We start from the raw sequence: 115,343 nt of genomic DNA on the forward strand, positions 1-115,343 counted from the left end.
GCCTTGCCGCCATCGGTGACATTGACCTTCCTCGGCGCGGCCGGCGCGTATGAAAACTCGCTGTCGAACCAGCTGTGGCTCATTCTGGCCGCCGTCGTCTGCGTGTACATCGTGCTGGGCGTGCTGTACGAAAGCTACATCCACCCGCTGACGATCCTGTCGACCCTGCCGTCGGCCGGCGTGGGCGCCCTGCTGGCGCTGATGATTTCCGGGCAAGACTTGGGCGTGATCGGCATCATCGGCATCATCCTGCTGATCGGCATCGTCAAGAAGAACGCCATCATGATGATCGACTTCGCCATCGAGGCCGAGCGCGACGAGGGGAAAAGTCCGCAGGAAGCCATCCACCAGGCGGCGCTGCTGCGTTTCCGTCCCATCCTGATGACGACCCTGGCGGCCCTGTTCGCGGCCGTGCCGCTGATGCTGGGCTGGGGCGAGGGCGCCGAATTGCGCCGTCCGCTGGGCCTGGCCATCTTCGGCGGCCTGATCGTCAGCCAGGTGCTGACCCTGTTTACCACGCCCGTCATCTACCTGGGCTTCGACCGCCTGGGCCAGCGCTTTGCGCGCAAGACGCCCGGGGTGAAGCTGGACAAGCCGGCCGATAACGCGGGGAGCGCCGCGTGAACCTGTCCGAACCGTTCGTCAAGCGTCCCATCGCCACCGTGCTGCTGACCATCGGCATCGCGCTGGCAGGCATCGGCGCCTTCTTCGTGCTGCCCGTCTCGCCGCTGCCGCAGGTCGATTATCCGACCATTTCCGTCAGCGCCAGCCTGCCCGGCGCCAGCCCCGCGACCATGGCCACGTCGGTGGCCACGCCGCTGGAACGGCGCCTGGGCGTGATCTCGGGCGTGAACGAGATGACGTCGTCGTCGGGCACGGGCTCGGCGCGCATCAATTTGCAGTTCGACTTGAACCGCAAGATCGATTCGGCCGCGCGCGAAGTGCAGGCCGCGATTGCCGCCGCGCGCGTGGACTTGCCGGCCACCTTGCGCAGCAATCCCACCTATCGCAAGGCCAATCCGTCCGACGCGCCCGTGATCATCCTGGCGCTGACGTCGAAGACGCGCACGCCGGGCCAGATCTACGATGCCGTGTCGAACCTGGTGCAGCAAAAGGTGGCGCAAGTCAAAGGCGTGGGCGACGTGGAACTGGGCGGCGGTTCGCTGCCCGCCGTGCGCGTGGAACTGCTGCCGTACCAGCTCAATCACTACAGCTTGTCGATGGAGGACGTGCGCGCGGCCATCCAGGCCAGCAACGCCAACCGCCCCAAGGGAGCCATTTCCGGCGACGAGCGCAGCCTGCAGATCTATTCGGGCGCGGCGACGGCTTCGGGCGGGCGCTCAGCAAACGACTACCGCAGCCTGGTCGTGGCCTGGCGCGATGGCGCCGCCATCCGCCTCGACGACGTGGCCGACGTGGTCGACGGCGTGGAAAACACGAATACCCTGGGCCTGTTCAATGGCGACCCGGCCGTCATCGTGCTGATCACGCGCCAGCCCGGTGCCAACGTCATCGCCACGGTGGACGGCGTGCGCGCGCTGCTGCCGCAACTGCAGGCGCAGCTGCCGGGCGACATCAAGCTGCAGGTGGCGTCCGACAGCACCAACTCCATCCGCTCGTCGCTGCACGAAATCGAATTCACCCTGATCCTGTCCATCGTGCTCGTCGTGCTGGTGGTCAGCGCCTTTTTGCGCAGCGTACGCGCCACCATCATCCCGGCCGTGGCCACCATCGTTTCCCTGCTGGGCACCTTCGGCGTGATGTACATGCTGGGTTTCAGCCTGAATAACCTTTCCCTGATGGCGCTCACGGTGGCCACCGGCTTCGTCGTCGATGATGCCATCGTGGTGCTGGAAAATACGCAGCGCCACATCGAGGCCGGCATGGACCGTTTCAAGGCGGCCCTGCTGGGCGCGCGCGAAGTGGGTTTTACCGTGCTGTCGATCAGCCTGTCGCTGGTGGCCGTCTTCATCCCGCTGCTGTTCATGGGCGGGCAGGTGGGACGGCTGTTCCGCGAATTCGCCGTGACCCTGTCGGCCGCCGTGATGATTTCGCTCGTCATCTCGCTGACCACCACGCCGATGATGTGCGCCTGGCTGCTGAAAAGCGGGCAGCAGCACCAGCCGCCAGGCAGAGTGGCGCGCTGGTTCGAGCGCGGTTTCGAGCGCATGCTCAAAGTCTACGAGCACTGCCTGGACTGGGCGCTGTCGAGCGCCGCGCTGGTGATGACGATCCTCGTCTTCGTCGTCGGCCTGAATGTGTACCTGTTCGCGGCCGCGCCCAAGGGCTTTTTCCCGCAGCAGGACACGGGCCAGATCAACGGCGGCATGCGCGCCGACCAGAGCATCTCGTTCCAGGCCATGCAGAGCAAGTTGCGCCAGCTGGTCAACATCATCAAGGACGACCCGGCCGTCGCCACCGTCGTGGGGTTTACGGGCGGCGGACGGGCCGGGGGCGGCTTCATGTTCATCGACTTGAAGCCGGCCTCGCAGCGCACGGACAAGGGGCAAGCCGTGATCGCGCGCCTGCGTCCGCAACTGGCCAAGGTGACGGGCATTTCGCTGTTCCTCAACCCCGTGCAGGATTTGCGCATGGGCGGGCGCTCGAGTAATTCCACCTACCAGTACACCCTGATCAGCGACAACCAGGCGGACCTGAAGAAGTGGGCGGCGAAGCTGGCCGACCAGATGAAGCTGCAGCCGGCCCTGATCGACGTGGACACGGACCAGGCGGAAAACGGCGTGGAAACGTTTGTCAGCATCGACAAGGACCGCGCCACGCAACTGGGCGTGCAAGTCAAGGATATCGACAATGCGCTGTACAACAGTTTCGGCCAGCGCCAGGTGGCGACCATCTACGATGAGCTGAACCAGTACCACGTGATCATGGAAGTGGCGCCCCGCTATGCGCAAAGCCCGGAAGCGCTGCGCTCCGTGTATGTGCCGGCGTCGAATGCGGCGGCCGTCGCTGCCACCAGCACGACGGCGACGGCCAGCACCACCGCTGCGGCGACGGGCGCGGCGACGTCCAACACGACGGCGGCGCGCGACCCGTCCAGCGGCTCGGCCCTGTCCACGACCCTGGCGCACATGGTGCCGCTGTCCTCGTTCAGCAGCTTTGCGGAAAGCGCGACCGCGACCTCGATCAACCACCAGGGCGGCGAGCTGGCCACCACCGTGTCGTTCAATCTGGCCGACGGCTATCCGCTCAGCGACGGGCAGGCCGCCGTGGCCCAGGCGGAGTCGGAAATCGGCATGCCCGTCAACGTGCGCGGCAGTTTCCAGGGCTCGGCCAAGAGCGCGCAGGACAGCAACAAGGAGCAGCCGCTCTTGATCCTGGCGGCCATCGTGGTCATCTACATCGTGCTGGGCATCCTGTACGAAAGCCTGATCCATCCCGTCACCGTGCTGTCGACCTTGCCGTCGGCGGGGGTGGGCGCCGTGCTGGCCTTGCTGCTGTTCCGCATGGAGTTTTCCATCATCGCCCTGATCGGCGTGTTCCTGTTGATCGGTATCGTCAAGAAAAATGCTATATTGATCATCGACTTCGCGCTGGAGGCCGAGCGTTCGCGCGGCTTGAGTGCAGTGGAGGCGGTGCGCGAGGCATGTTTGCTGCGTTTCCGCCCCATTCTGATGACCACCCTGGCGGCGGCGCTTGGCGCCTTGCCGCTGGCGATCGGTTTCGGCGAGGGGTCGGAGCTACGCCAGCCCTTGGGGGTCGCCATCATCGGCGGCCTGATTGCCAGCCAGTTACTCACATTGCTGACCACCCCGGTGGTCTACATCCTGCTCGACAAGCTGCGCACGCGCAGCGCCGACGAGCAGCAATTGAGCCGCATTCCTGGGCCAGATAACCCGAGCACACAATCATGAAGCAAGTAAAACCTATTTCCTCCGCCGTTCCCGCACGCCGCCTGCTGGCTTTGGCCGCAGCAGTTCTCCTTGCCGGCTGCGCCGTCAGCCCCGCGTATGAAACGCCGACGGCCGCCGCGCCGCAAGCGTTCAAGGAGGCGGCCGGCTGGCAACCGGCCGCACCGGCCGACACCCTGGAGCGCGGTCCCTGGTGGACCCTGTTCGGCGACGCGCAGCTGAACCAGCTGGCCGAAGGCATCGACATATCGAACCAGAACGTGGCGGCCGCCATCGCTTCCTACGAGCAGGCGCGCGCGCTGGTGCGCGAACAGCGCGCCTCGCTGTTCCCCACCGTGAACCTGACGGGCAGCGGCGCCCGTTCGGGTGGCGGCGGCGAGCAGCAGACGAACAACAACTTCAAGGCCGCCATCGGCGCCTCGTGGGAACCGGACGTGTGGGGCAAGCTGCGCGCCGGCGTGACGGGGGCCGATGCCAGCGCCAGCGCCAGCGCGGCCGACCTGGCCGCCGCGCGCCTGTCGGCGCAGGGCGAGCTGGCCACCAATTACTTTTCGCTGCGCCAGAGCGATGCGCAGATCGCGCTGCTGAACGCCACCATCGATGGCTACAAGCGCGTGCTCGAGATCACCGGCAACCGTTTTAACTCGGGCATCGCCGCCAAGTCCGACCTGCTGCAGGCACAGACGCAGCTGGCCAATGCGCAGATCGATCTGTCGAGCCAGACGCGCGCGCGCGCCCAGCTCGAACACGCGATCGCCATCCTGTTGGGCCGCGCCCCGTCCGACTTCAGCCTGGCCGTGGCGCCGTGGACCCTGACCGTGCCCGAGGTGCCGCTGGGCGTGCCGTCGACCCTGCTGCAGCGCCGTCCCGACATCGCCGCCGCCGAGCGCAGGGTGGCCGTGGCCAATGAGCAGATCGGCATCGCCCGCTCGGCCTACTATCCGAGCCTGAACCTGACGGGTTCCTACGGTTCCGGCGCCAGCAAGGTGGGCGACCTGTTCAACGCTTCAAGCAGCTTGTGGTCGCTGGGTGTGTCGGCCGCGCAAACGCTGTTCAACGCGGGCGCCACCACGGCCAGCGTGGACGCGGCCAAGGCGGGCCATGAGGCGGCCGTGGCGCGCTACCGCCAGACGGTGCTCAGTGCTTTCGGCGCCGTGGAAGACCAGTTGTCGGCCACGCGCGCGCTGGCCGAGCAGCTGGCCTTGCGCCAGCAGGCGTCGTCGGCCGCCGACCAGGTCGAACAGCAGATGCTGAACCGCTACAACGCGGGCCAGGTCGGCTACACGGACGTGGTGACGGCGCAAGTGACGGCCCTGTCGGCGCGCCGTTCGCTGGTGCAGGCGCAGGCGGACCGCCAGACGACGGCCGTGGCCCTGATCCAGTCGCTGGGCGGCGGCTGGCATGCGCCGCAGGCGCAGTAAGGGGGCGATCAGGTGCAGGCCGGTGCAGGCGAAAACCCCTGCGCCAAATTCGCGTTTTCCTGCGCATCTTGAGTGCTAGAATGCAAGATTATCAATTCCCAGCCTGACGGCCCCGCCGTGGCTGCTTTCTTGCAGACGATGACACGCAGCAAACACAGTAATATGTCCGTTCCCGACGTGGCCACCATCGTTTTCCCCGTGGTGGCCATCGGCGCTTCCGCCGGCGGGCTCGATCCCATCGTCGCTTTCCTGGCGAACGTGCCGCAGGAAAGCGGCATTGCCTATGTGGTGATCCAGCACCTCGATCCCACGCAAAAGGCCATGCTGCCGGAATTGTTGCAGCGCGCCACCAGCATTCCCGTCACGGAAATCACGCACCAGGCGGAGTTGCGGCCCAATCATATCTATGTGATCCCGTCGAATGCCGACCTGGGCCTGGCCAAGGGCCGATTCGTGCTCAGCGAGCCGGTGCAGCTGCGCGGACACCGCCTGCCCATCAATACCTTTTTCGAAAGCCTGGCCAGCGAGCTGGGCGAACTGGCCGTCGGCGTGATTTTTTCCGGCATGGGCAGCGACGGCACGCGCGGCCTGCAGGCGATCAAGCAGGCGGGCGGCCTGACCCTGGCCCAGCATCCCGATACGGCCAAGTTCGACATGATGCCGCAAAGCGCGATTGTCGCCGAAGTGGTGGACCTCGTCGATTTCCCCGACAAGATGCCTGACAAGATCATCACCTATCTGTTCCGCAGCAGTTTCCTCAGCTTGCCGGGGCATGAGCCGAACGGCCGCAATTCGCTGCAGGAAATCGTCGCCCTGCTGTCCGAGCACACGGGCAACAGTTTTACCGACTACAAGATCAACACGGTGCTGCGGCGTATCGAGCGGCGCATGAGTTTGTACCAGATGACGTCGATGGAAGAGTACGTTCCCTACCTGCGCGAGAATCCCGCGGAAATCGACTTGCTGTTCAAGGAATTGTTGATCGGCGTGACGAGCTTTTTCCGCGATCCGAAAGTGTGGGAATACCTGAAGATGGTGGTCGTGCCGCAAATGCTGGCGGCCCACCCGGACGGGCGCGCCTTCAAGGCCTGGGTGCCCGCCTGTTCCACGGGCGAGGAAGCGTATTCGCTGGCCATGGTGTTCCATGAAGTGGTGGCCGGCATCAACCCGCCGTCGAAATACAGCCTGCAGATCTTCGCCACCGATCTGTCGGCCGATGCCATCGACCGCGCGCGCCAGGGGCGCTTTCCGCACAGCATCATCAGCGACGTATCTGCCGAGCGGCTGGAGCGTTTCTTTGTCAATGACAAGCACGGCTACCATGTGAAGAAAGAGATCCGCAACACGATCATCTTCGCCCAGCAAAACATCATTTCGGACCCGCCGTTCACCAAGCTCGACATCCTGTGCTGCCGCAACCTGTTGATCTATCTGAATGCCAAGCTGCAGCAGCGCCTCATTCCCCTGTTTCATTACGCCTTGAACCGCGATGGGATTTTACTGCTGGGCAGCGCCGATACGCCCGGTCATTTTTCCGAGCTGTTTTCGCCGCTGACCACGTCGACCCGGCTGTACCGCCGCCTCGACAATCTGGCGCGCCAGCGCCTGCCCACGTATTTTCCCACCAAGGTATCGTTGGCATCCCCCCCCACACCTAGCGACACGAGAGAAGTCAGCATGACTGGAAAGATTCAAGCCCATGTCGAGCAATTATTGCTCCAGAAATATTCGCCGGCCGCCGCGCTGCTGAACCAGGATGGCGACATTCTTTACATCAACGGCCGCACGGGCGCCTTCCTGGAACCGGCGGCCGGCAAGGCCAACTGGAATATCCATGCCATGGCGCGCGAAGGCTTGCGTTACGAGCTGGCCAGCCTGATCAAGCAGGCGCTGCAAAGCGAAAGCGTGGTACGCCTCAAGGGCCTGGTCGTCAAGGACCACCTGGGGCAATCGCTGGGCGTGGACCTGAGCGCCGAAGCCCTGAGCCAGCCCGAATCCCTGCGCGGCATGGTGTTTGTCACGTTTTCCAGTGCGCCTCTGGTGGCCGAGGCGCGGCGCGGCCGTTCGCCTAACCCCAAGGTGCTGGAGCTGGAACAGCAGCTGGCGCAGGCGCGCAATGAAATCCAGGCCGTGCGCGACGAGATGCAGACCTCGCGCGAGGAATTGAAATCGGCCAACGAAGAATTGCAGTCGACCAATGAAGAGCTGCAGTCGACGAACGAGGAATTGACCACCTCGAAGGAAGAGATGCAGTCGCTCAACGAGGAGTTGTACACGGTCAATGCCGAGCTGCAATCGAAAGTCGATGATTTGTCGCTCGTCAATAGCGACATGAAAAACTTGCTCAACAGCACCGATATCGCCACCATCTTCCTCGACAGCGATTTGCGCATCCGCCGCTTCACGGCGCCGGCCACGCAAATCTACAAATTGATCCAGACGGACTTGCGCCGCCCGCTCAGCGACATCGTCAACGACCTCGATTATCCGGGCCTGGAAGACGATGCGCTCGAAGTGATCCGCAGCCTGGTGTTTTGCGAACGGCAAGTACCGACCAAGAACGGGCGCTGGTACAACGTGCGCATCATGCCGTACCGCACGATCGAAAACGTGATCGATGGCGTGGTCGTGACCTTCATCAACATCACGGAATCGAAGCTGCTGGAAGCCCAGCTGCGCCAGATCCAGTCCGGCGTCGCGGCAGACGGGAAAGCAGGGGAGAGCGCCTCATGAGCGAACCATTCGACGAGGAGAGCGTGCCGGCCCGATTGCGGGAGCAGGCCGAACAACTGGCGGCGCAGCAGCGTCAGCCCGTGCCGCAGTCGAATGAAGAGGTGATACGCCAGCTGCATGAGTTGCAGGTCAGCCAGATCGAGCTGGAAATGCAGAACGCGGCCCTGGCCGAGCTCGAGCAGCTGAAGAATGAATATGAAAGCAGCCGCGACCGTTATGCGCAGCTGTATGAACAGGCGCCCGTCAGCTACTTCTCGCTGGCGCGCGAGGGCGTGATCACGCGTGTCAACGTGGCCGCCTGCGGCTTGCTGCAGCGCGACAAGAACCAGCTGCTGGGGCGGCGCTTCGAGCAATTCGTCGCGCCCCAGGCGCAGGGCGGCTTCCGCCGCTTCCTCGACACCGTCTTTACCTGCGGCGCGCGCCAGGTGCTCGAGGCGCAACTGTTCGAAGGCGAGGCGGGCGGCATGGGCGGCATGGTGCGCATCGAAGCCAATTTCGACGCGGACAGCGCCACGGCGCGCATGCTGGTGACGGACCTGGGCGATGAGCATGCGCGCGAATCGGCCTTGCGGCGCGCCTTCGTCATCCTCGACAGTATCCGCGAAGGCGTGCTGGTGACGGACAGCGCCAACCGCATCATTTCCGTCAACCCCGCCTTCACCACCATCACCGGCTACCAGGCCGAGAAAGCCATCGGACGCGATCCGTCCTTCCTCGGCGGCGGCACGCATTTGCCGCATTTCTATGAAACCATGTGGCGCAGCCTGCACGAGGAAGGCAGCTGGTATGGCGAACTGGTGAACCGGCGCAAGAATGGCGAGCGCTTCGTCGAATCGCTGTCGATCACGCCCATGCGCACGGCCGATGGCGCCATCAGCCATTTTGTCGGCGTGTTTTCCGATATCACCGAACGCAAGCTGGCCGAGGCGGACTTGCGCGAACTGCACCGCGAGCTGGACCAGCGGGTCATCGACCGCACGGCCGAACTGCTGCGGGCCAACCAGCACCTGCAGCTGGAAGTGCACCAGCGCGAGCGGGCGCAGGAAGCCTTGCGCGATGCCGAGCGCTTCTTTCACGCCACCATCGATTCGCTGACGGACCGCGTGCTGGTGCTGGACCAGGCGGGCAGCGTCGTGCATGCGAACCAGGCTTGCCTGGCCTTCGTCGGGCAAAAGCAGCCGCCGCTGCAGTACCTGGAATTTTGCGAGACCGACCCGCGCTGGCAGCGCAGCGCCGGACGCGAGCTGGCCGCCGGCATCCGCTCCGTCATTGCCGGCACTGCCGACACGTTTGCGCTCGAATACGAGTTTGCCACGCGCTCGGGGCCCCGCTGGTCGCAGGCCAGGATCAGCCGTTTCCTCGGCGAAGGGCCGTTGCGCGTGGTGGTGGCGCACACGGACATTACGGAACGCAAGCTGATGGATGGCGCCTTGCGCCAGTCGCACGCGCAGCTGCGCCAGCTTGCCCTGCACCTGGAAACGGCCAAGGAAGACGAGCGCAAGCGCATTTCGCGCGATATCCACGATGAACTGGGGCAAAACCTGCTGGCGCTGCGCATCGATATCTCCATGCTCAGCGCCCGCACCGAGGGTTCCCATCCGCGCTTGCACGGCCGCGTCGGCGCCGTGCTCAGCAACGTCGACACGACCATCAAGAGCGTGCGCGGCATCATCAACGAACTGCGCCCGATGGCGCTGGACCTGGGCTTGCAGGCCGCCATCGAATGGCAGGTGGGCGACTTCCGCAAGCGCAGCGGCGTCGCCTGCCGCCTGCTGATACGCGACGAGGCCCTGTTTGCCGCCATCGGCAGCCAGGCCGAGATCGTGCTGTTCCGCATCGTGCAGGAAGCGCTCAGCAATGTCATGCGCCATGCCCAGGCCAGCCAGGTCGAGATCGAGCTCAGTTCGGATGCCTGCGCCGTGTACGTGACCATCAGCGACAACGGCATCGGCATCACGCCGCAGCAGCAGCGCAAGAAACAGTGTTTTGGCCTGATCGGCATTGCCGAGCGGGTGACGGCGCTGGGCGGGCACTTCGAGGTGGGCTTGCCGGCGTCGGGCGCCGGCTGCCGCCTGGCCCTGCAGATTCCCCTGCAGGGAGTGAGGCAGCCAGCCGCCTGATACAGAAATTGCAATGGGTTAATTTTTGCCGACTCAGGTCCCTTGGACAGGCTATACTTTCGCCTGCTATTTACGGAGGGGCATATCTTGTTCAAAACAATCGTTTTACCAGTCGCCTTGTTGGGCGCGTTCGCCGGCGCACACGCCGACGAAGGGCAGTGGCAACCACACCAGCTGCCACAGCTGAAAGCCGAGCTCAAACGGGTCGGCATCGACATTCCTGCAGAAAAACTCGCCGACCTGAGCAAGCACCCGATGAGCGCCATCGTGTCGCTGGGCGGCTGCTCGGCCGCTTTCGTCTCCGACGCGGGCCTGGTGGTGACGAACCATCACTGCGCCTACGGCGCCGTGCAGCGCAATTCCACGCCGGAACACAATTACATCACCGACGGCTTCCTGGCCAAGACGCGCGCTGGCGAGCTGCCGGGCGGTCCGAACAGCCTCGTGTATGTGACGGACAAGGTGGAGAACGTCAGCGAGCGCGTGCTGAAAGGCTTGACGGCCAACATGAGCGGCCGCGCGCGCCACGAAGCCGTGGAAAAGCGCATCAAGGACCTGATCGCCGAATGCGAGACGGACAAGATGTACCGCTGCTCCGTGCCTGCCTTCCACCGCGGCCTCGAGTACTACCGCATCCGCCAGATGATGATACGCGACGTGCGCCTCGTGTATGCGCCATCGGACAAGATCGGCAACTTCGGCGGCGACACCGACAACTACGAATGGCCGCGCCACACGGGCGATTACTCGTTCCTGCGCGCCTACGTGGGCAAGGATGGCCGTCCGGCCGACCCGTCGCCCGACAACGTCCCCTATAAGTCGAAGGACTTCCTGGTGGTCTCGGCCGAAGGCTTGAAGGCCGGCGACGGCATCTTGCTGGCGGGCTACCCTGGCCGCACCAGCCGCTACAAGCTGCCGGCGGAAATCCGCTTCGCGCGCGATACGGCCTTTCCCCTGAAAGTATCCGAATTGCAAGCTGACCTGGCCGTGATGGCCGCCGCCACGCAGGGCGATGCGGCCGCCGCCGTGCGCTACGCGAGCGTGGTGAAAAGCATCAACAACGTGCTGAAGAAAACCCAGGGCTTGCTCGACGGTTTCGCCCGCAAGGACATCGCCGCCATCAAGGATGGGCAGGATGCGGAGTTCCGCGCCTGGTACGCGAAACAGCCGAACGTGTCGGCCACCCTGCTGGCCGAACTGGACGCGGCGATCGCCAGCGACATGGCCCTGAGCGAAGAGGAGTTCGCCTGGACGGTGGCCACCAACAGCGACCTGCTGAAAAGCGCGCGCACCGTCTACCGTCTGTCGCAAGAGCGCCAGAAGCCGGACGCCGAGCGCGAATCGGGCTTCCAGCAGCGCGACCTGGCCTTCATCAAGGCCCGTCTGGCCCGTTTGGAACAGTCGTATGTCAACAAGGTCGACCAGGCGCGCTTTGAAGCGGGCCTGAAGCGTTACGCCCAGCTGGCGGCGAAGAGCCATCCGCAAGGCCTGGACGCGCTGCTGCCGGCCCCAACGGCCGTGGCGGCCCTGTACCAGCAGACGCAACTGGCTGACACGGCCAAGCGCCTGGCCTGGCTGTACAAGGACCAGGCTGCCGTTGCCCAGTCCGACGACGCTTTCATGCAGCTGGCCGTCAAGCTGTATCCGGTGGAACTGGCGCTGGAAGAGCGCCGCAAGGAAATCGACGGCAACCTGGAACGCGTGATTCCGCAATACATGCAAGCCGTGATCGCGTGGAAGAAATCGCAAGGCAAGCCGGTCTATCCTGACGCCAACTCGACCCTGCGCGTGACCTACGGCACGGTCTCGCCGTACTCGCCGCGCGACGGCATCACCAAGGGGCCGTTCACGACCGTGGAAGGCATCGTCGAGAAAGTCACGGGCAAGGCCCCGTTCGAAGCGCCGCAAGGCTTGATCGACGCCGTCAAGCAAAAACGCTACGGCCAGTTCCGCGACCCGGTGCTGGGTACCGTGCCGGTCAACTTCCTCACCAGCGCGGACACCACGGGCGGCAATTCCGGCTCGGCCGTGATGAACAAGCGCGGCGAACTGATCGGCCTGAACTTCGATTCGACGTATGAATCGATCACCAAGGACTGGTACTTCGACACGGCCATCACGCGCGCCATCCACCTCGACATCCGCTACATGCTGTGGGTGATGAAGGAAGTGGACCACGCGGATAACTTGCTGCAGGAAATGACCATCAAGTATCCGAAAGCTGCCAAAGCCGCGAAGTAATTAGTTTTAGCAAGCGCTGGAACAAAGCCGCATCCGCCCCAGGGCCGATGCGGCTTTTTTGCGTATGGGCAACTGGTTTGAGTTCCATCAATATGCCGGCGTCCACCATGGTTAGCATGGACCAGGGAAACTATGGGATGGAGGCAACATGGATGATGGCGAGCTGGCAGCCGATCTGGCGCGGCTTTTCGGGGCGGACAGGCGAGTCCAGGACAGCCGCTTGCTGCGCATGGATTTTCCGCGCGAGGATGGTCCGCCCGATACCGCGCTGCTGGTCAACAGCTTGCGGGCACACGAGGAAATGTCGCGCGACTTCCGCTTCGACGTCGAACTGCTGTCCGACAATCTCCACGTCCCCCTGACGGTGATGATGGGACGCATGGTCACGATTTCGCTGGTGCGCGATGATGGCAGCTTGCGCTATTTTAATGGTTATGTCGGCGAATTTCGCCTGTTGCGCAGCGATGGCGGTTTCGCGTTCTACCAGATGGTGCTGCAACCCTGGCTGGCGTTGTCCAGGCTGCGCATGGACAACGTCTCGTTCCACGAACGCACGGTCATCGACATCAGCGAAACGACCTTCGAGCATTATGTGCAGCGCGACTGGCAAAACCGGCTGCATGAGGAAAAAGCAATTTTAAGCTGCGCCAACCAGCATAATGAAACCGATTACAACCATCTGCACCGGCGCTGGGAAGACCAGGGTATCCATTACTGGTATGAACATCGCGCCGACGGTCATACGCTGTGTCTGGGCGACAATACCTGGCTGAGCGACAGCATCGATCCAGGCGACGGCCATGCCAGCGAAGCCGACGAGATGGTGTATCGCAGCGGCGCGGGCTCGCTGGAGCGCGACGGCATACGCGATTGGCAGGCAATACGCAAGATCGCTTCAGGCTCGCTCACGCTGGCCAGCTTCAACTACAAGCATCCGTATGCCAGCCGCGCCAGCGGCTATGCGCTGCACCAGCAGGGCGACGTGTTTGCCCATGAACTGTATCAAAACACCGGCTATGGCTATGCCGGCATGGGCGACGGCGAAGCGCTGGCGCAACGCCGCCTGGAGGAGCAGAACTGCCAGGCGCAATACTTCGAAGCTGGCGGCAATCACCGCTGCGCCCAGGCCGGGCGCAGTTTCACGCTGGGCGGACACTTCAGCGCCCAGCAATCCATGCCGGCCAGAGGTGAGGAGGCGCGCCCGGACATCGGCGCGCGCGAATACCTGATCCTGTCCGTCGATCATATCGCCAGCAACAATTACCAGGCAGGCACGGGCGCGAAGTCGCATTATGAAAACCGGTTTAACTGCATCCGCAAGAGCATCCGCTGGTATCCGGGGCGGCACTTCAACAGCACGCCTTGTGCGTTGCCCGGCGTGCAGACGGCGATCGTCACCGGGCCGGCAGGCGAAACCATCCATACCGACGGGCTGGGCCGGGTGAAGGTGCAATTCCACTGGGACCGGCTGGGCAAGTTCGACGCGGGCAGTTCGCCATGGATCCGGGTCATGACGCCATGGGCGGGCCAGGCGTTCGGCCAGATCGCGTTGCCGCGCATCGGCCAGGAAGTGCTGATCCAATTTCTCGACGGCAATATCGACCGTCCCGTCATCGTCGGCGCAGTGTACAACGGCAACCATGCGCCGCCGTGGAATTTGCCGGGGCAACGCATGCTGGGCGGCTGGCGCAGCGCCGAGCTGATGCCTGGCGGCGGCTGCGGCGTGCGCGGTAATCAGTTGGTGCTCGACGACACGCACCAGCGCATCCAGGCGCAACTGAAAAGCGATCATCAGCACAGCCAATTGTCGCTCGGCTGCATCAGCCGCATCGAAGACGCCAGCGGGCGCAAGGATGCGCGTGGCGAGGGCTGGGAACTGGCGTCAGACGCCTGGGGCGTGGCGCGGGCCGGCCGCGGCATGTTGCTGACCACCGAAGCGCGCCCTGGCGCCGCCTTGCATATCAAGAGCATGGATGAAACCTTGCGCCGGCTGGCCGAGGCTGCTGAACGGCACAAGGCGCTTGCCGCCCTGGCGCAGCATTACGGCGCGCAAGAAAGCGCCGCCCAGCAGGGCGCCGCCGCCGATGTGCTCAATGCCCAGCATGCCGGGATCAAGGGCGGTGCCGGCAGTGGCGAAAGCGCATTTCCCGAACTATCCAAGCCGCATCTGGTGCTGGCCAGTCCGGCCGGTATCGAAACGACGAGCGCGCAATCGACGCATATCGCCAGCGCCGAGCACACGGCGCTGACGACCGGGCGCGACCTGTCGCTGGCGGCCGGCGGCGGCCTGTTCGCCAGCATCGGCGCGGCGTTCCGCCTGTTCGTCCACAAGGCGGGCATGAAACTGATCGCCGCAGCCGGCCCGGTGCAGATCGCGGCGCAAACCGATGCGGTCGATATCGTTGCTCACAAGGTGCTGGAATTGATCAGTCAGACCGACTGGGTGCATATTCGCGGCCGCAAAGGCGTGCGTCTGCATGGCGCCAATTGCATGCTTGAAATTAGCGACAAGGTACAGTTTTTTACTGCGTCGCCGACGCTGTTCCATGGAAACCTGGAAACCTTGGCGCCAAAGAACCGGCCGCAGCCGGAGCTGGAACCGCCCGTCGCGCCGGTAGCGGGGCAATTGCAGCATACGATACAGGCCCATGCGGATGGCGGCCAGTACGCCAATGTGCCGTACACGCTGTACAACGGGGAAGCCGAAGTCGAACGCGGCTTGACCGACGAATTCGGCCGCATCCTGATCGCGCATCAGGACGGCACGCCCCGCTACCGTGTCGTCCTTGGCAATGGCGAAGAGTTTTCATTGCAGGCGAGCACACGCTTCGACCCGGACGCGGCGCCGGGCGGCGAACACACGCTGTCGAACCGCGGCTTGCGCGCGTTCGACGACACCAGCGACAGCCGCTGGGTTCAATGATTCACGACACTGACTGGAGAGCGCCATGCCGGAATCGAGCGGCCGCATCGAAACCACCCATATCGACGAAGTCGGACGGACTGCGACCAGTTCGCTCCAGTGGCTGCTGGAAAACCGCAACCTGAAGGGCAAGGCCACTCATCCGATTACGCACAACAACAAGCTGACACTGTTCATTTGCGGACAGGAAGGGTTCGCCGACATCGCCGGCGAGATCGCCAAGGCTAAACATTCGATCGACCTGTGCTGCTGGGGTTTCGACCCGGGCATGGAACTGGTGCGCGGCAACAGCGCCACCTGGCCGCGGGGCGAAACGTTTGGCGACTTGCTGATCGACGCCACCACGCGGCGTCACGTCAGGGTGCGCTTGCTGGTCTGGTATGACCGGATCGGTTCGCCGATAGCGCGCACTATGCCGGGCCATTCGCACGGTACCTCGCCATGGAAAACCGGTGGACAGCGCTTTGATGACATCAGCGCAAAAGCCAGCCTGGCGATGTTGCAGGAGGCAGTCAGGAAAAAACTTGTTTTAAGCAGTGCTTTCAGGGGCGATATCGTCCGGCCCGAGGATATCCCGATGCTGGCGCGTGAAGAATATTGCCACAGCTGGTATGCGGCCGCGTTCCATGGCTTGTTGGGGCGCCTGGAGATTCGTTTGCGGCACGGCGACAGCGCCGCGATCAGCAAGAGTATCGCGACCGAAATCAACCAGCCGCACGGCTTGACGATGGGGGAAATCGAAAAGCCCGGCATGCAATACCTGGGCACGCACCACCAGAAGCCGGTCCTGATCGATTTCGACCATGAAGAGGGCGCCAAGGCCGTCGGTTACGTGATGGGCCTGAACTCGGTGACCGATTATTGGGACACGACGGCCCATCTGCTCGACGATACGCGCCGCGAACAGGGCGGCGTCAACGAGCGGCGCGAGTGTGTGCAGGGAATGGCCGCGGATGGCGGCTTCGCCACCTTGAAGCCCTATCAGGATTACGCCTGCCGCATCGACGGCGGCCGTGCGCTGATCGCGCTCTACAATAATTTCGTGAAGGCGTGGGATCGCGCGATCGACGACCGCACGCGTTCGGCTTCCAAATCCTGTGTCAGCTGGGAGTTGCCATGTGGCAGCCCACCGGCGCGGCTGTTGGATAAGGCCGAGCCAAGCGACTCCACCGTGCAGATCGTCCTGACGCAGCCCGAGGAGCAGGACAAGACGATCAAGGAAACCTATTTTCGCGCCGTGACCCAGGCCAGCCTGGCGGCCGGCTACCTGTACGTGGAAAACCAGTATTTCCAGTATGAAGAATGGGCCCGGCACTTGCTGGCCGAGCGCAAGAAGGTGGTCGCTGCCTGGAAGGCCGGCAGTGTCAAGGCGGGCAAGAGTCTTGAAGACATGCCGGTCATGCACGTATTCATCGTCATTCCCGTGCCGGAGCGCGCGCAAATGGTGCCGCGCACTCACGACACGCTGGCGACACTGGGGCAGCAGTCTGGCATGACGGGGCAAAACACCATGATCGATGACTACAACAAGCAGCCGAAAACCCGGCGTGTCAGAGGCGGATTCGGCATCACCAACGAGGTGGAAGTCAAGTTGCCCTACGTGGTGCAGCATGCCAACGGCATCAACAAACCCGGCGTGATGACGCTCGAAAGCGAATTCGGGCTGAAGGTATCGGTGGCCATGCTCAATGTCAGCGCGTTTGACAAGGACCGCTGGCGCTACCGCGAAATCTACATCCATTCCAAATTGATGCTGGTCGACGACGCGTTCATGACCTTGGGCAGCGCCAACCTGAACCAGCGCAGCATGGCAGTTGACAGCGAAATCAATATCGCCGCCGTCGACCGCCGCGTGGCCCGCGATTTGCGCAAGCGGGTGTGGCGCATGCATAGCGGCGGATTGGTTGATGGAGGGGCGGGACGAAGGCGGAGATTATAGATGCTTACGGGAACTGGGTGAAATTAATGAAAGATAATCGCGGGAAAAAAAATTCGTATTCTGAAAATTCTGCAGATAAAAAAATGACCGGTTTTTTGCTGCCCTTGGAAGATAACCGTAGTTCAACGTTACGTTTGGGTTGAGCATGAAAAAGTATAAAAATTTTCCCCTTCCCCTGTCATTTTTTATCACGGTAGTTATCCTGAGTTTCTCTTTAGGCGCCTGCAAAATGTCGAACGACACGAAAGAAGTCTTGCCACGCAACCAAAGCCTGCCCCTCTTCAATCCCCATGTAGCGGATTTTATCTGTGAAACCGAGGCGAGCAAGGTGCCTCCGATCGATGCGCAAGCGGAGGACTGGTTCCTCGAAGCACGCGCCTTGGAAGATCCAGAAATTTTCGTGGAAGACCGCGATTACAAAAAAATCGTTGATCTGACGCGTCAGGCAGCAGAGCGATTGCACTGGAAGGCGATGCTCAATCTGGCCAGCCTGTATGTGGAAGGGCGCGATCCTGTATATGGTGAGGAAGAAGCGGTGCAACTGGTGGAAAAGGCTATGCGTTTGGGCATACCTGCGGCTTATGACCGGATGGGAACCTATTATGCGAACAGTACCGGCGTCAATGGCGACATCACGCGTGCCTATGCCTTCTGGCAAAAGGCGGCGCAGATGGGAAATCCGCAAGCGATGGCATTTTTGGCGGATAAATTAAATGTTGGACCCGCCAGTGAAGGGGCGGGCTATTGGTCCAATATTCCCGTCGCGACAAAAATGCTGGAATGTGCATTTGGGCAAGGATATGGTCCCGCAGCATTTGATTTGCATTATTTGTATGTATCTCCACGGGCTGCCAATGGGAAAATAAATGGCTCGCGTAACGCTGAAACAAAAAGTCGTGCATTAAAGGTGTTGCATGAAGGTGTTAAGTTTGGTTGTGAGGATTGTGCAAATGCATTGGCAATTGAATTCGGTTCACCTTTTGATCTTGCCGATATGCTGGTGCCATATGTAGACAAGGCTCGTGGAGAGCGATATCGTATGCTTAGTAACGCCCTCGGCTTCAACCCCAATCGCCGCTTTCCCAACCTTGATAAAATATTGCCATTACCACCGGCCGATCTGCCGCCGTGGGATGGTCAACGAAAGAGCCTGCTCGACGCCGCCATGGGTGTCCGTCCGCCGCCAGCCACCCCGCAGCCAAGCGCCTCCTCGTTGTTGCAAAAACCATATTTCCTGGCCGCCGACTATGCGCTGCGTCCCACCGGCTTGCACAGCGACGCGCCGACTGCGCCGTTTTCCGCATACTGGCAACCCGTCCAAGGGCAAGGAGTGACGGAAGCGGCCCGGCTATTTCGCAAAGGCGAAGAGTTCCGCCATTTCAGCGTGCTCGATGCCGCTGGAAAGAGCCGTTACGGCCCCGTGACATGGGAGCAGTGCCTGACGATACGGCACAACCATGGGGCAGTGGAACCGCGCGCGGCGCGCGGTTTGCTGCGCGAGGTGGCGCGGCCCGAGCCATGGTTGAGCTGCGCTTGCGGGCAAGCCTGTCCGGTCAGCGGCGTCTGGCAACCGTGGGTGGCGGCCGACCATCCGCTGCAGGCCATCGTCAACCAGTACTGGCGCCAGGCGTGGCTGAACCAGGGCGCGCCGTTCCCTCTACCGCGCCGCGACTGGCTGCTCGATTTGCCTGACGACGAGGTGACGTGGCATTTGATGGACGCGTCCCTTCCTGATCTTGGGTAACGCAATGCCGTAGCGATGGAGCACGCAATGATTTGGAATCAATCCAGCATGGCTGCCACAAGAGGACGCCTTGCGTCGCTTATTGTCTTGTGCTGCCTGCTTGCCTGCAAAATGCCTAACGACAAAGTCCTGCCACGCAACCAAAGCCTGCCGCTTTTCAATCCCCATGTCGCGGACTTTATCTGTGAAACCGAGGCAAGCAAAGTGCCGCCCATCGATGCGCAAGCCGAGGACTGGTTTCTCGAAGCGCGCGCCTTGGAAGATCCCGAAATTTTCGTGGAAGACCGCGATTACAAAAAAATCGTCGCTCTGACGCATCAGGCGGCAGAGCGATTGCACTGGAAGGCGATGCTCAATCTGGCCAGTCTGTATGTGGAAGGGCGCGATCCCTTGCATGGTGAGGAAGAAGCGGTGCAACTGGTGGAAAAGGCGATGCGGCTCGGGATTCCGGCGGCCTATGACCGGATGGGAACGTATTATGCGAATGGCACGGGTGTTAATGGCGACATCACGCGTGCCTATGCCTTTTGGCAAAAGGCGGCGCAGATGGGTAACCCGCAAGCGCTGGGTTTTTTAGGAGAAAAACTCACTGCGGGGAAGGATTATCCAGGTGCTGAAATGTGGGGGAATATTCCTGTGGCAATCAAGATGATGGAGTGCGCGCTGGGGCAGGGATATGGCCCATCTGCATATGATTTATCTTATTTATATGTTGTAGTAAGAACGCCTGACGGCACGTCTGATGGGGAAAGAACAACTGAAACCAAAGAACGTGCTTTGCAGGTATTACATACCGGAGTAAGGCTGGGCTGCGAGAAATGCGCAAACAAACTCAAGATTGAATTCGGCGATCCGTTTGATCTTGCAAATATGCTGGTCCCGTATATTGATAAGGCGCGAGCGGAACGTTACGGCGTACTTAGTCGTGCCCTCGGCTTCAACCCCAATCGCCGCTTTCCCAACCTCGATAAAATCCTGCCATTGCCACCGGCCGATCTGCCGCCCTGGGATGGTCAACGAAAGAGCCTGCTTGACGCCGCCATGGGCGTCCGCCCACCGCCCGCCACCCCGCAGCCAAGCGCCGCCTCGCTGTTGCAAAAACCATATTTCCTGGCCGCCAACTATGCGCTGCACCCCACCGGCTTGCACAGCGACGCGCCGACTGCGCCGTTTTCCGCATACTGGCAACCCGCCCAAGGGCAAGGAGTGAAGGAAGCGGCCCGGCTATTTCACAAAGGCGAAGCGTTCCGCCATTTCAGCACGCTGGATGCTGATGGAAACAGTCGTTATGGCCCCGTGACGTGGGAGCAGTGCCTGACGATACGGCACAACCATGGCGCCGTGGAACCGCGCGCGGTGCAGGGTTTGCTGCGCGAGGTGGGGCGGCCCGAGCCTTTGTTGAGCTGCGTTTGCGACCAGGTCTGTCCGATCAGCGGCGTCTGGCAGCCGTGGGTGGCGGCCGACCATCCGCTGCAGGCCATCGTCAACCAGTACTGGCGCCAGGCCTGGCTGACCCAGGGCGCACCGTTCCCGCGACCGCGCCGCGACTGGCTGCTCGATTTGCCTGCCGACGAGGTGACGTGGCATTTGATGGATGTGTCCCTTCCTGATCTTGGGTAACGCAATGCCGTAGCGATGGAGCACGCAATGATTTGGAATCAATCCAGCATGGCTGCCACAAGAGGACGCCTTGCGTCGCTGATTGTCTTGTGCTGCCTGCTTGCCTGCAAAATGCCTAACGACAAAGTCCTGCCACGGAACCAGAGTCTGCCCCTCTTCAATCCGCATGTCCCTGATTTCATTTGTGAAATCGAATCGAACAAGGTGCCGCCCATTGATGCGCAAGCCGAGGACTGGTTTCTCGCAGCACGCGCCTTGGAATATCCTGAAATTTTCGTGGAAGACCGCGACTACAAAAAAATCGTCGATTTGACGCGTCAGGCGGCAGAGCGATTGCACTGGAAGGCGATGCTCAATCTGGCCAGCCTGTATGTGGAAGGGCGCGATCCTTTATATGGTGAGGAAGAAGCGGTGCAACTGGTGGAAAAGGCAATGCGGCTGGGCATACCGGCGGCCTATGACCGGATGGGGACGTATTACGCGAATGGCACGGGTGTCAAAGGCGACATCACGCGTGCCTATGCCTTTTGGCAAAAGGCGGCGCAGATGGGTAACCCCCAAGCGCTGGGTTTTTTAGGAGAAAAACTCACTGCGGGGAAGGATTATCCGGGTGCTGAAATGTGGGGGAATATTCCTGTGGCAATCAAGATGATGGAGTGTGCACTGGGGCAGGGATATGGCCCATCCGCATATGATTTATCTTATTTATATGTTGTATTAAGAACGCCTGACGGCACGTCTGATGGGGAAAGAACAACTGAAACCAAAGAGCGTGCCTTGCAAGTATTACATACCGGAGTAAGGCTGGGCTGCGAGAAATGCGCAAACAAACTCACGATTGAATTCGGCGATCCGTTTGATCTTGCAAATATGCTGGTTCCGTACATTGATAAAGCGCGAGCGGAACGTTACGGCGTACTTAGTCGTGCCCTCGGCTTCAACCCCAATCGCCGCTTTCCCAACCTCGATAAAATCTTGCCATTGCCACCAGCCGATCTGCCGCCCTGGGATGGTCAACGAAAGAGCCTGCTTGACGCGGCCATGGGCGTCCGCTCGCCGCCAGCCACCCCGCAGCCAAGCGCCGCCGCGCAGTTACAAAAAACCTACTTCCTGGCTGCCGGCTAGGCGCAGCGTCCCGCCGGTTTGCCGTCCCGGCATCGCTCGCACTGTACACGCGCCACGACCTGCCGCATGGGCTGCGCCACGTATAATTCCGCGCACTATCCACCGCTATTCTTTTTCGACAGGTTCCCATGCCCCAGACTCCCGATTTGCCGCCGGATTGGCACGCGTTTGAAACAGCCTATGACGTTGAAGCAACCTGGTTCAGGCTGGCCAATGCCTCGCTGGCGCTGCTGGGCGCGTCCGCTTTCAAGGATCAGGCATTTTCAGCCTTTGCCTTCAACGCCGTATCGTTCCCGTCCATTTCGCTGAGCTTTGACACCGATCCCGGTAACAGGGCGCGCGATTACTATCCTCCGGACTGGTCGAACGAGTGCATGGAAGCCGATGTGCCGGAAATCGGGCAACTATGGGAAGAGGGCCACGCAAGGATCGAAGGCGCGTTGAGCGAGCTGATCGACGCTGCCGATGACGAGCTGCTCTGCGCCATCGAGGAAGGCTATCTGCACAGCCTCAGGAAAACCATGGTGCGGCTGGAAACGTGCCATGCTTTCGAGCAGATCAAGACGTGCGCGCCGTTCTGGACGGTGGTCACGCAAGTCGATGCCGATACGGATGAAGAGGAGCGCCTGCTCGACCAGGTGCGCCAAGGCCTTCTGGTGTAAGCGCTATATCAGGGCTTGCCACGCCCTGACTTCTTCGTCCGTGAGCGCCGGCCCCCAGCCGCCGCGCAGCGCCGCATCGTGCTGCGCATAGTGCCCAAGCTGCGGCACGGCGACGTCATGCCTGGCACAGATATCAAGGACGGCTTCCAGCTGGCGCCTGCTGGCCGCAAGGTCATCGCCATGCCAGGTACAGGCGCTCGTTTCCAGCACATGCTGCGCCAGTGCTTCCAGCGTGCCCAGCAGGTGCCCCGGCAGTGCCGCGCGCACGTCTTCCGGCCAGGGATCGCCCATGCCCGTGACAGCCAGGGAAGCAAAGCCCCGTTCCCAGGCGGCAAACTCACCAGGCGCGAGCTGCGCCACTTTCCACACGTGAGCGGCGAACGCGGACAGGGCAGGATGATCCACATCAAAGCGCCGGCAAAAGCGTTGCAGGCACGTGACGGCAAGGCATTGCCTGGCGATCACGGAGAGCGTGTCTATCGAGATGTTGTGCATGAGTCAAAAGCTCCTGACGGCGGCGCCTGCCGCAGTGCCTCCACCGGCAACTGAAAAAAGCGCGGCACCATGGCCGGCGACAGCGCGTCGCCACCGTCCGCCATGGCCAGGCGGCCGCTCAGCAGCAGCATCACGTAGCCGTGGCCCAAGGACCAGCCGGCGCTGGCGGCGGCCTTGTCCCAGCGCGGGTCGAGGCCCGCTTCGCGCACGGCCGCGCCTGCCGTCTGCAGCACATATTGAAAGCACGCTTGCGCCGCTTCCTGCAGGGCGGGGAACTGGCGCACGTCCTGGTGCTCGAACATCAGCCGGTAGTGGGCCGGCGCGGCCAGGGCGAATTCGATGTATTGCTGGCCCAGCAATTGAAAGCGCTGTTCGGCCGGCAAGCTGCCCGGCGGCGGCAGCTGCGTTTCCCATTTCTGTATCAGGCTGGCGAAGCCGGCCGCCGCCACCTCGGCCAGCAAGGCTTCCTTGCTGGGGAAGTGGCGGTACACGGCGGCGACCGAGACGCCCACCGTGCGCGCCAGTTCGCGCAGCGAGAGGGCGGCGTCATGCTGCTGCGCCAGTTGCGCGATGACGGTGGCGACCAGGGTGTCGCGCAAGTTGCCGTGATGGTAGGTGCTCGTTGTTGTCATTCGATGTTATCGCTGTTCACATTGTCGTGTATGATGGGCATGTTATCACTGAAAACATGGAGAGCACATGCATGAGATGAACATTGCCGTCCGCACCGTGGACTTGCCGCCAGGCGCCAGCATCGCCCCGCTGTATCCCGGCAGCAACCTGGCCGACGCGTACGCCGTCGATTTGCCCACCGCGCAGGCGCGCCAGATGGACATGCAGAGCCTGGCGCGCCAGCTGCTGGGCAAGCAGCCGGGCTGGGCGCGCAAGCTGATGGTGCTGCGCGACGCCATCGTGGCGCGTTTCGGCATCCGGACGGCAAAACAGATGGAAGCGCGGCCCGGCAAGCGCATCGGCATCTTCCGCATCTATGCCGTCAGCGACGACGAGATTATCCTGGGCGAGGATGACAGCCATCTGGACTTTCGCCTGTCGGTGCTGCGCAACCGCGACGCGGGCCGCCATGGCAACGTGACCGTCTCCAGCGTCGTGCATTGCCATAACCGGGTGGGGCGTGCCTATATCCTGCTGATCCGGCCGTTTCACAAGCTGATCGTGCGGCATTCGCTGGCGCGGGCGGCCAGGGCAGGCTTCGCCTGAGGCGGGGAGGGGCGGACGGCAAGGGCAATCTTGCTTATTCATGGCCGGTATTGCATACTGCACCACCAGCCTCATCACGATTCCCATGAACGATACGCTTCTCCTGCTGGGTTTTGCCACCACGCCGCTTGAACTGATTTCCTTTGTCCTGGCACTGACAACCGTTGCGCTGAACATCCGCCAGAATCACTGGGCGTGGCTGTTCGCCATCATTTCCTCGGCCGCCTACGGTTTCGTGTTTTTCGAATCGCGCCTGTATGGCGACATGGCCTTGCAATTGCTGTTCATCAGCGTCTCGTTCTGGGGCTGGTACCAGTGGCTGCATCCGGCCAGCGGCGGCAAGACCCTGCCCGTCACGCGGCTGGGCATGCGCGGCTGGCTGGGCAGCGCCCTGGCGTGGCTGGCGGGCTTTGTGCTGCTGGCCTGGCTGCTGACCTCCACCGACACGGACGTGCCTCACGCGGACGGTTTCCTCACGGCAGGCAGCCTGGTGGGGCAATTCCTGCTGTCGCGCAAGAAGCTGGAAAACTGGATCGTCTGGATCGTCGTCGACGTGCTGTACGTGTGGCTGTACCTGCACAAGGACCTGACCCTGACGGCTATCCTGTATGCCGTGTTTGTTGTCATGGCCACGATCGGCTTGCTGGCGTGGAAAAAAGCGGCGCCGGCCGCGCCCGATGCAATGGTCCTCAAGTGATGGACCGCTGCGTGCGCGTGGCCATCCTGGGCGCGGAATCGTCGGGCAAGTCGACCCTGGCGGCCGCGCTGGCCGAGCGCTACGGCACCGTCTGGGTGCCTGAGTATTTACGTGAATTCGTCGCCACGCAGGGCAGGGTGCCTGTGGCGGAAGACCAGTATGAGATTGCGCGTACGCAAGTTGAACGCGAAGCGGCCGCGGCCGCACAGGCGCGCAACTTCCTGTTCTGCGACACGACGCCGTTGATGACGGCGGTCTACAGCCGCCATTATTTCAATGGCGCCGATGCGCAACTGGCGGCGCTGGCCGCCGGCCATCAATACCACGCGACCATCGTGACTGCTCCCGACAGCCCCTGGACGCCAGACGGTTTGCAGCGCGAATCGGAAGCCGTGCGCCAGCTGATCTACCGCTATCTGCTCGACGAGCTGGACGCGCGCGGCATCGCCTACCTGCTGGTCAACGGTCCACTCGCGCAGCGCTTGAAGCAGGTTGACGGCTGGATGGCGAGGGCTGCGGCAGTCCTGCAGCGTTAAGGCCTGCCAATATGCTGGTGCAGGAATGCTTCCAGTTTCCGATACATCGCGGTGGCGTTGCGCGTCTTGTAAAAGCCATGCCCCTCGTCTTCCACCATCATCCATTCGGGCGCGTTATTGGCGGCAATCAGCGCCTTGCGCATCAGCTCGGCCTGCACGGGCGGCGTGGTCTCATCCTTGTCGCCATGGATGAGCAACACCGGCACCTTGATCCGCTGCGCTTGCTGGCTCGGTGAAATGGCATCGAGTTCGCGTGTATCCTCGCCCAGATAGTCCTGGAACTCGCGCCGCACATACTTGAGGCGGCGCGTCATGGGGGCGTCCTGCAGCAGCTTCAGTTCATACGCGCCGGCATAGCCAATCGCGCATTTGAAGGCGCCAGGCGCACGGACAGGCAGCATCATGGCCGCATACGCGCCGAAGCTGGCGCCATACGAACAGACGCGGCTGGCATCGACTTCACCCTGCGCCAGTACGGCCGCGAGGCCGTCGAGGATGTCATCCTGGATCAGCGTACCCCATTGGCGATAGCCGGCGCGCCGGAACCGCTCGCCGCGACCATCGGAGCCACGGTAGTTTACCTGCAGCACCGCATAGCCGCGGCTGGCAAGGAATTGGGCGTCGCTATCGAAATACCAGGTGTCGGCGATGCCGTGCGGGCCGCCATGGGGCATCACCACCAGAGGCAGCTTGACGCCGGGAGCATGCTTCGGCATGGTCAGGTAGCCATGCAGGTCCAGTCCGTCACGTGCCTTGAAGGCAATCGGCCGGCGCGGGGCCATCTGTTCCGGATCGATGTCGGCCATGGTCGCATACAGCAGGTCGGCCTTGTTGCTGGCTTTGTGATACAGGTAATAGCTGCCCGGATCGCGGTCGTTGGAAACGGCAAACAGCAAGGTGGCGCCATCGTCCGTGAAATTGATGAACTGGACATGATCGTCCGGAAACGAGGCGCTCAATTGCTGGTGCAGTCTGGCGCTATCGCTGGCAGGATCGACGTACACGGTGCGTGGCCTGCCGATGTCGATGACGACGGCAAATGGCGTGTCGTCGGGCGCCAGCATGGCAGTTCTGACGTCGCCGACGGCATCCTGCGCCAGGACAGTTTGTTTGCCGCTGGCAAGTTCTTGACGTATCAGCGAATACGGGCCGTTATCGTTGTTCTGAAAGGCGAAAAACGCGCTGTCGTCCGGCGTGAACTGGAATGGAATGAAATTCCTGCCTTTCTGCATCGTATGCAGACGCCATTCGCTGCTGGCATCGTCATAGCGATACAAGATGGGAGTGAGCTCGTCGTTCCAGCCATAGGCAAAACGTGGCACCTGATTATTCTGCAAGATGTAACTCAGCCGCGGCGCAGCAATATTGGCGATCAGCTTGCGCACGCCCTGTTTGCTGTCCACGTCATACAGCATCGAGCGATCGCGATCCCAGTCCTGGGCGGACAGAAAGACATGGCCCGTGCGCGGCCGGGGAATGGTATTGATATAGGCGTAGCCATAATCATCCTGATACTGTCCGCGGCTTGATGAGCGAAACATTTCATAGCCATACAAATATTCCTGCTTGTTGCCGTCGAGGTCAAAGGCGAGGATTTCTCCCGTCGACATGGGCTTTTCGAGGGAGCCTTGTTCCTCGCCCTTGCGCATGACGAGGCGCCGGTTGTTCAGCCAGAAGTAGCTCATCGGCACTTCAAAGATACGCAGGCGCAGCGTGCCGACCAGTTGCATCTCGGGCAGGCTGTAGATCCCGATGGTGGGAACCATGCGTTCACCCTGGGGAACTTGCACCGTCACGGCCAAATGCTTGCCATCTGGCGAAAGCCGCAGCTTACTGACGGCATCGCGCTTGGTGAAGTGTTCGATGGGGATGAGTCGCTCTGCCGACCAGGCAGCGCTGGCCGCCAAAGTCGGGAACAGGACGGCGACGAGAAGGGGCAAGGCGCGTGGCAATGTAGGCATCGGCAAGGGTGGGTAGTTGCAAATAATGATATTTATTGTAGCAATAAAATCAATTCCTATTAGGAAATATTTCCAGCTTCCTCGCCATCCTCGCCGTCGTCCCCGTGCCAGGTCTCTTGCGCCCTGGATCAATCTTTACAGAAATTAAAAATCGAACTGCGCCGACACCTTGAACGTGCGGCTGGCGCCCGGATACAGATAGCCGTCCGATTCCGGCGTCACGTCGCGCCAGTAGAACTTGTCGGCTACGTTGTTGACGGCGGCGCGCAGCACGGCGCGCGTGCCGGCGATGCGCGTGGCGTAAGCGGCGCCCAGGTTGAACACGTGGTACGACGGCACGAAGGTCGTGTTGTTGTACTCAAACGCTTTCTTGCCCGCATATTCCCAGCTGCCATTCACGCTCAGGCCCGCCACCTGTTGTACGGCGTAGTCCGCATGCACGGCCGCCTTGAAGGCGGGCACGTTGGGTACGCGCTTGCCGTCGAGGTCCGCATTGCCCGTGCCCGACTGCTGGCTGTTCAGGGCCGTCACGGAAGCGCCCAGGCTCAGGTTGGCGCTTGCCTTGCCTTGGGCCGACAATTCCAGGCCGCGGTGCTGGGCCTGGCCTTCGCGCACGAAGTAGCCGGCCGTGTTCTGGAATTCCAGGCCTTTGCGGATCTGGAACAGGCTGGCCGCCAGCATGAAGTCCGGCGTCACATCCATCTTGGCGCCGAGTTCGATCTGCTTCGAGCGGCTCGGTGACAGTTCTTCATTGGCATTCATCGCCTTGCGGTCGGCCGTGCCGCCATGTTCCATGCCCTGCGAATAGGCCGCATACACGGACACATTGTCGAGCGGGGTGTAGACGAGCGATACATTCGGCAGCAGGAAATCGTGCTTGGCGCGGATTTCCGTGTCGGCCTTCAGCACGTACTGGTAGCCATCGACATTGATATGGCGCAAGCCGCCATGCAGTTTCCAGTTCGGCGCCAGGCTGACGATATCCTGCACGAAGACGGAGTTTTCCGTATCCTTGCGCACCAGGCGCACGGGGCCCGTGACGCCGGGCGACGTGCCGACGATCTGCGGCTGGTAGATGTTGCTCACGCCGACCCAGTCGTACACGTACAGGCCGGCGCGGTCCTTGCGGCGGAAGGTCGAGACGCCGGCCGTGAGTTCATGGCGCAGGGAGCCGGTGGCGAACTTGCCCTGGATCATGGCTTGCGCGCTCAGCGGTTTTTTCGTCTCGCCCAGGCTGCGGTAGTCATACACGTCGTAATCGCCATTGCCGCAGAAGCCGGGGTACAGGTCCTGTCCGCTGCAGCCATACGGGAAGGCCGTGTAGTCGTCGCGCTTGAACGAGTGCTGGTTGGCCGACACGGTGGCGTGCCAGTCGTCATTGAAGGCGTACTGGAAGCGCAGGCCGATATTGCTGGTGACGGTTTCCACGGGGCGCGTCCACGGCTGCAGGTTGAGCATGGCGTCGGCGCTGATGCCGGTCGGCAAGGTCTTATTGTTCAGCAGCTGGAAGCCGGGCGCCGTCGCCTGCGCCTTGTCCTGGTAGTCGGCGTCCAGTTGCAGCAGCGCTTGCGGCGAGATTTGCCAGTCGAAGGCACCGGAAATGAACTTGCGGTTGCCGTCCGCGCCCTTGATGTAGGAGCGCAGGCGCTCGGCTGCCACGTTGACCCGGTAGCCGAACCGCGTGTCTTCCATGCGGCCGCCCAGGTCGACGGCGCCGTACAGGGTGCCCCGCTCGCGCGTTTCCACGGTGACCGTGCGCAGCGGCGCGGCGGTGGGGCGCTTGACGATGAAGTCGATCACGCCGCCCGGCGCGGCCACGCCTGCCTGCAAGCCGGCCAGGCCTTTCAGCACTTCGATGCGTTCCTTGTTTTCCAGCGGAATTTGCGTGTCGCCAGGAATGGCCACGCCATCCTTGCGGTAGCTGGAATTGTTGTCGAGCTTGAAGCCGCGGATCGTGAACTGTTCCGCATAGCCGACGGCGTTGTAGGCATCGTTGATGCTGGCGTCGAGCTTGACGGCATCGCTGAGATTGCGGATTTGCAAGTCCTGCATGTCTTTCTGCGAAATGACGGTGACGGACGCGGGCGTCTGCAGCAGCGGCGCATCGCTGAAACCGCCCACGGAGGCGCGCTTGGCGGCCGGCGCCTTGCTGGCCGTGACGACGACTTCGGCCATGCTTTGCGCCTGCGGGTCGGCCGCTTCGGTGGTGTCATTCGCGGCGAAGGCAGGCGCGGCAAACGCGTGCAGGATGGCCAGTGTCAGGACGGAAACAGATAAATTCGGTGTGGACATAGATTGCTCGTGGTTCAAGCCGTCTCGGGAAAGAGCACGGCAGGCTGCTTGTTCGGCTGGCGCCAACGCAGGAGCTATCAAAGGAGGGAGGTACTTTGCGCTTTCCTTCGCTGGCATTATCCAGATCAGGTACGAAGGGTATCTCTCACCCGGATGACTGCTCCAGGACCCCTAGCGAAATGACAGCTTAGCATGAAGCACGGCCAGCTGTCCCACCCGGCTGACCGTTTTACAACAGTGTCGACGAAATCTACAGACTCAGTTCGAGCACCTTGCGGCTGACGGCGGGCGTCACTTCGCGCTGTTCGCCCAGCGCCGTCATGCCGTGCGCTTCCAGGGCGGACACGACGGCGTCCACGCTCGCGTGGTTCAGACCGTAGTCGGCCAGGCGCGTCTTGACGCCCATGTGGCGGAAGAAGAATTCCGTGCGCGCGATGGCCGCCTCGATGCGGCCCTCTTCGTCGCCGCCATCGAGGCCCCACACGCGGGCCGCGTATTGCAGCAGCTTGGCGCGCTTGGCCTGCTTGCGCACGCGCAGCATGCTGGGCAGGATGATGGCCAGCGTCTGCGCATGGTCGAGCTCGTACAGGGCCGTCAATTCGTGGCCGATGGCGTGCGTGGACCAGTCCTGCGGCACGCCCACGCCGATCAGGCCGTTCAAGGCCAGGGTGGCGCTCCACATCACGTTGGCGCGCACGTCGTAGTCGTCCGGGTGCGACAGGGCTTTCGGGCCTTCCTCGATCAGCGTCAATAAAATGCCTTCGGCGAAGCGGTCCTGCACGGATGCGTTCACGGGATAGGTCAAATACTGCTCCATCACATGCGCAAACGCATCGACGACGCCATTGCCCACCTGGCGCAGCGGCAAGGTGAACGTCTTCGACGGGTCCAGCACGGAGAATTTCGGATACACCTTGCGGCTCATGAACGAGCGCTTTTCCTGCGTGGCCTTGCGCGTGATCACGGCCGAGCCATTCATTTCGGAACCCGTGGCCGGCAACGTCAACACGGTGCCGAAGGGCAGGGCGGCTTCGACGATCTTGCCGCCTTTGGCCAGGATGTCCCACGCTTCGCCTTCATGCAAGGCGGCGGCGGCGATGAACTTGGTGCCATCGACCACGGAGCCGCCGCCGACGGCCAGCAGGAAATCGATGCGCTCGCTTTTCACCATGGCCACGGCCTGCATAGGGTTTCATAGCTGGGATTGGGTTCGATGCCGGCAAATTCCAGCACCGTGTGGCCGGCCAGCGCCGCCCTGACTTCATCGTAGACGCCGTTCTGCTTGATGCTGCCGCCGCCGTAGGTCATCAGGACCCGCGCCTGGGGCGGGATCAGGCCGGCGATGGCGGCGATCTGGCCCTGGCCGAAGAGGATTTGCGTCGGATTGTAAAAGTCGAAATTGAACATGGGGCTCCTGCTGCCGAGGTATAGGCTGTTGCTGAGCCATGATTATGGCCGAACGGGTGAAATCGTGTCGTGGACGCTTGAGCTTTTCGCCCGCGCGGTGGAGAATGCAGCCGATGTCACCACCACGCGAAAAGGAATGCGCATGACCACCGTCCCACTGGAAGAATCCGGCTTGCCGGCCACCGCGCTCGACATGCACCGCGCCATCGGCGCCACCATCGCCGCGCTGCAGGCGCTGGACTTGAACAGCCAGCGCTTCGAGGCGTGCACGGACCCCGAACTGCGCCGCGTGCTCGCGCATGCGGGCGACACGAGCCGCAAGGAAGCGGCCATGCTGCTCGAATGGATGCGCCGCCGCGACGCGCGCCTTGATGCGGCCATGAAAGAAGCGCTGTTCAAGGCGGGGCCAATTGTTGCTCAGTATCACTATGACGAGAAAATATTGTAACTATTGGTTTGTTGTTGTGGCGTACCATGCGCCATTTAACCTTTGCTTCGCGTAGACTGTGCCCCGAACACGATTTTGGGGGAGTCTGCAGAAATGAAATCATTACCATACCGAGAAGGCAGCTGGTTTGCCGTGCCCCTGCCGGGCGGCGGTTATGCCGTCGGCGTGGTGGCGCGCAGGGCGCCTGCCGGGCGCATCATGCTGGCGTATATGTTCGGCCCGAAACGCGACCGCTTGCCCGCGCTGGAAGAGCTGGAAGGCTTGCGGCCGGAACAGGCCGTGCGCCGCCTGCGCACGGGCGACATGGCGCTGCTCAACGAGCGCTGGCCCCTGCTGGGCGACAGTCCCCACTGGAACCGTGACGACTGGCCCATGCCGGCCTTTATCCGCCGCAACGAATCCCTGCAGCGCGCCTGGCGCGCCAGCTATGCGGACGCCGATCCTGCCAAGCTGAACCGCGAGGAATCGATCCCCTTCGACACGCCGGGCATGGAAAGCGATTCCCTGTACGGCTACGGGGCGACGGAATTGCTGATGAGTAAATTGCTGGCGCAGGAGCAGGCGTCGGCGTGATGGCTGTCGGGCGGCCTTGGTGCCGGAACCTGCATTGGACCGCGTAGGTCGGATTAGCGCAAAGCGCGTAAGCCGACACCACCAGCGGCCCAGGTCAACAATGTTGTCGGATTACGCGAGGCAAGGCCTCGCTAATCCGACCTACGCCACTTATGCCGCCGGCAAGCTGATCTGAAACGCCAGGCCGCCGCCTTCGCGGTTGCGCACCTGCAATTCGGCACCGTGGCGCAGCAGCACGCGGTCGACGATGGCCAGGCCCAGGCCAGCGCCGTTGGCTTGTCCGCGCGCCGTGTCGAGGCGGGTGAACGGTTTCATCAGCTGCTCGATCTTTTCCGCCGGCACGCCCGTGCCGTGGTCTTGTACCTCGATGATCACCTTTTTCGCGCCGTGGCTGGTGCGCACCTGGCAGGCGATGTCGATTTCCGTCACGTCGCTGCCCGGCGTCTTGCCATAGCGGCGCGCATTCTCGATCAGGTTGTTCAGCACGCGGCGCAAGTCGGTGGGGTTGCCCATCGCATGCGCGCCATCGGCGATGGTGGCGTTGAGCTTCACGTCCGACAGGCGCATCGCTTCGCGCGTCATATCGTGGAGCAAACCGCTGAGGTCGACGTCGGTAAAGCTCGACGCTTCCGTCGGCTTGGCGTAGTCGAGGAACTGGCCGATGATGGCGTCCATCTGCCCGATATCGGACTGGATGCCTTCGCGCGCCTCGTCCGACAGGTTGGCCATTTCCACTTCCAGCTGCATGCGCGCCAGCGGCGTGCGCAAGTCGTGCGAAATGCCGGCCAAAATCACGGCGCGGTCCGATTCCACTTGTTTCAGATCATCGACCATCTGGTTGAAGCTGCGGTTCGCCTCGATGATTTCGATCGGCCCTTTTTCCGGCAACGGCGCCGGCTGCTTGCCCTTGGCGATGTCGCGCGCGGCCGCCGTCAGACGCGACAGCGGCAGATTGATCAGGCTTGAAATGATGGCCGCGCCCAGCAGGGACAGCAGGGACACCAGGCTGGCCCAGCCCAGCCACTGGAAGCCCGTCAGGCCGCGCAGGCGTTCGCGGTCCAGCATCAGCCAGTACTCGTCGTCGTCGATCTTGAAGCTGACCCAGAAGCCGGCCACGCCGTTGACGCGCGCGGAAAAGCGCGTGTCCTTGCCCAGCTTGGCCTTCACCAGCGCCTCGATCTCCGGCATCAGGTAATTGTCGGGCGGCGGCTCGATGCGGTCGTCCTCTTCCAGCGAGAAGATGCGGATGCCTTCGTTGCTGACGAGGTCGAACAGCAGCTCGCGGCGCAACTCGGGCGCCGAGTGCGTCAGTGCCGCATGCGTGATGGTGACGACGGAAATGATCTGGGCGGAAATCTGCTGCGCCTGCGGCTCGCGCTGGATGACGGAAATCATGCCGATCCAGGTGATCATGCTGACCGTGGTCAAGGTGCCGAGCAGCAAAAAGGTGCGCCAGAACAGGCCGCTTTTCAGCCGCGCCAGGCTGATATCGGGAACAAGCTTCATCATGCCTCGCCAGCGATCAGCGCGGCTGTCCGTCCGGGATGAAGACGTAGCCGAGGCCCCACACGGTCTGGATGAAGAGCGGGCTCGACGGATCGGGTTCGATCAGTTTGCGCAGGCGCGAAATCTGCACGTCCAGGCTGCGGTCGAACACTTCGTATTCGCGTCCGCGCGCCAGTTCCATCAGTTTTTCGCGCGACAGCGGCTGGCGCGCATGGCGGGCAAACACTTTCAATACGGAAAATTCGCCCGTGGTCAGCGGCACCGTTTCGCCATTCTTTTTCAAGGTGCGCGTGCCCAGGTCCAGCACGAAGTCGCCGAATTCGAAGGTTTGCGGCGTTTCCGACGGCGCGCCCGGGATTTCATCGGGACCCTTGCGGCGCAGCACGGCGCCGATGCGGGCCACCAGTTCGCGCGGATTGAATGGTTTCGGCAGGTAGTCGTCGGCGCCCATTTCCAGGCCCACGATGCGGTCCACGTCCTCGCCCTTGGCCGTCAGCATGATGATCGGCGTCTGGTCGCCCGCGCCGCGCAGGCGGCGGCAGATCGACAGGCCGTCTTCGCCCGGCAGCATCAGGTCGAGCACCAGCAGGTCGTAGCGTTCGCGCAGCCACAGCTTGTTCATGGCCGTCGCGCTCTCTGCCGTGAAGACATTGAAGCCCTGTTCGGTCAGGTAGCGCCGCAGCAGGTCGCGCAGGCGCACATCGTCATCGACCACCATGATTTTTGCCTGGTGGCCATGGATCGATTGCGTTGTTGTATTGCTGCCGGTAGTGGAGGTTGTGGTCATTTAGGGTGTCGTGTTATCTTATATTAGTTGCTATAGTAACGCCTCGCGCGGCGTCGGCAAGGGGCTGTGGCGACCCATTACAAAGTGTTACAAACTTTACCCAATTACTCTTACTGCACCGTGTAAAGCATCATACACTGGGGCCACAGTGGAAATCAGCTTTAGTTTATACGGCATCGCGGAAGAGGAACTCAATGAATATCTTTACTAAAAAAATTCACGCCGCTCCCAGCGCAGCTATTGCCGCACGTACGACTGTGCTGTCCGCATTTGCCGTTTGTTCCGTGTTTGCCGCCAGCCTGGCGCTGGCGCAAAACCAGCCGCCGCCACGCCGTGACGACCAGCAGCAAATGCAGGCCCAGCGGTATGAACAGGTACAGCGCAGCAATAGCAATGATACGCGACTGCGCGAACAGCGTGACGTACGCAGTTTCGACACCCGCGCCGAAGAGCAGCGCCGCGCCAACGAGGGCGCAGACGCCTCACGCCGCACGGGCCGCATGACGCCCGACGAGCGCCGCGACCTGCGCCGCCAGATCAACGAAGTGGGCCAGGATATTTACTCGAATCCGCCGCGTCGTTGATGACATCCGGCAATACCTACTGCGCGTCGCGACTTGTGGCCTGCGATGCTCACTGTACTAAAGTACAGTTCCGCTTCTCGGCCACAATTCACTTCCGCTCGCTACGGTCTTGCCAGATGTCGTGACTTTACCTGAAACATCCATCTCCATTTTTCATTCCCCTGTTTGTTGCGCCAGGATTATGCTAATCCGGCATACCGCCACGCCCCGTGATATTGTTCTAGTGCACTGAGACAATTCTCTGAATGTGTTGCAGGGGGAGGCAAGTGGTGAGCGACGACGACACACCCGTTCCTGATGCGGCCCCCGCAGGCGGCCTGCCGTACGGCCTGCTCCAGCGCGACGGGGGCGTGTTCCTTGACCTGTCGCTGGCGCCGGCGCAGCTGCGCGCCGCCGTCGACCAGCTGTTCCAGTCGGGGCAGTTGCTGGCTGGCCTCGATTACGGTTTGTTCCTGCTGACCCTGTTCCATGCCCCCACGCCCCGCGCCGCGCCCAAGGGTGACGCCTTGCTGCGCATCGCCGTGCGCGTGGCGCCATTTTCACCCCAGCGCCGCGCCCTGTATAAACAGGTCAAGATCCACGGCGACAGCGCCGAGTTTTACTTTGAAGCATTGCTTCCTGACGCCGATGGCCAGGTGCCTGTGCGCCGCGAGTTTGACGAGCTGGTGGCTGACCTGTGGTGCAAGGGTGTGCACTACGGCATCGATAGTGTGGCCGTGCGCGCCATTCTCGCCAGCGGCAAGGCCGAGCGCATCACGGTGGCGCGGGTGCTGCCGCCGCAGCCGGGGCGCGACGCCCAACTGGTCGAGGTGTCGCAAGGCATCCACCGCGACGATGCGCCGCGCGAACGCTCCGATGGCCGCCTCGATTTGCTCAGCTTCAAGAACCGCTTTCCGCAAGTCAAAAAACACGCGCGCCTGCTGCGTCTGCTGCCAGGTGCGCCCGGCTTGCCCGGCTATGACCTGGCCGGCAAAGCCCTGCCGCCGCCCGCGCCGCTGGCGCTGGACCTGGCCACAGTGGCGGGGCCGGGGACGGCGGTCGAACATTTCAGCGATGGTGATTTCGTCGTGGCCACCCAGGCTGGTTACGTGAATGTCGATGAGGGCGGCAAGATGTCCATCGAGAACAAGATCGTCAGCCGCGAAGGCGTCAGCAGCCGCACCACGGGCAATCTGAAGCTGCGCGCCGCCTACGAGGAATATGGCGACGTGCAGGAGCAGCGTCAGCTCGACGGCAGCGACATCACCATCCATGGCGACGTGTATGGCCATTTGCACTCGCATGGCGGACTGATCTTGTTGCAGCGCAACCTGGTGGGCGGCACGGCGTTCAATGAACACGGCGACGTGCGCGTCGAGGGCGTCGCTTCCGGTTCCGTGCTGCAGGCGCTCAGCGGCGAAGTGCATGTGAAGCGCGCCGAAAGCTGTGTCATCGCCGGCACGCGCGTGGTGATCGACAGCGCCAGCAATTGCGAGATCATCGCCGACGAGGTCGTCATCGAGCTGGCCGAAGGCTGCGCCGTGGCGGCGCGCACCATCCGCATCGGCAGCGCCGGCCCGCGCAAGCAGGTGGAAATGCTGCTATTTCCCCTCGTGCCCGATTTGAGCGCCCTGGAGCAACAGATCGCCGAGAGTCTGGCCAAGGCCGCGCAGTACCAGCAGGTGCAGCACAAGCGCCAGCAGGAAATTGATGCCATCGCGCAGTTGCCGGAAGTGCGCAACTACCTGACCCTGGCGGGCCAGCTGCGGCGCGGCGAATTGCAGCTGCAGCCGGCGCAACAGCTGCAATACGACAAGCTGGCCGCGCGCATCGCTCCCGTCCTGAAAGAGGTGGCGCGGCTGCGCGTGGAAGTCAAGCAGTCGGAAATCCTGCAGGCGCAGATGCTGGCCCTGGTGGCGCAGCTGCGCCAGAAGCGGCAGGCGACGGCTGGCCAGTCGCGCTGCAGCCTGGGCCTGGTCGATGGAGAAACGACGGTGCGCGCCCTGGTCGTGCCGCCCGGGCCGGCCAAGGTCTACGACCGGCCGCCGAAAGAAATCAAGGCCTTGCTGCGCAGCGCCACGCCGGCCACGCAAGCCGTGTTCGCGGACAGCACGGGCAGCCTGGAGTGGACGTATGCGCCGCCGCCCTAGCGTTTAATCCGTGACCTTGCCGCGCGACTGTTTCAGCACGCTGTGCGTGCTCTTGCTGTCGAGGCGGCGCCGCTGCGAGCTGCGTGTGGGCTTGGTGGCGCGCCGTACGGCGGGCAGGAACGTGACGCTGTCGATGATTTCCTGCAGCCGGCGCAAGGCTTCTTCCTTGTTCTGCTCCTGGCTGCGCGACTGCTGCGCCTTGAGCACCAGCACGCCATCCTTGCTGATGCGGCTGTCGCGCAGGGCCAGCAGCCGTTCCTTGTACGCTTCCGGCAGCGACGAGGCGGCGATGGGGAAGCGCAGATGGATGGCGCTGGACACCTTGTTGACGTTCTGCCCGCCCGGGCCCTGGGCACGGATGGCGGAAAATTCAACTTCAGCGGGGTTGACGAGGTGTTGCATGGCCTGCCTGTAGGGAGTGATGTAGGTATTGTAAGGGAAGATGGCTGCGCCGGCGCAAGGGCAGGCGGCCAGTCGATGATGTCTTCCGGGAAAGTTGATGTTTCTCAACGCTGGAGGCGGGGATGCTGGTTAGCATGGGCCAACGTTGCGCCACTGCGCATCCTGGCAGCGCTTACCGGATGAAAGGAACACCATGCAGCCCACGACCACGCCTGGCGCCGCAGCGACGGCGGAACGCGGCACCGCGCAATCCCTGACGCAGTACTTGAGCTTTCGGCTGGGCGGCCTGGAATACGGCCTCGATTACCGCTGCGTGCGGGAATTGCGTGCCCTCAAGGAGCTCGACCGTTTTTCTTCGGAAGGGGAAGTGCTGCACAGCGTGGCCGTCTCGCGCGGCGTGATCATCCCCATCGTCGATATGCGCGCCGCGTTCGGCAGCGCCCACGGCGCGCCAGACCCGGCCACTGACGTGATCATCCTGCAGCTGAGTAATGGCGTGATGGGCATGGTGGTCGACGGCGTCACCGATATCGTCAGCCTGGCGCCCGCCGACATCGCCGCCGTGCCCGGCCTGGGCGAGGCGGAAGCCGATTACCTGCTGGGCCTGGGCACGGTGGCGGGGCGCCGATTGATCCTCGTCGACATCGACCGCCTGATGGCGATCCGCAGCCCCGGTCCCATGCAGGTGGCCTAAAAAAAAAGACGACCCGGAGGTCGTCTTTTGTCGCTGCTTGATTAACCGAGTTTTTCCAGCTGATCCTGCAGTTCGAGCCATTCCGCTTCCAGCTGCGCCAGGTCCTTGGTGAAGAAGGTCTGGTCGGCCAGCAACTGTTTCAGCTTGGCCTTGTTGGCGGCGTCGTAGATGGTCGGCTCGCCCAGCTTTTCTTCCGTTTCCGCCTTTTGCGCGTTGCGCTTGGCGATTTGCTCTTCCTGGCGCTTGATCTTGTTTTCGATCGGCTTGCGCAGGGCGGCCGCCTTCTGGCGGTCTTCCGCTTCCTGGCGCTTGTCGCGCACGGGCGCGGCAGGGGCGGCTGCCGGCGCAGGGACGGACGACGTTACCGGGAAGTCGGTCTTGTTGGCCTTGCCGGCGGCCGGCAGCACATCGGTACCCTTGCCCAGCTTGGTCTTGAACAGCCAATCCTTGTAGTCGTCCAGGTCGCCGTCGAACGGCTGCAGCTTGCCATCGGCCACAATGATGAATTCATCGGTGGTGGCGCGCAGCAAATGGCGATCATGGGATACGACGACCAGCGTGCCTTCGAACTGGGCCAGCGCTTCCGTCAGCGCTTCGCGCGTTTCCAGGTCCAGGTGGTTGGTCGGTTCATCGAGCAGCAGCAGGTTCGGACGCTGCCAGACGATCAGGGCCAGCGCCAGGCGGGCTTTTTCGCCGCCCGAGAACGGCGCGATCGACGCGGTGACCATGTTGCCGGGGAAGTTGAAGCCGCCCAGGAAGTTGCGCAGTTCCTGCTCGCGCACGGTCGGGGCGATCTTCGCCAGATGCCACAGCGGCGATTCGTCGTGGCGCAGCATTTCCACCTGGTGCTGGGCGAAGTAGCCGATGTTGAGGCCCTTGCCCATGGTGGCGTCGCCCGTCAATGGCATCAGTTCGCCAGCGATGGTCTTGATCAGCGTCGATTTGCCGGCGCCGTTCTGGCCCAGGAGGCCGATACGCTGGCCGATCTGCAGCGAAAACTTGATGCCGTTGACGATGGTCTTGTGCGTGATCTCGCCCGTCGCTTCGTTTTCAATCTTGTAGCCCGCATCGACGTCTTCCATCACCAGCAGCGGGTTCGGGGCGCTCAAAGGCTCGCGGAATTCGAACGAGAATTCGGCGGCGGCGCGCAGCGGCGCCAGTTCTTCCATCTTCGCCAGCGCCTTCATGCGGCTTTGCGCCTGGCGGGCTTTCGAGGCTTGCGCCTTGAAGCGGTTCACGAACGATTCCAGATGGGCACGCTTGCGCTGCTGCTTTTCCAGCGCGCCGGCGGCCAGGATCATCTGCGCTGCGCGCTGACGCTCGAAGCTCGAATAGTTGCCCGAATAGCGTTTCAGCTTGCGCTCGTCGATATGCACGACGACGTTGACCACTTCATCGAGGAAGTCGCGGTCATGGGAAATGATCAGCAAGGTGCCGGCGTAGCGCTTGAGCCAGTCTTCCAGCCAGATGATGGCGTCCAGGTCCAAGTGGTTGGTCGGTTCATCGAGCAGCAGCAGGTCGGACGGGCACATCAGCGCTTGCGCCAGGTTCAGACGCATGCGCCAGCCGCCGGAGAAACTGGCGACAGGCTGCTGCATCTGGTCCAGGGTAAAGCCCAGGCCCAGCAGCAACTGCTCGCCGCGCGACTGCACGGTATACGCGTCGGCATCGGCCATGGCGCTGTAGATCTCGCCGATGGCGATGCCGTTTTCCGACGTGGCCGGTTCCGATTCCAGGCGCGCCAGTTCCGCTTCCAGCTTGCGCAAGGTCACGTCGCCGTCGATGGCGTAATCGAGCGCGGCACGGTCCAGCGGCGGCGTTTCCTGCGCCACGTAAGCCACGCGCCATTTGGCCGGAAAATCGATCTCGCCCTGGTCAGGGTGCAATTCGCCGCGCATCATGGCGAACAGGCTCGATTTGCCCGCGCCATTGGCGCCGATCAGGCCGATCTTGTCGCCCGGATTGAGGGTGACATCGACTTGTTCGAGCAACGGTTTGATGCCGCGCATCAGGCTTACTTGTAGGAAACGTATCATTTTTTTCTTTGTAAAGGCTGGGCTTTACCCCTCGCCGTAAAAACATCGTGTAGGTCGGATTAGCCCGAAGGGCGTAATCCGACGGGTGCCGCACAGGCATGTCGGATTACGCTACGCTAATCCGACCTGCCAAGTCGATCAAACCAGCTTGAGCTGCTCGGCCGTCAGCAGGAATACCATGTCGTCGCCGGCGCTTGTCGTCAGCCAAGTCAGGCCCAGCTCGCCGAAGGCCGCTTCCGCGTAGGCGCGTTCGTTGCCGATTTCAATCATCAGGATGCCGTCGTCCGTCAGGCGCTCGGCCGCGCCGGCGATGATCTTGCGCACCAGGTCCATGCCGTCGCTGCCGCCGTCGAGGGCGATCTGCGGTTCGGCCAGGTATTCCTGGGGCAGGGCGCCCATCGACGCGGAATTCACGTACGGCGGGTTGCTGATGATCAAATCATATTTCTTGGCCGGCACGTTCGTGTACAGGTCCGATTCGATCAGGTTCACGCGGTCCTGCAGCTTGTACGTGTCGACGTTGCGCTTGGCCACGGCCAGCGCGTCGGCGGAAATGTCCACGGCGTCGACGCTGGCGTTCGGGAAGGCGTCGGCCATCATGATCGATAGGCAGCCCGAACCGGTGCACAGTTCCAGGATGTTTTCCACGGCTTCCGGTTCCGCCACCCACGGCGAGAAGTATTCAGGGATCAGCTCGGCGATGAAGGAGCGGGGCACGATCACGCGCTCGTCGACGTAGAAGTTATACGTGCCCAGCCAGCCTTCCTTGGTGATGTAGGCGGCTGGCACGCGGTCGATGCTGCGGCGGTCGATGACCGTCATCACGCTGGCCACTTCCGACGGCAGCAGCTTGGCGTCGAGAAACGGTTCGAGCTTGTCGAGCGGCAACTTCAAGGTGTGCAGGATCAGATAAGCCGCTTCGTCGAACGCTTCGGCGCTGCCGTGGCCGAAAAACAGCTTGGCGGTATTAAAACGGGTAACGGCGTAGCGCAGCAGGTCGCGTGGCGTGGAAAACGGGTTCGGGGTCATGGCATTCTCGAAAAGACGGTGTTCTGGCCCGCCGTGACGGGCCTCGGTATTCTGGTTCAGACGGGCAGCAAATGCTCCAGCGTGCGCCGGTAAATATTCTTCAGGGGATCGATGTGGCGCAGTTCGATGTGCTCGTCGATCTTGTGAATACTGGCATTGGGCGGCCCGAATTCTATCACTTGGGGGCAGATTTGCGCGATAAACCGGCCATCCGAGGTGCCGCCCGTGGTCGACAGCTCCGTCGTGAGGCCCGTTTCTTCGAGGATGGCCGACGACAGCGCATCGCTCAAGGTGCCGCGCGGCGTGAGGAAGGGCAGGCCGCTCAGGGTCCACTGCAAATCGTACTGCAAGTCATGCTTGTCGAGGATGGCGTGGACCCGTTCCTGCAAGCCTTCGGCCGTGCTGGCCGTGGAAAAGCGGAAGTTAAAGTCGATCACCATGTCGCCCGGGATCACGTTGTTGGCGCCCGTGCCCGCGTTGATGTTGGACATTTGCCACGAGGTCGGCAGGTAATACTCGTTGCCCGCGTCCCATTTTTCCTCGACCAGGTCGGCCAGCGCCTGCGCCGCTTCGTGGATCGGGTTTTTCGCCAGGTGCGGGTAGGCGATATGGCCTTGCACGCCCTTGATGGTCAGGCGGCCCGACAGCGAACCGCGGCGGCCGTTCTTGATCATGTCGCCCAGCTGCGCGCTCGAGGTCGGCTCACCCACCAGGCAATAGTCGATCTGCTCGCCGCGCGCCTTCAGTTGCTCGCAGACGATGACGGTGCCGTCCGTGGCCGGGCCTTCCTCGTCGCTGGTGATCAGAAAGGCGATCGAGCCAGTATGCTCCGGCGTGGCGGCAATGAATTCCTCACAAGCCACCACCATGGCGGCGATCGACGTCTTCATGTCGGCCGCGCCACGGCCGTACAGCTTGCCGTCGCGGTGCGTGGGAATGAACGGTTCCGAGCGCCATTGCTCGACGGGGCCGGTCGGCACCACGTCCGTATGGCCGGCAAAGACGAACACGGGGGACGTCGTGCCACGGCGCGCCCACAGATTGGTGACGTCGTTCGACTGGATCGTTTCGCAGACGAAGCCCAGCGGCGTGAGGATATCGATCAGGTGCTGCTGGCAGCCCTTGTCGTCGGGCGTGACCGAGGACAGGGCGATCAGTTTTTCGGTCAGGGCGAGGGTTTTGGAGGTGGTCATGGTGTGGAGCGGGAGCGTACCCTTGGGACTCGGCGTCCCCGTACGACCCCAGCTTTGCAGGTGTCGGGTTTAAACTGAAAAAATGCTCTTGTACTGGGCATCGGAAAACGCCACGCTGAACTGGCCATCCTTGTCCAGCACGGGGCGCTTGATGATGGACGGGTTTTCCAGCATCAGGTCCAATGCGCTGGCCGCGTCCGTGATCGACGCTTTGCGCTCGTCGGACAGGGCGCGCCAGGTCGTGCCTTTCTTGTTGACCAGCACATCCCACGGCAATTGCCCGAGCCACGCTTCCACTGTGGCGCGTTCCAGGCCCTGCTTCTTGAAGTCGTGGAAGGTGAAATCGAGTTGCTGCGCGGCCAGCCAGGTGCGGGCCTTTTTGACGGTATCGCAGTTGGGGATACCGTAGAGTGTAATGGTCGTCATGGGTAGGGCCAAGAGGAATGAATGCGGTTCGCTTGATCGCGGCGCTTGCGCCAGGTCAAAATGCGATGGTAGCCGCCATTATACAGTCGATGCGCAGTCGATGCGGCAGTGCAACACGGTTGCATGTTACGGGCAGGTTCAGGGCCAGGCGCTGCGAATGCCCAGTTGCGTGGCCACCTGGCCGAAGTCGCGGTGCGCGGATAGCGGCGTGGCGGACGCCATCGCCAGCCTGGGCGTGGCGCAATGTTGCCACGGTTGCGCCGCTATTCGTCGGCGTAGGCGCGGGCGGCCGCCATCACAGCGTCGAGTTTTCCTTTTGCCAAGGCTTGCAGCGGCGACTTGCCGCCCAGCGACAGGCGCGGGACGGTAAAAAAGTCCCATTTGGCGGCGCCGGGCAAGTCACCGAGAATTTTGCTGATTTTTTCCAGCGTGTGGCGGTCATGGCGGGGATCGGCGAAAAATGCCGGATAAACATATTCGCCGGAGGCGCCGCGCAAGGCGAACAGGCGTCTGGCTTTCAGTGCCGCACTGAGTGCCTGCGGCGTGACTGCCAGCCGGGCGCGCAATTCGGGGCCGGACAGCAAGCTGTGCGAGGCCACGTCTTTTTCACGCTGATGCCGTTCCTGTTCTTCCAGGCCGCGCATGAATTGCCGGGTGCTGACGTGGCCTGTCTGCGTATCGTTGCCGGAAGCCATGCTCAGCTCCCGCTCGGCCACGATATCGAGATCGTGCCGCATTTGCGCCAGCAGCGCGGGCCGGTCGTCGCGCGGCACGGCGTCCAGCAGCGATGCATAGGCTTCCTGGAAAGTGTCTTGCGCAATGTTGAAGCGCAAGCCTGTGGCGCTGGCAGCCAGTGTGGCGGCCAGCTGCTCAGCCAGCGGGGATGCCGATTCAGCATCTTCGGCTTCGCAGGCGGGCTGGTCAGTTGTTGAGTGGTTGCGATGTGTGTTCGACATGGCCGTATCCTTGAAACGCAAGTCTCAGCATAGGATAGCAAGTCAAACAAAGCAAACAAAGCAAGGAGATTAACTCTATCTGCCTTGATGCAGCACAAACCTGCGGCGTTGTCTCTTACACAGGCCGGGGCGTCGTCTTCCCACATTCCGAAGAACCGAAATGCAGGCCCAGCCGCAAGGCCAGGGCGCGCAGGGCGCCGCTTTCCTGCAGGTGCAGGGCCAGCGCGATGTGGCCGTCGGGGCGCACGAGGTAGGCCGCGTCGCGGCCCAGGCCGGCCAGCTTGGCGGCCACGTTATAGGTATAGCAATGCACGGGCAGTTTCAGCACGCGCGCCTCGTCGAGCAGTTCCGGCGCCGGCTCGCCATAGATGTGCAATTGCCAATCCATGCTGCGCAGGGCGATAAAATTGTCTTGCGTGCCGTCCGAGAACCAGGGCAGGCGGTCGCCGCCGCGCAGGTATTCCGCATGGCCGGCGGAGAGGGCGCTGTCTTCATAGCTGATCTCGATTTGCGACACGGTCTTGAACAGCAAGCGGCGCGCCCGCGCGAAGCCGGACAGGAAGGGCAGCGCGTGCGGCACCAGCCAGCGCCGCAGGAATTGCCCGGCGATGCCCTGCGCGACGATGGCCTGGAAGGCGCGGTCGGTGGTGGCGACGAGCTTGCGGGCAAACACGATGCGCTCGCTTTCATAGGTGTCGAGCAGGGCGTCGTTGCTTTGGCCATGCAGCTTTTGCGCCAGCTTCCAGGCCAGGTTGACGGCATCGCCCAGGCCCGTGTTCATGCCCTGGCCGCCCACGGGGCTGTGCAAGTGGGCGGCGTCGCCGAGAATGAAGCAGCGGCGCGCGCGGAACTGGCCCGCCACGCGGTGATGGACTTTATAGGTGGAAAACCAGTTCACGTGTTCGACGTGGATGCCCAGCAGGTTTTCCACGTCGCCGCGCACATCGTCGAAGACGGGCGCGGGCGCGCCGTCGGGACGGTCGGGCAGGATGCCGATCAGGCGCTGCATGCCGCTGGTGCGCACGGGCAGCATCAGCGCGAAAGAGTTCGCGCCCAGGTGGGCGTGCAAATCCGTATTCTTGCCGGCTACTTGCGCGTCCGCCACGTAGTACAAGTGGTCGTAGGTGCCGCCGGAAAAGTCAAAGCCGGCGATCTCGCGGACCTTGCTGCGGGCGCCGTCGCAGCCGCAGATATAGTCAAACGTACAATATTGTCGTTCGCCATTGTTGAGCAGGATGGCTTGCACTTCGCTATCGTCCTGCGTCCACAAGTCCAGCGTGACATTCCATTCCACGTGCACGCCGGCCGCCGCCAGCTTGCTGATCAGAAAGCGTTCATGCTCGTCCTGGGGCAGGCTCAGCACGAAAGGATAGGGGCTCAGGCCTTCGCCGATCTCGCCCAGCGCCAGTTTTACCAGCTCCTCGCCGCCTTCGTGGATGTGCATGGCATTGATCTTGATGCCCAGGTGCACCAGTTCGTCGGCAAAGCCCAGCTGCTGGTAAAACTCCAGGGTGCGCGCATGCACGGCCATGGCCCGCGACGCCTGCCCGGGGCCGCTGTTTTTATCGATGATGCGGCAATCGACGCCATGGCGCGCGAGGCGCAAGGCAAGCATGAGGCCGGTAGGACCGGCGCCGACGATCAATACGGGAGGAGTATTCATGCCATCCAGTATAGGACAGGATGGGAGAGGACAGCGGGACGATTGAAGTTGCTAGTCGGAAATGAAAATGTCCCGCCGGATGGCAGGACATGATTTTTTACGTGCGTCTCGACGCCTCTGCAAACCGTAGCGAGCGGATGCGCGGCGTGGCCGAGAAGCGCAACCGTACATGCGTACGGTGAGCATCGCCGGTCGCGCCCCGCGACGCGCAGCAGGTTTACAGAGGTGTCATCAGATGCCGCGCAGGAGTTCGTTGATGCCGGTCTTGGCGCGGGTTTTTGCATCCACGCGCTTGACGATCACGGCGCAGTACAGCGAGTACTTGCCATCTTCCGAAGGCAGGTTACCCGAGACCACGACGGAACCAGCCGGCACGCGGCCGTAGGTCACTTCGCCCGTGGCGCGGTCGTAGATCTTGGTCGACTGGCCGATGTACACGCCCATCGAGATGACGGAATTTTCTTCGACGATCACGCCTTCGACGATTTCCGAACGGGCGCCGATGAAGCAGTTGTCTTCGATGATGGTCGGGTTCGCTTGCATCGGTTCCAGCACGCCGCCGATGCCGACGCCGCCGGACAGGTGGACGTTCTTGCCGATCTGCGCGCAGGAACCGACGGTGGCCCAGGTGTCGACCATGGCGCCTTCATCGACGTAGGCGCCGATGTTGACGTAGGACGGCATCAGCACGACGTTCTTGGCGATGAAGCTGCCGCGGCGGGCGACGGCTGGCGGCACCACGCGGAAACCGCCCTTGGCGAAGTCTTCGGCCGTGTAGTTGGCGAACTTGGTCGGCACCTTGTCGTAGAACTGCATCGTGCCGTCCGATGGCAGGACGACGTTGTCTTCCAGGCGGAACGACAGCAGCACGGCTTTCTTGACCCACTGGTTGACGACCCAGTCGCCCGAGGTTTTTTCCGCCACGCGGATGCTGCCGTTGTCCAGGCCATTGATGACGTGGGAGACGGCGTCGCGCAGTTCGGCCGTGCCGTTGCGCGGATTGATCTCGGCGCGGTTTTCCCAGGCCTGGTCGATGATGGTTTGCAGTTGTTGGCTCATGATGATGTCTTGTTTATTTAGTTGGTTGATGCGGATGCGGAAAGCTGTTGGCAGAATTTTACTATGCGCAACGCCGCTTCCAGCCCTTCGGCCGTTTCGGCCACCAGGGCCATGCGGATGCGGTTGCGGCCCGGATTGATGCCGTGCGCGTCGCGCGCCAGGTAGCTGCCAGGCAATACCGTGACATTATATTCGGCGTACAGGCGTTGCGCGAATTCGGTGTCGGACAGGCCCGTGCGGCTGACGTCGGCCCACAGGTAGAAACCGGCGTCCGGCAATTGCACGTCCATCACCGATTGCAGCAGCGGCGTGATGGCGTCGAACTTGGCGCGGTACTTGGCGCGATTTTCCTCGACATGGGTTTCGTCGTTCCAGGCCGCGACGGAGGCCGCCTGTACGGCAGGGCTCATGGCGCCGCCGTGGTAGGTTCGGTAGAGCAGGAATTTTTTCAGCACTTCGGCGTCGCCGGCAACGAAGCCCGAGCGCATGCCCGGCACGTTCGAGCGCTTCGACAGGCTGGAAAACACCACCAGGCGCGCATACGGGCGCTCGATGGTGGACAGGCCCAGCATGTGCGCCGCCTGCAGCGCGCCCAGCGGAGGCGTGTCGCCGTGGTAGATCTCGGAATAGCATTCGTCGGCGGCGATGACGAAGTCGTAGCGCTCGGACAGGGCGAACAGGTGTTCCCAGTCCGTCAAGGTGAGCACGGCGCCCGTCGGGTTGCCGGGCGAGCACAGGAACAGCAGCTTGACCTTTTCCCACACGCTGGCCGGTACGCTGTCGTAGTCGCAGCCGAAATTGCGCGCCGGGTCGGAATTGACGAAATACGGTTCGGCGCCGGCCAGGTAGGCCGCGCCTTCATAGATCTGGTAGAACGGATTCGGGCTGATCACGAGCGAACCGGCCGATGGATCGATCACCGTTTGCGCCAGCGCAAACAGCGCTTCGCGCGAACCGTTCACGGGCAGGATTTGCGTGGCAGGATTCAGCTTGGGGATGCCGTAGCGGCGTTCCAGCCAGCCGGCAATCGCGCTGCGCAAGGCTTCCGAACCGATGGTGGTCGGATAGCTGGCCAGGCCGTGGATATTGTCGACCAGCGCCTGCTCGATGAAGGCTGGCGTCGGGTGCTTGGGTTCGCCCATGCCCAGGCTGATGGGCGCATACTCGGGATTGACCGTCACGCCGGCAAACAGCTGGCGCAGCTTTTCGAATGGATATGGTTGCAGTTTAGCAAGAAGTGGATTCACGGAGCGGACCAGGGCAAGAGTGGGGTGATAGTGTGGCGTATGGATTGCCTGGCATGGCGCAATGACGCCGGTCAAGCAATCAGCTTAGCCTTTTATTATAGCCGTCCTCGGGCGCGGGCTGTGCAAGTGGGCTGTTGTTGACCTGCACGGCATGTCGCTCCCGGGCTTGGCAAGGTAAAATACGCTATGTCTACCTTACTTCCCACCTTGCTTGCCATTGAAACATCGTCCGAACTCGCGTCCTGCGCCTTGTTGCGCGGCGATGTCGTCCTGTCCCGCGCGTCGTCGGGCGTGCGCACCCATTCCCAGTCGATCTTGCCGATGGTGCAGGAATTGCTGGCCGAAGCGGGCGTGACCCTGGCCGACGTCGACGCCATCGCCTACGGCTCCGGCCCCGGCTCGTTTACGGGCGTGCGCACGGCCTGCGGCATCGCGCAGGGTCTGGCCTATGGCGCCAATTTGCCTGTCGTGCCCGTCGTCACGCTCGACGCCATGGCCCTCGCGTGCCACCAGCAGCATGGCTCACAGCACATCGTGACCGTGCTCGACGCCCGCATGGGCGAAGTGTACTGGGCGCAATATGACTATCAAGATGGCTTGCAAGCCGTCCTGCCTCCGGCCTTGAGCGCGCCGGCCGGCGTGGCGCCGCAAGGCGACGTGACCGGCTGCGGCAACGGCTTTGGTGCCTATGCCGAAGCGCTGGCCGCGTTGCCGTGCGCCGCCACGGCCGACGCCGCCATCATGCCGCACGCCGTGCAAGTGGCGCAGCTGGCGCGCCTCGCCTTTGCGGCCGGCCAGTGCGTGACGGCGGCCGAGGCGCAGCCTTTGTACTTGCGCAACAAGATCGCCTACACGAGTGCCGAGCGCCTCGACATGCAGGCCGCCAAGGCCGCTGCGGAGTCGGCACAATGATGGAGACGGGCAAGGACAGCGCGGCAGGCTGGGACTTGCTGCGCCTCGACTATCAGCCGATGGTCGAAGCCGACCTGTTGGAGGTGCTGGCGCTGGAACAGCGCGTCTACCCGCATCCCTGGACGCACGGCAACTTTGTCGATTCCCTCAAGAGCGGCTATCCGGCCTGGGTGCTGCGCGACGTGGATGGCACCTTGCTTGGCTATTTCTTGCTGATGCTGGTCGTCGACGAGGCGCACTTGCTCAACGTTGCCGTCGAGGGTGCCATCCAGGGCCAGGGGCTGGGCCGCTTCCTGCTGAACCAGTCCTGCGCCTGCGCGCGCCAGCTGGGCATGGAATCGATGCTGCTGGAAGTGCGCCCGTCGAATACGCGCGCGCTCGATATTTACCAGCGCTATGGATTTGAACAGATAGGCCGGCGCAAGGGATACTATCCGGCCAGCAACTCGCAACGTGAGGACGCCATCGTGATGCGTTATACCTTATGAGCCGCAGCGCCGTTTTTCTCGATGAAATGGGCGTCGGCCCCTTGTGGCGCTTGCGCCAGGGCGCCGCACCCGAGGCTGTCGACGTCGTCGCTGAGGCCGCCGTGGAGGCGGAAGTCGCCGTGGCGGAGCCCGTGGCCGAAGCCGTGGAAGCCGTTGAAGCAGTGACCGAGGTGACTGCCGAGGTGGTCGCCCAGGTGCAGGCCGAAGCGCCCGCCGCTGTTGCCGCTACGCCAGTCCCCGCCATGCCAGTTCCCGCCACCGCGCCTGACGACACGGCCTGGTTCGACGATGCGCCCCCGCCGCCGCCTGCCAGACAGCTGAGCGATGCCGACATCGCCGCCCTCGACTGGGAAGGCTTGACGTCGGCCGTCGCCAAGTGCGCGCGCTGCGACTTGTGCAAGACGCGCAAGGGCGTCGTCATGGGCCGTGGCGACCGCCAGGGTGCGTGGCTGATGCTGGCCAGCAGCCCTTCGCGCCTGGAAGAACGCGAAGGGCGCGCCTTGCCGGGCGAGCAGGGCAAATTGCTCGACAATATGTTGAAAGCCATCGACGTCGACGCGGGGCGCGACGTGTACATCACGCACCTGCTGAAATGCCGTCCGCTTGACGAGACGGGCCAGGAACGCTTGCCCACCGAGGCCGAGTCGGCCGCCTGCCGTCCGTATTTTGACCGCGAACTGGCCCTGCTGCAGCCGCGCACCATCGTCACCCTCGGTTCGATGGCCGCCGCCGGCATCAATCCCGGCGAAAAACCCGTACGGGGCAAGGTGCGCCAGCTGGGCAGTGCGTCCGTCGTGGCCACCTTCCACCCAGAGCAACTGTTGCAGGACGAGACGGGCAAGGCCAAGGCGCGTGCCTGGGCCGACCTGTGCCTGGCGAAAAGCACGCACGGTGGTTGATACATTCCAGGTCCGCTTCGAGCAGCGCTGGGGACATCTGACGCACCCCCGCGTGCGGGCGCTGGCCTGGCTGCTCGATTCGCCCGACTTGCTCGATCCTGCCAGCCCCCACTGGGGCGGGCGCATCGCCAGCTTGCCCCTAGTCACGCCTGCCGTGGCCGCGTGGCTGGGCGCGCTGCAGGACGATCCGTCGCCGCTCGATGCGGCGTTGGGACTGAAGTTCTATTCCCGCTTGGGCCTGTACGCTGAAAAGCTGCTGGCCTTTTATTTTGAGCAACACGGCTTGCTGGCCGCGCATGGCTTGCAAGTGCAAGTCAACCGCAACGACACGGTGGGCGAGTTCGATTTCCTGTTGCGTGACGGAAATGACCTGCTGCACTGGGAATTTGCCACCAAGTTCTACCTGCTCGAAGGCGCGCCCGATCCCGGCGACTTCAACCATTTGATCGGCCCGAACCTGGCCGACACCCTGGGCTTGAAGATGCGCAAGATTCTCGACAAACAACTGGCCCTGTCCCGCCACCCGGCCGCGCAAACCCTGCTGGCGCACCCCGTGCGCGCGGCGCAGGCGCTGGTCAAGGGCTGGCTGTTTTATGCGGCAGGCGTGACGCCCGCCATGGACGGCATTTCCCCGGAACATGGGCACGGTTTCTGGTGTACGCCGGCCCAACTGCCCGAGCAGCGCTACGTCGTGCTGCCGCGCCTGCAATGGCTGGCGCCGTTCAAGGGCCGCGACGTGGACGTGCTGGACGTGGAGGCCCTGCGCGCGCAGTTGTTTGATCTGGCGCAACCGGTGATGGTGGCCACCGTGGATACTATCGAAGGCTGGGAAGTGGAGCGCACACGCGGTTTTGTCGTGCCGCATGACTGGACGCAGCAGGCAGCCGCGCGGCGGATAGCGGGTGCGCTACCTGCGTAATGTTGGGGTCAGACCCGGCGGGTCTGACCCCGGAAGTTAATGCTTCTGCTCGCCAATCAATGACAAGTTGTCATGCTCAGCCTGGTTCAGCTTGTGCTTGCGCATGATGGCGTACATGGTGCCGGCAACAAACAGGCCGAACAGGGTGATGATGATGTTGAGCGGCAGGTGCAAGCGGATCATGATCGAATACACGGCCAGCATGGTGAGAATCGACAGGTTCTCGTTGAAGTTCTGCACGGCGATGGAATGGCCCGCGCTCATCAGCACGTGACCACGGTGTTGCAGCAGGGCATTCATGGGAACGACGAAGAAGCCGGACAGGGCGCCGATCAGGATCAGCAGCGGGTAGGCGATCCACACGGAGTGTACTTGCGTCATCATCATGACGATCACGCCCATGGCGATACCGAGCGGAATGACGGTCAGCGATTTGCGCAGCGGAATGAAGCGTGCCGACAGCACGGCGCCGGCGGCCACGCCGATGGCGACCACGCCCACCAGGCTGGTCGCCTTGTCGAACGGCATGTTCAGCGACTGCTTGGCCCATTCCAGCACGATCAGCTGCAAGGTGGCGCCGGCGCCCCAGAACAGGGTCGTCACGGCCAGGGTGATCTGGCCCAGCTTGTCTTTCCACAGGATGGAATAGCAATTGGCAAAATCGGTAATCAGTTTGATAGGATTGCGTTCCTGGTGCGGATACACGCAGCCCGTGTCGGGAATCTTCAGGTTGGCCAGGGTCGCCAGCGCATAGATGCCCACCACGACGCACAAGGCCGCTTCAGTCTTGCTGGTGATGCCCGTGTCGATCAGCGGAATGTCGATCGACAGCAGCATGTCGGACACGTGGCCGCTGACGAGCGCGCCGCCCATGACGGTGCCGAGGATGATGGAGGTGACGGTCAAGCCTTCGATCCAGCCATTCGCCGCCACGAGCTTTTCCGGCGGCAGCAGTTCCGTCAGGATGCCGTACTTGGCGGGCGAATACACGGCCGCGCCGAAACCGACGACGGCGTAGGCCAGCAGCGGGTGCACGTGGAAGAAGACGAGGGCGCAGCCGAAGATCTTGACCATGTTGGCGATGAACATGACCTTGCCTTTCGGCAGAGCATCCGCGAAGGCGCCGACAAAAGCGGCCAACAGCACGTAAAACAGCACGAACGACAATTTGAGCAGCGGCGTGATCCACGCCGGGGATTTCATGGACACCAATAAATCGACGGCGACAAAAAAGAGGGCGTTATCTGCCAGCGAGGAAAAGAACTGCGCCGCCATGATGGTATAAAAACCACGATTCATTCTGGATTGCCTGAAATCATATCTGGCTTGCTTTATACCACGAAAAAACAGCAAACCCCAAGTTTGGCAGGGGCTGCTTTGCATAGTCTTGCCTAAGCGAAGCTTAATTTTTCTGCCGTAGAAAAATACACATATATGTGAGCATTTTATACATGGTGTCCTGGGCGCCGGTCTGGGGCCCGCTGCGGACCTGCTTGCGGCTCCCGCTTGCGGCCCATCCGGTAAAATACGGCTTTCCCACCTGCCGTGAACGACGCATATGCCCAGGCCCCTTATCGCCACCATCCATCTCGATGCCATGCAACACAATCTGGCGCGCGCCCGTGCCGGCGCCCGCGGCGCCAAGGTATGGGCCGTCGTCAAGGCGAATGCCTATGGTCACGGGCTGGAACGGGCCATGCGGGGCTTTGCCGACGCCGATGGCCTGGCGCTGGTCGAGGTCGATTACGCCGTGCGCTTGCGCGAACTGGGCTGGACCAAACCCATCCTGCTGCTGGAAGGGTTTTTCGACGCCAGCGATTTGCCTGTCATGGCGCAATATGGATTGAATGGCAGCGTGCATTGCGAAGAACAGATCGCCATGCTGGCAGCGGCCCGCCTGCCGCACGCCATCGACGTGCACCTGAAAATGAATACGGGCATGAACCGCCTGGGTTTCACGCCGGCTGCCGTGGCGGGTGCGTATGCGCGCCTGCGCGCCATGCCGCATATCGGCACGATCACCCTGATGACGCATTTCGCCAATGCGGACGAGGCGGGTCCCACGCGCTTGCCGTTGGAACAGCAGATGCTGCGTTTTGAGGCGGGCGCCTCCAGCATCGGTACGCCGCTGCCGCGCAGCCTGTGCAATTCGGCCGGCGTGCTGATGCACCATCTCGACAGCGACTGGGTGCGCCCCGGCATCATGCTGTATGGCGGCACGCCCAGCGGCGCCCCGGGCGGTACGTCCGCGCAGGCGTTCGGCTTGCTGCCCACGATGACCTTGCGCAGCAGCATTATCGGCATCCAGGATATCGCCGCCGGCGAGGTGGTGGGCTACGGCAGCCGCTATGAAGCGGCCGGCAACGTCAAGGTGGGCGTGGTGGCCTGCGGCTATGCGGACGGCTACCCGCGCCACGCACCGGAAGGCACGCCCGTGCTGGTCGACGGCGTGCGCACGGGGCTGATCGGCCGGGTGTCGATGGACATGCTGATGGTCGACCTGACCCACGTGCCGGGCGCCAAGGTCGGCAGCAGCGTCACCTTGTGGGGGCAGGGCATGCCGATCGACGAGGTGGCGCTGGCCGCCGGCACCATCGGCTACGAGCTGATGTGCGCACTGGCGCCGCGCGTACCGGTGATCGAAGCGTAGGGTGACGCGCAAGCGCGGTTTGTATATACTGTATATATAACCAGCTGTTTCATCTTACCCGGGCAAAGTACACCATGGCAAAAGTCAAGACCATCTACACCTGCAGCGATTGCGGCGCCATCAGCAACAAATGGATGGGGCAATGCACCTCGTGCAACCAGTGGAATACCATGGTGGAAACCCTGCCCGAGACGGGCGGCAACAACCGCTATTCGAATCCGCAGCACATGTCGCTGGCGCAGACGGCGCCCGTGCTGTCGCTCGACGATATCGACGCCATCGACGTTCCCCGCTTCGGCACGGGCATCGAGGAATTCGACCGCGTGCTGGGCGGCGGCATGGTGGCGGGCGGCGTCGTGCTGATCGGCGGCGACCCCGGCATCGGCAAGTCGACCCTGCTGCTGCAGGCGCTGGCGAACATGTCGCACCACAAGCGCGTGCTGTACGTCAGCGGCGAGGAATCGGGCGCGCAGATCGCCCTGCGCGCCAAGCGCCTCGTCATCGACGCCAAGGAACTCAAATTGCAGGCGGAGATCCAGCTGGAAAAGATTCTTTCGACCTTGAACGACCTGAAGCCGGAAGTGGTGGTCATCGACTCGATCCAGACCGTGTATTCGGACGCCCTCAGCTCGGCGCCCGGTTCCGTGGCGCAAGTGCGCGAATGCGCGGCGCAGCTGACGCGGGCGGCCAAGCAGACGGGCGTGACGATCATTCTGGTCGGCCACGTGACGAAAGAGGGCGCGCTGGCCGGCCCCCGCGTGCTCGAGCATATCGTCGACACGGTGCTGTATTTCGAGGGCGACGCCCATTCCAGTTTCCGCCTCGTGCGCGCCATCAAGAACCGTTTCGGCGCGGTCAATGAGCTGGGGGTGTTCGCCATGACGGAAAAGGGCTTGAAAGGGGTGTCGAACCCGTCCGCGCTGTTCCTGTCGCAGCACGACAACCAGGTGCCTGGCTCGTGCGTGATGGTGACGCAGGAAGGCACGCGCCCCTTGCTGGTGGAAATCCAGGCCCTCGTCGACACGAGTCACTTGCCGAATGCGCGCCGGCTGTCCGTCGGCCTGGAACAGAACCGCCTGGCCATGCTGCTGGCCGTGGCGCACCGCCATGCGGGCATCGCCGCCTTCGACCAGGATGTGTTCATCAACGCCGTCGGCGGCGTCAAGATCACGGAACCGGCGGCCGACCTGGCCGTATTGTTGGCGATTAACTCGTCGATGCGCAACAAGCCCCTGCCGCGGGGGCTCGTGGTGTTTGGCGAAGTGGGGCTGGCCGGCGAAATCCGCCCCGCGCCGCGGGGCCAGGAACGCTTGCGCGAAGCGGCCAAGCTGGGCTTTACCCTGGCCGTGGTGCCCAAGTCCAACCTGCCGAAGCAAGTCATCGAAGGCCTCAAGGTCATCGGCGTCGAGCGCATTGACGAAGCGTTCAATAAATTGCGCGACCTGGAGTAAGAGTTGGTATGGTTTAAATGCCAAGCTTGAGGTAAGTCAAACAAAGTTTCCGTTTGGAACTATAATATTTGTCCGATGAATTCGCGTAGCGAGTTCGCGTCGACAATGAATTAATAGAGAAGCGGAATATAGTGTTAGTTGAGCAAAGGCAGGGCGCACGCAAGATATTGCGTGCCAAGGCAATGTTGGTGATGGACGGCGCGGACCCTGTGGCGGCGCGCACCCTTGACGTGGGGCCGGGCGGCATGACGGCCGTCATCGCGGAACCGCTGCCGACAGGCAAGCAGGGCAAGGTGCTGTTCGAGCTGTTTTACGATGGCGCGGCGCACATCATTGAGGCGCGCGTGTCCGTCTCGCACTGCATTTTCAGCAGTGCAGGTTTCAAGGTGGGACTCACTTTCCCGCAGCTGGACATGGCTGTCAGCAGCGCCATTTCGAGATTCATGCGCTGAAACAAGATAAGATCGGCTGCAAATGAAATGCGCTAAAATGGTGCATATGGGTTTGCAGTCAGGAAAAACCTGTTCTGTTCGCTGTTTTGATATTCCGGTAATACTGCATAATTATCAACCAGAAGAGGGACCTTGCCGCGCCACGCGCGCCTGCCGTCCGTTTCCAGCGCAGCACGGTCAAGACCTGAACCGTGTGCCATGACCATACACCCGACGGGAATGCCTACCATGTTTAATTCGACCATCAACAGCAGGGCTTACACCAACAACACGCAGCAGACGACGCAGGGCAATATCTCGGCCGATGTGTATGCGAAGGTGGAGCGCCAGATGCAGTCGCAGAACACGGGCGTCGTCAAGCTCAACGCCAGCCTGGCGCGCGACCAGGCCAAATTCTCGGGCCTGGGCCAGCTGCAATCGGCGCTGGCAAAATTCCAGACCGTGGCCAAGAACATGGCCGGCAGCGGTCTGGCCACGTCGGCCACGTCGAGCGCCAAGGATGTGCTGAGCGCCACCACCACCGACAAGGCCGTCAGCGGCAGCCATGAGCTGAACGTCAAGCAACTCGCGCAGGGACAGACCCTGCTCAGCGGCGCGCAGAAATCGTCGAGCGCGGCCATCGGCACGGGGGCGCCGGCGCTGGTCAAAATCGAAGTGGGCACGGCCGACGGCAAGCAATTTACGCCCGGCAGCGGCAAGGTCATTTCGCTGACGATAGACAGCAGCAACAACAGCCTTGACGGTATCGCCGCCGCGCTCAAGCAGCAGGGCGTCGATGCCAGCGTGGTGAAGGGCGCCGATGGCTATTCGCTGGCCATCAATGGCAAGAGCGGTGCCGACAGCAGCATGCGCATCAGCGTGTCCGGCGACGCTGCCGTCAGCAACCTGCTCAGCTATGCACCCGGCGCCGGCAAGGGCCTGCAGCAGACGGCCGCCGCGCAGGATGCGCTGCTCACCGTCGACGGCAAGGAGATCAAGAGCGCCACGAATACCTTGACGACGGCAGTCGAGGGCGCCACCATCGAATTGAAGAAAAAGGGCACGACCGATCTCGTCATCGCCAAGGACAGCAGCCAGATCGCGACCAATGTGGCCAGCTTCGTCACGGCCTACAATGAACTCAACAGCAAGCTGCAAAGCCTGCAGCAGGGCGACTTGAAATCCGACACGGCCCTGGGGCAGGTGCGTTCGCAGATGGAGCAAGTGCTGCGCACGGCCAGCACGGGCGTGCCCGCCTCCATCCTCAGCAGTGCTGGCGTGACCTTGGGCAAAAGCGGAGAACTGGTGCTCGACGATAAAAAACTCAAGGCCGCCATCGCGGCCGATCCGGATGCCGTCAGCAAGTTGTTTACGAATAACGGCAAGGGCGTGGCGGACCAGTTTTCCAGCAAGATCGGCGAGCTGACAGGCGAAACGAGCATCATCCGCAAGGAAGTGCAGACGGTCGGCAAGGACATCACCACGCTGACCAACAAGAAAGCCGTGCTGGCCAAGGCGCTGACGGCCCAGGCGCAGGCGCTGATCAAAGCCTATTCGGCCCAGGAACAGATGGGAACGAACTCGGCCTTGCCGGGCTATACGGGCAAGAATTCCCTCTTCGACTTCATGGCCTGAGGGCGCACCGCTAAAGCGCCGATGGCGGTGTTGCACCGCCTTGCCCTGAGCACGATATCGGCGCGCTTGCTATATTCGTTCGCCCTGCGCAAAGAAGGCCGATGGCGAACTGCCGAAAGTCTTCTTGAACATGGCGGAAAAGGCCGACTGGCTGGCGTAGCCCAGTTCTTCGGCCACCTGCGACAGCGGCACGCCGCGCGCGATCAGGGGCGCCGCGTGCGCCAGGCGCACCTGCTGGCGCCACTGGCCAAAACTCATGCCCAATTCGCGTTCGAACAGCCGCGCCAGGGTGCGTTCCGAGGCGCCGACCAGCTGCGCCCAGTGTTCCAGGGTCTGATTCAAACCCGGTTTCTCGATCAGGCTGTCGCACAGGGTCTTCAGGCGCTTGTCGCTGGGCAAGGGGACGCGGATGGGGCGCGTGGCCGAGCGTTTCAATTCATCGAGGATCAGTTCGGCCAGCAGCGCTTCGCGCGCCGGTTCCTGGCCCGGGTCCAGCTGTTCCAGTGCCATGATCAGCTGGCGCAGCAGGTTCGACACTTCCAGCACCTTGCAATCCTGGCCCGCGAACGGCGCGCGTGCGGCGTGGATGCACAGGGGGCGCAAGCGGGTTTTTTCCAGTATCGTGACGGCATGCTCCACGTTGGGCGCGATCCAGATGGCGCGCATGGGCGGCAGCACCCAGCTGCTGTTGTTGGCAGTGATGCGCAGCACGCCTTCGAGCGCCATCGTGACCTGGCCCCAGGGGTGGGTATGCGATAACAAGAATTCATCGGGTTGCAGGTCGCGCGCGATCATCGTCACGGGGATGGTCGCGCTGGGCGCTTCCCGCGGCGGACACATGCGGGTATGGTGGAGGATAGGTACACCCATCAGCTTGGCCTTAATTCGATAAATTATGTCATCCTGTCGGAAAACAGACGATGATATTTTGCATACACTTGAGCTTCACCAGTATAAGACAGGGTATGACATGATAACAACTAACTCAGCATCCGAACTTCCAACCTTGCGCAGCGATGCGCGCGTCATCGCCCTGGTGGGGCTGGCGCATGGCGTGTCGCACTTCTACCATCTGATCCTCGCGGCCCTGTTCGTCTGGCTGAAACCCGCATTCGACCTGTCATATGCGGAGCTGGGCCTGCTGATGACGGTGTTTTTCATCATCTCGGGCGTGGGGCAGGCGCTGGCCGGCTTTGTCGTCGATCGCTTCGGCGCCCGCGCCGTGCTGTTTTCCGGCGTCTTTCTGCTGGGCGTGTCGGCGCTGGCCCTGTCCACCGCGCACAGCTATGCGGCGCTGATGCTGGGCGCCATGCTGGCCGGCATGGGCAACAGCGTGTTCCATCCGGCCGACTATACCATCCTCAACCAGCGCGTTTCGGCGGCCCGCGTGGCCTATGGTTTTTCCGTGCATGGCATCAGCGGCAACATCGGCTGGGCCCTGGCACCGCTGTTCATGACGTATGTCGCCACCCATTATGACTGGCGAATCGCGCTGCAATGCGCGGCCGTGCTGCCGTTCGGCGTGCTGCTGATCCTGTTCCTGAACCGTCACGCCATCCGCCCCGAGCCTGTCAAGAAGGCCGCAGCGGGTCAGCCGGCTGGCGGCGAAGGCACCCTGGATTTCCTGCGCCTGCCTGCCGTGTGGATGTGCTTTGCCTTCTTCTTCATTACCGCCATCGCCCTGGGCGGCATCCAGAGCTTTGCCAGCGTTGCCCTCGTCAAGCTGTACGGCATGAGCCTGGCGTTGGCCACCAGCGCCTACACGGCCTATATGCTGGCCTCGGCCGTGGGCATGCTGGCCGGCGGCGTGGTGGGCGCGCGCAGCAAGCAGCCGGACCGCAACGTGGCGATCGCCTTTTCCGCCGCCGCGCTGCTGGCCGTGCTGCTGTCCATGGCCGTCGTGCCGGCCTGGGGCGCGGTGGTGCTGATGGGCGCCATCGGCTTGACCTCGGGCGTGGCGGGACCGTCGCGCGACCTGATGATACGCGCGGCGGCGCCGAAGAATGCCACCGGGCGCGTGTATGGCGTCGTGTATTCGGGCCTCGACAGCGGCCTGGCCGTCGGCCCCCTGTTCTTTGGCGCGCTGATGGATGGCGACCATCCGGCCCTGTTGTTCGTGTTCATTGGCCTGTTCCAGGCGCTGGCGATTGCCACGGCTGTGGGAGTGGGCGGCAAAACACGTGCCGCCGCGCTGCAAAAGGCATAGAATCGTTGCCATCTGCTACGAAAGGAATCCCCATGACCTTTGCTACCACCGACCTGTGCGACGACTATGCTGCCATGCTCGACGACGGCACTCTGGCCGTGCTGCCGCCCGTGTACCGCGCTTTCGGCCAGCGCGTGCGTTTCAGCGGGCCCGCCACCACCTTGCAAGTGTTCGAGGATAACGCCCTCGTGCGCAGCACGCTGGAAACGCCGGGCCAGGGCCACGTGCTGGTCATCGATGGCGGCGGCAGCCTGCGCCGCGCGCTGGTGGGTGGTCAACTGGGCGTGCTGGCCGAAAGCAATGGCTGGGCCGGCATCGTTGTCGATGGCTGCATTCGCGACAGCGAGGAAATCAATGTCTGCCAGATCGGCGTGCGCGCCCTGGCCACGCATCCGCGCAAGAGCAACAAGACGGGCGCCGGCCAGCGCGACGTGCGTGTGCAGCTCAGCGGCGTGGCCGTGCATCCGGGCGACTGGATCTATGCCGATGCGGACGGCATCCTGGTAGCGCGGCAGGAACTCGATTGACGGCGCAGCGCGCCTGAAAGCGTTGCAAATTATCTACATTCAATATATTTCTGTAAATTTCTTTGATTTTCATCAAGGCTGAGATATGATTTCACTTAAGGAAACTTTAATATCAATAAAGCAAGGAAATCAGATCATGAAAATCGCCACCATCGCAGCAGTTGTCGCCCTGTTTGCCGCAGGCACCGCCAGCGCCAGCCCCGTCAACCTGATTACGAACGGCAATTTTGACACGGTCGCTTCCGGTTATACCTTCGACAGCGGTTTTAAAGTCGTCAACAGCGGTTCTTCGGCCATCACGGGCTGGACCGTGGGCGCCAGCTCCGTCGACCTGATCCGCAATGCGTATAACGCCATCGATGGCTACAGCATCGATATGCTGGGCACGCCTGGTCCTGGTTTCCTGTCGCAAAATTTCAATGTCGTTGCCGGCCAGACTTACAATCTGAGCTTTGACATGGCGCGCAATTCCGGCGGCCCCGCAGGCCAGGGCGTGAGCGTCAATTTCGGTGGCGCGGCCGGTAATTTCTACTCGACCGCTGCCGCGTCGAACACCTTGTACAGCAACACCCTGAGCTTCACTGCCGCTTCCACCGGCCTGGCGACCCTGTCGTTTGCCAGTGCCGCCAAGGCCGGCACGCCATTCGACAATTATTCGGGCGCCGTCATCGACAACGTGTCCGTGATGGCCGCCGTGCCGGAACCGGAAACCTACGCCATGCTGCTGGCCGGCCTGGGCCTGATGGGTTTCCTGCGCCGCCGCAAGGCTGCCAAGTAAGCCGGGGTTGCCCGACATCAAACCGCCTGCTGCCATGCACAGGCGGTTTTTTTACGTCAGGGGTCTTGCGCGCTGCCTGCGCCCAGCAGGAACAGCCACGGCAGCAGTTCAGGGATTCGCACCGGCATCGCCGCGCAACGGGCACGCCGCCGCTGCCGCCCCCATACGCCGCACCAGTTCGCCGCGCAACTGCGTCAGTCCATCGATGCGCGCATCGATTTCACCGAGCTTGCGCGCCAGCGCCGCGCGCAGCTGGTCAGCCGTGGCGGGATCGCCGGCGGCCGCCAGCAGCGGCATGTCGGCTTCGATTTCCGCCAGGGTAAAGCCCAGCTGCTGCGCCGTGCGCAGGTAGCGCAGCCAGTCGGCCGCTTCGGGCGGGTAGTCGCGGTAGCCGTTCGCGCCGCGCCGCGCGCGCAGCAAGCCCCGTTTTTCATAGAAGCGCAGGGTATCGCGGCTCAAGCCCGTCGCCTGCGCCATCTCGCCGATCTGCATGGTTCTTTTCTTTCATAAAATGCTTGACCATGGAGTGTACTCCAAGCTTGATCATGGGCGCTTTCCACTGACAGGAGTTCCCATGTTGTCCCTTTCCGCCTTCCGCCGCGTGGTGCGCGCCAGCGCCATTTATGATGTGCTCATGACGGCCCCGTTTACCACGCCGTGGACGTTTTTGCTGCTGCGCGAGCACTTGAACGTCCTCAATGTGGGCCTGGGCGGCGCGCCGCTGCCTCTCTTCGAGCCCTTGCATCTGCTGATCAGCAGCTTGTTTGGCAGCGTGGTGATGGTCTGGTCCGTGCTGCGCGTGCTTGACCCGCAGCCGCGCTTCGGCCGCTACGACGCGGCGGCGCGCTACCTGTTTTCCATCTGGATGGCGTGGGCCTTGCTGGAGACGGGCCAGCCTTTGTTGTGGCTGTTCCTCGTGCCGGAACTGGCCTGGGGCCTCGCGCAAAGCCTGCCTCTGCGCGCTCCCGCAGCCGGGCGGGAAGGGCGCGCGCACGAATCGCTGTTGAGATGAATATAACGAAATGCAATAATGGCCGTGCTTTACAGCAATAAACGACTATTAAAGGAATGACTATGCAGCAGGATGCCGCAGGAAAAAACATGGCGTTGCTCGATCCGGTGGTGGCGCCGCGCATCGCGTTAACGCGCCTGGTGACGGGCCTGCTGCAAGGCTTGCTGCTGTACTGGCTGTACAGCACGGCGCAGGACAAGGTGTGGCCCGCCACGGAAGCCTACCTGCTGGGGCCGCTGATGCTGATCAGCTTGCTGCTGCCCATCCTGCTGGTGTCCAGCCTGGGCCATATGTCGGTGAAGCGCATCGCGCTGTGGATGGCGGGCGCGGCCGTCGTGCTGGCCGTGCTGGCCTGGCATGACGTGGCGCGCGGCGCTGAACACGTGATCTGGGGCAATTACAAGCCGGGCGCGCCCCTGCGCGTCATTTCCGCCCAGCTGTTCGGTTTCTGCGTCGTCGGCTTGTATATCGCCCACGCGCTGGTGCTGGCCAGCGCCCAGGATGGCCAGCGCATCGCCCGCTATCCGACCTACTTTGAAATCGCCTGGAAGCTGGGCATCCAGTTGCTGTTCTCCCTGCTGTTCGTGCTGGGCCTGTGGCTGGTGCTGTGGCTGGGCGGGCAGCTGTTTCTGCTGATCAAGCTCAGTTTCCTGAAAAAGCTGCTGGGCCAGGCCTGGTTCGTGATTCCCGTCATCTGCTTCGCGTTCTCGTTCGCCATCCACATCACGGACGTGCGCCCATCCATCGTGCGCGGCATCCGCACCTTGCTGCTGGTGCTGCTGTCGTGGCTGGTGCCGATTGCCGCCGTGCTCGTCTCCGGCTTCCTGCTGACCTTGCCATTCATCGGCTTCGAGCGCCTGTGGGCCACGCGCCATGCGGCGTCCGTGTTGCTGGGCATGGCCGGCGTGCTGGTGGTGCTGATCAATGCCGCCTTCCAGAATGGCGAAGTGGGCCATGGCGTGGCGCGCGGCATCCGCCTGGGCACGCGCCTGGCATGTTTGCTGCTGCCGTGGGTGGTGGGCATTGCCATCTATGCGCTGACCCTGCGCGTGATGTCGCATGGCTGGACCTCCGACCGCCTGATCGCCGCCGCTTGCCTGCTGGTCGCCACCTGCTACGCCGCCGGCTATGCCTGGGCGGCCAGCAAGTACGGCGACTGGCTGCACCTGATCGCCAACGTCAACGTGGCCACCGCCTTTGTTACCCTGCTGGTGCTGTTCGCCCTGTTCTCGCCGCTGGCCGACCCGGCGCGCATTTCCGTGGCCAGCCAGATGGCGCGCCTGGAAAGCGGCAAGGTTGGCGTGGACAAGTTCGATTTCGAGTACCTGCGCTTCCAGGGCGCCCGCTACGGCCAGGCGGCCTTGCAGGAACTCAAGACGCGCACGACGGGCCCGGACGCCGCCATCGTGCGGGCCCGTGCCGAGGCCATGCTCAAGCGCCAGAACCGTCTCGACGAGACGGGCGCGCTGAGCGACGTGTCGATCAACCTGACCCTGCGCCCGGCCACGGCCAAGCTGCCGCAGAGTTTCCTGCGCCAGGACTGGACGCAAGTGAGCCCGGCCTGGCGCCTGCCTGCCTGCCTGAAGCGGGCAGGACCCCAGTGCGACGCCTACCTGCTCGATTTCGATGGCGACGGCAAGCAGGACGTGCTGCTGATCAGCAATGACCCGCGGGCCTCATCCGTCTTGCTGGCCGAGAAGGACGACGGCAGCTGGACCGCGCGCGGGCAAATCCCCACCGACGCCCTGCGCTGCAAGCCCCTGCGCGAAAAACTGCAGGCGGGCGAGTTCCAGCTGGTGCCGCCGAAAGTGCGCGAGCTGGAAGTCGACGGCCAGCGCGTACCGATGACCTTGTACACGCAGGAGGACGAGGTCAGCTGCCCGGAGGAGACGGCGGCGGCGCCGCCAACGCCGTAAATGGCCGGAAGAGGGCGGGCTGAAGCGCCGGATAAAAGCACTTGCTTGCCATTAAGGTAATGGCTTCGTGGGCTGCGCGACTCGGGCCGTCCGCTATGGCGTACTTCACCCGGAATATTCAAAACGGAGAGAGCATGGAAGGTCCTGATCCAAACACTGCATATCCAATGCCGGGATTCCCGCAAATCTGCTTTCTGAAGAATATTATCACCCGGCCCAACATTGAAATCGGCGACTACACCTATTACGACGATCCCGACGGCGTCAAGCATTTCGAAGACAATGTCCTGTACCATTTCCCGTTCATCGGCGATCGTCTCAGAATCGGCAAATTCTGTGCCATCGCGCGCGGGGTGAAGTTCATCATGAACGGCGCCAACCATCAAATGAACGGGATTTCCAGCTACCCATTCTTCATTTTCGGCAATGGATGGGAAACTGCACGACCTGTCGAGGGCGAATTGCCCTACAAGGGCGATACGGTTATCGGCAGCGACGTGTGGATAGGCTACGACACACTCATCATGCCCGGGGTGCGCATCGGCGATGGCGCCATCATCGCCGCGCGCTCGGTTGTCACTGCCGACATCCCGCCCTACGCCATCGTCGGCGGCAATCCGGCACGTGTCGTCCGGGAGCGCTTCGATGCCGCTTCCGTGCAACGGCTATTGGACATCGCCTGGTGGGATCGCCCGGCAGAATGGATAAGCAGGCACCTCGACCTGATCCGGGGAGGGGACGTTGACGCACTCTGTGGTGCCGCCCGCTGAGGTCATGGACGTGGCCGATGCCGTGCCGGCTTTGGCCAGCAGCGGACGGTCGTGCAAACATGCGAGATGCAGCGCATTAAAGTCATTCATCAACTGAGTAGGATTAGCAATGCAAGAGGAATCAAAAGAAGAAGTTCGCCGGATCTTGCTGGCAGCCTTTGGCAGCCTAAATCTCCATAGTGAGCTTCCATCAAGGGAGTTTTACGCGAGACTAAGCGTTGTTGGGCGTCCTGACGTATGGATACTGATCTACGGCGACTACATGGATTTCTCTTATACGGAAAATTCGTCACCGGTCTCACTCATCACCGACATTTTTGCAGGACTTCAGCCTGCACAGATCATCGATTGGTCGCCCGGCCGGCTGGCATGTGTTCAGTACAAGTCAGCTGCCCCTAACATGCTATTTCAAGCGATCGATGCATTACTAAAGAAGCTTTATGGACTTACCGACTACAAACTCGCTGGCTCCCTAGAAACGTTTGGACGCGCGTAAGTTTGTGGGAAAGATCCATTATTTGATGGTAACAATCGGCCAGAAGCGGACGGCTGACGTTAGTTTCCGTTCACTACTCATTTCAAGTATGCCAAGTTACGTAAAAAGACACTGGGAAGAGACTAGAGGTGACAGGTACGATGCATGGGGTACGTCCTGGTGGTACTTTGAAGTCGATGGTGCAGGCTGGGTTACCCGACAAATTGAACAGTACAATTCTGGTCCGCAGCTTTGCTATAGTGCCGACAATGAGAGCGACGAATTTGGCGGGATATCAGAAAAGCCTCTCGATTTATCAGAGTCAGGGTACAGTGTGATTTCCCATCAAGAGTTCGAATCAATTTGGAGAGCTGCATAGTGCTTCCGTTATCGGCCAAAAGCAAACAATCGCGGCAACATGACAATGTGTGAGTTTTCCCGCTTGGCAAGCCGCTATGCTCTAGTGCCTCTATAGGCCAGAAGCAACCGTTCAGGAGGTTAAAAGCAGGTTGCTCGGACGTATCCTAGCTCGACTTTCCAACGTATTTAAACCATCAAACCTAGATAAAACTAATGGAAAACAACGCCCCACACATATTTGTTTCATTTCTACCACTAGTGTTCATGTCGCTAATGATGGCAGTTTCTGCTTATCTTCTAGCGAAGGACAAAGGAAGGAACGCAGTGCTCTGGACGGTCCTGGCGTTGATTCCAATCGTGAATTTCGCTTGCATCTGGTATTTCATTGGGGCGTCTAATTTGAAGCTAGAGGGCAAGCTCGATGCGTTGATGAACCAGCTAAACGGAACGTCGATAAAATCGTAGGTGTACAATCAGCCAGAAGCGGACGATTGGACGACCGGTATCTATAAACCTATGACAAACGACGAAGCGCTCAAAAATTCGGATCTCATTGCGTATCACAAGGCAACCGGCTGCCCCATGATGACGGCAGCCCAGTGCAGTTTGAAAATCTAAAATGCGCCCAGCGAAAGTGTCCGTGACGACGGGGGAAGGCCATATCGATACCATGGCTTGCACGATGGTAATGCCGCCTTCGGACAGCATGCCCGGCGTTAGGTACAGTCGCGACAATTCATAAATGCGCATGCGTTCGCCGATACCTGACAAGGCAGCCAGCAGGCGCAGCAACCCGTCTCCGCGTTGCATTCGCCTCACGGCTGTCATGAGAAGCAGCCCCGCCACTGCTACACAGCCCGCCATTAATATGCTGTGCTCGGTGGCGAACTGGTTCCAATCGAGCATTACCTCGACATCCAGGGCAGGTTGCATCCAGCGCCTTTCTACACCTCTGCAAAACGTCGTACCACATAACAGATCAGGAAAGGACTAACGCCACCACCCACGCATAATACTATCGTCGGGTAGATGGCTGCACTAATCAGCTTGGTGCGTACCAGTACAATGCGCTGTTGGTAATCGATATTGCGCGACAACGCGTGCGGCAGATATGTCTAAATATTAATAATAACTATATTATTTAAAACTAATCAATCGATTTTTTATAACTGGCCAATCATTATCTAGAAAATCATGTTGAATTTTATCTTTGGCTTGGTGTTCTTTTAAAAGAGACTCGATTGACTCGACATACTTGCTAGTTTTCGAAGATACCGAAATTTCCAATAATGTCATTGCCGCGTCGTAATTGTCTGGTGCGAAACTATTTGTTTTTTTGCCAGCGGGCGCATTTTTAAATTTTCCCTCATTCCATATTTTAAGCGTACTTAATATTTTTTTTCCTAACTCAAAGGCTCCTTCGTCAAATCCATTTTTTAATAGGTCGTCAAAATTTAAAGGCACATCTAATGGTGTAGCACCTAATCTACGAATCAGAGATAAATTTATTGTTGAGTCTTCTAACATCGTCACTTCTATTCTCGGCACTTTCATTATAATCCCCTTAATTATTGAAAAAAGCCTAACATGCAGCGGTAACTGCGATACTTGATATAAGTATGGTTAGGCTATAATTTAATTAACTATTTGCCTTCGGCACTTCGAAGACATGCTGCATATCTTACCGCTGCAATACCTTTACACGTAGCCCAAGTCGCAGATCCAAATGCGCCATAGTACGCGGAGCACTCTTTCATGTCGAATTCATAGTCTGCATCGCAAACTTGCCGGCGTTCTTCCGTAGTGTTGGCTGATGGAGGCATATTAGGAATCGAGGTAGGATCTGAACAAAACAAACCAAACAACGAGCAAAATGACCATGCAGTAGAAGGTGCAGGTAATGTTGGGTCAGGACGAGGTGCTACGATTGTGCATACAGTAATCGGTCCGTACACACAATTTGTCCCATTTCCTGCATCGGAGACTTCGTCGTAATCAGATGGATCAGGTGAGTTGTAGTCGCCATTATATCCACCGTTGTCACCACCACCGTCCCCCCCTCCATCACCACTACTTCCTCCTCCTCCCTCATCACCGCCATCACAATTATCGCATTCCTCGTCAATCTCTTCGCCTTCACGTGCTAAAGACATGGCGTGAGGGAGAGGTGATTTAGATTTAGGCTTGCTAGTATGTTTTGTATGCGCAAGATTTAGCTTTATTTGTAGCTCTTTTGCTGCTTCATCAAGCGACTTGGTGAAGTGATCAACGACACTACGCATTTTTCTCGTGCTAGGTGGATTTTTTGTATCGGAGCTCTTGTAGGTAAGCGTATTGAGTCCTTGACCAACGCTCATATAACCAACATCAACGGTAGGTGGTAGATTTGATTTGATGAAAATGCAATAAATTTTCTTTGAATTAATTGAGATGCTACAAAGGCTGGGACGTTTATCTGAAAAAACCAGCCAACTGGCCTTTGTTGTAGAAATAAAATCACCGACTAAAATTTTGTTAACTTCACCAACTTTTTCGGGCATGGAAATGGTTTTACATTTTCGTTTCCCTTCTTTCTTTTCATCACAATGCATCACTTGCAAATCCCCGATCCATGTAGTAATAGCTGCATCAGGTTTTGATAATTTTTCTTCTGGCACGCGTGGCTGCGTAGGTGCAGCACTACTTATAGATAAAATACTACCCAGCAATACCGAAAATATGAGGCGACAAAAATTAAATTTCATTTCTTACCTTTAATGGTTATGTTTTTATGCCAAAATAGCAACCAAAAATAAAATTATTTATTTTTGGTATTTTTTGTTTGCTACAAGAACAAAAAAAGAAGAGATTTTTCCTAAAAAATTATGCGAGAACGCGTCAGACGCTCACTTTTCAAACAGAATTCTCTATTTGTAGCACATACTCGTGGGCTTGATAATTATGTTTTTAGCGAGTGAAAACTACTAAAAATATATATTGTGAAAATTTAAAATTCCCGGAAGCAATAGTACAAGAACTTAAATTAATTTGAAATCATTACATTTTTGTAATGTTATAAATGGAGAGAATGTTGGCTAAAAAATTGTGTTAATTGAAGCGTTCTAGAAAACCGTGCTTTATACCGTTGCGTGTGAAATTTGACAGCTAAGTGACGCTTTAAAAACTTCATGGCAACTTCCGGGTCAAAGCATCTTTGATGTTTTGGAGCGATTGACGATTTGGACGCAAGAGAATCGAAGCCGGCATCAGCAGGTGAGGACGGCAGTCAAACGTGGCTATCCCTCGGATGTCAAAGATGAAGAGTGGAGCCTGATCGCGCCGCTGCTGTAAAAGCAAGCGAAGACGGGAAAACCTCGCAAGACGGATTTGCGCACGGTGATCAATGCGCGGCGTTACATGGTACGGTCCGGATGCGACTGGTGCATGCTGCCTAATAATTTCCGCCCTGTTAGATGCTCTATTACGGGTTTCGGCGGCTGATGCGGCGCATGCTGTTTCGTACTATTCATGACTTGGCGCTAATGCTTGATCGCTTGTACAGTGAGCGGGAGGTGCTACCGAGTGCCGGTATTGTCGATAGCCAAAGCGTGAAAGCGCCAGGCGCGCGAACTCGAGGCTATGATGCCAACAAGAAACTCAGCGGGCGCAAACGTCATATCGCGGTCGACACACATGGTCGCCTGCTGGCGATGAACCTGACGCCAGCCGATATCGCCGACTCTACTGGCGCGCAGATGGTGTTTGATATGGTGCTTGATGGTTTGATCAAGCGCTGGCCGTGGGTAAAGCATCTGTTTGGGGACGCGGCATACGACCGCAGTCAGTTGATGGACAGCGGCGTCGCCAAAAGCGGTTCTTCAACTCGTTAACCGTTGAATAGGGCGAACTTCCGCTTTGGGGCAGAAGCGGACGGTGCCATTGGCGTAAAGCGCCACCGGCAGCTAAGTGCTGATCCATAGTTCTGGCAGATGAGAACGCGATGGGGCGTGGCAGCGGCCTGGGAGGCCTGCCAGACTCCTGATATGCGATCTCGTAGCTGCTTGGTCCAACGATGAGATCGGGTCTGGCCTGTCTATCTCCTGCCTACCGAGACTCTTGCCGCGCTCAAGCAAGAGCGGGTCTTCCCTTGCCGTAACGGGTATAGAGGGATGGCATGTACGAACAGCTTGCGGCAGTATCGCCGCTGTAGCAGTGGTTCAACTGATACAGCATGTGCTTGTACGCGCCGCCTTGTGCCTTGTCGCCGCCGTGCCGCGCTTCTAGACTGGGGCCTTTTCCACGCTGCGACTGCCTGCCATGACTGAACTCCTGCCCCTGATGAGCTATTGCTTTGTAATGTCCGCCACGCCCGGGCCGAATAACGTCATGCTGGCTACCACCGGCGCCAATTTCGGCTATCGCGGTGCGCTGCCGGTGATCCTCGGCATCCAGGCCGGCATCTTTGTGCAGACCATGCTCATGTGCGTGGGGCTGGGCAGCGTGTTCGTTGCGTACCCGATGGCGCAGCAGCTGCTGCGGATCGCGGGCGCGCTGTACCTGATGTTTTTGGCGTGGAAGCTGGCCGGCGCCTCGGTGGCGGGAAGCAGCGCGCCGAAGGCCGTGTCGTTTGCGCAGGCGGCGCTGTTTCAGGCGCTGAATCCCAAGAGCTGGATCAAGGCGATCACCATGGCGTCGGTCTTCATGCCTGCGCACGGCAACATGCTCGCCAGCGCGCTGCTGGTGTCCGTGACCGGCACCGTGGTGGGCACGCCGTGCAACGCCATGTGGGCGCTGTTCGGCGTGTCGATCCGCAGCGTGCTGAAAGCGCCGCGCAACCAGCGCATCTTCAATCTGGCGATGGGCGCCATCCTGCTGGTCCTTGCCCTGACGTTTTTACGCTAGACTTGCGCCATGTTCGCCATCGACCGCTCCTCACCCATCCCCCTGTTCAAGCAGATCGAGGCCGCACTGCGCCAGCAGATCGCGCAACGCGTGCTGCCTGGCGGGACCAGGCTGCCGTCGATCCGCCAGCTCGCCACGCAGCTTGCGGTGAGCACCAACACCGTGGTGGTCGCGTATGACCGGCTGGTGGCTGCAGGCGTCATCGATACGCACGGCACGACAGGCTTCTTCGTCTGCGCACCGGCCGACGCCGGCCGCGCCATTCCCGACGAGGTGGCGCTGGAAGCGGGACAGGAGCAGGAGCCGGTTTGGCTGAGCCAGCAAGTGAACGACCAGCGGCCGGGCGTGCTGCTGGCCAGCAGCGGCGCCTTGCCGCCCACCTGGCTGCAGGACGCGCTGCCGGCGGCCGCCGTGCAACGCGGCCTGGCGCGCAGCGCGGCCGGCATGGCCTCGCGCTGCCCGCCGCAAGGGCTGGCCGAACTGCGCGAGCAGATCGCGCTGCTGTTGCGCGGCATCGGCATCGCGGCGGACGCCAGCCACATCCTCACCACGTTCGGCGGCACCCATGCCATCGATCTGATCTGCCGCACGTTCCTGCAGCCCGGCGATACGGTGCTGGTGGAAGACCCCGGATACTTCCTGATGTTCGGCAGGCTGCGCCAGGACGGCGTGCGCCTGGTGCCCATCCGGCGCCGCCCCGATGGCCTCGATCTGGACGAGCTGGAAGCGGCTTGCCGCACGCACCGTCCGCGCCTGCTGTTCATGCAGACGGCCTTGCACAATCCCACCGGGTGGAGCAGCAGCGCCGCCAACCTGCACAAGGTGCTGATCATGGCGCAGCAGTACGGCTTCCTGATCGCCGAAGACGACGTGCACGGCCATTTTCAGCCGGGCCACAGCACGCGGCTGGCGTCGCTGTCCGGACTGGACGGCGTGATCTACTACTCGAGCCTGTGCAAGGCGCTGAGCCCGGCCCTGCGCATGGGCTACCTGGCCGCGGCGCCTTCCCTGCTCAAGCCCTTGATGCGCACCAAGATCCATTCCATCATGACCTTGCCTGCGCTGAACGAATACGTGCTGCTGGAAGTGCTCAAGGCCGGCAATCTGCGCAAGCACCTGGAGCGGCTGCAACGCAAGATCATGGTGGCGCGCAACGCCAGCACGCGTCAGCTGAGCACGGCCGGCGTGCTGTTCGAGCAGCCCGGCGACGCAGGCATTTTCCTGTGGGGCAGCATGCCCGAAGGGCTGGACGTGGACTTGCTGGTGCAGGATGCCTACCGCAACAAGATCCTGCTGATGCGCGGCGCCGCGTTTTCGGCCAACGACACGCCCGATCAGCACATCCGCTTCAACGTCGCCTTCAGCCAGCATCCGCGCGTGAGCGCCTACCTGGAAGAACGCCTGCGCGCGGTGGCTGGCGCGTGCTCAAGCCTGGCCCGCGCCCGAGCCGCCGCCAGCATCGAGGGCAAGTCCTGAGCATAGTCCGCGCCTTTCTTCAGTATTTATTGATATTCTGGAGGAACGATTTTTTCGTAAGCGTGTCAATTTGGTATGCCGTCACCCGTCGCAGGGAAGGCGCACCGCTTGCCCATCCCACCTTCACCAAGGAAGCAAGGAATCGCCATGAACAAACAGATCATCCTCAACCTGCCCGTGAAGGAACTGGATAAATCCAGGGCCTTCTTTTCCGCGCTCGGCTTCACCTTCAATTCCCGCTTCAGCGGCGAGAACGCGGCGTTCATGAACATCGTCGAAGGCAGCATCGAGGCCATGCTGACGACCGAACCGTTCTTCCGGTCCCTGATCGACAAGCCGCTCGCGGATGCCCGGCAAGCCAATGAAGTCGTCATTTGCCTCAGTTGCGAAAGCCGGGAAGAGGTGGACAGCCTGATCGCCAAGGCCGCCGCCGCTGGCGGCCGCATACCGCATCCGCCCGAAGACCATGGCTTCATGTATGACCAGGGCTTCGAGGATATCGACGGCCACCTGTGGAACCTGGTCTGGACGGCGCCGCAAGCCTGACGCGCGGGGTAAGCAGGCAGGCGGGATCAGTTCTTCGTGCGCACCTGGCGCACGTGGTTTTCCAGTTCGCTGAACGAGGGGCGTTCCGTGGCGGAAATGACCTTGCGGCCGAATTCCACGGCCAGCGCCGGCGCGTAGCCATTCAGGCTGGCCAATAACGTCACTTTCACGCACTGGTACATCTTCGCCGTTTCATGGTGCTTGCGGCGCAGCAAGCTCGCCAGCGGCGCGATGAAGCCGTAGGCCAGCAAAATGCCGATGAAGGTGCCCACCAGCGCCTGTGCGATCAGCACGCCCAGCTCGGCCGGCGGCAAGCCGACGGAGGCCATCGTATGCACGACGCCCATCACGGCGGCCACGATGCCGAAGGCCGGCATGGCGTCGGCCAGCTGCGAAATCGTCTGGATCGGCATTTCCGCGTCTTCATGGTGCGTTTCGATCTCGTTATCCATCAGATTTTCGATCTGGTAGGCGTCCATATTGCCCGACACCATCAGGCGCAGATAATCGGTGATGAATTCCAGGATGTGCTCGTCACCGAGCGTGTACGGGTACTTCACGAAGATGGCGCTGCGGTAGGGGTCGTCGATATCGTCCTCGACCGACATCAAGCCTTCCTTGCGGATCTTGCTGAGGATTTCATACATCAGCCCCATCAGCTCCATGTAGCGCGCCTTCGTGTATTGCGAGCCGTGGAACAGGGTGGGCAGGGCGGCGAACGTGGCGCGGATGGCCTTGGCGTCATTGCCGACAAAGAAGGTGCCCAGCGCGGCGCCGCCGATCATCAGCAGTTCCAGCGGCTGGAACAGGGCGCCCAAGTGTCCCCCCTGCATGGCGAAGCCGCCGAAGACGGAAAACAGCACGACGAGAAATCCGAGTATGACTAGCAAAACCTACTCCTTCATAATATTGCCATATCGCAATATTATAGTTTAACCTGATTCTGCCGCTGTGGCCGCTTCCGGCTGCAATTGCTGGATGAGAAAATTGATAAAAGCGCGCACTTTGGCGGGCAGCTGGTGGCGGCTCGGATAGTAGGCGTACAGGTCGGCCGGCGCCAGCGTATAGTCGGCCAGCACCACGCGCAGGCGGCCGCTGTCGAGGTAGCGCGCCAGGTCCCATTCCGAACGCAGCAGGATGCCGTGCCCGTCCAGCGCCCAGCCCAGCACCACGTCGCCATCGTTGCTGGCCACCGTGCCGCGCACCTTCACCGTGTGGCTGGCGCGGCCACGGCTCAAACGCCAGATGCCGTAGGCGTCGTCGTTCTGCCGGTGCACGATGCAGCGGTGCTGCGCCAGGTCGTCCGGTGTCCGCGGCGTGCCGTGCGCCTGCAGGTAGGCGGGTGAGGCGCACAGGAAGCGCCGGTTCGACATGATCTTGCGCGCCGACAAACGCGTGTCGGGCAGCTCGCCGAAACGGATGCCCAGGTCGTACGCCTGCTCGACGAGATTGATGGGGCTGTCCGTCAGCTGCAGCTGCACTTCCAGCTGCGGGTGGCGCAGCGCGAATTGCGACAGCAGGGGCGCGATCACCGTGCGCCCGAAGCCCAGGGTGGCATTCACGCGCAGCAGTCCGCGCGGCTCCGCGCCGCCGCTGGCCAGCGACTCCTCCATGGCGCGGATATCGTCGAGGATCTGCCGCGCCTGCCGCAGATAGCTTTCGCCGTCGCCCGTCAGGCTGATGCGCCGCGTGCTGCGGTTGAGCAAACGCACGCCCAGGCGCTGCTCCATCAGTACCAATCGCTTGCTGACGGCGGGCGGCGTGATGCCCAGCTCGCGCGCCGTGGCCGACAGGCTGCCCAATTTGGCCAGCAGCACAAAGAAGGCCATTTCCGTGGTGGCATCCGTTTTCATGGTTCATCTTTCACTTCAAGTGAATAATGCTTTAAATTCAGATCGATTATATGGCTTTGTATCGCGGTAAGCTGGCGTCATTGTTTTCATCCACAGGAGAGCCGTATGAAAATCGTCGAGATCCGCGAAAAGACCATCCCCATCTCTTCCCCCATCCGCAACGCCTACATCGATTTCACGAAGATGACCTTGAGCCTGGTGGCCGTCGTCACCGACGTGATGCGCGACGGCAAGCCCGTCGTCGGCTACGGCTTCAATTCGAACGGCCGCTACGGCCAGGGCATGCTGATGCGCGAGCGCTTCATCCCCCGCATCCTCGAGGCAGATCCCGCCTCGCTCGTCACGGACGACGGCGCCAACCTCGATCCGCACAAGGTATGGGATTGCATGTACACCAATGAAAAGCCGGGCGGCCACGGCGAACGCTCGGTGGCCATCGGCACCATCGACATGGCCATCTGGGATGCCGTGGCGAAGATCGAGAACAAACCGCTGTTCCAGCTGCTGGCCGAGCGCCACGGCACGGGCGTGCCCGACAAACAGGTGTTCGTGTACGCGGCGGGCGGCTATTACTACCCGGGCCAGAGCCTTTCCGCCCTGCAGGACGAGATGCGCAGCTATGTCGACCGCGGCTACACGGTGGTCAAGAAAAAGATCGGCGGCGCTTCGCTGGACGAGGACTTGCGCCGCATCGACGCCATCATGGAGGTGCTGCAGGATGGGCAGAAGCTGTGCGTGGACGCCAACGGGCGCTTCAACCTCGACACGTCGATCGCCTACGCCAAGGCGCTGCGCCAGTACGATCTGTTCTGGTATGAAGAGGCGGGCGATCCGCTCGACTTCGAGCTGCAAGCGACCTTGCGCAGCTATTACGACAAGCCCATGGCGACGGGCGAAAACCTGTTTTCCATGCAGGATGCGCGCAACCTGATCCGCTACGGCGGCATGCGCGCCGACCGCGACTGGCTGCAGTTCGACTGCGCCCTCAGCTACGGCCTGGTGGAATACCTGCGCACCCTGGACATGCTGCACCAGCACGGCTGGTCGCGCAGCCGCTGCATCCCGCACGGCGGTCATCAGATGTCCTTGAATATCGCGGCGGGCCTGGGCCTGGGCGGCAATGAATCGTATCCGGATTTATTCCAGCCGTTCGGCGGCTTTCCCGACGGCGTGCGCGTGGAAAACGGCCACATCACCATGCCGGACCTGGTCGGCATCGGCTTCGAGGGCAAGGCGAATTTGTATGCGGAAATGCGGGCGCTGAGCGGGCAATAACCTCAGGCCATTGCCTGCCGTTTGACCTGCGCGGCGCGGCTGCTCTTCTCCCAGCGGAACAGCCACATGATGATCAGCTTGGTCGTGGCGCTGACGCTGGCGAGCAGCAGCAATGGCCAGCCCGTCGACAGGCCCATGACGCAGGCGAAGAAGATGGTGCTGACATCCATCGCCAGGATGAACTGGCTCATCTTTAACGACACGGCGCCCGTCCTGCCAGAGCGCCAGATCAGGCGGATCTGATGCGCATAGCCCTGCGCCAGCAGCACGGTGACGGCGACGATCAGGCTTTGCGAGATCACGCGCTTTTCATCGGTGAAGGTGGGGCCGAAGGCCAGCGCCGTCACGCCCGCGCACAGCAGCAGCGCGCAGGCCAGCAGCGCATGGCGCGACGCCAGGCTGCGGCGGTCGCGGTCGATTTCATGCAGGATGGCCAGCGCGATCAGCGAGGCGACCAAACGGGGCCAGACGATGTAGTGGTTGAACGGCGTGATCGAATAGCCGTAGACGAAGAACGCGCAATACGCGAGGAAGCTGACGGTGAACTGGTTGATCGACAAAATGTCCGTCGTCTTGCCGGCGCCGATGCCCGCATCGCGCTTGCGCCGCCAGATTTTTTGCAGCTGCGACCACAGGCCGAACAGGCTGACGACGATGAAGAGGGAATTGAGGCTGCCGGCGAGGGCGTAGAGGGAAGGGGCTTGCAACGGTGTCTCCGGAAATCGGCAAGGCAGCGCTGCGGTGACAGGATACCTTGTCTATACATTTTATTTTTGCAACATGCTCTCATGAAATAAATTGGCAGGCAAGAAATGATTTTGCGGCCAGGGACTGTTGCAGCTGTACTTGCTCGGACGCACCTCTTCCTGCGCTTGCCCTTATAATCGGTGCATGACTTTCTTATCACTGCGTGCCCGCTCCGTGCTGGCCACCCTCGGCAAAATGGCCGTTTCCCTGATTCTCCTGTTGACTGCACTGTGGGGCGCGCTGGCGCTGTGGTACCAGCTGTCCGGCGGCACGGCGGCGCAAGCCATCGGCGCGCTGCTGTGGGGCGCGCTGGGCGTGGCCAGCATCGCGCTGTGGTGGACGCGCGGCGACGCGCGCGTGCTGCTGCCGTATGCGGCCGGTTTCATCCTGCTGCTCGTGTGGTGGAGCCTGATCGCACCGAAACAGCAGCGCGTGTGGGCCGACGACGTGGCGCGCAATGTCACGGGTACGGTCAAGGGCAATCTCGTCACCCTGGACAATGTGCGCAATTTCGACTGGCGCAGCGATGACGACTACACGGTCAAGTGGGAGCAGCGCAGCTACGACCTCGACGAGCTGCGCACGGTGGATACGGCGCTGTCGTACTGGACGGGGCCGTACATCGCGCATACGCTGATCTCGTTCGGCTTCGCCGACGGGCGCTTTCTGACGTTTTCCATCGAGATCCGCAAGGAAAAGGGCGAGAGCTTTTCCGCCATCGGCGGCTTTTTCAAGCATTTTGAAATGAGCCTGATCGCCGCCGACGAGCGCGACATCCTGCGCGTGCGCACGAATGCGCGCGGCGAGGACATGCATCTGTACCGCGTGATGATGCCGAAAGCGGCCATGCGCTCGCTGTTCCTCGCCTACCTGGACGAGGCGCAGGCGCTGAAGAACCAGCCTCGCTTCTACAACACCCTGACGGCCAACTGCACCACCATCGTCTTCGAGATGGTGCGCCGCATCGTGCCGGGCCTGCCGCTCGACTACCGGCTGATGGCCTCGGGCTACCTCGACCGCTATCTGTTCGACGTCAAGGGCCTGGTACCTGGCCAGACCTTCCAGCAGCTGCGTATTGGCGGCCACATCACGGCGCGCGCGCGGGCCGCCAACGACGATGCGGACTTTTCGCATACGATCCGGCGCGGCATGCCGGGCTACGATGACGCGGGCCATCCGACGCTGCAAATGCCCAAGCAGTAGCCGCCTGCCTTATACTGTCGCTATTCCGACCGGCCGCACATTGCGGCCGGTCTCACTTTACGAATAAAGAAGGCCCGCTATGCCATTTTCCTCCCTGGGTCTGATTCCCGCCCTGGTCCGCGCCGTCGACAAGGCCGGCTATGCCGCGCCGACGGCCATCCAGGCGGCCGCCATTCCCGCCATCCTGCGCGGCAGCGACGTGCTGGGCGCGGCCCAGACGGGTTCCGGCAAGACGGCCGCCTACGCGCTGCCGCTGCTGCAGGCGCTGATGGCGCCCGCTTCCGGCCCGCGCCAGGTGCGCGCGCTGATCCTCGTGCCCACGCGCGAGCTGGCCGCGCAGGTGGGGCAGACGGTGCACGCGCTGGCCAAGCCGCTGCCCGTGAAACTGAAGATTTCCGTGCTGTTCGGCGGCGTGTCGATCAATCCGCAGATGATGGACTTGCGCGGCGGCGCCGATATCGTCGTCGCCACGCCGGGCCGCTTGCTGGACCTGGTGCGCCAGAACGCCGTGAAGCTGGGCGGCGTGTCGCTGTGCGTGCTCGATGAAGCCGACCGCCTGCTGGACATGGGTTTCAGCGACGAGATCAACGCCATCCTGGCGCTGCTGCCCAAACAGCGGCAAAACCTGTTCTTTTCCGCCACCTTCCCCGACAGCGTGCAGGCGCTGGCCGACAGCCTGCTCAAGGAGCCCGTGCGCATCGAGGTGGCGTCCGAACCGCAGGACAAGCCCGACATCGTGCAGCGGGCCATCACGGTCGACATGCCGCGCCGCACGCAGCTGCTGCGCTACCTGATCCTGCAGCAGCAGTGGGAGCGCGTGCTGGTGTTCGTCGCCACCAAGTACGCAGCCGAACACGTGGCCGACAAGCTGCAGCGCGCGGGCCTGCACGTGGGCGCATTCCACGGCGAATTCAGCCAGGGCACGCGCAGCCAGCTGCTGGCCGACTTCAAGGCGTGCCGGCTGCAGGTGCTGGTAGCCACCGACGTGGCCGCGCGCGGCATCGACATCGCCGGCCTGCCAGCCGTCGTCAACTACGACTTGCCCCGTTCGGCCGTCGACTACACGCACCGCATCGGCCGCACGGGCCGCGCCGGCGAAAGCGGCACGGCCATCAGTTTCGTGACGGCCGACACGGAAGCGCATTTCCGCCTGATCGAAAACCGCAACGACTTGCGCATCGTGCGCGAAGTGGTGGCCGGTTTCGAGCCGACGGAACTGCCTGCGCCCGTGCATCCCGTCACCGATGCGGTGAACGGCGGCGTGAAGGGCGCGCGCAAGAGCAAGAAGGACAAATTGCGCGAAGCGGCTGCCATGGCGGCGAAGGCGGCCGGGGACAATTAAATTGGCCTTATGTGCGCTGGCCGCTTGAACGGCCAGCCATCCCGCTTTAAGATTGTGTTTCTATAAAGCAAGGGGACGGCAATGCACATGATATACACCATACGCGCGGGCGTGCTGGCGGGCGCGCTGGCGCTGGCCGGTTGCGCCGGCCTGGGCGGCAAAACTGACAGCACCGGCATGCAGATGCCGGGCAAGACGCCGGCCGATGCCGCCGTGGCCGCCACCTGGTACAACCCGCCCAGCGAATTTCCCGGCATTTGCCTGACCCAGTTCAAGGATGGCAGCCTGCGTTTCGACGGCGGCTTCGCCTTTTTCAACCCGGGCCGCTGGACGTATGACGCGGCCACGTCCGAACTAAGTCTGGCATTGGCGCCGACGCCGTCTCTGGAACTGTCGCACGCGCAAACGGTGCTGCACAAGAATCTGCTGAGGGTCGATGCGGCCAGGAACACGCTGGTGTACGCCGTGAAGGCCGACACGCAAGCCATCGGCCTGGGCGGCTTTGTGTTCTACCGCAACACGCCTTGTCCGGCGCGGCGCGGATAAGTGCAGGATAAGTGCAATGAAGGAATATTTAGTCGTATAATTTCAACGCAAGCTGGCTGCCGCGCAAGACTCGCAAGACTGTCTCGCGCGGCAGATTCCCCTCCAGGCAAGCTCCGATATCGCCATGGCGATGAGAGGATGGTCCGATGGATGTGCACGACGAGCATGGCATGCCGGGTATGGCGGCGCTGGCGGCGGACGCCGGGCAGCAGCCTGCGGCGGCGCCGCGCACCTTGCTGCTGGTCGATGACGAGCCCAATATCCTCGCTTCCCTCAAGCGCCTGCTGCGGCGCGATGGCTACCATATCATTACGGCCAACAGCGGCCAGGAAGGGCTGGACGTGCTGGCCAGCCATGCCGTCGACGTGATCGTGTCGGACCAGCGCATGCCGGGCATGCTGGGCGCCGACTTCCTGCGCAAGGCCAAGCTGCTGTGTCCGCAAACCATCCGCATCATGCTGTCCGGTTATACCGAGTTGCAGGCCGTCACGGACGCCGTCAACGAGGGCGCCATCTTCAAGTTTCTCACCAAGCCCTGGGAAGACCATCAACTGCGCGAGCATATCGCCGAAGCCTTTCGCCTGAAGGGCATCGACGACGACAATGTGCGCCTCAATGCGCAGCTGCGCGACGCCAACCAGGCGCTGGCGGCGGCCAATGCCGCCATGCAGGCGCTGGTGCGCCAGCAGCAGCATCAGATCAGCCGCGACGAGGTCAGCCTCGGCATCGCGCGCGAATTGCTGCAATTTCTGCCGCTGCCCGTGATCGGCCTCGATGAGGACGGCATGATCGCCTTCATCAACGCGGCGGCGGCCAACCTGTTCGAACGGGGCGCGGCCCTGCTGGGCAACGAGGCGGCGATCGTCTTGCCGCAATTGTTTGACGGGCAGGGCGCGCCTTGCCTGGCAGCCATCGATGGCCAGCCGTATACCGTGGCGGTCCATCCGATGGGCCTGCATTCGCGCTCGCGCGGCAGCCTGGTCACCCTGAGTCGTCATGGAGCGGATACATGAGTGAAAGCGGACGCGAAATTTCCATGGAGCAGGCGCAGGAAGGCATGGTGCTGGCGCAGGCCTTGAACGACGCCAGCGGCGCCGTGCTGCTGGCCCAGGGCGCCACCCTGACGGCGGCGAACCTGGCGGCTTTGCGCCGGCGCAATGTGGAACGCTGCCACGTCGTCATGGATGAGGCGCCCGACCCCGCCGCGCAGGCGCACGCCGAGCAGGAACGCTTGCGCCGCCTGGAACGGCTGGCCGTGCTGTTCCGCGCCACGCCGCCCGATTCCGCCGGGGCCCAGCTGCTGGCGCTGGTGCAGCGCTACCGGCAAGGGGGAGCGGCATGACACGGCTCAGCTTTGAACATATCATCCGCCAGATACAGGAACTGCCTTCGCTGCCGGTGGTCGTGCTGGAACTGCTGTCGAGCATGGACCAGGACGACACGGACGTGCACGTGCTGGCGCAAAAGATAGAGCTGGACCAGGGCCTGGCGGCGAAGACCCTGCGCATCGCCAATTCCTCGTTCTACGGCATGCAATCGAAGGTCACCAGCATTCCGCAAGCCGTATCCGTGCTGGGCTTTCACAGCATCCGCACCGTCGTCACGGCGTGCGCCCTGACGGGCAGCTTCGCGCCGGTGAGCGGCGGCTTCGATTTCCAGGCGTTCTGGCGCCATTCGCTGGCCACGGCCATCGCCGCGCGCCTGCTGGCGCCGCACCTGCGCGTCAATCCCGAAACGGCGTTCACGGCCGGCCTGCTGCACGACCTGGGTACCCTGGTGCTGGTGACGCGCTTCCCGGCCGAGCACGCGCTCGTGCGCAGCTACCGCCAGGCGCACGACTGCCAGATGGCCGAGGCGGAACTGGCCGTCATCGGCATCGACCACGCGCAGGTGGGCCGCGCCCTGGCCGCCTACTGGAAGTTTCCCGAGGCAATACAGCAGGCGGTGGCCGACCACCATGCCATCGACCGGCTGGAAGCGGGCGGCTTGCCGCTGGCCGTGCACATGGCCAATGCCGTCGCCCTGGCGCTCGATCTGGCCGGGGTCGACGATGCGCTGGTGCCGCCGCTGTCGCCGGCGGGCTGGCGCAGCGTCGCGCTGGACGAGCAGGCCTGGCTGGCGCTGCTGGCGCAAACGGAACACACCTTCGATGAAATGTCGCGGATCATGCTGGCATGAACAGGATAGAGGCCATGGAAACAGATGCAGGACAGGCGCTGCCCGCCATGCCGGAACGCCGCCAGGGCGACACCATCGCGCTGTCGGCATTTTTCGACGGCCATCCCGTGGCCACTTTCGCCATCGATACGAACCACGTGGTGACGCACTGGAACAGCGCCTGCGAACAGTTGCTGGGCTTTACGGCCGCCGAAATGGTCGGCACGCGCGACCACTGGAAGGCGTTTTATCCGCAGCCGCGCGCCTGCCTGGCCGACCTGCTGGTGGCCGACGATATCGCGCTCGGCGAAAATGACCTCTACCTTGGCAAGCTGAAGCGTTCTCCCGTGATCCCCGGCGCCTTCGAGGCCGAGGATTTCTTTGCCGATATCGGGCCCGACGGCCACTGGCTGCATTTCACGGCGGCGCCCCTGCGCGACCGCCAGGGACGCCTGGTGGGCGCCATCGAAACCCTGCGCGACGTGAGCGAGCGGCGCCTGGCGGAACTGGCGCTGCGCAAGGCGCACGACAATCTGGAACACCTGGTGGCCAAGCGCACGGCCCAGCTGGCGGAAATGAACGAACGCCTGGCCGACGATATCCGCCAGCGCCAGATCGCCGATCTGGAACTGCGCGAGCGCAACCTGGCCCTGACGGAATTGAACAGCAAGCTGTCGCTGGCCCAGCAAAAGCTGCTGCAGTCGGAAAAACTGGCGTCGATCGGCCAGCTGGCCGCCGGCGTGGCGCACGAGATCAACAATCCCATCGGCTATGTGTTTTCCAATGTCGGCACCCTGGAAGGTTATCTGGATGACCTGTTCAGCATGCTCGACGCCTACGAGGACGCCGAGCCGGCCGTCGCCGACCCCGTGGTGGCGGCGCGCCTGCGCGCGCTGCGCGAACAGATCGACCTCGACTTCCTGCGCACCGACATTCCCATGCTGATGGGCGAGTCGAAGGAAGGCATTGCGCGCGTGCGCCGCATCGTGCAGGACCTGAAGGATTTTTCGCGCACGGATGCGCACCAGGAGTGGGTCTGGGCCGACCTGCGCCAGGGCATCGATACCACGCTCAACATCGTGAACAACGAGGTCAAGTACAAGGCCGACGTGGTGCGCGAATATGGCGACATTCCCGATATCGAATGCCAGCCTTCCGAGCTGAACCAGGTGATCATGAACCTCGTCGTCAACGCGGCCCACGCCATGGGCGAGGCGCGCGGACGCATCACCCTGCGCACGGGCAGCGACAACGCCACGGAAGTGTGGATCGAGGTCGAGGACACGGGCGGCGGCATCGCGCCCGAACACCTGTCGCGCATCTTCGATCCGTTCTTTACCACCAAGGCCGTCGGCAAGGGCACGGGACTGGGCCTGTCGCTGGCCTACACGACGGTGCAGAAACACCATGGCCGCATCGACGTGCGCAGCATCATCGGCCGCGGCACCACCTTCCGCATCACCTTGCCCGTGCGCCAGGCGCAGCCCGTCACACCATGAACGAACAGGACAGCATGAGCACGAGCACTAGTACCAGCGCCAGCGCCAGCACTGCGGCCGCGCCGCCCACCATCCTGTGCGTCGACGACGAACCGAATATCCTGTCGTCGCTGCGGCGGCTGTTCCGCCCGCACGGCTACCGCGTGCTGACGGCCGACGGCGGCGCGGCCGGCCTGGCCCTGCTCGAGAGCGAGACGGTGGACCTGGTCATCTCCGACATGCGCATGCCGCACATGGACGGCGCGCAGTTCCTGGCCCAGGTGCGCCAGCGCTGGCCCGGCACCATCCGCCTGCTGCTGACCGGCTATGCGGACATCCAGTCCATCCTCGACGCCATCAACCAGGGCGAAATCTACCGCTACGTGACCAAGCCGTGGGACGAGAACGATATCGTGCTGGTGGTGCGCCACGCGCTGGAACGGCGCGCGCTGGAACAGGAAAAACGGCGCCTGGAAGCGCTGACGGCCAGCCAGAACGTGGAGCTGCAGGCGCTCAACGCCAGCCTGGAAGCGAAGGTGGCCACGCGCACGCAGCAGCTGAAGCAGTCCCACGACGAGGTGCAGGCGGCCAACGAGCGCCTGAAAGCCACGTTCGTGACGACGATCAAGGTGTTTTCCAACCTGATCGAAATGCGCGGCGGCAAGCTGGCCGGCCATGCGCGGCGGGTGGCAGAGCTGTCGCGCAAGCTGGCGCAGGCGCTGGGCCTGGAAGGGCAGGAGGCGCGCGACGTGTTCATCGCGGCCCTGCTCAAGGACATCGGCAAGCTCAGCCTCAGCGACGACGTGCTGGAACTGCCGGCCAGCGCCTGGACGGGCGAGCAGCTGGCCGCCTTCCGCAAGCATCCGCTGCGCGCCGAACAGCTGCTGATGGCGCTCGACGAGCTGCGCGCCGTTTCCGTGATCCTGCGCTCGCAGCTGGAGCGCTTCGACGGCGGCGGCTTTCCCGATGGCTTGGTGGGCCTGGCCATTCCCATGGGCGCGCGCATCCTGGCGCTGGCGTCGGACTACGACGGCTTGCAGATCGGCGCCATGGTGCAGCGCAGCCTGCGCGCCGACGAAGCGCGCACCCTGATCTACGACAGCATCGGCAAGCGCTACGACCCGGCCGTGGTGGCCGCTTTCCGCGGCATCATGGAGGAGACGGAGCCGCCGGCGCGCGACCTGACCGTGCTGTCGGGCCAGCTGGAACCGGGCATGGTGCTGTCACGCGACCTGATCAGCCGCGACGGCCTGATGCTGCTGGCGGCCGAACACGTGCTGACGGCCCGCGTGATCGCCCAGCTGCTCGATTTCGAAGGCAAGAATGGCGGGCGCCTCAGCATCCGCGTGTATGCGCCCGTGAAGGACGCCTAGGCGTTCGCGGCGGCGGTGGGCGGCTGCAGCGGCAGGTGCACGGTAAAGCGCGTGCCCTGGCCCACTTCCGACGCCACCTCGATGCGTCCGCCGTGCTTGTTGACGATGCCGTACGACAGCGACAGGCCCAAACCCGTGCCACTGCCCACGGCCTTGGTGGTGAAGAACGGCTCGAAGATGCGGTTCAGGTGCTCGGGCGCGATGCCGGCGCCCGTGTCGCCGATTTCCACCCACACCCAGTCGCCCGCGTGGCCCGTGCGGATGCTGATCACGCCGTCGCTGCTGATGGCCTGGCCCGCGTTGACGAGCAGGTTCATGAACACCTGGTTCAGCTGCGAGGCCAGGCACAGGATCGGCGGCAGCTCGCCATAGTGCTTCTCGATGCGCGCCTTGTATTTCAACTCGTTGGCGACGATATTGAGGGTGCTGTCCAGGCCCGCATGCAGGCTGGCCACCTGCCAGTCCGTCTCGCCCACGTGGGAAAAATCCTTCAGCGCCTGCACGATGTCGCGCACGCGTTTCAAGCCATCCATCGATTCGCGCACCAGATCGACCATGTCGTCCTGCAGGAAGGCCAGGTCGGCCTGCGCGCGTACCTCGGCCACGCGCGCGGCCAGGGCCGGGCCGTCCGGCGTTTCGCGCATCGCCGCTTCGTATTGCCCGATCACGCCGAACAGGGTGCCGACATAGCCTTGCAGCGAACTCATGTTCGAATTGACGAAGCCGATCGGGTTATTGATTTCGTGCGCGATGCCGGCCGCCAGCTGGCCGATGGACGCCATCTTTTCCGATTGCAGCAGCTGGTCGTGCGCTTCCTGTAACTTGCTGATCAGTAGTTGCTGCTCTTCGCCGCGCGCCTGCAGCATCGCTTCCATGCGCTTGCGTTCCGTGATATCCGTCAGCGAGCCGATCACCTCAAACGGCACGCCGTGCTCGTCGCGCACGAGGCGCAGGCTGTCGTGCATCCACAGGTAGCTGCCGTCGCGCACGCGGAAACGGTATTCGTAGGCGCGGGCGCCTTCGACAAAGATCTGCGCCAGGCTGGAAAAGATGCCGGGCGCATCGTCCGGGTGGATGTGGTCGAACCAGAAATTGGGATCGGCGACCATGTCCTCGGGCTGGTAGCCCAGCACGTTCAAGGCATTGTTGCTGACAAAAGTCATCTTGAAGTCGCCGCTGGGCACGGTGCAATAGATGATGGAGGGTGTATTGTCGAGCAGGTATTGCAGGCGCACGGCCGTAGCCGCCGGTGCTTCATCGCCAGGCGCCGCCCCGGCATGCCGGTCGGTATCGGGAGTGGAAAGGTCGAAATCCTCGAACTGCATCGTCACACCTCGCTGCCTGCACGGCATAGCTGTCATCCTGGCTGAATTATGCCTGATTCCGCCTGCCTTGGGCCGCCATCGGCGCGCTCAGGGAGCCGGCGGCTGCTCGACGACCGCCATGCGCCGCGCGATGCGCTGCGCCGCTTGCGTGTCGCCCGCCTGTTCGGCGCGCAGGCGCTGCACGCCCAGCCAGGCCAGCAGCGGACGGCGCCAGCCCTGGTCCGAGGCGGTGGCGACGGCCGTGTCGAGCAGCGCCGGCGTGGCACGGCCCGAGCGCAGCAGCACGCCGGCCGCCACCAGCCGCGACAGCGGGTCATCGATGGCCGCCACGGCGCTGGCGGCGGCCGTGTCGGATGCGGCGCCGGCGGCCGCCCGCTGCGCTTCCGGCAGCAGGGCGACATCGGCCCCTTGCGCCTTGCCGGCCAGCCAGGCCGCATACGCGCGGTCGGCGTCGTTCGCGTCCGCTTGCAGCGCATCGAAGCCCGTGCAGTCCTCGAAGGCCAGGCTGGCCACGCGCGCGGCGCAGCGCAGCAGTTCGATGCGCGCCACCAGTTCGAGCTTGCCCGTGCCCGCCACCTGGCTGCGGGCGCGCCGGAATTCCGTCTGTTCGACGAGGGCGTTGCCGCCCAGGTAGGCCGCTTGAAACCGTTCGACGGAACTTTGCGCATTCATTTTCCAGTCGGGCACGGGCGGGCCGCTGGAGCAGGCGGCGAGCAAGGTGGACAGCAGGGCGGCGAGGGCGGGGCGGGACATTTTCATGGCAGTTTGATCTCCGGATTGCGCTTGAACGGCCATTTGCGGTTGATTTCATTGACCAGTTGTTCGACCTTGCGCAGATTGCTTTCCACATCGGCGCGCAGCGGGCCCAGGTCGGCCGTGGCCGCCCTGGCGTTGGCGCCCACGGCTTGCGCCTCGACCAGCACGGCGTCGACTTTTTTCAGGCTGGCGCGGGTGTCGGCCAGCAGCGCGTTCAGCTGCACGATGGTCGCTTGCGCATCCGTCATCACGCCCTTGTCGCCAAACACGCGCGTATCGGCATTGGCGACCAGACCATCCGTGCGGCGCGCCAGCTGGTCGGCCGTGACGAGCAGGGCGTTGGCCCGCTCGACGAGCAGGCGCGACTGCTTGTCGTCGCCCGTCAGCAAGCCCATGGCGCCGCCCGGGCCGCTCAGCTTGCCCGTCACGGCCTGCACATTGCGCAAGGTGCCGTCGAGCGCGGAATCGCTGCCCGTCAGGGTCGCCACATTGTTCAGCAAATCCTTGGCGGCGGCCAGCAGACGGGGGATTTCCGCCGCCATGTCGCCCACCAGCAAATCGCGCGTGGCGTCGTCGGGCAGCGGCGGGTCCGTCAGGATGCCGCTGTAGGCGCGCAGCTTGGCGCCGCCCACGATGCCCCGCTCCAGCGTGAAGATGGAGCTGCTGCGCAGCCAGTGCGCGTCCTTGCGCGGCACGTCGACGATGACGCGCGCGCGGCCGTCCGGCGCCAGTTCGATGCGCTGCACGCGGCCGATGGGAAAGCCGGAAAAGGTCAGGTCGGCGCCCACGCCCACGCCGTCGGAATCGTCGGCCGTCAGCACCAGGGTTTGCGTGGCTTCGAAGGCGCCGCGCGCATACATCAGGTAGACGACGGAGCCGACCACCAGCACGAACATGAAGATGAGCAGGATGGCCGCCTTCAGTTCGGCGTGGCGCACGGGCGGCGGGGCGGGCAGGACACTATCTTGCGCGAGACCGGCGGGCGCCGTGACGTCGACCTGGTCGGGATTTTGCGGTTGGCTCATGGCTTCTGGCTCTCGTATGGGTGGTTCGGGATCGCTGGCGGTGGCGGGCGGGGCATCAGTAGTAATTGCCCATCAGCGAAGCAACTTCGATCAGCAGGATGACGGAAAACAGGCGCAGCATTTCGGACAGGCCGTGCGCGGCCCACAGGCGGTTGCGCCGGCCGTGCGGGTCTTCCGGATAGTACGAGGAGGCCAGCGGGATCAGGGCCACGGCAAAGCTGAAGAAGATGACCTTGAGCATCAGGATCAGGGCCACGGCCGGATTGAAGATCTGCCCCACCACGCGCGTGTAGCCTTGCAGCGCCCACGGCGTGAAACCGTAGATGGTGAGATAGGCGAGGATCAGCGAGGTGACGCAGCTGACGATGGCCAGCATCCACACGGCGAAGATGCCCGACATGACACGAGGAAAGTATTCGCGGCGCAGCAGGTCGACGCCCTGGCGCTGCATGGTATCGAGCATGCCGGAAGAGCGCATTTGCGCGAAAGCAATGCCGTCGGGCAGGGTCAGGCGCAGGGCCACGAACAGGGCGGCCGTCAGCGGTATCAATTCCAGCACCAGCACGCGCACCACCATTTCCAGCGCATAGCGCGACAGGCCGTAGCTTTGGGCGCTGACGACGACGATGCGGATGAGCACCAGGCTGACGAGCGCGCAGGCCACGCTGAACCACACGAGATTGGGCGCCGTGTTCGTCACCAGGCGGTGCGCGAGGATGGGGCGGTTGTCGCGGTTATAGCTCGATGGCGACAGGGCCAGCGAAAACACGAGGATGGCGAAATGCAGCATGCGCCACCAGCTGACCAGCCAGGCCATGGTGGCCCGGTGCAGGCGGCGCAGGCTGATGATGAGGGAGACGGATAGGGTCATCATGGCATCTTAACATCTGCCCGCCCGCCGGGCACGTCAGGCGTGCGCGCTGAAGTAGGTCGTAATAAATTATTGTGATTTCTGACTTCCATAACCGGCGCTCTGCGGCGTTACCCGCTGCTAGCAGTGCCTGCACTGCGTCGCAACGGGCGCCTTGCAGCGCATCCGGTTCTGTTCGTCATAACTTCACAATAATTTCCCACGACCTACTTACTCAAACAGGGCGAAGCCGGCCATGACGACCATCAGCACGGCGATGTATTGCATCGGAATCCAGAACAGGGTGTGGCGCTGGCGCAGGATCACGCGCTCCTGCGTGGCCGGGTCGATCAGTTCGCGTCCGGGCGCGCTGTTCAGGCGTACGCCCGCATACCAGCTGGCGGCAGCTGCCAGCAGGAAGGCCAGGGCCAGGGTCCATGTGTGGCTCTTCGTATAGGCCTCGCCCAGGGTGGCGCCAAACAGCGCCTGTGCGGCCAGTACGACGATCAAACAGATAAGGGGGCCAAGTATGCCGAAGCCTTGCCAGATAAGCATAAAAATTCTCCAGGGGGATTGAGGGATCCCGCGGCGATTGGCGGCGGCTGTGCGCGGCGGGGGGAGGAATTTTATCAGATTCACAAGAGATAAAGTTTCTTTTGGGAATGATTTTTTTGGGGATGGACTTGCGCCTAGTGCGCCGGGCCGGCCACGCTGGCAATGATGGCGTCGGCTGCCGCCCGCACGCGGGCCGAGCGGTTCAGGTCCGCATGCATGACCAGCCACACGTCGTAGCTTTCCGCCCGCTCGGGCCAGATGCGCACGAGCTGCGGGTCGATGTCGCCTAGATGAGTCGCCAGCTCGGCCACGCCCAGGCCCGCGCGCGTGGCTTCCTGCAGCATGGCCGCCGAGTTCACTTCCATGGCGACCCGGGCGTTGGCGACGGATTCGCCGGCGATTTTCTCCGCGTGGCGCGGCGTCACGGAATGGTGGTAGATGACGATGTCGTGGCCGGCCAGCGCCGTGCCGCGCACGGGTTCGCCCCGTTCGGCCAGATAGGTTTTCGAGGCGTACAGGCCAAGGCTGCGTTTGACCAGGTGGCGCGAGATCAGGTCCGGGTCGGTGGGGCGCACGCCGCGCACGGCCAGGTCCGCTTCGCGCCGCGTCAGGCTGGCCAGCGCGGGCGCCACGTTGAGCACGATGCGGATGTCGGGGTGGGCCGCGTGCAGCCGCTGCATGGCGCGGATGACGAAATGGCTGGCCATGGTGTCCGTGGTGGCCACGCGCACCAGGCCGCTTAAACGGTTGTCGACGCCCTGCATCTCGCGCTGCAGCTTGTCGGCCGCCCGCTCCATCGCTTCGGCCGCCGTCAGCGCCAGCTCGCCGGCCGGCGTGGGCACGTAGCCCGATGGCGTGCGCAGGAACAGGGTGGCGCCCAGCGAGCTTTCCAGCGCGGCCAGGCGGCGCCCGCACGTGGCCTGGTCGATGCCCAGCAGGGCGGCCGCGCCGCGCAGGGTGCCGGCCCGCCCGATGGCGAGAAAGATGCGCGCGTTATCCCAGTCCATTGTATTTCCCTTTTTTTGTGATGCATTTTTGCATCAAGATGCCGAGTTTATGCCTGTTTACTGCATCATGCAACGCTCGCATAATGGCCGTCCCCCCTGTTACTGCAAGGAGTACCATGCCTGTTCCCACACCGCGCCGTGCCAACGGCTTGATCTTGCTGACCCTGGCCTTCGGCTTCGTCATGGCGATGCTCGACGTCACGGCCGTCAACGTGGCGCTGTCCGATATCGCGCTGGACTTGCATATCCCGCTGACGGGCCTGGTCTGGGTGGTCGACGGCTACACCTTGACGTTTGCCGCGCTGCTGCTGGCCGGCGGCGCGCTGGCCGACCGCTACGGGCCGAAAGCCGTGTACCAGGGCGGCCTGGGCGTCTTCCTGCTCGGCTCGGTGCTGTGCGGCGCCGCGCCCGACGGGCATTTCCTGACGGCCGCGCGCCTGCTGCAGGGGGCGGGCGCGGCCCTGTTCATGCCCAGTTCGCTGAGTTTGCTCACGCACAGTTTTGACGACGAGCGCGAACGCACGCGCATGCTGGGTGCCTGGTCGGCGCTGGTGGGCGTGGCCGGTGCGTCCGGCCCCCTGATCGGCGGTATCCTCGTGCACGAGTTCGGCTGGCGCAGCGTGTTCTGGGTGAACGTGCCGCTGGGCGTGCTGGCCATCGTCATGGCGCAGCTGCTGCTGGTCGCGCCGGCGCGTCAGCCGCGCGATTTGTCGCTGTTCAGCCATGCACTGGGCGTGGCGGCGCTGGCGGGCCTGAGTTTCGTGCTGATCGAAGGGCCCGTGCTGGGCTGGCTGTCTCCCGGCGTCGTGGCGGCGGGGGCATTGACCTTGCTGTCGGCCTGGCAATTGCTGCGGCGCGAGCGCAGCGGCAGCCATCCGCTGTTGCCGCGCGCGTTGTTTCACAGCAGCAGCTTCGGCGCGGCCAATGGCGTGGGTTTTTTGATCAATTTCTGCGTATTCGGCCAGCTGTTCTTATTGAGCCTGTTCCTGCAGCAGTCGGGCGGCGCCGACGCCCTGCAGTCGGGCTTACGCCTGCTGCCCATGATGGCGGCCTATACGGTGGGCAATTTCATGGCGGGAAGTATTGCGGCGCGCCATGGCACGCGTAGGCCCATGCTGGCCGGCTTGCTGGTGGGCGCCGTGATGGCCTTGCTGCTGATGGGCTTGCGTCCGGGCACGCCGTATGGCTGGCTGGCGCTGGGCACGGCCGTCATGAATGTGGCCATCGGCATCGCCATTCCCGCCATGACGGCCACCGTGATGCGGGTGGCCGGCAAGCCGCATGCGAACAGCGCGGCGGCCGCCCTGAATGCCAACCGCCAGATCGGCGCCCTGGTGGGCGTGGCCCTGATCGGCAGCATCCTGCACATGTTGCCCGAATGGTCGCTGCGCCTGCCGCTGGCCTACGCGACGATTGCCGCCGCGTATGGCCTGGCGGCGGGCCTCGTCTACCGGCATGTGCATGTGCCGAAGGCCGTGGCCGCCTGAAGCAGGCTTACTGTTCGCGCGTGCTGCGCCATTCCACCAGTTCTTCGATGGTGAGGATCGGCATGCCGTGCAGTTCGGCGAAGCGTTCGATATCGTCGCCGCGCATCATGGTGCCGTCCGGGTTCATCAGCTCGCACAGCACGGCGGCCGGGTTCAGGCCCGCCATGCGCGACAGGTCGACGGAGCCTTCCGTGTGGCCACGGCGCTCGAGCACGCCGCCGGGCGCGGCGCGCAGGGGGAAGACGTGGCCGGGGCGCACCAGGTCGGCGGGCTTGGCGTCCGGCGCGATGGCGGCGCGGATGGTGGTGACCCTGTCGGCGGCCGACACGCCCGTCGTGACGCCGTCGCGCGCCTCGATGGAGACGGTAAACGGCGTGCCGTAGCGGCTGCCGTTGTCGGGCGACATGGGCGGCAATTCCAGCGCGCTGACGACATCTGTCGGCAGGCACAGGCAGACGATGCCGCTGCATTCGCGGATCAGCAAAGCCATGGTTTCGTTCGTCAATTTTTCGGCAGACAGGATCAGGTCGGCTTCGTTTTCACGGTCGAAATCGTCGAGCAGGATGACGGGGATGCCGGCGCGCATGGCGGCCAGGGCGGACTGGATGCGACCTTCCAGGTCGTTGGAAAGCAGGGTATAGCTGTTGACTAACATGGTGAAACGCTCCTCGCATAGGCGAAAAACGCTGCAGGGCAAGCGAATAGACGCAACTGGCCGCATCGCCGTGGCGATGGGACATCACACTACTGCACATCTTCTTTCATCCGGACTATACCGTCGGCTCTGGATTCACACCAGATCTGCTGACCTCGCCAAGCGGTGCCTGGAAAGCGCTCGCGGGCTTGACCGTTGCCGGTCTTACCGCCGGTGGGGAATCGCACCCCGCCCCGAAGACGTATTGTTGTGCCGGTCCACATGACCGGCGGCAATACTTTAGCACAATTGCAAAAAGCTGGCAGGACACCGTTGAGTTTGTCATTCGGCAAAGTTGCCTGGGAAAAGCGGTTTTTCCTAAGCTGTTTTTAATGGCGGAAACAGAATTTCAGTGTAAGGTATGGCTACTGAATTTTACCGTTGAGAATACATGAAGCTGAGTAAATTACGCCTGATCTCGGGCGCCGTCTTGCTGGCGTGCGCCTGCATGGCCCAGGCGGAAATCCGTTTGACCGATCCCCTGCCGCTGGCACCAGAAGTTACCGTCGGAAAACTGCCGAACGGCTTGACCTACTACATCAAGAAAAATGCCCGTCCCGCGCAGAAAGTGGAATTGCGCCTGGTGGTGAAAGCCGGTTCCATCCTGGAAGATGACGACCAGCAAGGCCTGGCCCATTTCACGGAACACATGGCCTTCAATGGCTCGACGCATTTCAAGCGCAATGAGCTGATTTCCTACTTGCAATCGATCGGCGTGAAGTTCGGCGCCGACCTGAATGCTTACACGAGCTTCGATGAAACCGTCTACGTGCTGCCGATTCCCACGAACAAGAAGGAAAACCTGGAAAAAGGTTTTCTCGTGCTGGAAGACTGGGCGCACGGCTTGAAATTCAATCCGGCCGACATCAATAGCGAGCGCGGCATCGTGCTGGAAGAGGCGCGCCTGGGCAAGGGCGCCAGCGACCGCATGAACAAGGTGCTGTATCCGAAGCTGCTGAACGGTTCGCGCTATGCGGAACGCATGCCGATCGGCAAGGAATCCGTGTTGAAAACCTTCAAGCCGGAAGCCATCAAGCGTTTCTACAAGGATTGGTACCGTCCCGACCTGATGGCCGTGATGGTGGTCGGCGACGTGGAGCCGAAACAGGCTGAAAAGCTGATCCAGCAGCATTTCGGCAAGCTGAAAAACCCCGCGAAACCGCGTCCGCGCCTGTATGCGGAAGTACCGCAGCGCTCGCAGACGGAAGCGGTGGTGATCACGGACAAGGAAGCACCGGACGACAGCGTCTTCATCCGCTACCCGATCCGCGCCGCGCAGGAGCCCGTCACCATTGCCGACTACCGCCGCCAGATGATCGAAAACCTGTACGGGCAAATGCTCAGCGCGCGCATGCAGGAATTGACGCAGCAGGCCAACCCGCCGTTCATCCAGGGCGGCAGCAGCATGGGCAAGCTGGTGCGCGGCTATGAATCGTTCAGCGCTTATGCCTTGCTGGGCAAGGGCGGCGTGCAGCCGGCCGTCGATGCGCTGGTGCAGGAAGACGAGCGGGCGCGCCGCTTCGGTTTCAGCCAGGATGAGCTGGACCGCGCGCGCAAGGACATGTTGCGCAATTACGAGCGCGCCTACAGCGAACGCGACAAATCCGATTCGGCCGGCTTCGTGGCCGAGTATTCGCGCAACTTCCTGGAGCAGGAAGCCATTCCCGGCATCGCCAATGAATTGCTGTACGCGAAGGAACTCTTGCCGCAGGTAACCTTGCAGGAAATCAACGAAACGGTAGCCAAGGTGATTCCCGACCAGCAAAAGAAGCTGGTGGTCTTCATGGGCGCCGAACCGAAAGCGGGCGATGCGACGTCCAGCGTGCCGACGCAGCAGCAATTGCTCGACGCCGTGGCGAAGGCCGAGCAGCAGAAGGTCGAGCCGCGCACGGAAAAAGTGCTCGCCAGCAAGCTGATGGACGGTCCGCCGGCCGGCGGCAGCATCGTTTCGGAAAAGTTAAACAGTGCCATCGGCGTGACGGAACTGACCTTGGGCAATGGCGTGCGCGTGCTGCTCAAGCCGACGGACTTCAAGAATGACCAGGTGCTGATGGGCTCGACGCGCTTCGGCGGCCAGTCCCTGTTCGGCGACGCCGACATCTACAACGCCCGCTACGCCAGCGCCGTGGTCGGCAGCATGGGGCTGAAGGATTTGGCGCCGCTGGACTTGCAAAAAGTATTGGCCGGCAAAACGGTCAATGTGGGCGCTTCGCTGGGCGAACTGAGCGAAGGCTTTGGCGGCTCGGCCAGCAGCGCCGATGTGGAAGCCATGTTGCAGCTCGTGTATTTGTATTTCAATGACGTGCGCAAGGATGCGGGCCTGTACCAGTCCTTCATCGGCAAGCAGCAGGACCTGGCGAAAAACAGCATGGCGCAGCCGGAAGCCGTGTTTTACGATGCCATCCAGCACGCCATGTATGGCGATAACCCCCGCGTCGATGGCGTGCCGCGTGCGGCCGATTTCGACAAGGTGGGCCTGGACCGCTCATTGGACATCTTCCGCCAGCGTTTTTCCAGCGCGCGCGGCATGACCTTCATCTTTGCGGGCAGCTTCGAGCTCGACAAGATCAAGCCGCTGATCGCCAGCTACCTGGGCACCTTGCCCGTGGGCGAGGTGGCGCACGCCTACCGCGACGTGGGCATGCGCCCGGTGACCGGGGTCGTCAAGAAGGATATCTATATGGGCAGCGAGCCCAAGAGTACGATTTCCATCACCTTCAATGGCGACGTCGCGTATTCGGACGAGCAAAAGCTGACCCTGCAGGCGCTGGGCGAGGTGCTGAACCTGAAAGTCATCGAAGTGCTGCGCGAAAAGATGAGCATGATCTATGGCGGCGGCTTTGAAACCTCGATGGGCCAGCATCCGTACGGCCATTATTCGGTGGCCTTGAACTTGCCGACGGGACCGGAAAACGTGGACAAGGTGATCGCCGCCGCCTTTGCCGAAATCAACAAGATGAAGGCGGATGGGCCATCCGTGGCCGACCTGGAAAAGGTCAAGCTGAACTGGATCACGCGCCAGCAGAAATCCCTGCGCGAAAACAACTACTGGATGAATCAGTTGATGGGTTCGGTGACGCAGGGGCGCGACCCCGCGCACATTCTGCGCTACGAGCAACGCGTGCGCGCCATCACGCCGCAAGCCGTCAAACTGGCGGCGCAGCGCTACCTGGACATGCATAATTATGTGCAGGTGGTGCTGTATCCGGAACGTAAAAATGTTGCAGCCAAGTAATCCTCGTGTTTGATCTGCATGGGCGGCAGCGTGGCGAAGCTGTTAAACTGCCGCTTATTGATGTGATATCGCAATTTAACAAGCAAGGAAATACGATGGCTAAGAAAGAAGAGCTCGATCCGGAAACCCTGGAGTTGATCAACTGGTGTATCGAGGTCGAAGGCTTCCTCGTGGCCGGCGGCGCCACCGTGGCGCAGGCGCAGGACCACATCGAAGAGCAGGTCGAGTGGTTTACCGACCAGTTCTACGACGGCTTGACGCCGGAAGAGGCGGCCAAGGAAGCCTTGGCCTGACCTTTTAAACACGACTTACAGCGGGCGGTGCCTGCCGGGCACAGCCCGGTAGCGCCGCCCGTTTTGCTTTTCTGAAAAGATTTCCATCGGGCAATTAAATTTCCTATTCACTCCAGGCACCCATGACACTCCGTTCGCGCATTCTCCTCCTGTGTTTCAGCACCTTGCTGGGCATCGTCCTCATCGCTTCCTTCTCCCTGTATTCCCTGCGCCAGACCATGATGGCCGAGCGCGTCGAGCAATTGACGGTGCTGGTCGAATTGGCCAACGCATCCGTGGAAAAGGCGTACGCGCTGGAACAGTCGGGCAAGCTCACGCGGGAGCAGGCCCAGCAGCAGGCCAAGCTGGCTATCGGCAGCTTCGTCAAGGACGAAATGTATTACTTTGTGCGCGATTTCAGCACGGACTTGCTGTACGTGCATCCGAATGCGTCGCGCATCGGCACGCCGCAAAAGAACATGAAGCAGTCGGGCGACCGCTACCGCGCCGCGCTGGCCAACAGCCGCATCGGCCTCGTGCAGGCGGACGGCACGAGGCCGGGCGTGCCCGATCCCGTGGCGAAGATGTATGCCGTGGTGAAATTTGCACCGTGGGACTGGCTGATCGGCACGGGCACGTATATCGATGACATCAACCACAAATTCTGGGCCCAGGCGGGCGTGCTGCTGGCCATCGGCGGTGCGCTGATGCTGGTGGTGGGCGCGCTGGCGGCCCTGATGCTGCGCCGCATCCTGGCCCAGCTCGGTGGCGAACCCGACTATGCCGCCGCCATCGTGGCGCAAATCGCCCAGGGCGACCTGACCACGCAGATCGACACGCGTCCCGGCGATACGTCCAGTCTGTTGATGGCCATCAAGGCCATGCGCGACAACCTGGCGCATCTGGTGAGCCAGGTGCGCAGCGATGCGGAATCGATTTCCACGGCATCGGGCGAGATCGCCTCGGGCAACCACGACCTGTCGGCGCGCACGGAGCAGCAGGCGGGATCGTTGGAAGAAACGGCATCGACCATGGAAGAAATGACCTCGACCGTGCGCCAGAATGCGGACAATGCGCGCCAGGCGAACCAGCTGGCCATTTCCGCCTCGCAAGTGGCGAGCCAGGCCGGCGGCGTGGTGAGCCAGGTGGTCGACACCATGGGCGCCATCAATGCCTCGTCGAAGAAAATCGGCGACATCATCGCCGTCATTGACGGCATCGCCTTCCAGACGAATATCCTGGCCCTGAACGCCGCCGTGGAAGCGGCGCGCGCGGGCGAGCAGGGCCGTGGTTTCGCCGTCGTGGCCAGCGAGGTGCGCAACCTGGCTCAGCGCTCGGCCAGTGCCGCCAAGGAGATCAAGCAATTGATCGACAGCTCCGCCGAACAGGTGGGCGCCGGTGAAAAACTGGTGGCGCTGGCGGGCGAAACGATGGAAAAAGTCGTCTCCAGCGTGCAGCACGTGACCGATATCGTGGCCGAGATTTCCTCGGCCAGCGCCGAGCAGAGCGCCGGCATCGAGCAGATCAACCAGGCCATCGTCGAGATGGATAACATGACGCAGCAAAACTCGGCCCTGGTCGAGCAGGCGTCGGCGGCAGCGCAGGCCATGAACGAGCAGGCGGCCGGGCTGGCGCAGATCGTCAGCGTATTCAAGGTGGGCGCCGTGGCGCCGGCCGCGGCGCAGCGGCGCCTGACGCGCTAGCCGCTTTTTATCTGTCACGGGGGAACTTATCCCCGGCTCACCTGTCCAAACTTTTTCGTCCGCAATGGATGCACAGAAGAGGTGAGCATGACAGAAGGTTTTTCCTATCACGCGGCATTTGCCCGCAACCTGGGCTGGGTCACGCAGGCGGAGCAAAACAGCTTGCGCGGCAAGCGCGTGGCCATCGCGGGCATGGGCGGCGTGGGCGGCGTGCACTTGCTGACCCTGGCGCGGCTGGGCATCGGCGCCTTCCACATCGCCGATTTCGACACCTTCGATATCGCCAACTTCAACCGCCAGGCCGGCGCCATGATGTCGACCCTGGGCCAGCCCAAGGTGGCCGTATTGGCGCAGATGGCGAAGGACATCAATCCCGAACTGGAGATTAAACAATTTCCCGACGGCATACACGACAGCAACCTGGCGGAGTACTTTGCCGGTGTCGACCTGTACGTGGATGGCCTGGATTTCTTTGCCTTCCCCGCGCGCCAGGCCACCTTCGCCACGTGCGCACGCCTGGGCATTCCCGCCATCACGGCCGCACCGCTGGGCATGGGCACGGCCGTGCTCAGCTTCATGCCGGGCGGCATGACGTTCGAAGAGTATTTTGGCTGGGGCGACTTGCCCGAGGAAGAAAAGGCCCTGCGCTTTCTCGTCGGGCTGGCGCCGTCCGGCTTGCACGGCCCCTATCTGGTCGACCCGTCCGCCATCAACCTGAAGGAGCGGCGCGGACCGTCGACCATCATGGGCTGCCAGTTGTGCGCGGGCGCGGCCGCCACGGAAGCCTTGAAAATCCTGTTAAAACGGGGCAAGGTGATGGCGGCGCCGCACGGCGTGCATTTCGACGCCTACCGCAACAAGCTCGTGCATACTTGGCGTCCAGGCGGCAACCGTCATCCGCTGCAGCGCCTGACGATGGCCATCATCAAGCGGCGCCGCGCCGCACAGGGGGCATAAATGGCGCAAGCATTGCTGAACGATCCCGTGCTGGAAAACATCCTCGAGCAGGCGCGCTGGGCGCCCAGCGGCGACAATACGCAGCCGTGGCGCTTTGAAGTCGTGGACCAGCGGCACGTGGTCGTGCATGGTTTCGATACGCGCAGCCATTGCGTGTACGACCTCGACGGCCATCCCAGCCAGCTGTCGCTGGGTGCCTTGCTTGAAAGCATGGCCCTGGCGGCCAGCTGTCACGGCTTGCGCATGGAAGCGCGCCGGCGTTTGTCCATGCCCGACACCTTGCCCACCTTCGACGTACGGCTGGTCGACAGCCCGGGCATGCTGCCCGATCCGCTGGCGGCCTTCCTGCCCCAGCGCAGCGTGCAGCGGCGCCGGCTCAGCACGCGCAGCCTGCGCGCCAGCGAAAAGGCGGCATTGGCGGCCAGCTTGCCGCCCGGCTACGGCGTGCAGTGGTTCGAAGGCGGGCGCGCGCGCCTGGCCTGCGCGCGGCTGATGTTCGACAATGCGAAGCTGCGCCTGACCATGCCCGAAGCGCACAAGGTGCACCGCGACGTCATTGAATGGGGGGCGCGCTTCAGTGCCGACCGCATCCCGGAGCAGGCGCTCGGCGTCGATGCCATGACGGCGCGGCTGATGCGCTGGGTCATGCACAGCTGGCGCCGCGTGGATTTTTTCAATACCTGGCTGGGTGGCACGATTGCCCCGCGGCTGCAGATGGACTTGCTGCCGGGCCTGTATTGTGCCGCGCATTTCGTGCTGCTGGCCGATGCGCCGCCGCGCCATATCGACGATTACGTGGCGGCCGGCCGCGCCATGCAGCGCTTCTGGCTGACGGCCACGCAACTGGGACTGCAATTGCAGCCGGAACTGACGCCGCTGATCTTTGCCCGCTACGTGCGCGAACGGCGCGCCTTTTCGCGCACCGATGGCATGCAGGACATGGCGCAGGAGCTGGCCGTGCAATGCCAGGGCGTGCTGGGGGAGGCGGCGGTCGAGCGGGCCGTGTTCCTAGGGCGCATCGGCGCCGGGCCGGCGGCCAGTGCGCGCTCGCTGCGCCGTCCGCTGCAAGACTTGCTGGTGGCGCCCACGGCTGGGCCGTGAGGCGTGACTCCCTGCGCGGTCAGCGCCGCCGCCGTGGCGCCAGGGCAGCCAGCGCGGCCAGGCCCGCCACCAGCAGCGGCAAGGTGCCCGGTAGCGGTATCGGCGTGTCCGTCGGCACATAGGCCAGTTCGGAACTGTTCAGCATGTTCAATACCAGGGTATAGCTGCCTGCCACCAGGTTGTCCGTGACGGCGCCATACTGCCCGCCGCACGTCGTGCCGATGCCGGTGCCCGTGGGCGCGCCGCAGCCGCCGGGATCGTAGGTGAACACGCTGCCGCTGGTCAGCGGCGTTTGTGCGTACCCTGTATTGAGGCTGGCGGCGTCGGCCAGTTCGGTGCCGCCCAGGATGCCGGAGCCCAGGTTGCCGTCGGGGGCCCAGTTGAAGACGATCTGGCCATGTTCATCGATGATGGTAAACGTCATCGCCATATTCGTCGTGGCCGCCGAGCCCGTGCCGGCCAGGGCATCGAGGTACAACTGCATGAAAGGCAGGGCCTGGAAGTCGAAGGCCAGGGTCGCGCCCGGTTGGCCGACGACGAAATTGACGGTCATCGCGGTACTGGAACCGTTGCGTCCCGAGGCGTCGGCGCTGCCGCCGCCCGTGAGGAAGGTTTCCGCCGCATTCACCGTGTGCGTGCTGGTCGAGCCTGGCGGAAAGGGGGGGATTTGCGAGGTGACGATCTGCGCCTCGCCGCGCGCAAACGAGGCCGTGCCCATGCCTTGTTGCGTAAAATCATTTTCCCCCTTGGTGACGGCGCCGCGTGTCGCTTGCTGCGCATCGATCTCGTTGCTGCCGCCGTGGATGACGCTGCTGCCATTGAGCGTGGCGGTGGTGCGCGACAGGTCGATATTGCTGACCAAGGTGGTGGAGCCGGTGGGGTTGCTGATGACGAGGCCAAAGACGCTGGTGTACGAATAGCCATAGGCGGCGGCGCCGGCAGTGCCGCTGCTGGCCAGCAACAGCAAGGCCAGCAGGGCCGTTGGCAAGCGGGTACAAGAAAATGTAGTCATGAAAATCCTCATCTGCCGGTCGGCCGCGTTGTAAGGAAAACCGACAGGCTTGCCACATAAAAAAAGGCGAGGAGACTCCCTCGCCTGTAAATCCCCCTGTTGCCTGGTTCAGGCGGCAAGCTTGCGGCGGCGGGCATAGCCCAGGCCAGCCAGGCCCAGACCCAGCAGTGCCAGAGTGCCAGGTTCCGGCACCGCCTGTTTCACCAGGTCCACGCTTTCCACCGCATTCAAGGTCAAGGTGTAGTTGCCGGCCGTTAAAGCATTGCTGACGGAACTGAAGTTGCTGCCGCAGCCCGTACCCACGCCCGTGCCCGTGGGCGTGCCGCAGCCGGAAGGGTCGTAGGTGAACAGGTTGCCGCGCGTCAGGAAATTGGTCGCCAGACTGGTGTTCAGGTTGGCGCCGTCGGCGTTTTCCGTGCCACCGAAGATGCCCGAGCCGATCACGCCATCGGGCGTCCAGTTGAACACCGTCAGGCCGGCTGCATCCGTGATGGTGAAGGTGACGACAAGGTTGGCCGTGGCCGTGGACAACTGGCCGACCGTGCTTTGCAGGAAGACCTGCATGAAGGGCGACGCCAGGAAGTCAAAGCTCAGCGTCGCCGTGGGCGAACCGACGACGAAATCGACGGAAAAACCCGTGGTCGAGCCATTGCGCCCGGAGGCATCGGCCGTACCGGCAGGGCCGCCCAGATGGGCTTCGGCCACGTTCACCACCTGGGTGGAGGTGGAGCCGGGCGGGAACGAAGGGAACTGCGTGCTGACGATCTGCGCATCGCCGCGCGAATAGGTGCCAGTGGGGCCTTGCTGGGTGAAGTCGTTTTCGCCCTTGGTGACGGCACCGACGTTGGCACGCGGCGCGTCGAGCGAACCGGCGCCGCCGTTGATGACGCTCACGCCGTTCAGGGTGGCCGTGCTGCGCGAAATCGTGGTGCTGTTGGCCACCGTGATCTGGCCCGTCGGCACGGCGATGACCAGGCCGAAGATGTTGTTGTAGGAATAGCCGTAGGCGCCCGCTTGTGCGCTACCGGCCGCGCACAGCATGGCCAATGCTGCTGCGGCCGGGAGCAGTTTCAGTTTAGAAAGTTTCATGTCATTCACCTCGTAGTTGAGTGAGTGTGGAAGTCTTGCCTGAGTCCTGTCGGCAGGTGCTCATGGCCAGACTTAAGCGACTTCCATGCCAACGCATGAGGTTCTTTTGAAATCAATGACTTGGCGTGCTTTTGTTGACACAGTGCAGGTGTTGCCGGACGCGTTGTAAGAAAAACCGACGCCGCCCGTCAAGGCTGGCTACCACGGGGCGACGAGCCCAGCAGGGCGTGCAGATGGGACAGCAAGCGTTGCCCGGGCACATAGTCGCGCATGGCGGTGGCCAGCTGGCGCGCCGCCAGCCTGGCCCGGCCATCGTCGAGCATGCGGGTGGCGGCATGGCGCAGGGCGGTTTCCTGGAAACGGTCGGCGCGCAGCAGCAGGCCGGCGCCCGCGCCCACGATGCCGTGCATGTTGAGGAATTGGTCGAGGTTGCCGGCGATGCCGATGACGGGCACGCCTGCCGTCAGCGCCTGCTGGCTGGTGGGGCTGCCGCCGTTGCAGATCACCAGGCTGGCACGGCGGGCGGCCGCGTCGCCCGGCAGAAAGGGCGCGACATAGGCATTCGGCGGCACGGCATCGACGCGGATGGTGCCGGCCGTGGCCGCCAGCACGGTGACGGGCAGGGGCGCCAGCGCGCGCAGCACGCGCGGCAGCAATTGCCCCTGGCCCGAGCTGCCCAGGGTGACATAGACGATCGGCCGTCCGCTGCTCAGTTCCGGTCGCTGCCACCAGTCCGGCAAGTCGAGCGGCGGCGCCCAGATGATGGGACCCAGGTAGTCGTGCGTGGGTGGCATGCCATGCGGCGGAAATAGCTGGGGAATATCGGCGTACAAGGTGCGGTCGGCATCCGTATAGATGCGCCGCAGGTCGCTGCCCAGCGATGGCAGGCCATGGCGTCGGCGCACGCGGTTCAGGGGGACGGCATGCGAGGCGAAGGCCAGCGGGCGGATCAGGCGGAACAGGGGATCGGCCAGCCAGATGGGCAGCACGCCCGTCAGGGGCAGGCTGGGCACCGTGTAATGCTGGCGCACCCAGGGACTCCAGTAGGCGTTGCTGACGGTAATGTAGGGAATGTGCTGCAGGCGCGCGCTGACGGACAGCGACAGGCGAAAGTCGCCGATCACGAGATCGGGCTGGGCGGCATTGAGCAGGCGCAAGTCATCTTCCACGTACGCGTGCAAGGTGCTTTCCGTATAGACGGGCTTGCCGTGGGCCAGCGCCTGCAGAAATTGCAGTGATGAAATGCTGTCGATGCGCCAGCGGCGGAAGTGGGCTTGCCTGAAACAAAAGTCATACCCGTCGGCGCAGGCAAAGTGCACCTCGTACGCTTCCTCGTCCAGGCCCTGGGCCAGGCTCAGTGGGCGGCCAACATGGGCCAGGGTCACTGCCTCGGCCATAAAGAGGATTTTCTTGCGCGCCATAGGGTCGCTTGCACTCGTGCTGTAGGGGATGCCTGCCAAGTTGGAGTGGCGCCACGCCGTTTAGTTCCCCTGCAGCGTGCCACTGGCGGGCGCCAGGATTTGGCCGCATCGGCTAGAGTGGGGCAAAGGAGGCCACCATGCAGCCACAATTCCGTTTTTCCCCGCTGCGTGCACACAGCACGCCCGAACCCGATATGCCGCCACCGCCGGAAGGCGATCCCCTCACGCCGCCGCCGGAACAGCCGCCGCACATCGACCCCGTGCCGGTCGAGGAGCCAACGCCGCCGCCACCGCCCGTGAAAATGCATTGAGCGGTTTTCGTGCCATGGCGCCGCGCCAAGGCCTGCGGTGGGCAGGCGTGCGCCGTGTTTATTTCCAGTCAGAAATGGAAGGCGCGGGCCCCGCCGGAGGTACGCCATTTAAACAACAAAAATGCCCACAAATGTTGCCGAGTGGATACAAATCAAGCCCCAACTGTCGAGTGTCATGCGGCCGTCACGATTCTGTTCTTATAATGAGACATCATAAAAATTCTTGTACAGGAGACCATCGTGGGCAATTCCTTGCATAACAAAATCTACCTGGGCCGGCGGCCTGTGATCACCAGCAAACACCTCGTGGCGCTGGCCCTGGCGGGTGCCGTTGCTGGTTGCGGCCTCGCATGGCTGCTGCTGCGCAGCTACAAATAACGCTCATCACACGCGTGTTTCCGCCGCCTGGCCGCCTGGCTGGCGGCGGTAGATGCACGTTGCCTGTTGCCGATGCGCAGCGGGGCGCGTACCATGGGGGCCGAACACCTGGCCTTTTATGGAAAAGTAATGAAGAACGAGAAATTAACAACCGATGAATATGACGCGCTGGAGCAAGTTGCACGCGGCATCAAGACCGAGCGCCCCAGTGCTTGCGTTGCCCGCAATGCCAAGCGCCTGTCGGGCCTGAAGCTGCTCAGCTATGCACGCGATGGCCGTCTGTCCATCACCGATAAGGCGCAGCAACTGCTGTTCCTGCGCCGCTGCATCATGGGGCTGCGCGCCGTCGCCGCCGATCCGCTGACCAAACTGGAGTCGGACGTGGCTTACTTCCTGGGCAAGAAAGCCCACATCGTGGCGCGCGCCGAAGGCGAGGGCCACGACATTTCCGACAAGGGCCGCGAATCGCTGGCCGACATCGACAACCTGGGACTGTAACAGCCTGTCCCGGCAACCGGCCCCAGTGGCCGGTTTTCACATCCCCCTCATTTTTTCATTTTCCCCTTGGAGAACACTTTGGACAGCGCGATGAACTGGTCGGCCCACGAACTGACGATGACGGTCCTGATGACGCCCGATATGGCCAACTTTTCCGGTAACGTGCATGGCGGCACCATCCTGAAATACCTCGACAGCGTCGCCTACGCCTGCGCCAGCCGCTATTCGGGCAGCTATGTGGTGACCCTGTCCGTGGACCAGGTGATGTTCCTGCAGCCTATCCACGTGGGTGAGCTGGTGACGTTCCTCGCCTCGATCAATTACACGGGCACGACGTCGATGGAAGTGGGTATCCGCGTGGTGACGGAAAACATCCAGCAGCGCCTGGTGCGCCACGCCAACAGCTGCTATTTCACGATGGTGGCCGTGGACGCCAACCGCAAGCCGGTGGCCGTGCCGCCACTGGTGCTCGAGACGCCGGAGCAGCATGCGCGCTTCGAGCAAGCCAAGCTGCGCAAGCTGTCGCGCCAGAAGGTGTCGAAGAAGTAGTTGTGTAGCGTCATGAATGGCCTCAGCCGGTTATTGGCCATGTGCGTAGCACATTTGCATTTCTGCGCAACGTATGGGGCCTGGTAAATGCGTCCAGTCGCCCGGGTTGGGGAATGTGAAGGCGCATATTTGTTGAATGGCTTGCGGCGGCAAAAAACCCTGATCTCTGCCCAGTTGTATTGCCCAACAATCGGCGGCCCTTTCGTTGCTGCCCACATATTGATGCGCACATTCATGCGTATAGATATACCATTGTATAAAAGGCGGAAGGTAGAAAAAATCAGGGCGGAATAATAATACGCCTGGCGATGCCATTGCAATATCGGGGATGGCGGCCACATAGGAAACCGCGCCGCCGCATGTCAGGGTTTGTCCGGCAATGATGGGGGCGATCCCCATGGGTTGAAGAATGACTTGCGCAGCGGCTGGCGGGCTGAGGATTGCGGCCAAAACAATGAGAAACAGAGATACCGTTAACGTTTTCATTTTTCAGTGATGACGCTTCAATTGTATGGTACGGATAGTTTTAGCACAGTAATTTTGAAATCAGCGGCTAGCTTGCATCTTCCAGCTCTTTGGGGAAGGTGCATCGTTTTTTTCTTGACTGGATCTGCTCAAGCTGATTTTTTAGTGTGGAAATCAATCCGGAACGAGAGAGCGGTAGAATTTCCGGGTCTTGCAAGAGCTGAATGAATTGTCCGATCCGTTCGTTCCCGGAATTGCAGTCTCCCATGGCGAATTCTGAAATTGCCCAATCCGCGATGATGTAGGCCCTGGCTCCATTAATGCCGAATGCTGATTCGCTGCGCAGTACATTCAGGGAGTCCTGATAAGCAGCCCGTCCTTCCTGTATTTTTCCGGTCGAAAACATCAGTCGCGCCTTGTATCGTCGCGCTTCCGATTGCATCGAGGGTACGGCATCCTTGATGGCAACGGCCCGTTCAACCAGGGTCGTGGCACTTTTCCAGTCATAAATATTCAACGCTTCCGATATCAGTACCAATAGTTGGGGAATTCCCGCATGGTCACCGAGGCGCGGTAGTAATGCTGTTGCATATTGTATGTTTGCCAGTACCTGCGGAGAGACCATGGAATTCATCGCCATCAGCATTTGCGGATTGTTCGACTGGTATTGAATCTGGATCATGTTCTGACGCAGATTTGACACGGCATTCACGGATTTGTTGAATTCTTCCATATCCCTGAAAAGTTCATTGCGTGGCTGGCTCCAGAAAATGTCAAAAAGAGAAATTCCACTTAAAAGTATGCCAATGAGTAAAGCCAGGAAGCTTGTTCTTTTTTGAATTATTTCAAATCTTCCGTGCTCAGGATTCTCAAGGCGATTTATTCGAAGATCCATTGAATGTACTCTCGACTCGATCGAGGATTTCTCCTCCGGGGAGGGGGAGTTGCTTTCCGGTATGGGATTGGAATTCATGGAGGAAATTTCCAGTCGTGGCTACATCAATGAATTAATTGTTATCTGCATTCTCTGATGTGACTATATTCTGAAAACTCCAGTGAAGTTTGATCTTGAGTAACGTATGTGATTATGCGATGCCTTTATGTTTTTTATCTGAAAGTATTTTCATTTTTTATGATAGGAAATCTCTCCCGAGAGGCGCAGTCAGCCGGTATGCCGCTGTCAAATCGGCGGGCAAAAAAAAGCCACCAGATTACGCTGGTGGCTTTTTTTCCTACTGCGACTTGCAGCGGCTAACCGTGATTAACGGTCGCCGTAGCTGCGGCGTGCGCCGTCGGTGCTGCGCGGGTTGGAACCCTTGTAGCCGCCGCCGGTGCTCGGCGCGCCGTCCTTGCGTGGTGCGCCCGGCTTGCTGAACGTGCGTTGGCCTGGCTTCGCGCCGCCACGGTTGTCGCCTGGTTTCCAGCCGCCTGGACGGGCGCTCGAACGTGGTGCCGATGCCGTTTTCTTCGGCTCGAAACCTTCGATGACATTGACCGGGATCAATTGCTTGGTGAAGCGTTCGATGCGTTTGACGTTCATGCCTTCAGCGTGGTTCACCAGCGAGATGGCCAGGCCATTGCGGCCAGCGCGGCCGGTACGGCCGATGCGGTGGACGTAGTCTTCCGGGAACTTCGGCAGATCGTAGTTGAACACGTGGGTGATCGTCGGCACGTCGATGCCGCGGGCGGCAACGTCGGTGGCAACCAGCACTTTGACCTGGCCGCGGCGCATGCCGTCCAGGGTGCGGTTACGCGCGCCCTGATGCATGTCGCCGTGCAAGGCGGCAGCCGAGAAACCGGCGATGTTCAGGCGGTCGGCGATGGTGTCGGCGTCACGCTTGGTGGCGGTGAACACAACAGCCTGGTCCAGCGATTCGTCGCGCAGCAGGTGGTCCAGCAGGCGATTCTTGTGCGACAGATCGTCGACGAAGTGCACGCGCTGGGTGATGTTTTCATGCTTGTTGCTCGAGCTTGCCACCTGGATGACCAGCGGGTTTTTCGTGATGCGGCGGGCCATGTTGCCGACGACGCCGTCCAAGGTTGCCGAGAACAGCATGGTTTGACGGCCTTCCGGCGTCGCTTCCACGATTTTTTCGATGTCGTCGATGAAACCCATGTCCAGCATGCGGTCGGCTTCGTCCAGCACCAGGATTTCCAGTTGCGAGAAGTCGATCTTGCCCGAATCCATGTGGTCGATCAGACGGCCAGGGGTGGCGACCAGGATCTCAGGATTCTTGGCCAGCAATTGCATCTGTTTAGGGTAAGGCATGCCGCCCAGAATCGACACAGCCTTGATGCGGCGGATGCCGGTGCTGTACTTGTCGGTGTTGGTGGTCACTTGCAGGGCCAGTTCGCGCGTTGGCGTCAGTACCAGCATTTTTGGCTGGGCAGCCTTGAAGCGTGGACGCTCGCCGCGGGCGCGCGATGCTTGCATTTCCTGGTTCGGCGTCTTGCCGGCGGCACTTTGTTCGGCGCTGGCCAGTTTGTGCAGCGACGGCAGCATGAAAGCTGCGGTCTTGCCCGAACCGGTCTGCGACGAGACCAGCAGGTCACGGCCTTCGATCGCGGCTGGAATCGCTTGCGACTGTACCGCGGTTGGCGCGGTGTAGCCCGATTCGGTCAGAGCGGCGATGATGGACGGATGCAGGCCTAAGGATTCAAATGTCATTCTTTTCTTTCGTAAAAATCAGCGTTCTTGCAAAAAGCAGAACGCAAAATAGCAACGCCAACCAAAACGAAATGACTCAACTAAAAAGAAATTTCGGCACAAAAGCTTTGCGCCGGGACGGTGTCAGGTGCGACACACAAGGCGGGAGGGCTTTATAAGCGGCATCCTGTGGATGCGCTAAGGCTTGCGAAGCTGCTAAGTTTGTAGTGCATGACTGCGGTGTTGCCATCGCTTCAAGGGAACATATTGCAGCGCACAACGACACTATACCGTATTTGCCGCCGTTTTGCACGGGCTAAATGGGAAGAAACGCAAGTCCTACCACGTTTTGAAGATGTTTCCTATCTGAAATCAGTAGGAATACGTAGATTTCGCCCGTTTAATTGAGCATGGCCACGATGTCGGCGGGCAGCGGCGGTGCCTGCCGTGCAGGCCGGGCTCCAGCTGATACATTCCCTTGGCATGCCGCCAGGTCGGCACACGTCACCGCTTACTCTACTTCGGGATTGACGGCCATCACTTGTGAAAAGCCGCCATCGACGTAGGTAATCTCGCCCGTGATGCCCGACGCGAGGTCGGACAGCAGAAAGGCGGCCGTGTTGCCGACCTCTTCGATGGTGACGTTGCGGCGCAGCGGGGCGTGCTCGGCCACGAAGCCCAGCAACTTGCTGAAATCCTTGATGCCGGAAGCGGCCAGTGTCTTGATGGGGCCGGCGGAGATGCCGTTGGCGCGGATGCCGCGCGGGCCTAGCGATTCGGCCAGGTAGCGCACGGACGCTTCCAGCGACGCCTTGGCCAGGCCCATGGTGTTGTAGTAGGGCACGGCGCGCACGGCGCCCAGGTAGGTCAGGGTCAGGACCGACGCGCCCGGATGCAGCAGGGGCAGGGCCGCCTTGGCCATGGCGGGAAAACTGTAGGCGGAAATGTCGTGGGCGATGCGGAAGCTGTCGCGCGACAGGCCGTCGAGGAAGTCGCCCGCGATCGCCTCGCGCGGCGCGAAGCCGATGGCGTGCACGAGGCCGTCCAATTGATCCCAGTGGCGTGCCAGGTCGCGGAAGACGGCGCTGATCTGTTCATCGCTGGACACGTCGCAGTCGAACACCAGTTCGCTGCCGAATTCGGCCGCAAATTCCGTGATGCGCTCCTTGAAGCGCTCGCCCACATAGGTGAAGGCGAGGGTGGCGCCTTCGCGGTGGCAAGCCTTGGCGATGCCATAGGCGATGGAGCGGTTCGACAGCAAGCCCGTGATGAGGATTTTTTTGCCTTGCAAGAAAGCCATGACGACTCCTGTCTGGGGTGGTGGGTCGGGCGAATGTACAACCGGCCGCGACAGCAAAGCTGTGGCGGCCGGTGAAGTGCGTCAATACAACTCAGGCGATCAGTGACGCGCTTTTGCCCGACTGTTACCGCCGCCACGCTGGATGCGCGGCTTCACCAGCGAGATCGGTGCTGTTTGCGCCTTGCCGCCCTTGGCGACGCGGCGCAGCGCTTTGGCGGCCCGTTCAGGACGGTCCGCTTCCAGCAGCATGGTGGCGCTGTCGGCGATTTCCTGGGTGATGTCGCTGTTCATCGTGGCCGAGGTTTTCGGCACGAGGATGGTGGAACCGGCGCGCAGGCTGGTGCGCTGGGGAATGTTGTTGGCCTGGCGCAGCACGTCGGCCGTGGTGCCGAATTTCGACGCCAGGGTTTCGATGCGTTCGCGCGCATTGGTGATCTTGTGCGTGGTCCAGCTCGACAAGGCATGGCCCCATTGCGCCAGGTTGGTGGTGAACTTGGCGGCGTTTTCCTGCGGCAACAGAATCTTGGTCTTTTCGCCGCCGATGATGACGGGGCGGTTAAATTGCGGATTCAAGGCCTTGAATTCATCCATCGACAGTTCGGCCAGCTGGGCGGCGACGGTGATGTCGATGTCGCTGGTCTTGTCGATGGCCGTGAAGTAGGGCTGGTTGTCGACCACGGGCAGGGTCAGGCCGAACTGGGCCGGATTGGCGATGATGTTTTTGACCGCTTGCAGTTTCGGCACGTAGTTGCGCGTTTCGGCCGGCATCAGGTCGGCCAGGCTTTCGAAGTCGGTCGGCTTGCCCAGTGCCTGGTTTTTCTTGATGGCGCGCTGCACCGAACCTTCGCCCCAGTTGTAGGCAGCCAGGGCCAGTTGCCAGTCGCCAAACATGTCATACAGGCGCTGCAGGTATGTCAGGGCCGCATCGGTCGAGGCCAGCACGCCGCGGCGCTCGTCCTTGAACATGTTTTGCTTGAGGTTGAAATCGCGCCCGGTGGCGGGCACGAATTGCCACATGCCGGCCGCATTGGCGCTGGAGAACGCCTGCGGGTTGAAGGCGGACTCGATGAACGGCAGCAAGGCCAGTTCCGTCGGCATGCCGCGCTTTTCCAGTTCCTGCACCACGTGGAAGATGTAGCGCGAGGCGCGTGCCGTGGTGCGGGCGATGTAGTCGGGGCGGGTGGCGTACCAGTTGACGTGATTCGCCACCAGCTGGTTGTTGATGTCGGGAATCGCATAGCCGCTGCGGATGCGGCCCCAGACGTCGGCTTCGCGCAGCGGATCGGAATTGTCGCTGAGGTTTTTCAGCAGACGGTCGGTCTTTTGCAGGCGGTTGTCGAGGGTGGGGAGTTTCGCCGTGACCTGGGCGGTCATCGGGATCAGGGCTGGTGCGGCGGCCGCGACTGGCGCGTTATCGCTCTCAACACCGGCTTCGTACGCCTGGCTGAGGGCGGGCGCAAGCGCCAGGGCCAACGCCGCCAGGACGGTAGATTTAAAGGAGTTTTCGTGCATAGTGTTCCATTGTTGTCGTCGGAGAAACATCGGACAGACCCATGATCAAGCTGCGAGTGTACGTATATCCACATGCCGGAGTCAAGAATTATGTCAGCATGATGACAGCACATAGGCGTCAATAGCGATGTTTCCAGTCGCTAATAATGCAATTATTACAAATTTAATTTGCCAGATGTGCGATTCGGCCGCTGTTATAGCATACATGGCGACGAGGCTGGCGCAAGCTTGGCGCCCGTCCGGTATGAGACTGCGCAAAGAGTGCGTACAATTTGGCTTTGGCCGGCCATTTGGCTGCCGGCTGCCTTATTGATAGAGAGTTAAGTATATGAACACCCCGCCGCGCCACGACGACGACAACGCCGTCATCATCGCCAATACCGTTGCCTGGCTGGAAAAGGCCGTGATCGGCCTGAACCTGTGCCCGTTCGCCAAGGCCGTGCACGTCAAGAAGCAGATCCGCTATGTGGTATGCGAGTCGGAGAACCCGGAAGATCTGCTGGCGATGCTGATGGACGAGCTGCAAACCCTGGCCGACACGGACCCGGAACAGATCGACACGACCTTGCTGATCCACCCTTACACCCTGAACGATTTCCTCGACTACAACGAGTTCCTCGATGTGGCCGACGCGGCCGTGGAAGACATGCACCTGGCCGGCGAACTGCAAGTGGCCAGTTTCCACCCGCACTACCAGTTTGCCGAGACGTTCGAGGACGACATCAGCAACTACACCAACCGCTCGCCGTACCCGACCCTGCACCTGCTGCGCGAAGACAGCATCGAGCGCGCCGTCGAAGCGTTCCCGGAAGCGTCGGAAATCTTCGACAAGAATATCGCCACCCTGGAAGCGCTGGGCGTCGAAGGCTGGGAAAAGCTCGGCTTGCCGAAGGTATCCTGATGGCTGACAAGGAATTGCCGCCGCGTCCAGACACGCCCTGCGTGGCCGTGTGCTCGACGACGTTCGATGAAATCTGCCGCGGCTGCGGCCGCACCGTGGTGGAAGTGGCCCACTGGGTGTCGATGACGGACGAGGAGAAGGAAGTGGTGTGGGTGCGCATCCTGGCGCAGGGGTATCCGCGCCGGAATACTTGACGTTTGTATTGCCAAACCCAAAGGCAACTGCTGGGGTCAGACCCCCAAGGCCGCCAACGCAGAGCTCAGCGTTGGCGGCCGCGAGGGTCTGACCCCGGTACTTTTGGCGTCAACTATTAATAACTGCCGATAAAATCCTTCTTGCCGACTTCGATGCCATTGTGGCGCAGGATGTCGTACGCCGTCGTCGCATGGAAGAAGAAGTGCGGCAGCGCGTAGTGGAACAGATAGGTCTGGCCCGTGAAGTGCTTGGTCTTTTCGCCGCTGCCGGTGGTGATGGCGCGCGTTTCGCTGCCGTCGATGTCCGCTTGCGGCAGACTTTCCAGGAAGGCGATGGTTTTCACGATGCGCGCTTTCAGCTCTGCAAAGCTCTGTTCGCTGTCTTCATACGGCGGCACGGCCACGCCGGCCAGACGCGCGCCGCAGCCCTTGGCGAAGTCGGTGGCGATCTGGATCTGGCGCACGAACGGCAGCATGTCCGGGAACAAGCGGAATTGCAGCAGGGCGTTCGGGTCGATTTTCTTGTCTTGCGCGTGCGTTTCCGCCTTGTCCAGGATGGCGGCCAGGCTGCCCAGGATCTGTTTGAAGACGGGGATCGAAGCGGAGTAGATGGAGAAGGTCATGGTGGTTCCTCTAGGTAAAGTGGCGCGATGATAGCAAGCCGCGCGCTTTTTTGCTGGCGCCGCCCGGGCGCGCCGGCCCACGTGTGGTTTTTCAAGCCTGTCTATATAGCATGACCTGGATGCTGACACGTGTTTATTGGTGACTTTTCCCGCTTTTTCCATGCATAATTGCTTTTGAAAAAGTTTCTTCCCGCCTTGTCACCTGAATTCCCCTGTAAAGTTCGATGATCGCCCGCCTGATCCCTGTTGCCCTGTTGCCGCATGTTTAATTCACCTTACCAGCGCCTGCGCGCCAGCCTGCGCGTGCTGTACGGCTCATCGATCTATGGCGCCCTGCTGCTGGTGGTATTCGGCGGCCTGGTCGTGCCCGCCATTTTCGGCAGCTATGTGCTGGTCGGCGTGCATGAGCGCCAGTCGGCGCGCACCAGCCTGAACGAGGCCTTGCAGCGCAATGCCGACATCCTGGCGCTGGGCATGCAGGAGTCGCTGTGGAACATGAATGCGGAATCGGCCCATTCGCTGGTCGAATCGGTGATGCGCGACCGCGCCGTGCTGCTGGTGAAGGTGCTGGGGCAGGGCGACACGGAATTCATCCGTCTGCAGGCGCCGCAGCGGCCCGTGGGCAATCTGTACCGCGCCGAACGCGACATCCTCGTGCGCGGCGAACGCATCGGCCACATCGTCGTCGAGATGGACGACGCGCGCAGCCAGCAGGAGCTGCGCGAAAAGCAGATGTCCTATATTTTCGTGCTGGGCGCCCAGCTGGCCGTGTCGATGGCGCTGATCGTGCTGTTCCTGAACCGCCGCCTGCTCAAACCCCTGCGCCGCCTGACGCGCTTTTCCGACCGCCTGTCGCACGGCGATTTCGACACGCCGCTGACGTCGCACAGCAATGATGAACTGGGTCGCCTGACGGCCCAGCTCGAGCAAATGCGCGCGGCCATCGGCCAGCTGTTCGAGGATGTGGGTCAGCGCGAAGAGCGTTTCCGCACCATCGTCACGCAGGTGCCGGGTGCCGTTTTCCGCTACCGGCCCGATGGGCCCATCGATTTCGTCAGCGACGCCATCGAAGAGATCGCCGGCTATTCGGCGCATCAGTTCATGCGCGGCACCACGCATGCCTGGGCCGACCTGATCTGTCCGGAAGACCGGCGCGAGCACCGCCGCGCCGTGCGCCAGGCCGTGGCCGACGAACGGCCGTATGCGCTCGAATACCGCATCATCGACGCTTTCGGCATCGAGCGCTGGGTGGCCGAGAATGGCCAGCCGCAGGCGGGCGAGCAGGGCGTCATCTGGATCGATGGCATCATTGCCGACATCAGCCAGCGCAAGCACCACGAGATGCGCATCGAGGCGCTGCTCACGGAGCAGAGCGCGATCCTCGACAACGTGATGTTCGGCGTGATGTTCGTGCGCCACCGCCGCATCATTTCCGTCAATCGCCGCTGCGAGGAACTGTTCGGCTACGGCCATGCCGAGATGACGGGCAGTTCCACCGCCATCGTGTTCATGACCTCATATGACTTCGAGGAGGCGGGCGAGCGCCAGTATCCGGCAATGGCCGCGGGCGGCGATTTCAGCGAGGAGCGCCAGTACAAGCGCCGCGACGGCAGTCTGTTCTGGGCGCTGGTCAGCGGTTGCGCGCTCGATCCCCTGCGCCCCAACGAGGGCAGTATCTGGGTGTATGCCGATATCACGGCGCGCAAGGAAGCCGAGGAAAAGCTGCGCCTGTCGGCCACCGTGCTCGAACATATCGCCGACGGCGTGATGGTGGTCGATGCGGGCGGCATCATCGTCACCGTCAATCCCGCCTTCACGCAGATCACCGGCTATACCGAAGCCGAGGCGGTGGGCCAGCATTCCTCGCTGACACGCTCGGCGCGCCACGACTCTGCGTTCTACCAGGCCATGTGGGACGAATTGAAGGCCAGCGGTTTCTGGCGTGGCGAGATCTGGCACCAGCGCAAGAACGGCGAGCTGTATCTGGAGTGGCTGACCATCAGCGCCGTGCGCGACGCGCGCGCCGGCACCACGCATTACGTGGGCGTGTTCAGCGATATCACGCTGGTCAAGGAGTCGCAGGAAAAGCTCGACCACATGGCCCACCACGATCCGCTGACGGCGCTGCCGAACCGCCTGCTGTTCCACGACCGCCTGCAGCACGCGCTGCTGCGCGCCGCGCGCGACCAGGAGCAGCTGGCCGTGCTGTTCATCGACCTGGACCGCTTCAAGAACGTCAACGACACCCTGGGCCACCACGTGGGCGACGAATTGCTGCAGAAGGTGGCCGGCCAGCTGGCGGCCCGCCTGCGCGAAGGCGACACCCTGGCGCGCCTGGGCGGCGACGAGTTCATCGTGCTGCTCGAGGGTATCGACGGCGAGTACGGCGCGACGCAGGTGGCGGAAAAGCTGATGACCATGTTCGACCAGCCGTTCACGGTGGCCGACCACGAACTGTTCGTCACCTGCAGCGTGGGCATCAGCCTGTATCCAGACGATGCGCTGGACTTGAACATGCTGATACGTAATGCCGACGTGGCCATGTACCAGGCCAAGGCGCGCGGGCGCAACGGCTACCGCTTCTATGCGCCGTCGATGACGGGCGAGGGCGTCGAGCGCCTGCGCCTGGAAACCTTTTTGCGCCGCTCGATCGAGAAGAACGAGATGTTCCTCAATTACCAGCCGCAGGTGGAAATCGACACGGGCCGCCTGGTCGGCGTCGAGGCGCTGGTGCGCTGGAACCACCCGGAACTGGGCCTGGTGCCGCCCGCGCGTTTCATTCCGCTGGCCGAAGACAGCGGTTTCATCAACCAGTTGGGAAAATGGGTGCTCGACGAAGCGTGCCGCCAGATGATGCGCTGGCAGGCGCAGGGCTTGCACGTGCCGAAGATGGCCGTCAACCTGTCCGTCAAGCAGTTCGAACGGGGCAGCATCGCCGGCATGGTGGCCGCCATCTTGCAGGAAACGGGTCTCGAGCCGCAGCGGCTGCAGCTGGAAGTGACGGAATCCGTCATCATGAACACGGGCGACGCCCTCGGTTTCATCAATGACTTGCACGCCATCGGCGTGGGCCTGGCCATCGACGATTTCGGCACCGGCTATTCCTCGCTCGCGTATCTGAAACAGCTGCCCGTGCAGACCTTGAAGATCGACCGCTCCTTCATCAAGGATATCTCGACGGACGTCAATGACGAAGCGATTGCGATTGCCATCATCCAGCTGGGCAAGAGCATGCAATTGTCCGTGATCGCCGAAGGCGTGGAGACGGAAGAGCAGGCCGCCTTCCTGCTGCGCCATGGCTGCAAGCTGGCGCAAGGTTATTTTTATAGCCGTCCGGTGCTGGCACAGGATATGCTGGAGCGCTGGATCGATCACTCACTACTATAAAGGACAGCCCATGGCCGCACAATCCTCCCCGTCGCGCCGTCGTTTCCT

General features: G+C 62.3%; 101 protein-coding genes, 2 pseudogenes and 2 riboswitches (2 of these 105 only partly in view). Of the genes and pseudogenes, 62 read left to right on the top strand and 41 right to left on the bottom strand.

Annotated features, from left to right (window positions below; all coding sequences use genetic code 11):
• The 12 genes from OX462_RS09025 to OX462_RS09080 form a co-directional block, all read left to right on the top strand.
• Positions 1–624: the final stretch of an efflux RND transporter permease subunit gene (locus tag OX462_RS09025; protein WP_409028220.1), read on the top strand. It extends 2,496 nt beyond the left edge of the window; only the last 624 of its 3,120 coding nucleotides appear in the window; its start codon lies beyond the left edge, outside the window; the stop codon is at positions 622–624.
• A complete protein-coding gene (locus OX462_RS09030) occupies positions 621–3,872 on the top strand; it encodes an efflux RND transporter permease subunit (RefSeq protein ID WP_409028221.1) in 3,252 nt (1,083 codons plus the stop codon). Before OX462_RS09025 ends, OX462_RS09030 begins: the two co-directional genes overlap by 4 nt.
• Positions 3,869–5,290, top strand: coding sequence for an efflux transporter outer membrane subunit (locus OX462_RS09035; protein ID WP_409028222.1), 1,422 nt, complete (start codon positions 3,869–3,871; stop codon positions 5,288–5,290). Before OX462_RS09030 ends, OX462_RS09035 begins: the two co-directional genes overlap by 4 nt.
• 138 nt (positions 5,291–5,428) lie before the next feature.
• A complete protein-coding gene (locus tag OX462_RS09040) occupies positions 5,429–8,023 on the top strand; it encodes a chemotaxis protein CheB (protein WP_409028223.1) in 2,595 nt (864 codons plus the stop codon).
• On the top strand, positions 8,020–10,143 hold the full coding sequence (locus OX462_RS09045) for a PAS domain-containing sensor histidine kinase (RefSeq protein WP_409028224.1): 2,124 nt from the start codon (positions 8,020–8,022) through the stop codon (positions 10,141–10,143). Before OX462_RS09040 ends, OX462_RS09045 begins: the two co-directional genes overlap by 4 nt.
• An 87-nt stretch (positions 10,144–10,230) precedes the next feature.
• Positions 10,231–12,384, top strand: coding sequence for a S46 family peptidase (locus OX462_RS09050; RefSeq protein WP_409028225.1), 2,154 nt, complete (start codon positions 10,231–10,233; stop codon positions 12,382–12,384).
• A gap of 148 nt (positions 12,385–12,532) precedes the next feature.
• A complete protein-coding gene (locus OX462_RS09055; RefSeq protein ID WP_409028226.1) occupies positions 12,533–15,307 on the top strand; it encodes a type VI secretion system Vgr family protein in 2,775 nt (924 codons plus the stop codon).
• A 25-nt stretch (positions 15,308–15,332) separates the two neighbouring features.
• Complete coding sequence (locus tag OX462_RS09060) at positions 15,333–17,246, top strand: phospholipase D-like domain-containing protein (protein WP_409028227.1); 1,914 nt, start codon at positions 15,333–15,335, stop codon at positions 17,244–17,246.
• Positions 17,247–17,391: 145 nt separating this feature from the next.
• On the top strand, positions 17,392–18,990 hold the full coding sequence (locus OX462_RS09065) for a tetratricopeptide repeat protein (protein ID WP_409028228.1): 1,599 nt from the start codon (positions 17,392–17,394) through the stop codon (positions 18,988–18,990).
• Between the two features lie 27 nt (positions 18,991–19,017).
• Positions 19,018–20,610 (top strand): tetratricopeptide repeat protein, encoded by a 1,593-nt coding sequence (locus OX462_RS09070; RefSeq protein ID WP_409028229.1) that lies wholly within the window; start codon positions 19,018–19,020, stop codon positions 20,608–20,610.
• A gap of 27 nt (positions 20,611–20,637) precedes the next feature.
• Positions 20,638–21,735 (top strand): tetratricopeptide repeat protein, encoded by a 1,098-nt coding sequence (locus tag OX462_RS09075; protein WP_409028230.1) that lies wholly within the window; start codon positions 20,638–20,640, stop codon positions 21,733–21,735.
• A 128-nt stretch (positions 21,736–21,863) separates the two neighbouring features.
• A complete protein-coding gene (locus OX462_RS09080; protein ID WP_409028231.1) occupies positions 21,864–22,397 on the top strand; it encodes a hypothetical protein in 534 nt (177 codons plus the stop codon).
• A 3-nt stretch (positions 22,398–22,400) separates the two neighbouring features.
• Here OX462_RS09080 and OX462_RS09085 read toward each other — a convergent pair whose 3' ends face one another.
• Together OX462_RS09085 and OX462_RS09090 are read right to left on the bottom strand one after the other, a co-directional pair.
• On the bottom strand, positions 22,401–22,892 hold the full coding sequence (locus OX462_RS09085) for a hypothetical protein (RefSeq protein ID WP_409028232.1): 492 nt from the start codon (positions 22,890–22,892) through the stop codon (positions 22,401–22,403).
• Positions 22,874–23,524, bottom strand: a complete 651-nt coding sequence (locus OX462_RS09090; protein WP_121670043.1) for a TetR/AcrR family transcriptional regulator — start codon at positions 23,522–23,524, stop codon at positions 22,874–22,876. The genes OX462_RS09085 and OX462_RS09090 overlap by 19 nt, the downstream gene beginning before the upstream one ends.
• A 67-nt stretch (positions 23,525–23,591) precedes the next feature.
• Here OX462_RS09090 and OX462_RS09095 point away from each other — a divergent pair, with 67 nt between their 5' ends.
• The 3 genes from OX462_RS09095 to OX462_RS09105 all read left to right on the top strand — a co-directional run bounded on the left by OX462_RS09095 (position 23,592) and on the right by OX462_RS09105 (position 25,343).
• A complete protein-coding gene (locus tag OX462_RS09095; RefSeq protein ID WP_070224024.1) occupies positions 23,592–24,110 on the top strand; it encodes a DUF2867 domain-containing protein in 519 nt (172 codons plus the stop codon).
• A gap of 85 nt (positions 24,111–24,195) precedes the next feature.
• Complete coding sequence (gene pnuC / locus OX462_RS09100; RefSeq protein ID WP_070224181.1) at positions 24,196–24,807, top strand: nicotinamide riboside transporter PnuC; 612 nt, start codon at positions 24,196–24,198, stop codon at positions 24,805–24,807.
• Positions 24,807–25,343: an ATP/GTP-binding protein gene (locus tag OX462_RS09105; protein WP_409028735.1), complete on the top strand. Its 537-nt coding sequence runs from the start codon at positions 24,807–24,809 to the stop codon at positions 25,341–25,343. The genes pnuC and OX462_RS09105 overlap by 1 nt, the downstream gene beginning before the upstream one ends.
• Here the strand turns inward: OX462_RS09105 and OX462_RS09110 are convergent.
• The 3 genes and pseudogenes from OX462_RS09110 to OX462_RS09120 all read right to left on the bottom strand — a co-directional run bounded on the left by OX462_RS09110 (position 25,340) and on the right by OX462_RS09120 (position 31,003).
• On the bottom strand, positions 25,340–27,250 hold the full coding sequence (locus OX462_RS09110) for an alpha/beta hydrolase family protein (RefSeq protein ID WP_409028233.1): 1,911 nt from the start codon (positions 27,248–27,250) through the stop codon (positions 25,340–25,342). The two genes, OX462_RS09105 and OX462_RS09110, sit on opposite strands and share 4 nt — an antisense overlap.
• Before the next feature lie 198 nt (positions 27,251–27,448).
• On the bottom strand, positions 27,449–29,596 hold the full coding sequence (locus OX462_RS09115) for a TonB-dependent siderophore receptor (RefSeq protein WP_409028234.1): 2,148 nt from the start codon (positions 29,594–29,596) through the stop codon (positions 27,449–27,451).
• Between the two features lie 85 nt (positions 29,597–29,681).
• A riboswitch (TPP riboswitch) is annotated at positions 29,682–29,779 on the bottom strand.
• Positions 29,780–29,846: 67 nt separating this feature from the next.
• Positions 29,847–31,003, bottom strand: a pseudogene (locus tag OX462_RS09120) (iron-containing alcohol dehydrogenase).
• A 142-nt stretch (positions 31,004–31,145) separates the two neighbouring features.
• Between OX462_RS09120 and OX462_RS09125 the strand changes: the two are divergent.
• A complete protein-coding gene (locus OX462_RS09125; RefSeq protein ID WP_070224179.1) occupies positions 31,146–31,451 on the top strand; it encodes a ferritin family protein in 306 nt (101 codons plus the stop codon).
• Between the two features lie 93 nt (positions 31,452–31,544).
• A complete protein-coding gene (locus OX462_RS09130) occupies positions 31,545–32,024 on the top strand; it encodes an Imm26 family immunity protein (protein ID WP_409028235.1) in 480 nt (159 codons plus the stop codon).
• Positions 32,025–32,174: 150 nt separating this feature from the next.
• On the opposite strand, the gene OX462_RS09135 is transcribed toward OX462_RS09130, so the two are convergent.
• Positions 32,175–33,533 carry a sensor histidine kinase family protein gene (locus OX462_RS09135; protein WP_099410924.1) on the bottom strand — a complete coding sequence of 453 codons (1,359 nt, stop codon included), beginning with the start codon at positions 33,531–33,533 and terminating at the stop codon, positions 32,175–32,177.
• 13 nt (positions 33,534–33,546) lie between these two features.
• Positions 33,547–34,248: an osmolarity response regulator transcription factor OmpR gene (gene ompR / locus OX462_RS09140; protein ID WP_223278807.1), complete on the bottom strand. Its 702-nt coding sequence runs from the start codon at positions 34,246–34,248 to the stop codon at positions 33,547–33,549.
• Positions 34,249–34,511: 263 nt separating this feature from the next.
• Between ompR and OX462_RS09145 the strand changes: the two genes are divergently transcribed.
• Positions 34,512–34,901 (top strand): hypothetical protein, encoded by a 390-nt coding sequence (locus OX462_RS09145; protein WP_409028236.1) that lies wholly within the window; start codon positions 34,512–34,514, stop codon positions 34,899–34,901.
• A 269-nt stretch (positions 34,902–35,170) separates the two neighbouring features.
• Complete coding sequence (locus OX462_RS09150) at positions 35,171–37,030, top strand: flagellar assembly protein A (protein ID WP_409028237.1); 1,860 nt, start codon at positions 35,171–35,173, stop codon at positions 37,028–37,030.
• Between the two features lie 3 nt (positions 37,031–37,033).
• Here OX462_RS09150 and arfB read toward each other — a convergent pair whose 3' ends face one another.
• A complete protein-coding gene (gene arfB, locus OX462_RS09155; protein ID WP_034749850.1) occupies positions 37,034–37,432 on the bottom strand; it encodes an alternative ribosome rescue aminoacyl-tRNA hydrolase ArfB in 399 nt (132 codons plus the stop codon).
• Positions 37,433–37,625: 193 nt separating this feature from the next.
• Between arfB and OX462_RS09160 the strand changes: the two genes are divergently transcribed.
• A complete protein-coding gene (locus tag OX462_RS09160; protein WP_099410922.1) occupies positions 37,626–38,126 on the top strand; it encodes a chemotaxis protein CheW in 501 nt (166 codons plus the stop codon).
• A 41-nt stretch (positions 38,127–38,167) separates the two neighbouring features.
• Here the strand turns inward: OX462_RS09160 and OX462_RS09165 are convergent, their stop codons facing one another.
• The 8 genes from OX462_RS09165 to dapC form a co-directional block, all read right to left on the bottom strand.
• Positions 38,168–40,162 carry an ATP-binding cassette domain-containing protein gene (locus tag OX462_RS09165; protein ID WP_180279121.1) on the bottom strand — a complete coding sequence of 665 codons (1,995 nt, stop codon included), beginning with the start codon at positions 40,160–40,162 and terminating at the stop codon, positions 38,168–38,170.
• Between the two features lie 138 nt (positions 40,163–40,300).
• Positions 40,301–41,191: a 50S ribosomal protein L3 N(5)-glutamine methyltransferase gene (gene prmB, locus OX462_RS09170; protein WP_070288708.1), complete on the bottom strand. Its 891-nt coding sequence runs from the start codon at positions 41,189–41,191 to the stop codon at positions 40,301–40,303.
• A 56-nt stretch (positions 41,192–41,247) separates the two neighbouring features.
• Entirely contained in the window at positions 41,248–42,384 is a 1,137-nt protein-coding gene (gene dapE / locus OX462_RS09175; RefSeq protein WP_409028238.1) for a succinyl-diaminopimelate desuccinylase, read from the bottom strand.
• A gap of 69 nt (positions 42,385–42,453) precedes the next feature.
• The gene (locus OX462_RS09180) at positions 42,454–42,810 is read right to left on the bottom strand and encodes an ArsC family reductase (RefSeq protein WP_070288706.1); all 357 of its coding nucleotides are present in this window, start codon (positions 42,808–42,810) and stop codon (positions 42,454–42,456) included.
• A gap of 263 nt (positions 42,811–43,073) precedes the next feature.
• Complete coding sequence (locus OX462_RS09185; RefSeq protein WP_409028239.1) at positions 43,074–43,766, bottom strand: hypothetical protein; 693 nt, start codon at positions 43,764–43,766, stop codon at positions 43,074–43,076.
• Positions 43,767–43,881: 115 nt separating this feature from the next.
• On the bottom strand, positions 43,882–45,429 hold the full coding sequence (locus OX462_RS09190; protein WP_409028240.1) for an FAD-dependent oxidoreductase: 1,548 nt from the start codon (positions 45,427–45,429) through the stop codon (positions 43,882–43,884).
• Positions 45,430–45,660: 231 nt separating this feature from the next.
• On the bottom strand, positions 45,661–46,488 hold the full coding sequence (gene dapD, locus OX462_RS09195) for a 2,3,4,5-tetrahydropyridine-2,6-dicarboxylate N-succinyltransferase (protein WP_070223998.1): 828 nt from the start codon (positions 46,486–46,488) through the stop codon (positions 45,661–45,663).
• A 17-nt stretch (positions 46,489–46,505) separates the two neighbouring features.
• A complete protein-coding gene (dapC, locus tag OX462_RS09200) occupies positions 46,506–47,735 on the bottom strand; it encodes a succinyldiaminopimelate transaminase (RefSeq protein ID WP_070223996.1) in 1,230 nt (409 codons plus the stop codon).
• Between the two features lie 186 nt (positions 47,736–47,921).
• Between dapC and tsaB the strand changes: the two genes are divergently transcribed.
• The 4 genes from tsaB to OX462_RS09220 are packed head-to-tail and all read left to right on the top strand — an operon-like array spanning position 47,922 to position 50,953.
• Positions 47,922–48,647: a tRNA (adenosine(37)-N6)-threonylcarbamoyltransferase complex dimerization subunit type 1 TsaB gene (tsaB, locus tag OX462_RS09205; RefSeq protein WP_409028241.1), complete on the top strand. Its 726-nt coding sequence runs from the start codon at positions 47,922–47,924 to the stop codon at positions 48,645–48,647.
• Entirely contained in the window at positions 48,647–49,135 is a 489-nt protein-coding gene (rimI, locus tag OX462_RS09210; protein ID WP_409028736.1) for a ribosomal protein S18-alanine N-acetyltransferase, read from the top strand. Before tsaB ends, rimI begins: the two co-directional genes overlap by 1 nt.
• Positions 49,132–50,034, top strand: coding sequence for a uracil-DNA glycosylase (locus OX462_RS09215; RefSeq protein WP_409028242.1), 903 nt, complete (start codon positions 49,132–49,134; stop codon positions 50,032–50,034). Before rimI ends, OX462_RS09215 begins: the two co-directional genes overlap by 4 nt.
• Entirely contained in the window at positions 50,027–50,953 is a 927-nt protein-coding gene (locus tag OX462_RS09220) for a DUF1853 family protein (RefSeq protein WP_409028243.1), read from the top strand. The genes OX462_RS09215 and OX462_RS09220 overlap by 8 nt, the downstream gene beginning before the upstream one ends.
• A 36-nt stretch (positions 50,954–50,989) precedes the next feature.
• Here OX462_RS09220 and lplT read toward each other — a convergent pair whose 3' ends face one another.
• Entirely contained in the window at positions 50,990–52,252 is a 1,263-nt protein-coding gene (gene lplT / locus OX462_RS09225; protein ID WP_230505235.1) for a lysophospholipid transporter LplT, read from the bottom strand.
• 259 nt (positions 52,253–52,511) lie between these two features.
• Between lplT and alr the strand changes: the two genes are divergently transcribed.
• From alr to fliD, 4 genes are all read left to right on the top strand, one after another.
• Positions 52,512–53,603, top strand: coding sequence for an alanine racemase (gene alr, locus OX462_RS09230; protein ID WP_409028244.1), 1,092 nt, complete (start codon positions 52,512–52,514; stop codon positions 53,601–53,603).
• 74 nt (positions 53,604–53,677) lie between these two features.
• Positions 53,678–55,054, top strand: coding sequence for a DNA repair protein RadA (gene radA, locus OX462_RS09235; RefSeq protein WP_046683923.1), 1,377 nt, complete (start codon positions 53,678–53,680; stop codon positions 55,052–55,054).
• Positions 55,055–55,185: 131 nt separating this feature from the next.
• Entirely contained in the window at positions 55,186–55,506 is a 321-nt protein-coding gene (locus OX462_RS09240) for a PilZ domain-containing protein (protein WP_071650264.1), read from the top strand.
• A gap of 228 nt (positions 55,507–55,734) precedes the next feature.
• Complete coding sequence (gene fliD, locus OX462_RS09245; protein WP_070288697.1) at positions 55,735–57,120, top strand: flagellar filament capping protein FliD; 1,386 nt, start codon at positions 55,735–55,737, stop codon at positions 57,118–57,120.
• A gap of 69 nt (positions 57,121–57,189) precedes the next feature.
• Here fliD and OX462_RS09250 read toward each other — a convergent pair whose 3' ends face one another.
• A complete protein-coding gene (locus tag OX462_RS09250; RefSeq protein WP_409028245.1) occupies positions 57,190–57,960 on the bottom strand; it encodes a helix-turn-helix domain-containing protein in 771 nt (256 codons plus the stop codon).
• 130 nt (positions 57,961–58,090) lie between these two features.
• On the opposite strand from OX462_RS09250, the gene OX462_RS09255 reads away from it, so the two are divergent.
• The 3 genes from OX462_RS09255 (at position 58,091) to OX462_RS09265 (ending at position 60,631) form a co-directional block, all read left to right on the top strand.
• The gene (locus tag OX462_RS09255) at positions 58,091–59,326 is read left to right on the top strand and encodes an MFS transporter (RefSeq protein ID WP_070311415.1); all 1,236 of its coding nucleotides are present in this window, start codon (positions 58,091–58,093) and stop codon (positions 59,324–59,326) included.
• A gap of 32 nt (positions 59,327–59,358) precedes the next feature.
• Positions 59,359–59,853: a ribonuclease E activity regulator RraA gene (gene rraA / locus OX462_RS09260; protein WP_070223974.1), complete on the top strand. Its 495-nt coding sequence runs from the start codon at positions 59,359–59,361 to the stop codon at positions 59,851–59,853.
• A 136-nt stretch (positions 59,854–59,989) separates the two neighbouring features.
• Positions 59,990–60,631: a choice-of-anchor C family PEP-CTERM protein gene (locus tag OX462_RS09265; RefSeq protein ID WP_070223973.1), complete on the top strand. Its 642-nt coding sequence runs from the start codon at positions 59,990–59,992 to the stop codon at positions 60,629–60,631.
• A 108-nt stretch (positions 60,632–60,739) separates the two neighbouring features.
• On the opposite strand, the gene OX462_RS09270 is transcribed toward OX462_RS09265, so the two are convergent.
• Entirely contained in the window at positions 60,740–61,123 is a 384-nt protein-coding gene (locus OX462_RS09270) for a MerR family transcriptional regulator (protein ID WP_121670026.1), read from the bottom strand.
• An 82-nt stretch (positions 61,124–61,205) separates the two neighbouring features.
• Here OX462_RS09270 and OX462_RS09275 point away from each other — a divergent pair, with 82 nt between their 5' ends.
• The 4 genes from OX462_RS09275 to OX462_RS09290 all read left to right on the top strand — a co-directional run bounded on the left by OX462_RS09275 (position 61,206) and on the right by OX462_RS09290 (position 64,825).
• Positions 61,206–61,643, top strand: a complete 438-nt coding sequence (locus tag OX462_RS09275; RefSeq protein WP_409028246.1) for a hypothetical protein — start codon at positions 61,206–61,208, stop codon at positions 61,641–61,643.
• A gap of 89 nt (positions 61,644–61,732) precedes the next feature.
• Complete coding sequence (locus OX462_RS09280; protein WP_409028247.1) at positions 61,733–63,559, top strand: DUF4153 domain-containing protein; 1,827 nt, start codon at positions 61,733–61,735, stop codon at positions 63,557–63,559.
• 134 nt (positions 63,560–63,693) lie between these two features.
• The gene (locus OX462_RS09285) at positions 63,694–64,329 is read left to right on the top strand and encodes a Vat family streptogramin A O-acetyltransferase (protein WP_071650272.1); all 636 of its coding nucleotides are present in this window, start codon (positions 63,694–63,696) and stop codon (positions 64,327–64,329) included.
• 109 nt (positions 64,330–64,438) lie between these two features.
• Complete coding sequence (locus OX462_RS09290) at positions 64,439–64,825, top strand: hypothetical protein (protein WP_070223964.1); 387 nt, start codon at positions 64,439–64,441, stop codon at positions 64,823–64,825.
• A gap of 777 nt (positions 64,826–65,602) precedes the next feature.
• On the opposite strand, the gene OX462_RS09295 is transcribed toward OX462_RS09290, so the two are convergent.
• The 3 genes from OX462_RS09295 to OX462_RS09305 all read right to left on the bottom strand — a co-directional run bounded on the left by OX462_RS09295 (position 65,603) and on the right by OX462_RS09305 (position 67,908).
• Positions 65,603–66,097 (bottom strand): type II secretion system F family protein, encoded by a 495-nt coding sequence (locus tag OX462_RS09295; RefSeq protein ID WP_070300474.1) that lies wholly within the window; start codon positions 66,095–66,097, stop codon positions 65,603–65,605.
• A 204-nt stretch (positions 66,098–66,301) separates the two neighbouring features.
• Positions 66,302–66,718, bottom strand: a complete 417-nt coding sequence (locus tag OX462_RS09300) for a hypothetical protein (protein ID WP_409028248.1) — start codon at positions 66,716–66,718, stop codon at positions 66,302–66,304.
• A gap of 89 nt (positions 66,719–66,807) precedes the next feature.
• Positions 66,808–67,908 carry a hypothetical protein gene (locus tag OX462_RS09305; RefSeq protein WP_409028249.1) on the bottom strand — a complete coding sequence of 367 codons (1,101 nt, stop codon included), beginning with the start codon at positions 67,906–67,908 and terminating at the stop codon, positions 66,808–66,810.
• Positions 67,909–68,380: 472 nt separating this feature from the next.
• On the opposite strand from OX462_RS09305, the pseudogene OX462_RS09310 reads away from it, so the two are divergent.
• From OX462_RS09310 to OX462_RS09325, 4 genes and pseudogenes are all read left to right on the top strand, one after another.
• A pseudogene (locus OX462_RS09310) lies at positions 68,381–68,997 on the top strand (IS5 family transposase); the annotation flags it as partial.
• Between the two features lie 463 nt (positions 68,998–69,460).
• Positions 69,461–70,045 carry a LysE family translocator gene (locus OX462_RS09315; RefSeq protein WP_099411167.1) on the top strand — a complete coding sequence of 195 codons (585 nt, stop codon included), beginning with the start codon at positions 69,461–69,463 and terminating at the stop codon, positions 70,043–70,045.
• A gap of 9 nt (positions 70,046–70,054) precedes the next feature.
• Positions 70,055–71,521: an aminotransferase-like domain-containing protein gene (locus OX462_RS09320; protein ID WP_409028250.1), complete on the top strand. Its 1,467-nt coding sequence runs from the start codon at positions 70,055–70,057 to the stop codon at positions 71,519–71,521.
• A 147-nt stretch (positions 71,522–71,668) separates the two neighbouring features.
• Entirely contained in the window at positions 71,669–72,067 is a 399-nt protein-coding gene (locus OX462_RS09325; protein ID WP_070311425.1) for a VOC family protein, read from the top strand.
• 26 nt (positions 72,068–72,093) lie between these two features.
• On the opposite strand, the gene motA is transcribed toward OX462_RS09325, so the two are convergent.
• Complete coding sequence (gene motA, locus OX462_RS09330; protein WP_035820336.1) at positions 72,094–72,957, bottom strand: flagellar motor stator protein MotA; 864 nt, start codon at positions 72,955–72,957, stop codon at positions 72,094–72,096.
• Between the two features lie 42 nt (positions 72,958–72,999).
• Positions 73,000–73,920, bottom strand: coding sequence for a LysR family transcriptional regulator (locus tag OX462_RS09335; protein WP_230505249.1), 921 nt, complete (start codon positions 73,918–73,920; stop codon positions 73,000–73,002).
• A gap of 105 nt (positions 73,921–74,025) precedes the next feature.
• Between OX462_RS09335 and OX462_RS09340 the strand changes: the two genes are divergently transcribed.
• Positions 74,026–75,195: a mandelate racemase/muconate lactonizing enzyme family protein gene (locus OX462_RS09340; RefSeq protein WP_409028251.1), complete on the top strand. Its 1,170-nt coding sequence runs from the start codon at positions 74,026–74,028 to the stop codon at positions 75,193–75,195.
• A 2-nt stretch (positions 75,196–75,197) separates the two neighbouring features.
• Here OX462_RS09340 and OX462_RS09345 read toward each other — a convergent pair whose 3' ends face one another.
• On the bottom strand, positions 75,198–75,902 hold the full coding sequence (locus OX462_RS09345) for a hypothetical protein (protein WP_409028252.1): 705 nt from the start codon (positions 75,900–75,902) through the stop codon (positions 75,198–75,200).
• Positions 75,903–76,086: 184 nt separating this feature from the next.
• On the opposite strand from OX462_RS09345, the gene OX462_RS09350 reads away from it, so the two are divergent.
• The 8 genes from OX462_RS09350 to OX462_RS09385 all read left to right on the top strand — a co-directional run bounded on the left by OX462_RS09350 (position 76,087) and on the right by OX462_RS09385 (position 84,041).
• Positions 76,087–77,145 (top strand): Lnb N-terminal periplasmic domain-containing protein, encoded by a 1,059-nt coding sequence (locus tag OX462_RS09350; RefSeq protein ID WP_409028253.1) that lies wholly within the window; start codon positions 76,087–76,089, stop codon positions 77,143–77,145.
• 79 nt (positions 77,146–77,224) lie between these two features.
• On the top strand, positions 77,225–78,487 hold the full coding sequence (locus OX462_RS09355) for a DEAD/DEAH box helicase (protein WP_070300476.1): 1,263 nt from the start codon (positions 77,225–77,227) through the stop codon (positions 78,485–78,487).
• A gap of 87 nt (positions 78,488–78,574) precedes the next feature.
• Positions 78,575–79,033, top strand: a complete 459-nt coding sequence (locus OX462_RS09360; protein WP_070223944.1) for a hypothetical protein — start codon at positions 78,575–78,577, stop codon at positions 79,031–79,033.
• Positions 79,034–79,179: 146 nt separating this feature from the next.
• On the top strand, positions 79,180–80,046 hold the full coding sequence (locus OX462_RS09365; RefSeq protein ID WP_083287572.1) for a response regulator: 867 nt from the start codon (positions 79,180–79,182) through the stop codon (positions 80,044–80,046).
• Positions 80,043–80,375, top strand: coding sequence for a hypothetical protein (locus OX462_RS09370; RefSeq protein WP_070223942.1), 333 nt, complete (start codon positions 80,043–80,045; stop codon positions 80,373–80,375). The genes OX462_RS09365 and OX462_RS09370 overlap by 4 nt, the downstream gene beginning before the upstream one ends.
• Positions 80,372–81,211 (top strand): HDOD domain-containing protein, encoded by an 840-nt coding sequence (locus tag OX462_RS09375; RefSeq protein WP_070223940.1) that lies wholly within the window; start codon positions 80,372–80,374, stop codon positions 81,209–81,211. Before OX462_RS09370 ends, OX462_RS09375 begins: the two co-directional genes overlap by 4 nt.
• A 14-nt stretch (positions 81,212–81,225) precedes the next feature.
• A complete protein-coding gene (locus OX462_RS09380) occupies positions 81,226–82,689 on the top strand; it encodes a PAS domain-containing sensor histidine kinase (protein WP_409028254.1) in 1,464 nt (487 codons plus the stop codon).
• A gap of 14 nt (positions 82,690–82,703) precedes the next feature.
• Complete coding sequence (locus tag OX462_RS09385; protein ID WP_409028255.1) at positions 82,704–84,041, top strand: response regulator c-di-GMP phosphodiesterase, NosR family; 1,338 nt, start codon at positions 82,704–82,706, stop codon at positions 84,039–84,041.
• Here the strand turns inward: OX462_RS09385 and OX462_RS09390 are convergent.
• From OX462_RS09390 to OX462_RS09415, 6 genes are all read right to left on the bottom strand, one after another.
• Complete coding sequence (locus OX462_RS09390; RefSeq protein WP_409028256.1) at positions 84,038–85,366, bottom strand: ATP-binding protein; 1,329 nt, start codon at positions 85,364–85,366, stop codon at positions 84,038–84,040. The two genes, OX462_RS09385 and OX462_RS09390, sit on opposite strands and share 4 nt — an antisense overlap.
• Positions 85,367–85,453: 87 nt before the next feature.
• On the bottom strand, positions 85,454–86,125 hold the full coding sequence (locus OX462_RS09395; protein WP_409028257.1) for a hypothetical protein: 672 nt from the start codon (positions 86,123–86,125) through the stop codon (positions 85,454–85,456).
• Positions 86,122–87,147, bottom strand: coding sequence for an MlaD family protein (locus OX462_RS09400; RefSeq protein ID WP_121670018.1), 1,026 nt, complete (start codon positions 87,145–87,147; stop codon positions 86,122–86,124). The genes OX462_RS09395 and OX462_RS09400 overlap by 4 nt, the downstream gene beginning before the upstream one ends.
• 55 nt (positions 87,148–87,202) lie before the next feature.
• Entirely contained in the window at positions 87,203–88,018 is an 816-nt protein-coding gene (locus tag OX462_RS09405) for an MlaE family ABC transporter permease (protein WP_070224172.1), read from the bottom strand.
• 210 nt (positions 88,019–88,228) lie between these two features.
• A complete protein-coding gene (locus OX462_RS09410) occupies positions 88,229–88,552 on the bottom strand; it encodes a hypothetical protein (protein WP_070223930.1) in 324 nt (107 codons plus the stop codon).
• A gap of 134 nt (positions 88,553–88,686) precedes the next feature.
• Positions 88,687–89,559, bottom strand: a complete 873-nt coding sequence (locus OX462_RS09415) for a LysR family transcriptional regulator (RefSeq protein ID WP_409028258.1) — start codon at positions 89,557–89,559, stop codon at positions 88,687–88,689.
• 116 nt (positions 89,560–89,675) lie between these two features.
• On the opposite strand from OX462_RS09415, the gene OX462_RS09420 reads away from it, so the two are divergent.
• Positions 89,676–91,046: an MFS transporter gene (locus OX462_RS09420; RefSeq protein ID WP_409028259.1), complete on the top strand. Its 1,371-nt coding sequence runs from the start codon at positions 89,676–89,678 to the stop codon at positions 91,044–91,046.
• A 7-nt stretch (positions 91,047–91,053) separates the two neighbouring features.
• Here the strand turns inward: OX462_RS09420 and ribB are convergent, their stop codons facing one another.
• The gene (gene ribB, locus OX462_RS09425) at positions 91,054–91,701 is read right to left on the bottom strand and encodes a 3,4-dihydroxy-2-butanone-4-phosphate synthase (protein ID WP_121670015.1); all 648 of its coding nucleotides are present in this window, start codon (positions 91,699–91,701) and stop codon (positions 91,054–91,056) included.
• Between the two features lie 94 nt (positions 91,702–91,795).
• Positions 91,796–91,946, bottom strand: a riboswitch (FMN riboswitch).
• A 185-nt stretch (positions 91,947–92,131) separates the two neighbouring features.
• Between ribB and OX462_RS09430 the strand changes: the two genes are divergently transcribed.
• The 5 genes from OX462_RS09430 to OX462_RS09450 all read left to right on the top strand — a co-directional run bounded on the left by OX462_RS09430 (position 92,132) and on the right by OX462_RS09450 (position 99,008).
• The gene (locus OX462_RS09430) at positions 92,132–94,975 is read left to right on the top strand and encodes a M16 family metallopeptidase (RefSeq protein WP_409028260.1); all 2,844 of its coding nucleotides are present in this window, start codon (positions 92,132–92,134) and stop codon (positions 94,973–94,975) included.
• A 95-nt stretch (positions 94,976–95,070) separates the two neighbouring features.
• Positions 95,071–95,268, top strand: coding sequence for a hypothetical protein (locus OX462_RS09435; protein ID WP_010399555.1), 198 nt, complete (start codon positions 95,071–95,073; stop codon positions 95,266–95,268).
• Positions 95,269–95,390: 122 nt separating this feature from the next.
• On the top strand, positions 95,391–96,950 hold the full coding sequence (locus OX462_RS09440) for a methyl-accepting chemotaxis protein (protein ID WP_070311430.1): 1,560 nt from the start codon (positions 95,391–95,393) through the stop codon (positions 96,948–96,950).
• A gap of 87 nt (positions 96,951–97,037) precedes the next feature.
• Positions 97,038–97,907, top strand: coding sequence for a ThiF family adenylyltransferase (locus OX462_RS09445; protein WP_409028261.1), 870 nt, complete (start codon positions 97,038–97,040; stop codon positions 97,905–97,907).
• Positions 97,908–99,008 (top strand): nitroreductase family protein, encoded by a 1,101-nt coding sequence (locus OX462_RS09450; protein WP_409028262.1) that lies wholly within the window; start codon positions 97,908–97,910, stop codon positions 99,006–99,008.
• A gap of 19 nt (positions 99,009–99,027) precedes the next feature.
• Here the strand turns inward: OX462_RS09450 and OX462_RS09455 are convergent, their stop codons facing one another.
• The 3 genes from OX462_RS09455 to OX462_RS09465 all read right to left on the bottom strand — a co-directional run bounded on the left by OX462_RS09455 (position 99,028) and on the right by OX462_RS09465 (position 102,530).
• On the bottom strand, positions 99,028–100,020 hold the full coding sequence (locus tag OX462_RS09455; RefSeq protein ID WP_083293526.1) for an EDSAP-1 family PEP-CTERM protein: 993 nt from the start codon (positions 100,018–100,020) through the stop codon (positions 99,028–99,030).
• 108 nt (positions 100,021–100,128) lie between these two features.
• Complete coding sequence (locus OX462_RS09460) at positions 100,129–101,109, bottom strand: EDSAP-1 family PEP-CTERM protein (RefSeq protein WP_409028263.1); 981 nt, start codon at positions 101,107–101,109, stop codon at positions 100,129–100,131.
• A 188-nt stretch (positions 101,110–101,297) separates the two neighbouring features.
• Positions 101,298–102,530, bottom strand: coding sequence for a nucleotide disphospho-sugar-binding domain-containing protein (locus tag OX462_RS09465; RefSeq protein WP_409028264.1), 1,233 nt, complete (start codon positions 102,528–102,530; stop codon positions 101,298–101,300).
• A gap of 137 nt (positions 102,531–102,667) precedes the next feature.
• Between OX462_RS09465 and OX462_RS09470 the strand changes: the two genes are divergently transcribed.
• From OX462_RS09470 to OX462_RS09485, 4 genes are all read left to right on the top strand, one after another.
• Positions 102,668–102,841: a hypothetical protein gene (locus OX462_RS09470; protein WP_175445159.1), complete on the top strand. Its 174-nt coding sequence runs from the start codon at positions 102,668–102,670 to the stop codon at positions 102,839–102,841.
• A 240-nt stretch (positions 102,842–103,081) separates the two neighbouring features.
• On the top strand, positions 103,082–103,219 hold the full coding sequence (locus OX462_RS09475; protein ID WP_162995739.1) for a hypothetical protein: 138 nt from the start codon (positions 103,082–103,084) through the stop codon (positions 103,217–103,219).
• Positions 103,220–103,348: 129 nt separating this feature from the next.
• Positions 103,349–103,717: a hypothetical protein gene (locus OX462_RS09480; protein ID WP_070288667.1), complete on the top strand. Its 369-nt coding sequence runs from the start codon at positions 103,349–103,351 to the stop codon at positions 103,715–103,717.
• A gap of 90 nt (positions 103,718–103,807) precedes the next feature.
• On the top strand, positions 103,808–104,266 hold the full coding sequence (locus OX462_RS09485) for an acyl-CoA thioesterase (RefSeq protein WP_034750191.1): 459 nt from the start codon (positions 103,808–103,810) through the stop codon (positions 104,264–104,266).
• Positions 104,267–104,296: 30 nt separating this feature from the next.
• Here OX462_RS09485 and OX462_RS09490 read toward each other — a convergent pair whose 3' ends face one another.
• The 5 genes from OX462_RS09490 to OX462_RS09510 all read right to left on the bottom strand — a co-directional run bounded on the left by OX462_RS09490 (position 104,297) and on the right by OX462_RS09510 (position 110,190).
• Positions 104,297–104,752 (bottom strand): hypothetical protein, encoded by a 456-nt coding sequence (locus tag OX462_RS09490; protein WP_409028265.1) that lies wholly within the window; start codon positions 104,750–104,752, stop codon positions 104,297–104,299.
• Between the two features lie 67 nt (positions 104,753–104,819).
• Entirely contained in the window at positions 104,820–105,704 is an 885-nt protein-coding gene (locus OX462_RS09495) for a hypothetical protein (protein ID WP_409028266.1), read from the bottom strand.
• Between the two features lie 288 nt (positions 105,705–105,992).
• Entirely contained in the window at positions 105,993–107,399 is a 1,407-nt protein-coding gene (locus OX462_RS09500) for a DEAD/DEAH box helicase (RefSeq protein ID WP_035820280.1), read from the bottom strand.
• Positions 107,400–107,889: 490 nt separating this feature from the next.
• The gene (gene fabI / locus OX462_RS09505) at positions 107,890–108,678 is read right to left on the bottom strand and encodes an enoyl-ACP reductase FabI (protein ID WP_409028267.1); all 789 of its coding nucleotides are present in this window, start codon (positions 108,676–108,678) and stop codon (positions 107,890–107,892) included.
• Positions 108,679–108,777: 99 nt separating this feature from the next.
• Positions 108,778–110,190, bottom strand: coding sequence for a transglycosylase SLT domain-containing protein (locus OX462_RS09510; protein WP_070288666.1), 1,413 nt, complete (start codon positions 110,188–110,190; stop codon positions 108,778–108,780).
• Positions 110,191–110,518: 328 nt separating this feature from the next.
• Here OX462_RS09510 and OX462_RS09515 point away from each other — a divergent pair, with 328 nt between their 5' ends.
• Together OX462_RS09515 and OX462_RS09520 are read left to right on the top strand one after the other, a co-directional pair.
• The gene (locus OX462_RS09515; RefSeq protein ID WP_070311434.1) at positions 110,519–111,091 is read left to right on the top strand and encodes a DUF1415 domain-containing protein; all 573 of its coding nucleotides are present in this window, start codon (positions 110,519–110,521) and stop codon (positions 111,089–111,091) included.
• Entirely contained in the window at positions 111,091–111,285 is a 195-nt protein-coding gene (locus tag OX462_RS09520) for a DUF1289 domain-containing protein (protein WP_034749680.1), read from the top strand. Before OX462_RS09515 ends, OX462_RS09520 begins: the two co-directional genes overlap by 1 nt.
• A 116-nt stretch (positions 111,286–111,401) precedes the next feature.
• Here the strand turns inward: OX462_RS09520 and OX462_RS09525 are convergent, their stop codons facing one another.
• Complete coding sequence (locus tag OX462_RS09525) at positions 111,402–111,908, bottom strand: DUF1993 domain-containing protein (RefSeq protein WP_034779265.1); 507 nt, start codon at positions 111,906–111,908, stop codon at positions 111,402–111,404.
• A gap of 261 nt (positions 111,909–112,169) precedes the next feature.
• On the opposite strand from OX462_RS09525, the gene OX462_RS09530 reads away from it, so the two are divergent.
• Together OX462_RS09530 and OX462_RS09535 are read left to right on the top strand one after the other, a co-directional pair.
• Positions 112,170–115,295 (top strand): bifunctional diguanylate cyclase/phosphodiesterase, encoded by a 3,126-nt coding sequence (locus tag OX462_RS09530; RefSeq protein WP_409028268.1) that lies wholly within the window; start codon positions 112,170–112,172, stop codon positions 115,293–115,295.
• Between the two features lie 10 nt (positions 115,296–115,305).
• Positions 115,306–115,343 carry the beginning of a xanthine dehydrogenase family protein molybdopterin-binding subunit gene (locus tag OX462_RS09535; protein WP_409028269.1) on the top strand. Its footprint extends 2,236 nt past the window's final position, so the window shows 38 of its 2,274 coding nt (coding positions 1–38); it begins with the start codon at positions 115,306–115,308; its stop codon lies off the right edge, out of view.

The sequence above is a fragment of the Janthinobacterium aestuarii genome (assembly GCF_046113285.1).
Classification (GTDB): Bacteria; Pseudomonadota; Gammaproteobacteria; order Burkholderiales; family Burkholderiaceae_D; genus Janthinobacterium.

Excerpts from the sequence above, each read along its gene's own strand:
- OX462_RS09035 (WP_409028222.1), top strand. The coding sequence starts at position 3,869 with ATGAAGCAAGTAAAACCTATTTCCTCCGCCGTTCCCGCACGCCGCCTG.
- OX462_RS09040 (WP_409028223.1), top strand. The coding sequence starts at position 5,429 with ATGACACGCAGCAAACACAGTAATATGTCCGTTCCCGACGTGGCCACC.
- OX462_RS09045 (WP_409028224.1), top strand. The coding sequence starts at position 8,020 with ATGAGCGAACCATTCGACGAGGAGAGCGTGCCGGCCCGATTGCGGGAG.
- OX462_RS09055 (WP_409028226.1), top strand. The coding sequence starts at position 12,533 with ATGGATGATGGCGAGCTGGCAGCCGATCTGGCGCGGCTTTTCGGGGCG.
- OX462_RS09060 (WP_409028227.1), top strand. The coding sequence starts at position 15,333 with ATGCCGGAATCGAGCGGCCGCATCGAAACCACCCATATCGACGAAGTC.
- OX462_RS09065 (WP_409028228.1), top strand. The coding sequence starts at position 17,392 with ATGAAAAAGTATAAAAATTTTCCCCTTCCCCTGTCATTTTTTATCACG.
- OX462_RS09070 (WP_409028229.1), top strand. The coding sequence starts at position 19,018 with ATGATTTGGAATCAATCCAGCATGGCTGCCACAAGAGGACGCCTTGCG.
- OX462_RS09075 (WP_409028230.1), top strand. The coding sequence starts at position 20,638 with ATGATTTGGAATCAATCCAGCATGGCTGCCACAAGAGGACGCCTTGCG.
- OX462_RS09080 (WP_409028231.1), top strand. The coding sequence starts at position 21,864 with ATGCCCCAGACTCCCGATTTGCCGCCGGATTGGCACGCGTTTGAAACA.
- OX462_RS09085 (WP_409028232.1), bottom strand. The coding sequence starts at position 22,892 with ATGCACAACATCTCGATAGACACGCTCTCCGTGATCGCCAGGCAATGC.
- OX462_RS09090 (WP_121670043.1), bottom strand. The coding sequence starts at position 23,524 with ATGACAACAACGAGCACCTACCATCACGGCAACTTGCGCGACACCCTG.
- OX462_RS09095 (WP_070224024.1), top strand. The coding sequence starts at position 23,592 with ATGCATGAGATGAACATTGCCGTCCGCACCGTGGACTTGCCGCCAGGC.
- pnuC (WP_070224181.1), top strand. The coding sequence starts at position 24,196 with ATGAACGATACGCTTCTCCTGCTGGGTTTTGCCACCACGCCGCTTGAA.
- OX462_RS09105 (WP_409028735.1), top strand. The coding sequence starts at position 24,807 with ATGGACCGCTGCGTGCGCGTGGCCATCCTGGGCGCGGAATCGTCGGGC.
- OX462_RS09115 (WP_409028234.1), bottom strand. The coding sequence starts at position 29,596 with ATGTCCACACCGAATTTATCTGTTTCCGTCCTGACACTGGCCATCCTG.
- OX462_RS09125 (WP_070224179.1), top strand. The coding sequence starts at position 31,146 with ATGACCACCGTCCCACTGGAAGAATCCGGCTTGCCGGCCACCGCGCTC.
- OX462_RS09130 (WP_409028235.1), top strand. The coding sequence starts at position 31,545 with ATGAAATCATTACCATACCGAGAAGGCAGCTGGTTTGCCGTGCCCCTG.
- OX462_RS09135 (WP_099410924.1), bottom strand. The coding sequence starts at position 33,533 with ATGATGAAGCTTGTTCCCGATATCAGCCTGGCGCGGCTGAAAAGCGGC.
- ompR (WP_223278807.1), bottom strand. The coding sequence starts at position 34,248 with ATGGTGGTCGATGACGATGTGCGCCTGCGCGACCTGCTGCGGCGCTAC.
- OX462_RS09145 (WP_409028236.1), top strand. The coding sequence starts at position 34,512 with ATGAATATCTTTACTAAAAAAATTCACGCCGCTCCCAGCGCAGCTATT.
- arfB (WP_034749850.1), bottom strand. The coding sequence starts at position 37,432 with ATGCAACACCTCGTCAACCCCGCTGAAGTTGAATTTTCCGCCATCCGT.
- OX462_RS09160 (WP_099410922.1), top strand. The coding sequence starts at position 37,626 with ATGCAGCCCACGACCACGCCTGGCGCCGCAGCGACGGCGGAACGCGGC.
- OX462_RS09165 (WP_180279121.1), bottom strand. The coding sequence starts at position 40,162 with ATGATACGTTTCCTACAAGTAAGCCTGATGCGCGGCATCAAACCGTTG.
- prmB (WP_070288708.1), bottom strand. The coding sequence starts at position 41,191 with ATGACCCCGAACCCGTTTTCCACGCCACGCGACCTGCTGCGCTACGCC.
- dapE (WP_409028238.1), bottom strand. The coding sequence starts at position 42,384 with ATGACCACCTCCAAAACCCTCGCCCTGACCGAAAAACTGATCGCCCTG.
- OX462_RS09180 (WP_070288706.1), bottom strand. The coding sequence starts at position 42,810 with ATGACGACCATTACACTCTACGGTATCCCCAACTGCGATACCGTCAAA.
- OX462_RS09185 (WP_409028239.1), bottom strand. The coding sequence starts at position 43,766 with ATGTCGAACACACATCGCAACCACTCAACAACTGACCAGCCCGCCTGC.
- OX462_RS09190 (WP_409028240.1), bottom strand. The coding sequence starts at position 45,429 with ATGAATACTCCTCCCGTATTGATCGTCGGCGCCGGTCCTACCGGCCTC.
- dapD (WP_070223998.1), bottom strand. The coding sequence starts at position 46,488 with ATGAGCCAACAACTGCAAACCATCATCGACCAGGCCTGGGAAAACCGC.
- tsaB (WP_409028241.1), top strand. The coding sequence starts at position 47,922 with ATGTCTACCTTACTTCCCACCTTGCTTGCCATTGAAACATCGTCCGAA.
- rimI (WP_409028736.1), top strand. The coding sequence starts at position 48,647 with ATGGAGACGGGCAAGGACAGCGCGGCAGGCTGGGACTTGCTGCGCCTC.
- OX462_RS09215 (WP_409028242.1), top strand. The coding sequence starts at position 49,132 with ATGAGCCGCAGCGCCGTTTTTCTCGATGAAATGGGCGTCGGCCCCTTG.
- lplT (WP_230505235.1), bottom strand. The coding sequence starts at position 52,252 with ATGAATCGTGGTTTTTATACCATCATGGCGGCGCAGTTCTTTTCCTCG.
- alr (WP_409028244.1), top strand. The coding sequence starts at position 52,512 with ATGCCCAGGCCCCTTATCGCCACCATCCATCTCGATGCCATGCAACAC.
- radA (WP_046683923.1), top strand. The coding sequence starts at position 53,678 with ATGGCAAAAGTCAAGACCATCTACACCTGCAGCGATTGCGGCGCCATC.
- fliD (WP_070288697.1), top strand. The coding sequence starts at position 55,735 with ATGTTTAATTCGACCATCAACAGCAGGGCTTACACCAACAACACGCAG.
- OX462_RS09250 (WP_409028245.1), bottom strand. The coding sequence starts at position 57,960 with ATGTGTCCGCCGCGGGAAGCGCCCAGCGCGACCATCCCCGTGACGATG.
- OX462_RS09255 (WP_070311415.1), top strand. The coding sequence starts at position 58,091 with ATGATAACAACTAACTCAGCATCCGAACTTCCAACCTTGCGCAGCGAT.
- rraA (WP_070223974.1), top strand. The coding sequence starts at position 59,359 with ATGACCTTTGCTACCACCGACCTGTGCGACGACTATGCTGCCATGCTC.
- OX462_RS09265 (WP_070223973.1), top strand. The coding sequence starts at position 59,990 with ATGAAAATCGCCACCATCGCAGCAGTTGTCGCCCTGTTTGCCGCAGGC.
- OX462_RS09270 (WP_121670026.1), bottom strand. The coding sequence starts at position 61,123 with ATGCAGATCGGCGAGATGGCGCAGGCGACGGGCTTGAGCCGCGATACC.
- OX462_RS09275 (WP_409028246.1), top strand. The coding sequence starts at position 61,206 with ATGTTGTCCCTTTCCGCCTTCCGCCGCGTGGTGCGCGCCAGCGCCATT.
- OX462_RS09280 (WP_409028247.1), top strand. The coding sequence starts at position 61,733 with ATGGCGTTGCTCGATCCGGTGGTGGCGCCGCGCATCGCGTTAACGCGC.
- OX462_RS09285 (WP_071650272.1), top strand. The coding sequence starts at position 63,694 with ATGGAAGGTCCTGATCCAAACACTGCATATCCAATGCCGGGATTCCCG.
- OX462_RS09290 (WP_070223964.1), top strand. The coding sequence starts at position 64,439 with ATGCAAGAGGAATCAAAAGAAGAAGTTCGCCGGATCTTGCTGGCAGCC.
- OX462_RS09295 (WP_070300474.1), bottom strand. The coding sequence starts at position 66,097 with ATGCAACCTGCCCTGGATGTCGAGGTAATGCTCGATTGGAACCAGTTC.
- OX462_RS09300 (WP_409028248.1), bottom strand. The coding sequence starts at position 66,718 with ATGAAAGTGCCGAGAATAGAAGTGACGATGTTAGAAGACTCAACAATA.
- OX462_RS09305 (WP_409028249.1), bottom strand. The coding sequence starts at position 67,908 with ATGAAATTTAATTTTTGTCGCCTCATATTTTCGGTATTGCTGGGTAGT.
- OX462_RS09315 (WP_099411167.1), top strand. The coding sequence starts at position 69,461 with ATGACTGAACTCCTGCCCCTGATGAGCTATTGCTTTGTAATGTCCGCC.
- OX462_RS09320 (WP_409028250.1), top strand. The coding sequence starts at position 70,055 with ATGTTCGCCATCGACCGCTCCTCACCCATCCCCCTGTTCAAGCAGATC.
- OX462_RS09325 (WP_070311425.1), top strand. The coding sequence starts at position 71,669 with ATGAACAAACAGATCATCCTCAACCTGCCCGTGAAGGAACTGGATAAA.
- OX462_RS09335 (WP_230505249.1), bottom strand. The coding sequence starts at position 73,920 with ATGAAAACGGATGCCACCACGGAAATGGCCTTCTTTGTGCTGCTGGCC.
- OX462_RS09340 (WP_409028251.1), top strand. The coding sequence starts at position 74,026 with ATGAAAATCGTCGAGATCCGCGAAAAGACCATCCCCATCTCTTCCCCC.
- OX462_RS09350 (WP_409028253.1), top strand. The coding sequence starts at position 76,087 with ATGACTTTCTTATCACTGCGTGCCCGCTCCGTGCTGGCCACCCTCGGC.
- OX462_RS09355 (WP_070300476.1), top strand. The coding sequence starts at position 77,225 with ATGCCATTTTCCTCCCTGGGTCTGATTCCCGCCCTGGTCCGCGCCGTC.
- OX462_RS09360 (WP_070223944.1), top strand. The coding sequence starts at position 78,575 with ATGATATACACCATACGCGCGGGCGTGCTGGCGGGCGCGCTGGCGCTG.
- OX462_RS09365 (WP_083287572.1), top strand. The coding sequence starts at position 79,180 with ATGGATGTGCACGACGAGCATGGCATGCCGGGTATGGCGGCGCTGGCG.
- OX462_RS09370 (WP_070223942.1), top strand. The coding sequence starts at position 80,043 with ATGAGTGAAAGCGGACGCGAAATTTCCATGGAGCAGGCGCAGGAAGGC.
- OX462_RS09375 (WP_070223940.1), top strand. The coding sequence starts at position 80,372 with ATGACACGGCTCAGCTTTGAACATATCATCCGCCAGATACAGGAACTG.
- OX462_RS09380 (WP_409028254.1), top strand. The coding sequence starts at position 81,226 with ATGGAAACAGATGCAGGACAGGCGCTGCCCGCCATGCCGGAACGCCGC.
- OX462_RS09385 (WP_409028255.1), top strand. The coding sequence starts at position 82,704 with ATGAGCACGAGCACTAGTACCAGCGCCAGCGCCAGCACTGCGGCCGCG.
- OX462_RS09390 (WP_409028256.1), bottom strand. The coding sequence starts at position 85,366 with ATGCAGTTCGAGGATTTCGACCTTTCCACTCCCGATACCGACCGGCAT.
- OX462_RS09395 (WP_409028257.1), bottom strand. The coding sequence starts at position 86,125 with ATGAAAATGTCCCGCCCCGCCCTCGCCGCCCTGCTGTCCACCTTGCTC.
- OX462_RS09400 (WP_121670018.1), bottom strand. The coding sequence starts at position 87,147 with ATGAGCCAACCGCAAAATCCCGACCAGGTCGACGTCACGGCGCCCGCC.
- OX462_RS09405 (WP_070224172.1), bottom strand. The coding sequence starts at position 88,018 with ATGACCCTATCCGTCTCCCTCATCATCAGCCTGCGCCGCCTGCACCGG.
- OX462_RS09410 (WP_070223930.1), bottom strand. The coding sequence starts at position 88,552 with ATGCTTATCTGGCAAGGCTTCGGCATACTTGGCCCCCTTATCTGTTTG.
- OX462_RS09415 (WP_409028258.1), bottom strand. The coding sequence starts at position 89,559 with ATGGACTGGGATAACGCGCGCATCTTTCTCGCCATCGGGCGGGCCGGC.
- OX462_RS09420 (WP_409028259.1), top strand. The coding sequence starts at position 89,676 with ATGCCTGTTCCCACACCGCGCCGTGCCAACGGCTTGATCTTGCTGACC.
- ribB (WP_121670015.1), bottom strand. The coding sequence starts at position 91,701 with ATGTTAGTCAACAGCTATACCCTGCTTTCCAACGACCTGGAAGGTCGC.
- OX462_RS09430 (WP_409028260.1), top strand. The coding sequence starts at position 92,132 with ATGAAGCTGAGTAAATTACGCCTGATCTCGGGCGCCGTCTTGCTGGCG.
- OX462_RS09435 (WP_010399555.1), top strand. The coding sequence starts at position 95,071 with ATGGCTAAGAAAGAAGAGCTCGATCCGGAAACCCTGGAGTTGATCAAC.
- OX462_RS09440 (WP_070311430.1), top strand. The coding sequence starts at position 95,391 with ATGACACTCCGTTCGCGCATTCTCCTCCTGTGTTTCAGCACCTTGCTG.
- OX462_RS09445 (WP_409028261.1), top strand. The coding sequence starts at position 97,038 with ATGACAGAAGGTTTTTCCTATCACGCGGCATTTGCCCGCAACCTGGGC.
- OX462_RS09450 (WP_409028262.1), top strand. The coding sequence starts at position 97,908 with ATGGCGCAAGCATTGCTGAACGATCCCGTGCTGGAAAACATCCTCGAG.
- OX462_RS09455 (WP_083293526.1), bottom strand. The coding sequence starts at position 100,020 with ATGACTACATTTTCTTGTACCCGCTTGCCAACGGCCCTGCTGGCCTTG.
- OX462_RS09460 (WP_409028263.1), bottom strand. The coding sequence starts at position 101,109 with ATGAAACTTTCTAAACTGAAACTGCTCCCGGCCGCAGCAGCATTGGCC.
- OX462_RS09465 (WP_409028264.1), bottom strand. The coding sequence starts at position 102,530 with ATGGCGCGCAAGAAAATCCTCTTTATGGCCGAGGCAGTGACCCTGGCC.
- OX462_RS09470 (WP_175445159.1), top strand. The coding sequence starts at position 102,668 with ATGCAGCCACAATTCCGTTTTTCCCCGCTGCGTGCACACAGCACGCCC.
- OX462_RS09480 (WP_070288667.1), top strand. The coding sequence starts at position 103,349 with ATGAAGAACGAGAAATTAACAACCGATGAATATGACGCGCTGGAGCAA.
- OX462_RS09485 (WP_034750191.1), top strand. The coding sequence starts at position 103,808 with ATGAACTGGTCGGCCCACGAACTGACGATGACGGTCCTGATGACGCCC.
- OX462_RS09490 (WP_409028265.1), bottom strand. The coding sequence starts at position 104,752 with ATGAAAACGTTAACGGTATCTCTGTTTCTCATTGTTTTGGCCGCAATC.
- OX462_RS09495 (WP_409028266.1), bottom strand. The coding sequence starts at position 105,704 with ATGAATTCCAATCCCATACCGGAAAGCAACTCCCCCTCCCCGGAGGAG.
- OX462_RS09500 (WP_035820280.1), bottom strand. The coding sequence starts at position 107,399 with ATGACATTTGAATCCTTAGGCCTGCATCCGTCCATCATCGCCGCTCTG.
- fabI (WP_409028267.1), bottom strand. The coding sequence starts at position 108,678 with ATGGCTTTCTTGCAAGGCAAAAAAATCCTCATCACGGGCTTGCTGTCG.
- OX462_RS09510 (WP_070288666.1), bottom strand. The coding sequence starts at position 110,190 with ATGCACGAAAACTCCTTTAAATCTACCGTCCTGGCGGCGTTGGCCCTG.
- OX462_RS09515 (WP_070311434.1), top strand. The coding sequence starts at position 110,519 with ATGAACACCCCGCCGCGCCACGACGACGACAACGCCGTCATCATCGCC.
- OX462_RS09520 (WP_034749680.1), top strand. The coding sequence starts at position 111,091 with ATGGCTGACAAGGAATTGCCGCCGCGTCCAGACACGCCCTGCGTGGCC.
- OX462_RS09525 (WP_034779265.1), bottom strand. The coding sequence starts at position 111,908 with ATGACCTTCTCCATCTACTCCGCTTCGATCCCCGTCTTCAAACAGATC.
- OX462_RS09530 (WP_409028268.1), top strand. The coding sequence starts at position 112,170 with ATGTTTAATTCACCTTACCAGCGCCTGCGCGCCAGCCTGCGCGTGCTG.